Source organism: Glycomyces sp. MUSA5-2 (assembly GCF_037034145.1).
Lineage (GTDB): Bacteria > Actinomycetota > Actinomycetes > Mycobacteriales > Micromonosporaceae > Glycomyces > Glycomyces artemisiae.
Genome location: NZ_JBAGKG010000003.1, coordinates 626110 through 738171 on the forward strand (window position 1 = coordinate 626110; position 112062 = coordinate 738171).

Annotated in this window: 109 protein-coding genes and 2 pseudogenes (1 of these 111 only partly in view); 52 read left to right on the forward strand and 59 right to left on the reverse strand. The window is 72.1% G+C overall.

Annotation, left to right across the window (positions count from 1 at the left end; all coding sequences use genetic code 11):
* Positions 1-215 precede the first annotated feature (215 nt).
* Positions 216-620, forward strand: a complete 405-nt coding sequence (locus WA640_RS13060) for a VOC family protein (RefSeq protein WP_106365683.1) — start codon at positions 216-218, stop codon at positions 618-620.
* Positions 621-705: 85 nt separating this feature from the next.
* On the opposite strand, the gene WA640_RS13065 is transcribed toward WA640_RS13060, so the two are convergent.
* From WA640_RS13065 to WA640_RS13085, 5 genes are all read right to left on the reverse strand, one after another.
* Positions 706-1695 carry an ABC transporter permease subunit gene (locus WA640_RS13065; protein WP_106365682.1) on the reverse strand — a complete coding sequence of 330 codons (990 nt, stop codon included), beginning with the start codon at positions 1693-1695 and terminating at the stop codon, positions 706-708.
* Entirely contained in the window at positions 1692-2585 is an 894-nt protein-coding gene (locus WA640_RS13070; protein WP_335988115.1) for an ABC transporter ATP-binding protein, read from the reverse strand. The genes WA640_RS13065 and WA640_RS13070 overlap by 4 nt, the downstream gene beginning before the upstream one ends.
* Positions 2582-2968, reverse strand: a complete 387-nt coding sequence (locus WA640_RS13075; RefSeq protein WP_106365680.1) for a GntR family transcriptional regulator — start codon at positions 2966-2968, stop codon at positions 2582-2584. The genes WA640_RS13070 and WA640_RS13075 overlap by 4 nt, the downstream gene beginning before the upstream one ends.
* Before the next feature lie 89 nt (positions 2969-3057).
* The gene (locus WA640_RS13080; protein WP_335988117.1) at positions 3058-3282 is read right to left on the reverse strand and encodes a hypothetical protein; all 225 of its coding nucleotides are present in this window, start codon (positions 3280-3282) and stop codon (positions 3058-3060) included.
* Positions 3279-3884, reverse strand: a complete 606-nt coding sequence (locus tag WA640_RS13085; RefSeq protein ID WP_335988118.1) for a rhomboid family intramembrane serine protease — start codon at positions 3882-3884, stop codon at positions 3279-3281. The genes WA640_RS13080 and WA640_RS13085 overlap by 4 nt, the downstream gene beginning before the upstream one ends.
* A gap of 122 nt (positions 3885-4006) precedes the next feature.
* Here WA640_RS13085 and WA640_RS13090 point away from each other — a divergent pair, with 122 nt between their 5' ends.
* Positions 4007-4669: an NAD(P)-dependent oxidoreductase gene (locus tag WA640_RS13090; RefSeq protein WP_335988119.1), complete on the forward strand. Its 663-nt coding sequence runs from the start codon at positions 4007-4009 to the stop codon at positions 4667-4669.
* Here WA640_RS13090 and WA640_RS13095 read toward each other — a convergent pair.
* Complete coding sequence (locus tag WA640_RS13095; RefSeq protein ID WP_335988122.1) at positions 4663-5115, reverse strand: MarR family winged helix-turn-helix transcriptional regulator; 453 nt, start codon at positions 5113-5115, stop codon at positions 4663-4665. The genes WA640_RS13090 and WA640_RS13095 overlap by 7 nt on opposite strands.
* Before the next feature lie 149 nt (positions 5116-5264).
* Between WA640_RS13095 and WA640_RS13100 the strand changes: the two genes are divergently transcribed.
* Entirely contained in the window at positions 5265-5696 is a 432-nt protein-coding gene (locus tag WA640_RS13100) for an FKBP-type peptidyl-prolyl cis-trans isomerase (protein WP_106365676.1), read from the forward strand.
* 58 nt (positions 5697-5754) lie between these two features.
* Here WA640_RS13100 and WA640_RS13105 read toward each other — a convergent pair whose 3' ends face one another.
* From WA640_RS13105 to WA640_RS13115, 3 genes are all read right to left on the reverse strand, one after another.
* Positions 5755-6036, reverse strand: coding sequence for a MoaD/ThiS family protein (locus WA640_RS13105; protein ID WP_335988124.1), 282 nt, complete (start codon positions 6034-6036; stop codon positions 5755-5757).
* Positions 6033-7175, reverse strand: coding sequence for a WD40/YVTN/BNR-like repeat-containing protein (locus tag WA640_RS13110; RefSeq protein WP_335988126.1), 1143 nt, complete (start codon positions 7173-7175; stop codon positions 6033-6035). The genes WA640_RS13105 and WA640_RS13110 overlap by 4 nt, the downstream gene beginning before the upstream one ends.
* 83 nt (positions 7176-7258) lie before the next feature.
* Positions 7259-7789, reverse strand: a complete 531-nt coding sequence (locus tag WA640_RS13115) for an AAA family ATPase (RefSeq protein ID WP_335988127.1) — start codon at positions 7787-7789, stop codon at positions 7259-7261.
* Between the two features lie 118 nt (positions 7790-7907).
* Between WA640_RS13115 and WA640_RS13120 the strand changes: the two genes are divergently transcribed.
* The gene (locus WA640_RS13120; protein ID WP_335988129.1) at positions 7908-8621 is read left to right on the forward strand and encodes an HNH endonuclease family protein; all 714 of its coding nucleotides are present in this window, start codon (positions 7908-7910) and stop codon (positions 8619-8621) included.
* Here WA640_RS13120 and WA640_RS13125 read toward each other — a convergent pair.
* Positions 8618-9289, reverse strand: a complete 672-nt coding sequence (locus WA640_RS13125; protein WP_335988131.1) for a maleylpyruvate isomerase N-terminal domain-containing protein — start codon at positions 9287-9289, stop codon at positions 8618-8620. The genes WA640_RS13120 and WA640_RS13125 overlap by 4 nt on opposite strands.
* 34 nt (positions 9290-9323) lie before the next feature.
* Between WA640_RS13125 and WA640_RS13130 the strand changes: the two genes are divergently transcribed.
* Together WA640_RS13130 and WA640_RS13135 are read left to right on the forward strand one after the other, a co-directional pair.
* Positions 9324-10046, forward strand: coding sequence for a hypothetical protein (locus WA640_RS13130; protein ID WP_335988134.1), 723 nt, complete (start codon positions 9324-9326; stop codon positions 10044-10046).
* Between the two features lie 24 nt (positions 10047-10070).
* Positions 10071-10568, forward strand: a complete 498-nt coding sequence (locus WA640_RS13135) for a tetratricopeptide repeat protein (protein WP_335988136.1) — start codon at positions 10071-10073, stop codon at positions 10566-10568.
* On the opposite strand, the gene WA640_RS13140 is transcribed toward WA640_RS13135, so the two are convergent.
* Genes WA640_RS13140 through WA640_RS13150 form a run of 3 tightly spaced genes read right to left on the reverse strand, consistent with a single transcriptional unit; the run spans position 10561 to position 12252 of the window.
* Positions 10561-11100 (reverse strand): AAA family ATPase, encoded by a 540-nt coding sequence (locus tag WA640_RS13140; protein WP_335988137.1) that lies wholly within the window; start codon positions 11098-11100, stop codon positions 10561-10563. The two genes, WA640_RS13135 and WA640_RS13140, sit on opposite strands and share 8 nt — an antisense overlap.
* A gap of 9 nt (positions 11101-11109) precedes the next feature.
* Positions 11110-11847, reverse strand: a complete 738-nt coding sequence (locus tag WA640_RS13145; protein ID WP_335988138.1) for a hypothetical protein — start codon at positions 11845-11847, stop codon at positions 11110-11112.
* Positions 11848-11892: 45 nt separating this feature from the next.
* A complete protein-coding gene (locus WA640_RS13150) occupies positions 11893-12252 on the reverse strand; it encodes a MerR family transcriptional regulator (RefSeq protein ID WP_335988139.1) in 360 nt (119 codons plus the stop codon).
* A 102-nt stretch (positions 12253-12354) separates the two neighbouring features.
* Between WA640_RS13150 and WA640_RS13155 the strand changes: the two genes are divergently transcribed.
* Positions 12355-13314, forward strand: coding sequence for an aldo/keto reductase (locus tag WA640_RS13155; protein WP_245889051.1), 960 nt, complete (start codon positions 12355-12357; stop codon positions 13312-13314).
* Between the two features lie 3 nt (positions 13315-13317).
* Here the strand turns inward: WA640_RS13155 and WA640_RS13160 are convergent, their stop codons facing one another.
* The gene (locus tag WA640_RS13160) at positions 13318-13737 is read right to left on the reverse strand and encodes a secondary thiamine-phosphate synthase enzyme YjbQ (RefSeq protein ID WP_106365666.1); all 420 of its coding nucleotides are present in this window, start codon (positions 13735-13737) and stop codon (positions 13318-13320) included.
* Positions 13738-13820: 83 nt separating this feature from the next.
* Here WA640_RS13160 and WA640_RS13165 point away from each other — a divergent pair, with 83 nt between their 5' ends.
* From WA640_RS13165 to WA640_RS13175, 3 genes are read left to right on the forward strand one after another with little or no spacing between them, the layout of a single operon-like run.
* The gene (locus WA640_RS13165; protein WP_335988141.1) at positions 13821-14813 is read left to right on the forward strand and encodes a tyrosine-type recombinase/integrase; all 993 of its coding nucleotides are present in this window, start codon (positions 13821-13823) and stop codon (positions 14811-14813) included.
* A 49-nt stretch (positions 14814-14862) separates the two neighbouring features.
* Complete coding sequence (locus WA640_RS13170) at positions 14863-16383, forward strand: AlkA N-terminal domain-containing protein (protein ID WP_335988142.1); 1521 nt, start codon at positions 14863-14865, stop codon at positions 16381-16383.
* A complete protein-coding gene (locus WA640_RS13175; protein WP_106365663.1) occupies positions 16383-16874 on the forward strand; it encodes a methylated-DNA--[protein]-cysteine S-methyltransferase in 492 nt (163 codons plus the stop codon). Before WA640_RS13170 ends, WA640_RS13175 begins: the two co-directional genes overlap by 1 nt.
* Before the next feature lie 8 nt (positions 16875-16882).
* Here the strand turns inward: WA640_RS13175 and WA640_RS13180 are convergent, their stop codons facing one another.
* The 5 genes from WA640_RS13180 to WA640_RS13200 form a co-directional block, all read right to left on the reverse strand.
* Positions 16883-17326, reverse strand: a complete 444-nt coding sequence (locus WA640_RS13180) for a hypothetical protein (RefSeq protein ID WP_335988143.1) — start codon at positions 17324-17326, stop codon at positions 16883-16885.
* A 56-nt stretch (positions 17327-17382) separates the two neighbouring features.
* Positions 17383-18021, reverse strand: a complete 639-nt coding sequence (locus WA640_RS13185; protein ID WP_335988145.1) for a maleylpyruvate isomerase N-terminal domain-containing protein — start codon at positions 18019-18021, stop codon at positions 17383-17385.
* 17 nt (positions 18022-18038) lie between these two features.
* Positions 18039-19001 carry a coiled-coil domain-containing protein gene (locus WA640_RS13190; protein ID WP_335988148.1) on the reverse strand — a complete coding sequence of 321 codons (963 nt, stop codon included), beginning with the start codon at positions 18999-19001 and terminating at the stop codon, positions 18039-18041.
* Positions 19002-19067: 66 nt separating this feature from the next.
* On the reverse strand, positions 19068-19847 hold the full coding sequence (locus WA640_RS13195) for an exodeoxyribonuclease III (RefSeq protein ID WP_106365659.1): 780 nt from the start codon (positions 19845-19847) through the stop codon (positions 19068-19070).
* 58 nt (positions 19848-19905) lie between these two features.
* Entirely contained in the window at positions 19906-22170 is a 2265-nt protein-coding gene (locus WA640_RS13200) for a hypothetical protein (protein ID WP_335988150.1), read from the reverse strand.
* Between the two features lie 111 nt (positions 22171-22281).
* On the opposite strand from WA640_RS13200, the gene WA640_RS13205 reads away from it, so the two are divergent.
* Genes WA640_RS13205 through arfB form a run of 4 tightly spaced genes read left to right on the forward strand, consistent with a single transcriptional unit; the run spans position 22282 to position 27114 of the window.
* Positions 22282-23082 carry an exodeoxyribonuclease III gene (locus WA640_RS13205; RefSeq protein WP_335988151.1) on the forward strand — a complete coding sequence of 267 codons (801 nt, stop codon included), beginning with the start codon at positions 22282-22284 and terminating at the stop codon, positions 23080-23082.
* Positions 23083-23131: 49 nt separating this feature from the next.
* Entirely contained in the window at positions 23132-25621 is a 2490-nt protein-coding gene (locus WA640_RS13210; RefSeq protein ID WP_335988152.1) for a DEAD/DEAH box helicase, read from the forward strand.
* Between the two features lie 23 nt (positions 25622-25644).
* On the forward strand, positions 25645-26685 hold the full coding sequence (locus WA640_RS13215) for a phosphotransferase family protein (protein WP_335988153.1): 1041 nt from the start codon (positions 25645-25647) through the stop codon (positions 26683-26685).
* A 9-nt stretch (positions 26686-26694) separates the two neighbouring features.
* Positions 26695-27114 (forward strand): alternative ribosome rescue aminoacyl-tRNA hydrolase ArfB, encoded by a 420-nt coding sequence (gene arfB, locus WA640_RS13220; protein WP_442904739.1) that lies wholly within the window; start codon positions 26695-26697, stop codon positions 27112-27114.
* A gap of 15 nt (positions 27115-27129) precedes the next feature.
* Here arfB and WA640_RS13225 read toward each other — a convergent pair whose 3' ends face one another.
* The 6 genes from WA640_RS13225 to WA640_RS13250 form a co-directional block, all read right to left on the reverse strand.
* The gene (locus WA640_RS13225; protein WP_335988154.1) at positions 27130-28116 is read right to left on the reverse strand and encodes an NAD(P)-dependent alcohol dehydrogenase; all 987 of its coding nucleotides are present in this window, start codon (positions 28114-28116) and stop codon (positions 27130-27132) included.
* A 76-nt stretch (positions 28117-28192) separates the two neighbouring features.
* Positions 28193-29146, reverse strand: a complete 954-nt coding sequence (locus tag WA640_RS13230; RefSeq protein ID WP_335988155.1) for a glycoside hydrolase family 43 protein — start codon at positions 29144-29146, stop codon at positions 28193-28195.
* Positions 29147-29156: 10 nt separating this feature from the next.
* Positions 29157-29768 carry an IMPACT family protein gene (locus tag WA640_RS13235; protein WP_442904740.1) on the reverse strand — a complete coding sequence of 204 codons (612 nt, stop codon included), beginning with the start codon at positions 29766-29768 and terminating at the stop codon, positions 29157-29159.
* 13 nt (positions 29769-29781) lie between these two features.
* Positions 29782-30429 (reverse strand): response regulator transcription factor, encoded by a 648-nt coding sequence (locus tag WA640_RS13240; RefSeq protein ID WP_335988157.1) that lies wholly within the window; start codon positions 30427-30429, stop codon positions 29782-29784.
* Positions 30430-30455: 26 nt separating this feature from the next.
* Positions 30456-30848, reverse strand: a complete 393-nt coding sequence (locus WA640_RS13245; protein WP_106365650.1) for a hypothetical protein — start codon at positions 30846-30848, stop codon at positions 30456-30458.
* Between the two features lie 91 nt (positions 30849-30939).
* Complete coding sequence (locus WA640_RS13250; RefSeq protein ID WP_335988160.1) at positions 30940-31092, reverse strand: hypothetical protein; 153 nt, start codon at positions 31090-31092, stop codon at positions 30940-30942.
* A 227-nt stretch (positions 31093-31319) separates the two neighbouring features.
* On the opposite strand from WA640_RS13250, the gene WA640_RS13255 reads away from it, so the two are divergent.
* The 8 genes and pseudogenes from WA640_RS13255 (at position 31320) to WA640_RS13290 (ending at position 39347) form a co-directional block, all read left to right on the forward strand.
* Positions 31320-32246 (forward strand): LysR family transcriptional regulator, encoded by a 927-nt coding sequence (locus tag WA640_RS13255; protein WP_106365649.1) that lies wholly within the window; start codon positions 31320-31322, stop codon positions 32244-32246.
* Positions 32247-32374: 128 nt separating this feature from the next.
* Positions 32375-33676: pseudogene (locus tag WA640_RS13260) on the forward strand (UDP-N-acetylglucosamine 1-carboxyvinyltransferase); the annotation flags it as partial.
* A gap of 61 nt (positions 33677-33737) precedes the next feature.
* Positions 33738-34301 (forward strand): hypothetical protein, encoded by a 564-nt coding sequence (locus tag WA640_RS13265; RefSeq protein ID WP_106365647.1) that lies wholly within the window; start codon positions 33738-33740, stop codon positions 34299-34301.
* Positions 34302-34495: 194 nt separating this feature from the next.
* Positions 34496-35599 (forward strand): type I restriction endonuclease, encoded by a 1104-nt coding sequence (locus WA640_RS13270; protein WP_335988165.1) that lies wholly within the window; start codon positions 34496-34498, stop codon positions 35597-35599.
* A 188-nt stretch (positions 35600-35787) separates the two neighbouring features.
* Positions 35788-36351 (forward strand): PadR family transcriptional regulator, encoded by a 564-nt coding sequence (locus tag WA640_RS13275; RefSeq protein WP_335988167.1) that lies wholly within the window; start codon positions 35788-35790, stop codon positions 36349-36351.
* A 60-nt stretch (positions 36352-36411) separates the two neighbouring features.
* Positions 36412-37044, forward strand: a complete 633-nt coding sequence (locus WA640_RS13280; RefSeq protein WP_335988169.1) for a GntR family transcriptional regulator — start codon at positions 36412-36414, stop codon at positions 37042-37044.
* Positions 37041-38276, forward strand: coding sequence for an MFS transporter (locus WA640_RS13285; RefSeq protein WP_335988171.1), 1236 nt, complete (start codon positions 37041-37043; stop codon positions 38274-38276). The genes WA640_RS13280 and WA640_RS13285 overlap by 4 nt, the downstream gene beginning before the upstream one ends.
* Positions 38277-38423: 147 nt before the next feature.
* Positions 38424-39347, forward strand: a complete 924-nt coding sequence (locus tag WA640_RS13290) for a DMT family transporter (RefSeq protein WP_335988173.1) — start codon at positions 38424-38426, stop codon at positions 39345-39347.
* Here the strand turns inward: WA640_RS13290 and WA640_RS13295 are convergent.
* The 4 genes from WA640_RS13295 to WA640_RS13310 all read right to left on the reverse strand — a co-directional run bounded on the left by WA640_RS13295 (position 39344) and on the right by WA640_RS13310 (position 42902).
* The gene (locus WA640_RS13295; protein ID WP_106365643.1) at positions 39344-39616 is read right to left on the reverse strand and encodes a hypothetical protein; all 273 of its coding nucleotides are present in this window, start codon (positions 39614-39616) and stop codon (positions 39344-39346) included. The genes WA640_RS13290 and WA640_RS13295 overlap by 4 nt on opposite strands.
* Positions 39613-40182 carry a TetR/AcrR family transcriptional regulator gene (locus tag WA640_RS13300; RefSeq protein WP_335988174.1) on the reverse strand — a complete coding sequence of 190 codons (570 nt, stop codon included), beginning with the start codon at positions 40180-40182 and terminating at the stop codon, positions 39613-39615. Before WA640_RS13300 ends, WA640_RS13295 begins: the two co-directional genes overlap by 4 nt.
* 94 nt (positions 40183-40276) lie before the next feature.
* Positions 40277-41110 carry an undecaprenyl-diphosphate phosphatase gene (locus WA640_RS13305; protein ID WP_106365774.1) on the reverse strand — a complete coding sequence of 278 codons (834 nt, stop codon included), beginning with the start codon at positions 41108-41110 and terminating at the stop codon, positions 40277-40279.
* Positions 41111-41324: 214 nt separating this feature from the next.
* Positions 41325-42902: an alpha/beta hydrolase gene (locus WA640_RS13310; protein ID WP_335988175.1), complete on the reverse strand. Its 1578-nt coding sequence runs from the start codon at positions 42900-42902 to the stop codon at positions 41325-41327.
* Positions 42903-43320: 418 nt separating this feature from the next.
* Between WA640_RS13310 and kdpF the strand changes: the two genes are divergently transcribed.
* From kdpF to WA640_RS13330, 4 genes are read left to right on the forward strand one after another with little or no spacing between them, the layout of a single operon-like run.
* Positions 43321-43410 (forward strand): K(+)-transporting ATPase subunit F, encoded by a 90-nt coding sequence (gene kdpF, locus WA640_RS13315; protein ID WP_106365640.1) that lies wholly within the window; start codon positions 43321-43323, stop codon positions 43408-43410.
* A complete protein-coding gene (gene kdpA, locus WA640_RS13320; RefSeq protein WP_335988176.1) occupies positions 43410-45071 on the forward strand; it encodes a potassium-transporting ATPase subunit KdpA in 1662 nt (553 codons plus the stop codon). Before kdpF ends, kdpA begins: the two co-directional genes overlap by 1 nt.
* A 12-nt stretch (positions 45072-45083) precedes the next feature.
* On the forward strand, positions 45084-47222 hold the full coding sequence (gene kdpB / locus WA640_RS13325; RefSeq protein WP_335988178.1) for a potassium-transporting ATPase subunit KdpB: 2139 nt from the start codon (positions 45084-45086) through the stop codon (positions 47220-47222).
* Positions 47222-48145 (forward strand): potassium-transporting ATPase subunit C, encoded by a 924-nt coding sequence (locus WA640_RS13330; RefSeq protein WP_335988179.1) that lies wholly within the window; start codon positions 47222-47224, stop codon positions 48143-48145. Before kdpB ends, WA640_RS13330 begins: the two co-directional genes overlap by 1 nt.
* Before the next feature lie 57 nt (positions 48146-48202).
* On the opposite strand, the gene WA640_RS13335 is transcribed toward WA640_RS13330, so the two are convergent.
* The 5 genes from WA640_RS13335 to WA640_RS13355 form a co-directional block, all read right to left on the reverse strand.
* Positions 48203-49474 (reverse strand): glycoside hydrolase family 16 protein, encoded by a 1272-nt coding sequence (locus tag WA640_RS13335; protein ID WP_106365636.1) that lies wholly within the window; start codon positions 49472-49474, stop codon positions 48203-48205.
* Between the two features lie 165 nt (positions 49475-49639).
* The gene (locus WA640_RS13340) at positions 49640-50533 is read right to left on the reverse strand and encodes a carbohydrate ABC transporter permease (RefSeq protein ID WP_335988180.1); all 894 of its coding nucleotides are present in this window, start codon (positions 50531-50533) and stop codon (positions 49640-49642) included.
* On the reverse strand, positions 50533-51501 hold the full coding sequence (locus WA640_RS13345; protein WP_335988181.1) for a carbohydrate ABC transporter permease: 969 nt from the start codon (positions 51499-51501) through the stop codon (positions 50533-50535). The genes WA640_RS13340 and WA640_RS13345 overlap by 1 nt, the downstream gene beginning before the upstream one ends.
* Positions 51502-51517: 16 nt before the next feature.
* On the reverse strand, positions 51518-52867 hold the full coding sequence (locus WA640_RS13350; RefSeq protein ID WP_335988184.1) for an ABC transporter substrate-binding protein: 1350 nt from the start codon (positions 52865-52867) through the stop codon (positions 51518-51520).
* A 42-nt stretch (positions 52868-52909) separates the two neighbouring features.
* Positions 52910-54547, reverse strand: a complete 1638-nt coding sequence (locus WA640_RS13355) for a glycoside hydrolase family 13 protein (protein ID WP_335988185.1) — start codon at positions 54545-54547, stop codon at positions 52910-52912.
* Positions 54548-54756: 209 nt separating this feature from the next.
* Here WA640_RS13355 and WA640_RS13360 point away from each other — a divergent pair, with 209 nt between their 5' ends.
* On the forward strand, positions 54757-55776 hold the full coding sequence (locus WA640_RS13360; protein ID WP_335988186.1) for a LacI family DNA-binding transcriptional regulator: 1020 nt from the start codon (positions 54757-54759) through the stop codon (positions 55774-55776).
* Positions 55777-55813: 37 nt separating this feature from the next.
* Positions 55814-56266 carry a globin domain-containing protein gene (locus tag WA640_RS13365; protein ID WP_335988188.1) on the forward strand — a complete coding sequence of 151 codons (453 nt, stop codon included), beginning with the start codon at positions 55814-55816 and terminating at the stop codon, positions 56264-56266.
* 42 nt (positions 56267-56308) lie between these two features.
* Here the strand turns inward: WA640_RS13365 and WA640_RS13370 are convergent, their stop codons facing one another.
* The 4 genes from WA640_RS13370 to WA640_RS13385 all read right to left on the reverse strand — a co-directional run bounded on the left by WA640_RS13370 (position 56309) and on the right by WA640_RS13385 (position 61237).
* Positions 56309-57661, reverse strand: coding sequence for a GH1 family beta-glucosidase (locus tag WA640_RS13370; RefSeq protein ID WP_335988189.1), 1353 nt, complete (start codon positions 57659-57661; stop codon positions 56309-56311).
* A gap of 14 nt (positions 57662-57675) precedes the next feature.
* Positions 57676-58740 carry a carbohydrate ABC transporter permease gene (locus WA640_RS13375; protein WP_335988190.1) on the reverse strand — a complete coding sequence of 355 codons (1065 nt, stop codon included), beginning with the start codon at positions 58738-58740 and terminating at the stop codon, positions 57676-57678.
* The gene (locus tag WA640_RS13380; protein ID WP_335988192.1) at positions 58737-59720 is read right to left on the reverse strand and encodes a carbohydrate ABC transporter permease; all 984 of its coding nucleotides are present in this window, start codon (positions 59718-59720) and stop codon (positions 58737-58739) included. Before WA640_RS13380 ends, WA640_RS13375 begins: the two co-directional genes overlap by 4 nt.
* A 107-nt stretch (positions 59721-59827) precedes the next feature.
* Positions 59828-61237, reverse strand: coding sequence for an ABC transporter substrate-binding protein (locus tag WA640_RS13385; RefSeq protein WP_335988193.1), 1410 nt, complete (start codon positions 61235-61237; stop codon positions 59828-59830).
* A 215-nt stretch (positions 61238-61452) separates the two neighbouring features.
* On the opposite strand from WA640_RS13385, the gene WA640_RS13390 reads away from it, so the two are divergent.
* The 4 genes from WA640_RS13390 to WA640_RS13405 all read left to right on the forward strand — a co-directional run bounded on the left by WA640_RS13390 (position 61453) and on the right by WA640_RS13405 (position 66634).
* Positions 61453-62628 carry an ROK family transcriptional regulator gene (locus WA640_RS13390; protein WP_106365628.1) on the forward strand — a complete coding sequence of 392 codons (1176 nt, stop codon included), beginning with the start codon at positions 61453-61455 and terminating at the stop codon, positions 62626-62628.
* A gap of 67 nt (positions 62629-62695) precedes the next feature.
* Complete coding sequence (locus tag WA640_RS13395; RefSeq protein WP_335988196.1) at positions 62696-65242, forward strand: sensor histidine kinase; 2547 nt, start codon at positions 62696-62698, stop codon at positions 65240-65242.
* A complete protein-coding gene (locus WA640_RS13400) occupies positions 65239-65913 on the forward strand; it encodes a response regulator (protein ID WP_106365626.1) in 675 nt (224 codons plus the stop codon). The genes WA640_RS13395 and WA640_RS13400 overlap by 4 nt, the downstream gene beginning before the upstream one ends.
* 139 nt (positions 65914-66052) lie before the next feature.
* Positions 66053-66634, forward strand: a complete 582-nt coding sequence (locus tag WA640_RS13405) for a hypothetical protein (RefSeq protein WP_335988197.1) — start codon at positions 66053-66055, stop codon at positions 66632-66634.
* Here the strand turns inward: WA640_RS13405 and WA640_RS13410 are convergent.
* The 3 genes from WA640_RS13410 to WA640_RS13420 form a co-directional block, all read right to left on the reverse strand.
* Positions 66628-69084: a polysaccharide lyase 8 family protein gene (locus WA640_RS13410; RefSeq protein ID WP_335988199.1), complete on the reverse strand. Its 2457-nt coding sequence runs from the start codon at positions 69082-69084 to the stop codon at positions 66628-66630. The genes WA640_RS13405 and WA640_RS13410 overlap by 7 nt on opposite strands.
* Before the next feature lie 120 nt (positions 69085-69204).
* Complete coding sequence (locus WA640_RS13415; RefSeq protein WP_335988200.1) at positions 69205-70416, reverse strand: glutamate-cysteine ligase family protein; 1212 nt, start codon at positions 70414-70416, stop codon at positions 69205-69207.
* Positions 70417-70537: 121 nt separating this feature from the next.
* Complete coding sequence (locus WA640_RS13420) at positions 70538-70993, reverse strand: RrF2 family transcriptional regulator (protein WP_106365622.1); 456 nt, start codon at positions 70991-70993, stop codon at positions 70538-70540.
* A gap of 262 nt (positions 70994-71255) precedes the next feature.
* Here WA640_RS13420 and WA640_RS13425 point away from each other — a divergent pair, with 262 nt between their 5' ends.
* The 14 genes from WA640_RS13425 to WA640_RS13490 all read left to right on the forward strand — a co-directional run bounded on the left by WA640_RS13425 (position 71256) and on the right by WA640_RS13490 (position 85091).
* Positions 71256-71810: a winged helix-turn-helix domain-containing protein gene (locus tag WA640_RS13425; protein ID WP_335988202.1), complete on the forward strand. Its 555-nt coding sequence runs from the start codon at positions 71256-71258 to the stop codon at positions 71808-71810.
* 282 nt (positions 71811-72092) lie between these two features.
* Positions 72093-72632, forward strand: a complete 540-nt coding sequence (locus WA640_RS13430) for an NADPH-dependent FMN reductase (RefSeq protein ID WP_335988204.1) — start codon at positions 72093-72095, stop codon at positions 72630-72632.
* Positions 72629-73129, forward strand: a complete 501-nt coding sequence (locus tag WA640_RS13435; RefSeq protein WP_335988206.1) for a flavin reductase family protein — start codon at positions 72629-72631, stop codon at positions 73127-73129. The genes WA640_RS13430 and WA640_RS13435 overlap by 4 nt, the downstream gene beginning before the upstream one ends.
* A 28-nt stretch (positions 73130-73157) precedes the next feature.
* A complete protein-coding gene (locus tag WA640_RS13440; RefSeq protein WP_335988207.1) occupies positions 73158-74222 on the forward strand; it encodes an ABC transporter substrate-binding protein in 1065 nt (354 codons plus the stop codon).
* Positions 74219-75085, forward strand: coding sequence for an ABC transporter permease (locus WA640_RS13445; protein WP_335988208.1), 867 nt, complete (start codon positions 74219-74221; stop codon positions 75083-75085). Before WA640_RS13440 ends, WA640_RS13445 begins: the two co-directional genes overlap by 4 nt.
* Entirely contained in the window at positions 75061-75819 is a 759-nt protein-coding gene (locus WA640_RS13450; RefSeq protein ID WP_335988209.1) for an ABC transporter ATP-binding protein, read from the forward strand. Before WA640_RS13445 ends, WA640_RS13450 begins: the two co-directional genes overlap by 25 nt.
* Positions 75816-77180 carry an LLM class flavin-dependent oxidoreductase gene (locus tag WA640_RS13455; RefSeq protein ID WP_335988210.1) on the forward strand — a complete coding sequence of 455 codons (1365 nt, stop codon included), beginning with the start codon at positions 75816-75818 and terminating at the stop codon, positions 77178-77180. Before WA640_RS13450 ends, WA640_RS13455 begins: the two co-directional genes overlap by 4 nt.
* Positions 77181-77382: 202 nt before the next feature.
* A complete protein-coding gene (locus WA640_RS13460; protein WP_335988212.1) occupies positions 77383-78483 on the forward strand; it encodes an ABC transporter substrate-binding protein in 1101 nt (366 codons plus the stop codon).
* Positions 78480-79271, forward strand: a complete 792-nt coding sequence (locus WA640_RS13465; RefSeq protein ID WP_335988214.1) for an ABC transporter ATP-binding protein — start codon at positions 78480-78482, stop codon at positions 79269-79271. Before WA640_RS13460 ends, WA640_RS13465 begins: the two co-directional genes overlap by 4 nt.
* The gene (locus tag WA640_RS13470; protein WP_106365612.1) at positions 79261-80148 is read left to right on the forward strand and encodes an ABC transporter permease; all 888 of its coding nucleotides are present in this window, start codon (positions 79261-79263) and stop codon (positions 80146-80148) included. The genes WA640_RS13465 and WA640_RS13470 overlap by 11 nt, the downstream gene beginning before the upstream one ends.
* Before the next feature lie 67 nt (positions 80149-80215).
* Positions 80216-81037, forward strand: a complete 822-nt coding sequence (locus WA640_RS13475; RefSeq protein ID WP_335988216.1) for an ABC transporter permease — start codon at positions 80216-80218, stop codon at positions 81035-81037.
* Positions 81010-81744, forward strand: a complete 735-nt coding sequence (locus WA640_RS13480) for an ABC transporter ATP-binding protein (protein WP_335988217.1) — start codon at positions 81010-81012, stop codon at positions 81742-81744. Before WA640_RS13475 ends, WA640_RS13480 begins: the two co-directional genes overlap by 28 nt.
* Positions 81745-81758: 14 nt before the next feature.
* The gene (locus WA640_RS13485) at positions 81759-84080 is read left to right on the forward strand and encodes an arylsulfatase (RefSeq protein ID WP_335988218.1); all 2322 of its coding nucleotides are present in this window, start codon (positions 81759-81761) and stop codon (positions 84078-84080) included.
* A gap of 33 nt (positions 84081-84113) precedes the next feature.
* On the forward strand, positions 84114-85091 hold the full coding sequence (locus WA640_RS13490; protein ID WP_335988219.1) for an ABC transporter substrate-binding protein: 978 nt from the start codon (positions 84114-84116) through the stop codon (positions 85089-85091).
* Between the two features lie 61 nt (positions 85092-85152).
* Here WA640_RS13490 and WA640_RS13495 read toward each other — a convergent pair whose 3' ends face one another.
* Complete coding sequence (locus WA640_RS13495; RefSeq protein WP_335988221.1) at positions 85153-85740, reverse strand: SecDF P1 head subdomain-containing protein; 588 nt, start codon at positions 85738-85740, stop codon at positions 85153-85155.
* Between the two features lie 171 nt (positions 85741-85911).
* On the opposite strand from WA640_RS13495, the gene WA640_RS13500 reads away from it, so the two are divergent.
* A complete protein-coding gene (locus tag WA640_RS13500) occupies positions 85912-86640 on the forward strand; it encodes an HAD family hydrolase (RefSeq protein WP_335988222.1) in 729 nt (242 codons plus the stop codon).
* Here the strand turns inward: WA640_RS13500 and WA640_RS13505 are convergent.
* Positions 86637-87239, reverse strand: a complete 603-nt coding sequence (locus WA640_RS13505; protein WP_335988223.1) for a helix-turn-helix domain-containing protein — start codon at positions 87237-87239, stop codon at positions 86637-86639. The two genes, WA640_RS13500 and WA640_RS13505, sit on opposite strands and share 4 nt — an antisense overlap.
* An 81-nt stretch (positions 87240-87320) precedes the next feature.
* On the opposite strand from WA640_RS13505, the gene WA640_RS13510 reads away from it, so the two are divergent.
* On the forward strand, positions 87321-88265 hold the full coding sequence (locus WA640_RS13510; protein ID WP_335988225.1) for an NAD(P)/FAD-dependent oxidoreductase: 945 nt from the start codon (positions 87321-87323) through the stop codon (positions 88263-88265).
* 38 nt (positions 88266-88303) lie between these two features.
* On the opposite strand, the gene WA640_RS13515 is transcribed toward WA640_RS13510, so the two are convergent.
* From WA640_RS13515 to WA640_RS13535, 5 genes are all read right to left on the reverse strand, one after another.
* Complete coding sequence (locus WA640_RS13515; protein ID WP_335988226.1) at positions 88304-88954, reverse strand: DUF4241 domain-containing protein; 651 nt, start codon at positions 88952-88954, stop codon at positions 88304-88306.
* 31 nt (positions 88955-88985) lie between these two features.
* Positions 88986-89141 carry a hypothetical protein gene (locus tag WA640_RS13520; protein ID WP_181245874.1) on the reverse strand — a complete coding sequence of 52 codons (156 nt, stop codon included), beginning with the start codon at positions 89139-89141 and terminating at the stop codon, positions 88986-88988.
* A 91-nt stretch (positions 89142-89232) separates the two neighbouring features.
* A complete protein-coding gene (locus tag WA640_RS13525) occupies positions 89233-89925 on the reverse strand; it encodes a CE1759 family FMN reductase (protein WP_106365603.1) in 693 nt (230 codons plus the stop codon).
* Positions 89922-90401, reverse strand: a complete 480-nt coding sequence (locus WA640_RS13530; protein WP_106365602.1) for a MarR family winged helix-turn-helix transcriptional regulator — start codon at positions 90399-90401, stop codon at positions 89922-89924. The genes WA640_RS13525 and WA640_RS13530 overlap by 4 nt, the downstream gene beginning before the upstream one ends.
* Positions 90402-90412: 11 nt before the next feature.
* A complete protein-coding gene (locus WA640_RS13535) occupies positions 90413-91588 on the reverse strand; it encodes an LLM class flavin-dependent oxidoreductase (protein ID WP_106365601.1) in 1176 nt (391 codons plus the stop codon).
* A gap of 235 nt (positions 91589-91823) precedes the next feature.
* Between WA640_RS13535 and WA640_RS13540 the strand changes: the two genes are divergently transcribed.
* A complete protein-coding gene (locus tag WA640_RS13540; protein ID WP_335988229.1) occupies positions 91824-92882 on the forward strand; it encodes a patatin-like phospholipase family protein in 1059 nt (352 codons plus the stop codon).
* A 2268-nt stretch (positions 92883-95150) separates the two neighbouring features.
* Here the strand turns inward: WA640_RS13540 and WA640_RS13545 are convergent.
* The 4 genes from WA640_RS13545 to WA640_RS13560 form a co-directional block, all read right to left on the reverse strand.
* A complete protein-coding gene (locus WA640_RS13545) occupies positions 95151-95654 on the reverse strand; it encodes a GNAT family N-acetyltransferase (RefSeq protein WP_335988230.1) in 504 nt (167 codons plus the stop codon).
* 47 nt (positions 95655-95701) lie between these two features.
* Positions 95702-96781, reverse strand: a complete 1080-nt coding sequence (locus WA640_RS13550) for an AAA family ATPase (RefSeq protein ID WP_335988233.1) — start codon at positions 96779-96781, stop codon at positions 95702-95704.
* Complete coding sequence (gene pnuC / locus WA640_RS13555) at positions 96778-97413, reverse strand: nicotinamide riboside transporter PnuC (protein ID WP_106365596.1); 636 nt, start codon at positions 97411-97413, stop codon at positions 96778-96780. Before pnuC ends, WA640_RS13550 begins: the two co-directional genes overlap by 4 nt.
* Positions 97414-97526: 113 nt before the next feature.
* Positions 97527-98300 (reverse strand): DUF1684 domain-containing protein, encoded by a 774-nt coding sequence (locus WA640_RS13560; RefSeq protein WP_335988235.1) that lies wholly within the window; start codon positions 98298-98300, stop codon positions 97527-97529.
* 154 nt (positions 98301-98454) lie between these two features.
* Here WA640_RS13560 and WA640_RS13565 point away from each other — a divergent pair, with 154 nt between their 5' ends.
* From WA640_RS13565 to WA640_RS13575, 3 genes are all read left to right on the forward strand, one after another.
* Complete coding sequence (locus tag WA640_RS13565) at positions 98455-99981, forward strand: alpha-N-arabinofuranosidase (protein WP_335988236.1); 1527 nt, start codon at positions 98455-98457, stop codon at positions 99979-99981.
* 80 nt (positions 99982-100061) lie between these two features.
* Positions 100062-101057, forward strand: coding sequence for a LacI family DNA-binding transcriptional regulator (locus tag WA640_RS13570; protein WP_106365593.1), 996 nt, complete (start codon positions 100062-100064; stop codon positions 101055-101057).
* Between the two features lie 37 nt (positions 101058-101094).
* Positions 101095-103191, forward strand: coding sequence for a tetratricopeptide repeat protein (locus WA640_RS13575; RefSeq protein WP_335988238.1), 2097 nt, complete (start codon positions 101095-101097; stop codon positions 103189-103191).
* 55 nt (positions 103192-103246) lie between these two features.
* Here WA640_RS13575 and WA640_RS13580 read toward each other — a convergent pair whose 3' ends face one another.
* The 7 genes and pseudogenes from WA640_RS13580 to WA640_RS13615 all read right to left on the reverse strand — a co-directional run.
* On the reverse strand, positions 103247-105292 hold the full coding sequence (locus tag WA640_RS13580) for a cellulase family glycosylhydrolase (protein WP_335988239.1): 2046 nt from the start codon (positions 105290-105292) through the stop codon (positions 103247-103249).
* Positions 105293-105443: 151 nt separating this feature from the next.
* Entirely contained in the window at positions 105444-106055 is a 612-nt protein-coding gene (locus tag WA640_RS13585; protein WP_335988240.1) for a LysE/ArgO family amino acid transporter, read from the reverse strand.
* 39 nt (positions 106056-106094) lie between these two features.
* Positions 106095-107537 carry a hydrogenase large subunit gene (locus tag WA640_RS13590; protein WP_335988241.1) on the reverse strand — a complete coding sequence of 481 codons (1443 nt, stop codon included), beginning with the start codon at positions 107535-107537 and terminating at the stop codon, positions 106095-106097.
* The gene (locus tag WA640_RS13595; protein ID WP_335988242.1) at positions 107534-108982 is read right to left on the reverse strand and encodes a proton-conducting transporter transmembrane domain-containing protein; all 1449 of its coding nucleotides are present in this window, start codon (positions 108980-108982) and stop codon (positions 107534-107536) included. Before WA640_RS13595 ends, WA640_RS13590 begins: the two co-directional genes overlap by 4 nt.
* Positions 108982-109635: a hypothetical protein gene (locus WA640_RS13600; protein WP_335988243.1), complete on the reverse strand. Its 654-nt coding sequence runs from the start codon at positions 109633-109635 to the stop codon at positions 108982-108984. The genes WA640_RS13595 and WA640_RS13600 overlap by 1 nt, the downstream gene beginning before the upstream one ends.
* A pseudogene (locus tag WA640_RS28850) lies at positions 109632-110500 on the reverse strand (respiratory chain complex I subunit 1 family protein). Before WA640_RS28850 ends, WA640_RS13600 begins: the two are co-directional and overlap by 4 nt.
* A 59-nt stretch (positions 110501-110559) precedes the next feature.
* Positions 110560-112062, reverse strand: the 3' portion of a protein-coding gene (locus WA640_RS13615; RefSeq protein ID WP_335988246.1) for a proton-conducting transporter transmembrane domain-containing protein. Its footprint extends 462 nt past the window's final position; only the last 1503 of its 1965 coding nucleotides appear in the window; its start codon lies beyond the right edge, outside the window — the gene reads right to left on this strand; the stop codon is at positions 110560-110562.

The window sequence follows — 112062 nt, forward strand, 5'->3', positions numbered from 1 at the left end:
TATTTCCGGTATTGATATTTAAATAACCGGAAAATAAGCGTGTCGCCTCGCAGTACATAACTCACGAGAAGTGCCGTTCCCGCAAGTTATGAGTCTTGGGGGCCTGACACGACCTTGGGACTGCGCGGCGTCCGCCGGGCCGTTCTGGCCGGTTCGGCTGCCGTTGTCGGCGGGTGCTGCGACGATGGCGGGAGATCGGACGGAAGGAGTCTGCGATGGGTTCGATCCTCAATCCCTACGTGTCGTTCAACGGGAACGCGCGGGAGGCGATGGAGTTCTACCAGTCGGTGCTGGGCGGTGAGCTGAACGTGATGACGTTCGGCGACTCGGGGGTGCCGGACGCCCCGGCCGACCAGGTGATGCACGCGCAGTTGACATCGCCGGCCGGGTACACGGTGATGGCGTCGGACACGCCGCCGGGCATGCCGTACGTGCCGGGCCAGAACATCTCGATCAGCCTCTCGGGCGACGACGGGGACGCGCTGCGCGGGTACTTCGAGGGCCTGTCGGAAGGCGGGTCGGTGAACATCCCGCTGGAGAAGCAGATGTGGGGCGACGAGTTCGGCGCCCTGGTCGACCGGTTCGGGATCGGCTGGATGGTGAACATCGCGGGGAGCTAGTCCCCCGCGGTGAAAACGGACGAACAGGCGGTGGGCGGGACATGGGTCCCGCCCACCGTTACTTGTGGGAATATCGGCGGCGGTGCTAGTTGAGGCCGCGGCGGAGGCGCCAGTAGGCGGCGCCGGTCAGCAGCGCGGAGAGGCCGAGGGCGATGGCGAACTCGGTCCACTGGAACCGCCAGTACCGGTCGGCGGGCTGGTAGACGACGTCGAACGCGGCGTCCTTCTGGGACAGGCACTCGTCGGGCGGGACGTTGACGGCCCGGCAGTCGTCGGCGTCGTCGGCGGTGAACGCGGTCCCGTCGGCCATGCGCACGGGCATCTCGTCGCTGACGACCCACGCGCCGGGGATGGTGTAGCCCATGACGGTGGCACCGGAGTCGTCGAGGGTGAGGCCGTCGATGTAGCCGACGGTGTTGGCCTCGGCCATGGTGATGGTCTCGGTGACCGGCTCGGCGTACAGGGGCCGCACGAACCCGCCCATGACGAGCTGGAAGCCGAGGAACACCAGGAGCGTCAGGGCCATGGCGGCGAGGGTCCGGCGGGTGAGGGCGCCGATGGCGAGGCCGAGGGTGAACGCCAGGACCGCGTACCCGAAGGGCGCGAGGTTGCGGGTGACGAACTCGATGGGGTGGAACCGGGAGTCGGCGAGGTCGTCGAGGGGGCTGACGGCCCAGGTGAGCAGGAGCGTGACGGACCCGGCGAGGAGGACTCCGGCTCCCCCGGCGACGGCGAGCTTCGCGGTGAGCCAGCGGGTGCGGGTGACCGACTGGTTCCAGGCGAGGCGGTGGGTGCCGGCTTCGAGTTCGCGGGTGACCAGGGGCGCGCCCCAGAACGCGCCGAAGACGGCGAGTCCGGCGAGCAGGAGCAGGCCCAGGAGGGTGAGGGTCATGCCGAACCGGTCGTCGAGGAAGTGCGCGGCCTCGTCGCAGGCGGTGGTGCATTCGGTGACGAGGGTGCGGTAGGCGTCGCGGACGTCCCAGGCGAGGTAGAGGATGTAGGCGGCGGCCGCGGCGAGGACGGCGGCGGTCCACAGGGTCTGGGCGCGCATCTGGCGCCAGGTCAGCCAGATCATCGGGCGGTCTCCTGGAGGATCGGGGCGGCGAGGCCTTCGGCGCGGTGCAGGTAGGTGAGGACCATGTCCTCCAGGCCGATCGGCTCGGCGCCGGGCAGGTCGAGGGGCGCACCGGCGGTGTTGCGGACGATGAGCGTGGTCTGGCGATCGGTGTGGTCGGCGGCGATGACCTCGACGCCGGAAGGGAGCTGGTCGAGGGCGCCGCGGGGGCCGACGACGCGGTGGTGGGCGGCGGTGAGGTCGTCGATCTCCCCCGCGACCTGGACGCGGGAGTCGGCGAGGATGACGAGGTGGTCGCAGACGCGTTCGACGTCGGCGATGAGGTGGGACGAGAGCAGGACGGACACGTCCATGTCCGCGACGAACTCCATGAGGGACTGGAGGAACGAGCGGCGCGCGAGCGGGTCGAGCGCGGCGACCGGCTCGTCGAAGATCATGAGCTCGGGGCGTTTGGCGGCGGCGAGGGTGAGGGCGAGCTGGGCCTTCTGGCCGCCGGAGAGGCGCCCGGCCTTCTTGGCGGGGTCGAGGCCGGTCTGGCGCAGGCGCTCGTCGGCGAGCTTCGCGTCCCAGCGGGGGTTGAGCTTCTCCCCCAGCCGCAGGTGGTCGGCGACGGTGAGCTGGGCGTAGACGGGGGTGTCCTGGGCGACGAAGCCGACGCGGGCGAGCTGCGCGGCGTCGGCGGCGGGCCGGTTCCCGAGGACGTCGATGGTGCCGGCGGTGGGGCGGATGAGGCCGGCGGCGAGGGCCAGGAGCGTGGACTTGCCGGCGCCGTTGGGGCCGACGAGGCCGACGATGCGCCCGGCGGGGATGTCGAGGGTGACGTCGGTGAGGGCCGCGTGGGGCCCGTAGCGCTTGGTGAGCGCATTCGTCGCGATGACGGGGGTGTTCATGGTTCCTGCGCGGTCCTTCTCATGGTGGTGTCGAAGAGCGCCCGGACGGCGTCGTCGGCGAGGCCGGCGGCGCGGGCCCGGGTGATCCACTGGTCGAGGCCCGCGCGGAGTTCGGCGTGGGCGTCGAGGTCGTCGCCCGCGAGGGTCGCGGTGACGAAGGTGCCGCGCCCGGGTTTGGGGGCGACGAGTCCCTGGCGTTCGAGCTCGCGGTACGCCTTGAGGACGGTGTTGGGGTTGATCGCGACTTTGGCCACGACTTGCTTGACCGTCGGCAGCTGGTCCCCCACGGTGAGCATCCCGAGCCGGAGGGCCTGCTGGACCTGGTGGACGAGCTGCATGTAGGGGGCGACGCCGGAGCGCGGTTCGAGGTGGAAGTCGATCACAACTTTCTCTATTTCACTAGGATGTTAGCACTATAGGTCGACGGGGGTGGCCCGTCAAGCGCGGGGGTGCCGCTGCTCCCCCGGCGGGGCTATCGCCCCTGGTTGCGGGGGTGGTTGCGGGCGGTGCGCTCGTTGCCGAACTTGTAGGCGCCGGTCCAGCGGGCCATGACGAGCTGGGGGTCGCCGGCGTCGACTTCGGCGAGGAACGCCGCGGCGCGCCCGCCGCGCAGGGTCGCGGCGGCGCGGCCGCGGTGGACGATGACGACGGTGCCGTCGCCCCGCTCGCGGTAGGAGAACCCGGACGGGGCGCTCATGCGGCGGCCTTGGCGCGGCGGGCGCGGGCGACCGCGACGGCGGCGGCGACGCCGCCAAGGAACCCGAAGAGGTGGGCCTGCCAGGACACGAACGGGCTCGTGGGCAGCACGCCCCAGATGAGGGACCCGTAGACGGCGAACACGAGGACGGCGATGAGGAGGTCGCCGATGCGGCGCATGAACACCCCGCGGGCGAGCAGGTAGCCGAGGAGGCCGAAGACGACGCCGGAGGCGCCCACGGTCACCGAGTGCGCCGGGGAGATCAGCCACACGCCGAGGCCGGAGACGACGAGCGACATCGCGAGGGCCGTCCACATGCCGCGGCGGTCGCGCAGGGCGCAGATGACGCCCATGACGACCAGGGGCACGGTGTTCGCGGCCAGGTGCGCGACGTCGGCGTGGAGGAAGGGCGCGGCGAGGATGCCGGGGACGAGTCCTTCGAGGGTGCGCGGGACGATGCCGTACTGCGTCAGGTGCGCGGGCAGGACGAGGTCGGTCAGGAGGATCGCCCACAGGAGCGCGGCGAGGGCGCCCCAGGTGGCGAGGGCGCGGCGCACGGGGTGCGCGGGGCGGGGGTCCTGGGGCGGGACGGGGAGGGTCACTGCGGCTCCTCGCTCGGGGTTCGGTCGGTGGTGTGAAGAGTAGCCGGTGCGGGCGCGCGCGTGTTGCTTCGGAATCCCGATAGTATGGATTCCGTATTGTTCGCTCGGTGAGGAGACCCCCTGTGAAGCTCGTGCTTGCCGCGGCGACCGGCGCGACCGGCCGCCTGGTCCTGGAGCGGGCCCGCTCGTCGGGCCACGACGTGACCGCCCTGGTCCGCTCCCCCGCCAAGCTCCCGCCCGGGGTCCCCCACGCGCGCATCGACTTCAGCGCCCCCGACGCCGAGGCCTTCGCGGGCGCGGTGGCGGGCGCCGACGCGGTCGTCTCGGCGCTGGGCGCGACCGGGAAGGCCGACGCGGGGGTCGCGCGGACGGGCACCGCGGCGCTCGTGGAGGCGATGCGCGCCACCGGGGTGCGGCGCCTGGTGGTGCTGTCGGCCGCGCCGATCGGGACGGTGCCGACGCTGCGCCGCCCCGACAAGCCGCGGTACGACCCCGGGGACGGGCCGCTGCTGCGCCTGGTCACGCCGATCGTGAAGTGGGCGCTGGCCGAGCACTACGCGGACCTGGCGGCCATGGAGGACGTCGTCCTCGACTCGGGGCTCGACTGGACGGTGGTGCGGCCGCCGCGGCTGACCGACGCGGCCCCGAAGGGCGCCTGGCGCACCGAGGTCGGCCGCAATCCGCGCAACGGGTCGACGATCGCGCGGTCGGACCTCGCCGCGGCGATGCTCGACGCGGCCTTGGACCCGGGCGCGGCCGGGAAGATCCTGGGCGTGGCCTACTGACGGGCGGCGAGGTCGTCGGTGGCGGCGAGTGCGGCGCCTGCGGCCTTGTCGAGGAACTGCGCGACCGTGGCGAGCTGCTCGGGCGTGAACTCCTCGCAGATGGCGGCGATGGCCTCGCGCAGCGGCTCGTAGAGGGCCCGGACTTCCCCGGTGCGGTCGGGTTCGGCGGTCAGGTGCACGGCGCGGCGGTCGGTCGGGACGCGGTCGCGGCGGATCCACCCGGCCGCTTCGAGCCGGTCGAGGACCCCGGTCGCGGTCGCCGGGTGGAGGTCGGCGGCGCGGGCCAGCGCGGTGGCGGTGAGGGGTCCGGTGCGGGTGATGAGGTCGAGGCATTCGAGGTCGACGTCTTGGAGGTGGAGGCGGTCGGAGACTTGGTGGTTGAGGAGGCGGAGTTGGACGGTGAGGTGGCGCAGGAGTTCGGTGACGTCGTGGGCGTGGTCGGTCATCGTCGGCTGCTCCTGGCGGGTCGGGTGTGGTTCAGGATAGGCGAGGTCGGGGTGTGGGGGTGTGGGCGGTGGGTTCGGGCGCGGTGCTTAGGCTGTTGGGGTTTTGTGCGGTGCCGCCTGGGGCGGCTGATCGAGAGGGGTTTGCGGATATGGTGCAGATCGGTGACGGGGTTGAGGTGTCGGTGTCTGCGGACACGGCGTCGCGGCCGGAGGTGACGGTGCCGGATGCGGCGGCTCCTGCGGGGCTGCTGGTGTTCGACGTGGTTGAGGGTTCGGGTGCGGTGGCGCAGGCCGGGGATGCGGTCGCGGTGCAGTACGCGGGGTTCAACTGGTCGAACGGGAAGGAGTTCGATGCGTCGTGGAATCGTGGGGCGCAGCCGTTCACGGTGTCGCCGTTGGGTTCGGCTCCGGTGATTCAGGGGTGGAACGACGGCTTGGTGGGTGCGAGGGTCGGCGGGCGTCGGCTGGTCGTGATTCCGCCGGAGCTGGGGTATGGGGCGTCGGGTGCCGGTGGTGTGATCGGTCCGAATGAGACGCTGGTGTTCGTGGTCGACGTGGTGTCGGTGAACGGGCAGAAGTAAGTCTGGTTTTCGGAAGCGGGGGTGCCTTTGTGGGGCGCCCCCGCTTCTGTGTGTTCGCTTATCCTCCGGCGATGGAGGGGAGGATCTGGATTTCTCTGTTGTCGAGTGGTGTGTTGAGGCCTTGGAGGCGGCGGGATTCGTCGTCGCCGATGTAGATGTTGACGTAGCGGCGGAGTTTCCCGGATTCGTCTCTGAGGCGTCTGGCGAGGCGCGGGTGGGTTCGGGCGATGGCGTCGAGGAGGTCGGCGAGTGTGGCGTGCTCGTCGAGGTCGACGGTGAGGTGGCGGGCGCCGTCGCATTCGGAGGCGAGTGCGGCGGGGATTTTGACGTCGGTGGTCACGGGGTCTCCATGGCGCGGACGCAGAGGACGTCGGGGAGGTGGGCGGCGACCTGGTGCCAGGTGCCGCCGTCGGCGGCGGCCCAGACGTCGCCGCAGCGGGTGCCGAAGTACCAGCCGGGGTTGCCGGGGGCGTGGTCGGTGCAGGCGCCGTCGCGCATGACGGTGCCGTAGTAGTCCTCGTCGGGGAGGCCGTCGTTCCAGGGGGTCCAGGTTTCGCCGCGGTCGGTGGTGCGCCAGGGGGCGATGCGGTGGTCGGGCGGGGTGCGGTCCATGGATTCGCCGACGGGCCAGGCGGTGATGTTGCCGGGTTCGGTGGGGTGGGCGACGATGGCGAAGCCGAATTTGGTGGGGAGGGTGGCGGAGATGTCGGTCCAGCCGCCGTCGGGGCGGGTGGCGCGGTAGGCGGGGCCGTGGCTTTGGGCGTAGAGGGTGCCGTCGGCGTCGCGGGTGACTTTGTGGATGCACTGGCCGGATTCGGGGGTGGTGTCGGGGCCGTAGTCGACGGTGATGCCTTTGGTGATGCCGTGCCAGGTGTTGCCGTCGTCGTGGGTCTGGTAGATGCCGCCGGAGGAGATGGCGATGGTGAGGGTGTCGGGGTCGTCGGGGTGGGTGACGATGGTGTGGACGGCGGGTCCGGCGCCGCCGGAGGCCCAGGTGGTGTGCTGGGGGTGGTTCCAGAGGGCTTGGTTGAAGGTGAAGGTGCGGCCGGAGTCGTCGGAGGTCCAGAGGCTGGTGGGTTCGACGCCGGCCCAGACGCGGTCGCCGGGGCCGAAGGTGAGCTGCCAGATCTTCTTGACGGTGTTGGTGTCGGTGGCGTCGGGTTGGTCGATGCCGGCGGTGTCGGAGTAGTCGAGGGGGCGGTACGGGAGGTCTTGGGGGAATTCCATGGGGGCGTTGACGGGTTCGTCCCAGGTTTTGCCGTGGTCGTCGGAGCGCCAGATGGAGGGTCCGAAGAAGGTGGAGGCGCCGACGAGGATGCGGCCGGTGGCGGGGTCGCAGGCGGCGGCGAAGATCTCGGCGACGGCGGTGAAGCCGTCGGCGTCGAGTTTGGCGGGGCCGTCGACGGACCAGTGGACGCGGTCGTCGCTGGTGGCGGTGAAGAGGCCTTTGCGGGTGCCGATGAGGACGAGGTAGGCCATGGTTGGCTCCTTTGCCGTGTGTTGTGGCTGTCGTTCTCATCGTCGCGCTCGGGTGTGACGTTTTCAGGCGGTTCCGGGGTTTCCTAGGGGGTGGTTTCTGCGTGGAGATGGGTTTTGATGGCGGCGGCGGTCTGTTCGGGGGTGAGGTGGGTGGTGTCGATGAGGGTGGTTTCCCCGGCGAGCCAGGTGGTGAGGGCGTGTTCGTAGGGGTCGAGGTGGTGGAGGCGCCATTCGGCGGCGGTGGGTTCGTCGGTGTCGGCGTGGATGCGGCGGGTGAGGGTGTCGCGGTCGGTGTGGAGGGTGTAGGGGTGGACGGGGATGTCGTGCTTGGTGAAGCCGTCGATCAGTTCGGTCCAGTAGTGGTGCTGGAGGACGGTTTGCGGGATGACGAGGGTGCCGCCGGTGTAGTCGAGGACTTGGCGGGCGGTCTCGACGGTGAGGCCGCGCCAGGGGGCCCAGTCTTTGAAGTCGGTGTGCGGGAGGTCGCCGATGATGCCGCGCAGGAGGTGTCCGATGTGCTCGGTGTCGAAGAGGCGGGCGGGGAGGGCGTGCTGGAGGAGGCGGGCGGTGGTGGTCTTGCCTGCGCCGTAGGTGCCGTTGAGCCAGACGATCATTCGGGGGAATCTAGCAGGGCCGGGGCTGTTGCGGGGCGGGTGTTCGTGTTACGTTGCGAACGCCCCGGCGCGTCGATGCGCCTCCCCCGCCCGTTAGTCGATCCTGTGAGGATTCATGATGCGCGCCTCCCGTCTCGCCCTGCTGTTGTCGCCGCTGCTGCTGCTCGCTGCCGGATGCCAGGAGATCTCCGATGCGATCGACGACGCGTCGTCGGATGCGGCGTCGGGTGACAGGACCGGTTCGCAGGTGAGCGCGGAGTTCTCGGCGACGGCGCCGTTCACGGTGACCGTCGACGGTGCGGCGCTGGCGGCGGACGTCGAGGCGCTGACGGTGGCCGAGGAGCAGAACGACGGCTATGACCGGTCGCTGTTTCCGCATTGGAAGGACGATGACGGGAACGGGTGCGATGCGCGCGATGACGTGCTGGTGGCGCAGGACCGGTCCGGGGGTTTGACGGAGGCGGACTGCGGGGGCGCGATGACCGGGGAGTGGGTGTCGATGTACGACGCCGAGACCGTCACGGACTCCGGGGACCTCGACATCGACCACTTCGTGCCGTTGAAGGAGGCGTGGGGGTCGGGTGCGGTCGACTGGACGACCGAGGACCGGCAGTCGTACGCGAACTATCTGGGGAACTCGTGGCACCTGATCGCGGTCACGGCGTCGTCGAACCGGTCGAAGTCGGACCAGGACCCGGCCGAGTGGATGCCCGAGGACGAGAGCGTGTGGTGCGCGTACGTGTGGGCGTGGGTCGAGGTCAAGAAGGAGTGGTCGCTGACGGTGGACGAGGCGGAGAAAGCGGCGCTGCTGGAGTACGCCGGCGCGTGTTAGCCGAGGGCGAGCCAGGTGACGCCGAGGGCGTCCGCTTGGGCGCGTTCGGGTGCGGTGAAGGGGTCGCGGCCGGTGGCTTTGGCGATGAACGCGACCGGGTCGAGGCCGAGGGACGCCAGCGCGGTGTCGTAGTGGTCGCCGAGGAGCAGGTGGCTGACGGCGTGCTGGGCTTCGGGGGTGGTCCAGCGGGGGCGGTCGAGGGCGTCGGCGAGGTCGATGCCGTGGACGGCCACTTCAAGGACGCGGGTGGTGAGGAAGTCGGCGAGGGTCATGGGGTCGCCGTGGCGGGTGGTGACGCGGCGGTCGGGGCGTTCGCGGATGCAGCGGTCGATGATCCGTGTCGCGGTGGCGTGGAATGCGGCGGTGAGTGCCGGTCCCCCGGCGGCGGCGGCTTCGGTGGCGGTGCGGATGCGGTCGGTGTTGGTGTCGGGTGCGAAGCGGTGGTCGGGGGCGTAGTAGCCGGCGGCGGTGACGGTGGCGTGCGGGGGTTCGGGGGCGTCGAGCATGGGGTCGAGGCGGGCGAGGGCGCCGGTGATGTGGGCGGTGAGGGCGGCGGCGTCCCAGGGGGTGCAGCGGGTGGGGGTGTGCCAGGCGGTGATGTCGTTGAGGGCGTGGGCGAGTCGGGTGGTTTCGGCGGTGAGTGCGGGGATGGGTGCGGGTGCGATCATGGGTGGATCGTAGGCGCCGATTGGGGAGTGTGTGATGGTCTCGTATGCGGCTGTGGTCCGTCCGGTGATCGACCGGGTGCACGTGTCGCTTCGGCATGCGTCGGTGCCGGGGGTGTCGGCGCTGTACAGGGGTGAGCGGCCGGGCGTGGAGGTCGATGCGTTCTATGCGCTGCTGGACCATCCGGTGCCGGAGTCGGCGCTGGCGGCACGGATGGTGTACTTCGCGTTCGATCCGGACGCGGAGGAGGCGCGGGGCCTGGTGGCGCGGGTGCGCGGGTCGTGGGAGTTGACGGGGCCGGGCCGGGAGCGGGTGCTGGCGGTGGACCGGGTGTTCACCGAGACCGCGGAGCGGTTGTGGGAGTACCGGCCGATCGCGACGATGCCGGGGCCCGAGGCGGTCGAGACGGCGGGGGCGTTGATCGGGCGGCTGCTGGAGGCCGGGCAGGCGACCGGCGGCCCGGTGTTCCGGGCGTTGACGCCGGTGTGGGAGCCGCCGGGGGCGCCGGCGGCGCAGCGGCTCGTGGCGCGGCTGGAGGCGCTGCGGCACTACCGGGCGGATGCGCACCGGGCCGCGTGGGGCGCGGCGGGGCTGACGGTGGAGGAGATCAAGGCGCTGGGGCCGGGTCCGGCGCGGGCGGCGATCGAGGAGGAGACGAACCGGCTCGACGACCAGGTGTACGAGGCCCTGGACCAGGATGAGCGGTGGCTGCTGCTGGGGGCGCTCGGGGCGCTGGCGGACGGGCTCGCCGCGAAGTGAAGCGGGGGGCGTATGTTCCTCGCTATGGCAGATGAGGCTTGGGAAGCGCGCTGCGCGGCGCTGTGGGAGCGGCTCGACGAGTTCGGGCGCGAGGAGTTCGTGCAGGCGATGCAGGACCTCGCCGCCGAGACCGATGACGAGGCCGTGGGTTTGTTCGAGGTCGGCGGCGCGCACGACTCGAAGGGGTTCACCGAGGAGGCCGTGGGCTATTACGGGCGGGCGGTCGAGGCGGGCCTGTCGGGGGTGCGGCGGCGGCGCGTGTCGATCCAGATGGCGTCGTCGCTGCGCGAGACCGGCCGCCCCGAGGAGGCCCTCGCCGTGATCGAGGAGGAGCGGGGCCGCGGCTCGGACGCGTACGACGGTGCGCTGGCGATGTGCGAGGCGCTGACGCTCGCGAAGCTCGGCCGGGACCGGGAGGGCCTGTCGGTCGCGCTGGTGGCGCTGGCGCCGCACCTGCCGCGGTATCAGCGGTCGACGGTGAACTACGCGCGGGGCCTGGTCGGCCTCGACCCGGTCAGCTAGCCAGGCGTTCGGCCAGCGCGGCCCGCGCGGCGATCGGCAGGGGCGGGAGGCGTTCGATGCGGAACCCGTACTCGGCGTAGGCGTCGAGGTGCACGCGCTCGAACGCTCTCGCTTCGTCGAGGGTGACGCGGCGGACGTTGGTGGGTGTGATGGCGTCGAGCAGGTCGAACAGCAGGACCGTGGTCTGGTAGATGCGCTCGGTGGTGATGCGGTCGAGTTCGGCGAGGAGGACCGGTCCGGGTTCGTGGCCGGTGAAGCGGGCCATGGCGAGGGTGCACACCGGGGACCGGTCGAAGAACTGGACGGGCCCGGGGAGGGCGTCGGCGCGGTGCTGGCGCTCGCGTTGGAGGGCGGCGATCTCGTCGGTGAGCGCCGGGTCGTCCCAGGGCGCGTCAATGCCGGCGGCTTGGCTTGCGGTGATGAGGTCGGTGGCGGCTTCGGCGATGACGGTGTGCCCGGCCGCGGCGAGGCGGCGGGCGGTGGTGGTCTTGCCGGCGCCGGGGGCGCCGGTGAGGATGTAGCGGCGCAGCAAGTCTGCTCCTTAGAGGTTGCGGGCGGTGTCGACGACGGTCCGGTCGGAGCCGTCGAGGTGGCCGATGAGGCGGTGCGCGGCCAGCTTGTAGAGGTCGAGTGCGGCGCGGCATCCTGCTTCGGGGCCGGCGGGGGCGGCTCCGGCGGCCAGGTCCCAGGCGGCGGCCCAGTCGGGGCCTGCGGCGTGGGCGACGGCGTCCCACAGGTCGTTCTCCGAGCCGTACAGGAGCCGGTGGGCGGCGGCCATGGGGGCGGGGAGCGCGAGGGCGAGGATGAGGCGGTTCGCGGCGGCGGCGCGGGCCCGGCCTTGGGCGAGCATGCCGTGGATCTTGTGGACTTCCTCGGCGAGGCCGACGAGCTGGGACGCGGCCCAGGCGTCCGCGGCGGTCGCGTGGTCGTCCCAGGTCCAGGCGCGGGCGAGGGCTTGGAGGTCGGAGAGGGTGCCGTCGGGGTCGTGGAGGATGCGGGCGGTGCGCCAGGCGGGGACGGCGGCGCCGGCTTCCCAGGGGCGGGTGAGGGACGCGGCGAGCTCGTCGGGGCGTTTGCGGGTGATGGTGACCATGCGGCCTTCGCGGTGGAGGACGCGCGTGCCGGGGTCGGTGTCGGCGGCGGCGATGAGGTCGATGTCGGAGTGGGGGTGGTCGGCGCCGGTGGCGGTCGAGCCGATCAGGGCGATGCCCCGCGTGTAGGGGGCTTCGGCGTCGGCGTAGAAGCCTGCGATGGCGCGGGCGTGCGCGGTGTGGTCCACGGGCCGCAGTATCCCCCGCCCGGCGGCGCGGGTGGAACCGGTTTTCTAGGCGACGGACTTGTAGTAGTCGATCTTCCCGAGGATGTAGTCGCGTTTGGCGGCGAGGTCGTCCATGCGGGCGTCGACGGCCACCTTGTGGGCCTGGAGGATCGCGATCCGCTCGGGGATGGTGTGGTCGCCGTCGCGGGCGAGGGTCGCGAAGCGGTGCATCTGCTCGACGGGCATGCCGGTGTCGCGCAGGCATTTGAGGACGCTCAGCCATTCGAGGTGGTCGTCGGTGAAGCGCCGCTGCCCGGTGGGGGTGCGGGCGATGTCCTCGATGAGGCCGATGCGCTCGTAGTAGCGGAGGGTGTCCATGGTGAAGCCGGAGCGGCGCGCGCACTCGCCGATCGTGTAGGTGTCCACGGCAGTCGAGGATACGCGTGCGGCCTGCGGGTTTGCGCTGGAGTCCACTCCAGGTCCTACCGTCGTCGGAGTCAACGCATCGACGCATGGAAGGGGACCGCTGTGGAGCGGATCGCATTGGGGCCGGACGGCATCGGGGTGTCGCGGCTGTGCCTGGGGGCGATGGCCCTGGGCGGGGTCCAGGACGAGGCGACGAGCTTCGCGATCCTGGACCGGTTCCTCGAACTGGGCGGGAACTTCATCGACACCGCCAACTGCTACATGTTCTGGATCGACGGCGGCACCGGGGACGAGTCGGAGCTGCTGCTGGGCCGCTGGTTCGCCGCCCGCGGCACCAGGGACGAGGTCGTGTTGGCGACGAAGGCCGGGAGGCGACCGTCGTTCCCCGGCGGGGGCCTGGAGCATTCCGAGCCGCTGTCGCGCGCCCGGATCGGCGCGGCCCTCGACGAGTCGCTGGGACGGCTGGGCACGGACCGGGTGGACCTGTTCTGGTCGCACCGCGACGACCGGGACACGCCCCTGGAGGAGACCGTCGCCGGGTTCGACGACGCGGTCCGGGCCGGGAAGGCCCGCATGGTCGGCGCCTCGAACCACACCGCGTGGCGCGTCGAACGCGCCCGCAGTATCGCGGACCGGACCGGGGCGGCGGCCTATACGGCGATGCAGAACCGGTACTCGTACCTGAAGCCGCGCCCGGGGACGGTCCTGCCGGAGGGCGGGCACGTCCACGCCGACCCCGCCGACCTCGACTTCGTGGAGGGCACGGCGGGCATGGCGATCCTGACGTACTCCTCGCTCCTGTCGGGCGCGTACGTGAAGAAGCCCCTCGGGGAGCACTACGCCCACCCCGGGACCGACGCCAGGCTCAAGGTCCTCGACGAGGTGGCCGCGGAGACGGGCGCGACCCGGAACCAGGTGGTGCTGGCGTGGCTCGCCGGGCACGGCGCGCCGGTCATCCCCCTGGTGGGGGTGTCGTCGGTCGCGCAGCTGGAGGAGGCCGCCGCCGGGGTCGCGTTGAAGCTCGACGCCGACCAGTGGCAGCGCCTCACCGCCGCGGCCTAGGCGTCAGCCGAGGAAGGTGAGCCGGACGGTCCGGTCGGGGTTGTCACGGTTGGTGTCCACCAGGAGCACCGACTGCCACGTGCCCAGGGCGAGCCGTCCGGCCACCACCGGGAGCGTCGCGTGCGGGGCGACGAGCCCGGGCAGGACGTGGTCCCTCCCGTGCCCGATCGAGCCGTGCTGGTGGCGCCACCGGTCGGTGCGCGGCAGCAGGTCCCCCAGCGCGTCCAGGAGGTCCTCGTCGGAGCCGGCGCCGGTCTCGATCACCGCGATCCCGGCGGTCGCGTGCGGCACGAACACGTTCAGAAGGCCCTCGCGGGCGCCGATCGAGGACAGGAACTCCTCGCAGTCGCCGGTGAGGTTGCGGACGGTCTCGCGCCGTCCGGTGTGGACCTCGATGGTCGTGGTGTGGAACGCCGAGTGCATGGACGCGATCCTGCCATGCCGCACCGGCCCCGGTGTCGGTGACGTCGTCTAGGGTGGACGCCATGCCGTCGGAGGGAAGATCGTTGGAAGGCACCGGGAAGGCCCTTGCGGGACTGGACCTGACGGGCGTCGACTGGGGGGCCGTCGCCGTCCCCTCGAACGCGGACCCCTACCGGGCCTACCTCGACTCGCTCGGGTCGGCCGAGTCGCGGCGGACCATGCGCGGGTGCCTCGACCGGATCGCGCAGCTCCTCTCCGGCGACCCCGGCACTTCCGGCGAGGGCCAGCCGTGGCACCTGCTGCGGTACGAGCACACCTCCCGGCTGCGCGCGGCGATGATCGACGCGGGCTGGTCGGGCGCTTATGTGAACAAGCACCTCGCGGCCCTGCGCCGGGTCCTCAAAGAAGCGTGGCGGCTCGACCTCATGGCCGCCGAGGACTACCAGCGCGCCTGCGACCTCCAGCCCGTGAAGGCCAAGCGCCTCCCGGTCGGGCAGCAGGTCGACGGCGAAGCGCTCGGCGCGGCCCTGTACGCGTGCGACGCCGACCCCGGACCCGCGGGCGCCAGGGACGCCGCGGTGCTGGCGACGCTGTACTCGACCGGGTGCCGCAGGAGCGAGATCGCGTCGATGCGCCTGTCCGACTACGACCCGGCCGAGCGGGCCATCCGCATCGTCGGCAAGGGCAACAAGGAGCGCGCCGTCTACGTCACCGAGGCCGCCCAGGCCCGCATCGACCGGTGGATGGCCGTGCGCGGCAACACCCCCGGGGCCCTGTTCTGCCCGATCAACAAGGCCGGGAAGCTCAAGCACGACGGAAACCGGCTCTCGGGCATGACCGGGCAGGCCATCGCCGACCTGCTGACGAAGCGGCTCGTCGAGGCCGGGCAGCGCCGCCACACCCCGCACGACTTCCGTCGCACGTTCATCGGCGAGCTCCTCGACGCCGGCGTCGACCTCGCCATCACCCAGTCCCTCGTCGGCCACGCCTCCCCGGCGACCACCGCCAGGTACGACCGGCGCCCGGCCCGGCGCTCGCGCGAGGCCGTCGACCGGCTCCAGCTCCCCGAATCGTGATGTCGAATTCCGGCTAGCCGATGTCGGACCCGGCGGGCACGCTAGAGGCATGGCGGATCTTCAGATACTCGGCAACGAGGAGCAGCTCCAGGCCGCGGTCGCCGGACGCGACGCCCGGTTCGACGGCTGGGTGTTCCTGGCCGTGACCTCCACCGGCATCTACTGCCGGCCCTCGTGCCCCGCGGTCAAACCCAAACGCGAGCACCAAAGGTTCTACGCGTCCGCCGCCGCGGCCCAGGAAGCCGGGTACCGGGCGTGCAAGCGCTGCCGGCCCGACGCCTCCCCCGGCTCCCCCGCCTGGGACTGGCGCTCAGACGTGTGCGCGCGGGCGATGCGGCTCATCGGCGAAGGCGTCGTCGACCGCGAAGGCGCCGCCGGACTCGCCCAGCGCCTCGGCTACTCCCTCCGGCAGTTGGAGCGGCTCCTGATCGCCGAGGTCGGCGCCGGGCCCGCCGCGCTCGCCAGAGCCCAGCGGGCACAAGTGGCGCGGACCCTCATCGAGAACACCGACCTGCCGATGGGGCAGGTCGCCTTCGCCGCCGGATTCGCCTCCATCAGGGCGTTCAACCGCGCCGTCGCCGACGTGTTCGCCTGCTCCCCCACGGAGCTGCGCGCCAAGACCAGGAACCGGGCCGAAGCCGGCGGCGGCGCGATCAGCCTGCGCCTGGCCTACCGCGAGCCGTTCGAGCCCTCCAACCTCTTCGGGCACCTCGCCGCCTCCGCGGCCCCCGGCGTCGAGGAATGGAGGGACGGCGCCTACCGGCGGACCCTGCGCCTGCCCGGCGGCCCCGGCATCGCCGCCCTCAAACCCGGACCCGGGTACATCGAAGCCCGGCTGCGCGTCGCCGACCTGCGCGACGTCACCGCCGCCGTCGCCAGGTGCCGGCGCATGCTCGACCTCGACGCCGACCCGCAGGCCCCCATGGAGGCCCTCGCCGCGGACGAGGCGCTCGCGCCGCTGGTCGCCAAGACCCCCGGCCGGAGGGTCCCGCGCAAAGCCGACCCCGACGAGTACGCGATCCGCGCCGTCATCGGCCAGCAGGTCTCCACCGCCTCGGCGGCCACGATCGCCGCGCGCCTCGCCGAACGCTACGGCGAGCCCGTCGACGATCCGGACGGCGGACTCGCGCGGCTGTTCCCCGACCCCGCGGCGCTGGCCGAGGCCGACCCGGCGCACCTGCCGATGCCCGGGTCGCGGAAGCGGACCGTCCTCGCCCTCGCGGCCGCGCTGGCGGACGGGTCGGTGGAGCTGGGCCCCGGCGCCGACTGGCCCACCGCCAGGGCGCAGCTGGCGCAGGTGCCCGGGGTGGGGCCGTGGACGGTGGAGATGGTCGCCATGCGCGCCATGGGCGACCCCGACGCGTTCCCGGTCAAGGACCTCGGCGTCATCAAAGGCGCCGAAGCGCTCGGCCTCGGCGCCGGACGGGCCCTGGAGGCCCGGTCCCAGGCGTGGCGGCCCTGGCGGGCCTACGCCGTCCAGTACCTGTGGGCCTCCTCGGAGCACCCCACCAACCGCACCCCGAACGACGACATACCCGACGAGACGGAACGAGAGAAGGCGGACGCGTGATGCGCACCGATGCGAGGCATGTGAAATTCGAGTCGCCCCTGGGCCTGATGGCGGTCTCGGCGGTCGAGGAGGGCCTGACGTACGTCCACATGGGCGTCGAGGAGATGAAGGACGCGTGGGGGCCCGAGGAGGCCACGCCCGTCCTCGCCGACGCGCAGGACCAGCTGGAGGCGTACTTCGCGGGTGAGCTGAAGGACTTCGACCTGCCTTTGGCGGCCGAGGGCACCGGGTTCCAGCACCGGGTGTGGGACGAGCTGGTGCGGATCCCCTACGGCGAGACCTGGTCGTACCTGGATGTGGCGCAGCGCCTCGGCGACCCCAAGGCCGTCCGGGCCGTGGGGCTCGCGAACGGGCGCAACCCGATCGCGATCGTCGTCCCCTGCCACCGGGTGATCGGCTCCAACGGGAAGCTCACCGGGTACGCCGGGGGCCTGTGGCGCAAGGAGTGGCTGCTGGGCCTGGAGCGCGGCGAGCCCGCCCTGTTCGCCTAGCGGCGGTGCTAGAGGAGGGTGACGGTGAGGTCCACTTCGACGGCGTCGTCGGTGACGACGATCGTCGCGGAGTAGCAGACCTCGTCGGTGCATCCGGCCGGGATGACGCCCGAGGCGGTCCCGGCCGGGGTGACCCCGGCCAGGAGCGGGGCGTCCATGCCGTTGTCGGCGATGAACGCCCCGAACTCGTCGGGTTCGATCCGCACGGTCGCTTCGGCGCGGTCGCCGGGCATCGGCGGCTGCGCCTGCGTCAGGTCCGCGTCCACGACCTCGGTCCCGTCGGGCAGGTCGAGGTGGACGGCCTCCTCCACGGCGTCGGCCGAGGGCTGCGGGCCGCCTTCGAGGGCCCAGGCGACGCCCCACACGGCGGCGATGAGCCCGGCGAGGACCACCAGCAGCCACGCGGCGGCGGAGAGGGCGCGTCGGACGGTCGGGGCCGGCGGGGAGACCATGGCGGCGACCCTACCCGGTGCCGGGGCGTGCGCGCCTCATATACGGGGCGGCGGTGTCACAGGCCGCTGATCACCGCGGGGGCCCGTTCGGCGCGGGCGAGGGCCCGGACGAGCGCGGGCTGGCCGTGGCGGGCCGCCGCGAGGTGCGCGAGCAGGGCCGCGGCGGACGCGAACGCCTCGCCGTCGAAGACCGGCGTGTCGACGCCGGTGGAGTAGGCGAGGTCGTCGGCGTGGACGACCAGTTCGAGGATCCGCGTGGCGAGGAAGTCGTCCAGGCCCATCGCGTACGCCCACTTGACGTTCCCGGTGACGCGGGCGGCGTCGAGGCCGGGGAGTTCGCCGGCCAGGCGCTCCAGGGCCTTGCCGGCGTCGGCGAGGACCGCCTCGGGGCCGTCCTCGGCGCTGCGCTCGCCGCCGGCGCGGATCGCGGTGTTGTACGCGTTGTCGATGTCCGCGGCCAGCCACGCGGCGCGCGCGTAGTGCTCGTGCAGGGACACGGTCTCCTTGCCGGCGTGGTCGGCGTCGAGCGCGGCGGTCACGGAGGTGACCTGCCCGAGCAGGTGGGCGGCGAGGCCGCCGACGGTGAAGCCCTCCAGGGCCGAGGGCTCGGCCCAGTGGTCGGCGACCGCGGCGTGCCCGGCCAGGTCGAGGGCGGTGCGGGCGGCGGACAGGTACGGGCCGGTCAGCGCTGTCATGTCGGTTCCTCCGGTCGCTACTGCATCGAGACGTGGACGTGGTTGGTGTGGTCGGAGGCGGGGTCGCCGTTGCCGCCGGAGTAGGAGCGCCAGCCCCCGCCCGGGGACCAGAACTGGCGGTACCAGATGACGTACTCCACGCCGAGGTTCGAGGCGTTGTTGACGTACCAGGCGGCGAGCCGGTCGCCGTAGTCCTTGTCCGAGCCCGACGCGTCCTCGTCCTGGAAACCGGAGGCGTTCGCGGCCCAGTCGCAGGCGCGCCCGAGCGGGTGCTCGCCGGAGCCGCCGGAGCGGTAGCAGGACACGTAGTGGTCGAACCCGGCGTCCTTGGTCTCGTAGTACATGTTCAGGGTGCGGGGGGTCAGGCACCCGGAGGTGGTCGGGTCGTCCTCGGTGCAGCCGCCGTCGCCGCCGGTGTACTCGCCCGCGCCGGGGGCGCCGCCGTCGCCGCCGGGACCGGCGGCCTCCTCGGCGCGCAGCTCTTCGAGCTGCTCTTCGAGGTCGGCTTGGGCGTCCTCGGCGTCCTTGAGGGCCGCCGCGGCGTCTTCGAGCTCGGCCGCGTGCGCGGCCTGCTCGGCTTCGAGCTGTTCGAGGAGGTCCCCGGCCTCGCCCAGGAGCGCGGCCCGCTCGTTGCCGAGGAACCCGGTGTAGGTCATCGCGTCGATGAGGTCGCGGGTGTCGTCGGAGGACAGGATCGCGTTGGTCTGCTGGAGGTCGCCCTCGGTGTACAGGAACAGCGCGTACTCGTCGAGGTCGGCGCGCAGGGCGTCGAAGCGGGCCTGCGTGTCGGCGATCTGCGTCTCCAGTTCGGCGGCGCGCGCGTTGGCCTCGTCGACGGCGGCCTGCGCGTCGTTGACGGCGGCGATGGCCTCGGTGAGGTCGGCTTCGAGGGTCTCCTCGTCCGGTTCGGCCGCGGCCGGGGCGGGGATCAGCGCGAGGAGCGCGACGAGCAGGAGCGCGGAGAGGATCTTGTTGCGCACGGGTGGAGGTCAGCCCTTCCCGGATCGGGCGCGGCTCGCGTACGGGTGGGGTGGCCGCGCGTGGGTTTACAGGTCGAGGTCGACCACGAGCGGGGCGTGGTCGGAGGCGCCTTTGCCTTTGCGTTCGTTGCGGTCGACGTAGGCGTCGGTGACGGCGTCCTTGAACGCCGGGTTGGCCAGCGCGAGGTCGATGCGCAGGCCGCGGTTCTTGGGGAAGTCGAGGTTGCGGTAGTCCCAGAACGTGAAGGGCCGGTCGTATTTGAGGGCCCGGGGGAACACGTCCTCCAGGCCTGCGGCCTGGACGGCGGCGAGCGCGTCGCGCTCGTCGGCGGTGATGTGGGTGGTGCCGGTCCATTCGGCGACGTCCCAGATGTCGTCGTCGGTGGGGCAGATGTTGAAGTCGCCCATGGCCGCGAAGGGGAGGTCCCCGGTCGCGTCGGCGGCGGCGTCGGCGGCGAGGGCCTTGAGGAACGCGAGCTTGTAGGGGAAGTGCGGGTCGGCGGTGTCGCGGCCGTTGGGGATGTACAGGGACTGGACGCGCACGGGCCCGCAGGTGGCGGTGATGGCGCGGGCTTCGGCGGCGTCGGCGAACTGCGGCTGCCCGGTGATGCCCTGGCGGACGTCGGCGAGGCCGACGCGGGAGAGGATGGCGACGCCGTTCCAGCGGCCGGAGCCCCAGGCGGCGGTCTCGTATCCGGCGGCGGCGAACGCGTCGACGGGGACGTCGGCGGTGGCGCATTTGAGCTCTTGGAGGCACACCACGTCGGCTCCGGCGGTCTCGATCCAGGCCAGGACCCGGTCGAGGCGGGCTTTGAGCGAGTTGATGTTCCAGGTCGCCACGCGCATGGGCCTCACCCTACCCGGCTGCGGTGCGTGACCGGGCGGACCGGGGGTGCGCGGGTGTCTACTGGGTCGCGGCGGGCGCGGTCGCGACCGGTTCCGTTTCAAGGGTCGCGGGGGTGTCGCGGCGGGGGCCGACGGCGACGGCGAGGAGTCCGAAGCCGAGGGCGGCGGTGAAGCCGGGGACGGACATGCCGGAGTCGTTGACGAGGCCGCCGATGGCGGCGACGGCGGTGAGGCCGACGACGGCGGCGGCGACGGCGTCGGTGCGGATGGGGGCGCGTTTGCGCCAGATGATGATCGCGGCGATGACCGCGGCGAGGGTGATCCAGGTCATGGACTGGCCGACGGTGCCCCAGGCGGCGGAGGCCTTGCGGATGAGGATCTGGGCGGCGGTGCCGTCGAGGACGGAGCCGACGAACCGGCCCAGGTGGGTCTGGTCCTCTTCGGGGCGCAGGTAGTCGAGGATGCCGGCGACGGCGAACACGCCGAAGGCGATGGCGCCGGCGGCGAGGACGGCGCCGAGGGACAGGCGCTTGCCCCACAGTTTCAGGCAGCAGAGGATTCCGGCGGCGACGAGGGTGAGGGTGCCGCCCATGTCGCGGCCGAGCATGGGGGCGCCGACGATGACCACGGAGCAGACGCCGAGCGCGACGGGGCCCCACAGGCGCATGCGTCCTCGCCAGGGGATGAAGCAGACGAGGAGGATGACTGCGGCGGCGAAGACGCTGAACGCGTAGTTGCCCAGGCCGGTGAAGCGGGCGCCGGCTTGGGCGGTGTAGCCCATGGGGGTGTGCAGGGGCCAGGTGGCGCCGGAGACCTGGTCGACGGCGATGAGGGCGGCGGCGGCGCCGGCGATGACGAGGACGGGCCGGATGCCGGTGCGCGTCCACGGGAGGGACGCGGCGATGGTGAGGACGGCGGCCCCGGCGAGGATGAGGCCCCAGAACGCGAGCTTGGGGTGGTCGGCGCGCCACCACGGGGGGATGCCGGCGGCGATTCCGGCGACGGGGACGGCGGAGAACGCGATGCAGACGGTGCGGGCGGTGCGCCGGAACCGGTCGGGGCCGACGACGAGGTGGGCGGCCAGGAGCATGACGGCGACGCCGACGAAGGAGAGCGTCCAGTAGAAGTTCGGTGAGACGTCGGCGTTCGCGGCGGACGCGGCGGTCTCGTCGGACCCGCGGGCGACCGCTGCGGCGGCGGTGTGGTCGGGGTCGGCGAGGACGGTGACGGGGGCGCCGGCGACGGTGGCGGGGATGTCGGCGCCGACGACGGCGAGCGCGGTCGCGGTCAGGTCGGTGAGCTGGATGTAGCCGTCGCGGCCGGTGGTGCGGGAGGTGAGGCCGCCGGGTTCGATGCCGGGCCCGGAGTAGAGGACGGGGTGGAGGGAGCCGGGCGCGGCGGCGTCGGCGACGCCGGCGACGATGAGCCGCCACGAGTCGGGGAGGGCTTCGCGGACCTGGCCGATGGCGGTGTCGGCGGCCTTCGCGGCCCCGGCGCGGACGGGGTCGGTCTCGGGTTCGATCTCGCCGGGGTCGTCGGCGGCGCTGGTCGCGTCGGTGCCGACTTCGGTGTCGTCCTCGCCGAGCTGGTCGTAGTCGGTGGAGGTGTCGGGGGCGTTGTCGGCGGTGTCGCCGATGACGACGCCGGGGTCGACGATGACGACGTCGCACGCGGCCATCGCGTCGGGGAGGGAGTCGAGGCCGGGCGCCCAGTAGGTGATGCGGCCTTCGGTGTCGGCGGCGGCGAGCGCGGCGCCGTCGCCGATCCCGGCGACGCAGGACCCGGGGTTGGGTTCGGGGGCGGGTTCGCCGTCCGCTTCGGCTTCGGCGGCGGCCGTCTCCTGGGCGAGGGCGGCTTCGGCGAGGGCGTCGGCGAGGGATCCGAGGCGGGCGCCGTAGTTGTAGGCGGAGTTGACGTCGATGAACGCGTCCCAGTCCTCGACGGCCCAGCCGTCGCCGGTGTCGCCGGGCGAGGGCAGCGCGGATTGGGCTTCGCACTGGGCGTCGCGGGGGGCGACGCCGCCGGCGCGCTCGCCGGCGCCCAGGGAGAGCCATCCGGCTTCGGGGCAGGTCCAGGAGCCGAGGGTGCGCACGCTCATGGCGGCGGAGGCGCCGGTCCCGGCGAGGTCCCACAGGTTCGGGGTCGCGTCGGGGTCGAGGTCGGACCAGGCGAGGCCGGGGACGCCGACGATGACGACGCCGTCGGCTTCGGGCTCGGCCGCGTGGGCGGTGCCGGGGAGGGCGAGTGCCGCCGTCAGGGCGGCCAAGGCCGCTGCGGCCCATCGCGCCCACCGGATGCGCGCACGTTCCCTCGCCTGTGTCATGCCGTCGAGTGTATGGGGTGCCCGCGCTTCCGCCGGGCGCCTCCCGGAGCGCGGGGGCGGGGTGCCGCGGCGGTGCCGGTGGATGTCGGGGCGGCGCGTTAGGGTGGGCGCATGCGCACCATCGCCACCGCCAATGTCAACGGAGTCCGGGCCGCCGCGAAGAAGGGCCTGGTCGAATGGCTCGCGAACGTGGAGGCGGACGTGGTGCTCCTCCAGGAGGTCCGCGCGGACGACACGCAGATCCCCGCGGATGCGGCCGCGGCGGGCGGCTGGCACTGGGTGGTGGCGCCGTCGCTGACGGCGAAGGGCCGCGCCGGGGTGGCGGTCCTCACGCGGGACGAGCCGGAGGCGGTGCGGATCGGGTTCGGGTCCAAGGAGTTCGACGGGTCCGGGCGGTACGCCGAGGTCGACCTGCCCGGGCTGACGGTGGCGTCCTTGTATCTGCCGTCGGGTGAGACGGACACGCCCCGGCAGGAGGAGAAGGAGCGGTTCATGGCCGTCTTCGCCGACTACCTCACCGAGACCGGGAAGCGCGCCGTCGGCGCGGGCCGGGAGTACCTGGTGTGCGGGGACTGGAACATCGCGCACGCCGAAGCCGATCTGAAGAACTGGAAGGCGAACAAGAAGACCGCGGGGTTCCTGCCCGAGGAGCGGGCGTGGCTGACGGACGTGTATGCAACGCGCGGGTTCGTCGACGTGGTCCGGGCCTTGCATCCGGGGGTCGAGGGGCCCTATTCGTGGTGGTCGTACCGGGGGCGGGCGTTCGACAACGACGCGGGCTGGCGCATCGACCTGCACGTGGCGACGGCGGGCCTGGCGGCGAAGGCCACCAAGGCGTGGGTCGACCGGGCCGCGACGCACGACCAGCGCTGGTCGGACCACGCGCCGGTCCTGGTCACGTACGACCACTAGCAGGGCCCCGCTGGCGGACGCACCGGGCGGGCGGGCACCATTGGTACACGTGAGCCTCATCGACTACCTGCCCGACTCTGACCGTCCCGAACCCGACGACGTCTACGCCGCCTTCGCCCAGTGGGCCGAGGACGCCGGGATCGTCCTCTACGAGCACCAGGAGGAGGCCCTCCTGGCGATCTGCACGGGCCAGAACGTCATCGTCGCGACCCCCACCGGGTCGGGCAAGTCGCTCATCGCCGCCGCCGCGCACTTCAACGCGCTCGCGAACCAGCGCACGTCGTTCTACACCGCGCCGATCAAGGCCCTGGTGTCGGAGAAGTTCTTCGAACTGTGCGAGCAGTTCGGGCACGAGAACGTGGGGATGCTCACCGGCGACGCCGCCGTCAACCCCGACGCGCCGCTGATCTGCTGCACCGCGGAGATCCTCGCGAACCTGGCGCTGCGCGAAGGCGCCGCCCTGGACTGCGACTCGGTCGTGGCCGACGAGTTCCACTTCTACGCCGAACCCGACCGCGGCTGGGCGTGGCAGGTGCCCCTGCTGGAGCTGCACCGCGCCCAGTTCACGCTCATGTCCGCGACCCTCGGGGACACGGCGTTCTTCGAGGCCGACCTCACCCGCCGCACCGGCCGCGAGACCGCCCTGGTGGCGTCGGCGACCCGGCCGGTCCCGCTGCACTACGACTACCGCAAGACCCCGTTGCACGAGACCGTGGAAGTCCTCGTCAAGAACGAGAAGGCCCCCGCCTACATCGTGCACTTCACGCAGGCCGCGGCCCTGGAGACCGCGCAGGCCCTCGCGTCGCTGAGCCTGGTCGACAAGGACCAGAAGGCCGCCATCGCTGCGGCGCTGGGCGGGTTCCGGTTCACCACGAAGTTCGGGCAGACCCTCGCCCGGCTCGTCAGGTCCGGGATCGGCGTCCACCACGCCGGGATGCTCCCCAAGTACCGGCGGCTCGTCGAGCGCCTCGCGCAGCAGGGCCTGCTCAAGGTCATCTGCGGGACCGACACGCTCGGCGTCGGCATCAACGTGCCCATCCGCACCGTCGTGTTCACCGGGCTCACGAAGTACGACGGGCGCCGGACCAGGCGCCTGCGGGCCCGCGAGTTCCACCAGATCGCCGGACGCGCGGGCAGGGCCGGGTTCGACACCGAGGGGTTCGTGGTCTGCCAGGCCCCCGAGCACGTCATCGAGAACGAGAAGGCCCAGCAGAAGTTCGGGCTCGACCCGAAGAAGCGCAAGAAGATGGCGAAGAAGAAGCCCCCCGAGGGGTTCGTCGGCTGGTCCGAGGAGACCTTCCTGGGCCTCTCCGAGGCCCCGCCGGAGCCGTTGACGTCGCGGATGCGCATGACCCACGCGATGCTCATCAACCTCCTCGGCCGCGGCGGCGACACCTTCACCCACGTGCGCACCCTCATCGAGGACTCCCACGCCGACCGGGCGACCCAGTTGAAGATGGCCCGCACCGCGCTCACCATCGCCCGGACGCTGCGGGACGCGGGGATCATCGTCATCGACGGCGGCTCCGTGAAGCTCACGGTGGACCTGCCCGACCACTTCGCGCTCAACCAGCCGCTCGCGCCGTTCGCGCTGGCCGCCCTGGAACTCCTGGACGCCGAGTCGGAGACGTACCCGATGGACGTCGTCTCCATCATCGAGGCCACGCTGGAGGGCCCGGGGCAGATCCTGGCCGCGCAGCGGAACAAGGCCAAAGGCGAGGCCATCAACGCGATGAAGGCCGAGGGCCTGGACTACTACGACCGCATGAACCAGCTCGAAGACGCCGAGGTCGACTACCCCAAGCCCCTCGCCGAACTCCTCGACGAGGCGTTCGCCGCGTACCGCACCAGCCACCCGTGGGCCGCGGACTACCAGTTGGAGCCGAAGTCGATCCTCCGCGAGATCTGGGAGGGCCGGCTGACGTTCGGGGAGTACATCGCCCTCTACGGCCTCCCCCGCGCCGAAGGGCTCCTCCTGCGGTACCTGTCGAGCGCGTACAAGGCGCTGGTGCAGACGCTCCCGGAGGACACCGGCGGCGCCGAGGTCGACGACCTCACCGCGTGGCTCGGGGAGACGATCCGCCAGACCGACTCCTCGCTCATCAACGAGTGGGAGCAGCTGACCAACCCCGCCGACGACGAGGACATCGACACCGGCCGCCCCGCGCGCGCGTTCACCGACAACGAGCGGGCGTTCACCATCGCCGTGCGCAACGCCGCGTTCCGCCACGTCGAGCTCGCCGCCGCCGACCGCCCCGAAGCCCTCGCCGCCCTGGAGACCGGCTGGCCGGCCTCGAAGTGGGACGCGGCCCTGGAGGCGTACTTCGCGGCCCACGACGACATCGGCACCGCCGGGCCCGCCCGCGGCGCCGACCTCCTGGAGATCGCCAAGGAAGGCCGCACCTGGTCGGTGCGCCAGACGATCGACGACCCGGCCGCCGACCGCGACTGGTCCATGCTGTTCACCGTGGACCTCGACGCCTCCGACGAGACCGGGACCGTCGTCATGGCCGTGGAGGACTTCTCCGACCGCCGCTAGGCGCCCATGGCAGAATCCACCGGGTGCTCGCAGACCCCCGCCACTCCCCCGTCGGCGCGCCCGTGCGCGAGCGGGGCGCGCTGGCGCACAACACCGGGAACCAGGCCACCGGCGGGATCTGGACCGTCACCGGGCCCGGCGGGGCCGCCGTCCTCAAGCATCTGACCCCGGCCGGGGACGGCCGCGCCGACTGGCCGGCCTCCCCTGACCCGCGGCACTGGAACTACTGGCGCCGCGAACCGATCGCCTACACCAGCGGGTTCGCAGGCGAGTACGGGCGGGACGCCGGGATCGGCGCGCCCGCGCTGCTCGCGGCCGGGGACCGCCCCGACGGGAGCGTCGAGCTGTGGCTCGAACACGTCGAGGGCACCCCGGGCACTAGCCTCGGCGTGGACGGGCTCGCCGAGTTCGCCCGCCGCCTCGGCGCCGTCCAGGCCCGTTCCCGGGAGGTGCTCCCGTGGCATTCCCGCCGGTTCCTGCGCTCCTACGCCGGACGCCATGAGCTCGGGCCCCTCGACTGGGACCACCCGGCCGCCGCCGCGCACTGGCCCGCGGACCTGCGCCGGGGCCTGCGGACCATATGGGAGCGACGCGGCGACCTCTTCGCCATCGCCGAGGCCGCCCCGCAGACGGTGTGCCACCTCGACGTGTGGCCGATGAACCTCTACCGGCGCCCCGGCGGCGAGTTCGTCCTCCTCGACTGGTCGTTCACCGGGACCGGCGCGATCGGCGAGGACCTCGCCAACCTGATCCCGGACACGTTCCTCGACGGCCACCAGGACGTCGCGCTCCTGGCCGAAGCGGAGGACGCACTCACGGGCGCCTACCTCGCAGGCCTCGCCGAAACTGGGCACCGCGACGAGGTGGGGACGCGAAAAGCCGTCGCCGCCGCGGGCGCCGCCAAGTACTGTTGGCTCGCTCCGATGATGCTCCGGCGCCTCGCCGAAGGACGCGGCCTCGCCAGCGCGAACTACGACGCCGCCGCGGACGCCGAGGTCCTGGAGCGGCGCCGCCCGGTCTTCGCGATGCTCGTCCGCTGGGCCCGCACCGCACTCGAAACGTGAAAGCACGCCATGCCAGTCACCGTCACCGCCCAGTACGAGATCCCCGACGCCGAGCTGCGCTGGCGGTTCTCGCGATCCTCGGGCCCCGGGGGCCAGGGCGTCAACACCACCGACTCGCGCGTCGAGCTCGTCTTCGACCTCGCCGCATCGAAGGTGTTCCCGGAGGCGCTGCGGGAGCGGGCGCTGGCGCGGCTCGCCTCGCGGCTGGTGGAGGGGACGGTGGTGATCGCCGCCTCGGAGTTCCGGTCGCAGCTGCGCAACCGGGAGGCCGCCGCCGAGCGGCTCGGTGAGCTGCTGCGCCGGGCCATCGCCGCGCCGCCGCCGGCCAGGCGGGCCACGAAGCCCTCGAAGGGGCAGAAGCGTCGGCGCTTGGAGGACAAGCGGCGCCGCGGCGAGACCAAGCGGCTGCGCCGCGACACCGGGGACTGAGTCCCCGCCTGTCCGCTAGTCGATGGTGATGACGATGTTGCCGCGGGCGTGGTGGGCGTACATGCGGGCGACCGCTGCCGGGACCTCGTCGAGGGGGTAGGCGCGGTCGATGACGGGTGTGACGGCGCCGGTGGTGATGAGGTCGGCGACGGCCGCGAGGCGCTCGGGCGTGAAGTTCCCGTCCACGGAGCGCACGTTCGCGCGGCCCATCGCGCCCAGGAGGGTTGCGCCGGCCATCTTCGCGAGCCCGGCGGCCAGGCCGCCGGTGTTGCCGATGCTGTTGGGCAGGTAGACGCCGCCGGGCGCGAGCGCGCGGAAGGCGCGGCGCGGCGGGTGGTTGAGGACGTTGTCGAGGATCGCGTCGTAGCGTGCGGTGCCGGCGGTGAAGTCGGTGGTGGTGTAGTCGATCGCGTCGTCGGCGCCGAGGCCGCGCACGAGGTCGAGGTTCTTCGGGCCGCAGACGGCGGTGACGTGCGCGCCGAGGTGCTTGGCGATCTGGACGGCGAACGTGCCGACCCCGCCGGAGGCGCCGTTGATGAGCACCCGTGTCCCGGGTGCGGCCGTGAAGGACTTGGTCATGGCCGCGTGGGCGGTGAGCCCGGACATGACCGCGGCGGCCGCGTCGGTGAAGGAGATCGATGCGGGTTTGGGGAGGAGCCGGTCGGCGGCGGTGGCGGTGTACTCGGCGAACGTGCCCGCCGTGGCGAACCCCGAGCCCCACTTCGTACCGAAGACCGCGTCCCCGACGGCGAAGCCGGTCACGCCCTCGCCGAGGGCCGCGACGGTCCCGGCGACGTCGGTGCCGCGCACGGCCCCTTTCGCGCGGGCCGAGAGGCGCAGCACGTACGGGACGCCCGCGACCGCGATCCAGTCGGGCGTGTTGACGCTGGTGGCCCGCAGCCGGACGAGGACCTCGCCGGGTCCGGGCTCGGGGCGGTCGATGTCGGTGACGCGGAGGACTTGCTCGGGCGGCCCGAACCGGTCCTGGACGACGGCTTTCATGGCACCTCCAGGGGTTTGGACCCTCACCGTAGTCCGGAAAGGACCCCCGGCGCCTCGGCCGACCGGCCTAGCCGCGTCAGGATTCGGGGAGGGGCTCGCCGAAGTCGGGCGTGCCGTCCGCGCGCCACCCGAAGGGCTGGATCCGGCAGTGCCGGTCCGGGTTGTCGAGGGGGTCGCCGGTGATCTCCTCGTAGGCGCGGGCGTGGAAGACCAGGAGGTCGGTCCCGTCCTCGGCGGTGGTGAACGCGTTGTGGCCGGGGCCGTAGATCCCGTTCGCCGCGTTCGTGGTGAACACCGGGACCGGGCTCTTGGACCACGAGGCGGGGTCGAGGAGGTCCGCGTCGGCGTCGGCCGACAGCAGGCCCACGCAGTACTCCGCGCCCGTCCCGGAGGCGGAGTAGGTGATGAAGACCTTCCCGTTGCGCACGAGCGCGTACGGGCCCTCGTTGACCGCGAACCGGACCGTCTCCCAGTCCAGCTCGGGGCGGGAGATCTCGACCGGGTCCCCGGCGAGGGTCCAGGGGTTCGCGAGCGCGGCGAGGTACAGGCTCGTGTTGGAGCCCTTGAGCTCCGGGTCGTGCTGGGCCCAGCACAGGTACTGGGTGCCGCCATGCGCGAACGTGGTCGCGTCGAGGGAGAACGAGTCGACCGGGGTGGCGATCCGCCCCTTCTCGGTCCACTCGCCGGTCAGCGGGTCGTCGTTCAGGTTCTCCAGCACGTACATGCGGATCTTCCACACGTCGCCGGTGGCCGTGGCGGCCTCGCCCGCCGCGAAGTACACGTACCAGCCGTCCCCGACCCGGTGCAGCTCCGGCGCCCAGATGTGCGATCCCATCGCGCCCTCCGGGTGCCGCACCCAGATGGTGGTCTCCGCGGCGGTCCGCAGGCCGTCGAGGGTGTCGGCGCCGCGCAGGACGATCCGGTCGTACGCCGGGACCGTGGCCGTGAAGAAGTAGCGGCCGCCGTGCCGCAGGATCTGCGGGTCCGCGCGCTCCAGAATGAACGGGTTCGGGAAACTGTTATCGGTCACAACACGGATCCTACAGCTCCACGCGCACCGACCCCGCGGGCTCTATCTCCGCCGCGCCCGCCGACTGCCCCGCCACCCACGCCGCCAGCAGCTCCGCGTCCGCGCACGCCAGGTCGAACGTCACCACGTCCGTGAACGACACCTGGGCGAGCCGCACGTCCTCCCGCAGCCGCAGCAGGCCCTCCAGGCTCCCGGCGACCCCGTAGTCGACGCGCACCAGCAGTCGCGGCCACACCGCCAGCTCCACCACGCCCGCCGCGTCGACGGCAGCCGAGACGGCGCCGCTGTAGGCGCGCACCAGGCCACCCGCGCCGAGCTTCACCCCGCCGAAATACCGCGTCACCACCGCGAGCGTGTCGGTCAGGTCCCGGCCGCGCAGGACCTCCAGCATCGGCAGGCCCGCGGTCCCCGCCGGCTCCCCGTCGTCGTTCGACCGCGCGATCCGGCCCCCGTCGAGCACGTACGCCGTGCAGTTGTGCGTCGCCTCCCAGAACTCCCGCCGGTGCGCCGCGATCCGCTCCCGCGCCTCGCCCTCCGAGCCCACCCGGAACAGCGAGCACACGAACCGCGACCGGTTCACCACCGTCTCGGTCACCGACGACCCCACCGCAAGCCCACGCATCAGCACCCCCGCGTCACCCGACGACGCCGTGCTCCCACGCCCACGCCGCGATCTCCACCCGGTTCCGCGCTGGCAGCTTCGCCCGCACCGCCTCCAGATGCGTCTTCACCGTCGACACCGACACGAACAACGTCCCCGCGATCTCCGCGTTCGTCTTCCCCCGCGCCACCAGCTCCACCACGTCCAGCTCCCGCTCGGTCAAAACACCGACCGCCGCCGCACCGTCCTTCACCGGCTCGCTCAACCGCTCCAACAGCCGCACCGTCACCGACGGCGACACCAGCGACTCACCCGAAGCGGCCGCACGCACCGCCTCCACCAGCAGCGTCGGACCCGAGTCCTTCAGCAGGAACCCCGTCGCACCCGACCGCAGCGCCCCGTACACGTACTCGTCCGTGTCGAACGTCGTCACCACCACCACCCGCGGACCCGCACCGTTCTGACCCGCCAGCAGCGTCCGCGTCGCCTCCAGCCCGTCCAGACGCGGCATCCGGATGTCGAACAGGCACACGTCCGGCTGCAACCGCCGCGCCTGCGCCACCGCCACCACGCCGTCAGGGGCGTCCGCGACCACCTCCATATCCGGCTGCGCGTCGATGATGGCCCGGAACCCCGCCCGGACCATCTCCTGATCGTCTGCGATGAGCACTCGGATAGCCACGCCCAGAGCCTAACCGGCCCTGCGCACTACGCGGCCGCGCCCGCCAGTTCGCGCTCCCGCGCCACAGGAACCGCCACCGGCTCCACGGCCTCCACGACCGCCGGCACCGGCGCCTCGCGCACCACCGCGACCGCCGAGTCCACCGCCTCCCGCTCCAGCACCAGGCGCCGCCGCGTCTCGCGCTGGCGGATGGCGAACGTGGAGCTGACGAGGACCAGCCAGGTCCCTTCGAGCAGGATCAGGCCCCAGTCGCGGCCGATGATCGCCGCGGTCAGCAGGATCGAGCAGGCCGAGATGACCAGCAGCAGCGACGCGGGCTTGGTCGCGTGGATGCGGTGGGTCTGGAGGAGCAGGAAGTTCGTGATGTAGAGGAGCGCGCCGATGATCTGGAACATGATGCGGATGTCGAAGTCGTGCATTGGAAACCCTTTTTCGGGACGAAGGCAGGCAGGAAGGGGCCCGCGCCCGTGCCGGGCGCGCGCAGGTATTGCTGGAAGGGAGTGCGGGGTGCTACAGGGTCGCGGCCGGATCGGCCGCCGGTCTGCTCCGCGCGCAGACCACCGACGCGGCGCCGCGCTGCACCCGGGTCTGGAGCGACCCGCAGATGCACCGCGTCCACACCGTCGCGCCCGCGGCGCTCCGGTGCCGGGACACGGTCGTCACCGGATCGTCGTCGGGCCAACCGCAGTACGGGCAGCAAGGCATGACCGTGTCCTCCTCACAAGGCATCGGAATCAGGTTCGGATCGAGCGCCCACCCGCCGGCACTGGACGCCGGCATCACGCTCATCATCGAGGTTAGAGTCCCATTCGTCCGGGCTACAACACTTCGGTGACGATGGTTTGCGAAACTCATCGTGAAGCTGTAGCTAAAGCGATTGGGGACACACGGTGATCGACCTCCGCCGACTGCACGTCCTGCGGGCCATCGCCCACCACGGGACGGTCTCCGGCGCCGCCAAGGCCCTCCACATGTCGACCTCGGCGGCGTCCCAGCAGATCCGGCTGCTCTCCAAGGACCTCGGCGTGCCCCTGCTCGAACCCGTCGGGCGCGGCGTGCGCCTGTCGTCGGCCGCGCAGATCCTCATCGCGCACATCGACGCCATCGAGGCGATGTGGCGCCTCGCCGAAGCCGAGCTCCAGGCCACCGAGGGCGAGCCGTCCGGGCTGCTGCGCCTGTGCGGGTTCCCCACCGCCATCGCCACGCTCCTGGCGCCGCTGGTCGACGCCGCCCGCGACCGGTACCCCAGCCTCGAACTGCGCCTGCGCGAAGCCGAGGCGTCGGAGAGCTTCGACCTGCTGTTCTCCGGGGACGCCGACCTGGCCCTGGTCGAGGCCACCCCCGACAACCCGCCGCCCGAGGACATCCGCTTCGACTCCCAGACGGTCTTCAACGACCCGTTCGACCTGGTCGTGCCCGCAGACCACTGGGTCGCGGGCGCAGACAAGGCCGACCTGCGCGACCTCGAACGCGAACCGTGGATCATCGGCGTCCCCGGGTCGATCCACCGCCGCCACGTCCTCACCGCCTGCTCCAACGCCGGATTCCGGCCCACCGTCACCGGCGAGGCCCGCGAATGGCCCGTCATCGCCGTCATGGTCGACCACCGCATGGGCGTCGCCCTCATCCCGCGCCTGGTCGACCTCCCCCACCACCTCGACCTCGTGCGTGTCCCCATCGGCGGCCCCTACACGCCCTACCGGCACTTCCGGGCCGTGACGCTCCGCGGCGGCGCCCGCCGGCCCTCCGTCGCCGCGGTCATGGAGCTGCTCGACGAGCGCATCCGCGCCGCCGAAGGCATCAATCCCGTCGCCTGAACCGAGGACCGTTCGCACACGAACGCCCCTATTCGGACACTCACCTCCGTTACGCTGACCGCATGTTCGACTACGCCGCCACGGGAGCACACACGCGTACCAGCCGCTGCAACGGCGCGGGCGACGCGCCCAGGCACCTGCGCGTCCACGGCGGCACCCTCCTGTCGGGCGCGATCGACGTCAAGACCTCCAAGAACGCCTGCGTCGCCCTGCTGTGCGCGAGCCTGCTCAACCGCGGCACCACCACCCTCCGCAAGGTCGCCCGCATCGAGGAGGTCAACCGCATCCTCCGCGTCCTCGACTCCATGGGCGTCCACCACGAGTGGATCGGCCAGGACCTGCGCCTCACCCCGCCCGAGCGCCTCGACCTCACCCGCCTCGACACCGACGCCGCCCGCCGCACCCGCTCGATCATCATGTTCCTCGGCCCGCTCCTGCACGACCACCCCGAGTTCGAACTGCCCTTCGCGGGCGGGTGCGAGCTCGGCGACCGCACCGTCGAACCGCACATGGTCGCCCTGCGCCGCTTCGGCCTCGCCGTCGAGACCTCCGGCGGCGTCTACCGCGCCACCGTCAAGGACCGCGTCGACCCGCCCGGCACCATCGTCCTGACCGAGCGCGGCGACACCGTCACCGAGAACGCCATCATGGCCGCCGCCCGCTTCCCCGCCGTCACCGTCATCCGCAACGCCTCCTGCAACTACATGGTCCAGGACCTGTGCTTCTTCCTGGAGCACCTCGGCATCCGCGTCGACGGCGTCGGCACCACCACCGTCACCGTCCACGGCCGCGAGGACATCGACGCCGACGTCGACTACGCCCCCTCCGAGGACCCCATCGAGGCGTGGAGCCTCGTCGCCGCCGCGATCGTGACCGAATCCGAGATCACCGTCCGCCGCGTCCCCATCGAGTTCACCGAGATCGAGCTCGCGCTCGCCGAGGAGATGGGCCTGGAGTACGCGAAGGGCCCCGAGTACCTCGCCGAGAACGGGCGCACCAGGCTCACCGACCTGACCGTGCACCCCTCGCGCCTGCGGGCGCCGATGGACAAGATCCACCCGATGCCGTTCCCGGGGCTGAACATCGACAACCTGCCGTTCTTCGCGCTCATCGCCTCGTGCGCGGAGGGCTCCACGATGATCCACGACTGGGTGTACGAGAACCGCGCGATCTACCTGACCGAGCTCAACCGGCTCGGCGCGCGCGTGCGCCTGCTCGACCCGCACCGCATCCAGGTCGCCGGGCCCGCCGCGTGGACCGGCGCCGAGGTCGTGTGCCCGCCCGCGCTGCGGCCCGCCGTGGTGCTCCTGCTGGGGATGCTGCGCGCGCAGGGGACCTCGGAGCTGCGGCACGTCAACGTCATCCACCGCGGCTACGAGCACCTCGCCGAGCGGCTCCAGCTCCTGGGCGCCCAGATCGAGGCGTTCTGAACCGGTCACTCCCGGCCGCGGACAGGTGCGACCGGCGCGGGCGTATGTGACACTTCACTTCATGAACATGCCGTCCGACGTGCCGCCGCAGACGTACGCACTCCTCAGCTTGGTCCAGGCGCACCTGCGGCACCTCGACAAGACCGACGGCGACTACCTGCCGGTGCCCCAGTGGGAGGCTGCCGTCGAGTCCTCCCGGACCGTGGCGGCGGTCAAGGCCCCGGGCCTGCCGGTCACCGCCGAGGACGTCCCCATGATCGTCGGCACCGGCTCCCCCGACCGCAAGCGGCGCCTGTACACCACGATGCCCCTGGACGACGACCTCGCGGCCCTCGCGGACGAGTCCGATGTGGCCGTCTTCTCGTACAACCGGCGCGGGCGCCTCCAGGCCGCCAACCGCACCGCGCTCCAGGTCCAGCCCCGCGCCTGGTATCCGCCTGCAAAAGCCATCGCCCCCATGCGGATCATCGACCAGGCCGTCTGGGAGCCCGTCGCCGCCGCCACCGGCGAATCCGCCCGCCCCGGCGTCTTCGAAGCCGCCGCCGGCTGGCTCGTCCTCCTGACCCTCATCGCCTTCCTCGGCGCCACCGCCTACCTGGCCCTCTGGTACTTCCACATCGTCTGACGCCGCAGGATCCGGCCAATCGGGGCAATCCAGGGGAATCCAAGAGCCCGAGTGGTTCACGAGTCTCCAAAATGGCCCTGCCGGTGTCGATTCGGGACCTGACGGCCTATTGCCCCAGCGCAGGGACCCGCTATACGCTCTGCTACCCGAAGTAGCGCCCTCATCACCGCCATGATTTTGCAAAGGAGCGAGACATGGACTTCAACGAGCGTATCGCCGCCCTGGTCACCAAGGTCCGGACCCAGCGCGAGCTCATCGAGACCGAGGAAGGCGCGAAGAACGCCTTCATCATGCCGTTCATCTCGACAGTGCTCGGCTACGACGTCTTCGACCCCCACGAGGTCGTCCCCGAGTTCACCGCCGACGTGGGCCTCAAGAAGGGCGAGAAGATCGACTACGCCATCGTCCATGAAGGCGTGGTGCAGATCCTCATCGAGTGCAAGCGGCCCCAGGACTCGCTAAGCGTCGAGCACGCCTCCCAGCTGTTCCGGTACTTCGCAGTCACGAACGCGAGGATCGCCGTGCTGACCAACGGCTCGGAGTACCGGTTCTACACCGACCTCGACGCGCCGAACCGCATGGACGAGAAGCCATTCCTGGTCCTCGACTTCGACGATCTCGACGAGACGCTCCTCCCCGAGCTGCGCAAGCTGACCAAGGAGTCCTTCGACCTCGACTCGATCATCAACGCCGCCGAGGAGCTCAAGTACATCGGCCAGATCAAGCGGACCTTGTCGGCGCTGTTCAAGGAGCCCGAGCCCGAATGGGTCCGGTTCCTCACCGCGAGAGTGTACGAAGGGTCGATCACCCAACGCGTCCGGGACCATTTCACTCCCCTGGTAGCGAAGGCCTCTGCGCAGTTCCTCAACGACCAGGTCAACAGCCGCCTCCAGACCGCTCTGGTCTCGACGTTCCCCGCCGTGTCCGAACCCGAGTCGGCGGACCCCGGCGAAGACCGGGACGGGATGTCCGGCAGCGAGGAGACCGGCTCCGGGGTCGAGACGACCCTGGAGGAGATCGGCGGCTACCAGATCATCAAGGCGATCGCCTGCAGCGAGGTCAAGCCGCACCGGATCGTCCAGCGGGACGCGAAGAGCTACTGCGCGGTGCTCATGGACGACAACAACCGCAAGCCGGTCGCCCGCCTCCACTTCAACGGCAAGGCCAAGAAGTACCTCGGCATCTTCGACGCCGACAAGGTGGAGACCCGGCATCCGCTGGAGTCCCTCGACGACATCTACCTGCACGCCGAGGCGATCCGCGAGACCGTCCGCCGCTACGCGCTGCCCCTCGACTGACACCACGCCGCGGCCCGAGCCGCCCTCGAATTCCTTGCCTGAGCAGGAATTCGAGGGCGGCTTTCCTTTTTGGTGAGTGCGCGGGCGGAGCCCGTGCGCGTTGTTTCGAGGGCGCAGTTTCGTTGACTGACAAGAGGTTTTTTAACCTCGATGTCGATGTATATCTATAGGTGTGTCATAATGGACGCATGCTGAAGATGGCGATTCTGGGATTCCTGCGGGACTTTCCCCTGCACGGGTACGACCTGAAGAACCGCGTCGCGAGCCTGGCCGGGCATGTCAGGCCGGTGGCGGACGGGACGCTGTACCCGACGATCAAGAAGCTCGAAGACGCGCAGTGCCTGACCAGGCGCACCGCGCCGGGGTCGGTGGCCGCGCCGCGGCACATGCTGGAGATCACGCAGACCGGCACGGACCAGCTGCGGCGGTGGCTGCGCGACCCCGAGCCGGGGTTCATCACCGACGACAACAAGTGGTACGTGCTGCTGGCGTTCCTCCACCACCTGGAGAACCCGAGGGAGCAGGCGCTCGTGCTCGCGCGGCGCCGCGAGTTCCTCTACCAGCCCGCGCAGCTGTTCTTCGACGCCGACGGGACCCCGGTCCCGCCCGAGCGGCTCGACTCGCCGTTCCGCAAGGGCCTCATGCAGATCCACCGGTCCACCAACCTCACCGAGATCGACTGGCTCGACCGCCAGATCGCGGACTTGAACCAGCGCGCCGGGTACGCCGTGCGCCAGCGCGACGGCGACTGAGTCCCAACCGCCGGGAATCGTTGCATGCAAGGATGCATGCAAGTGGTAGCGTCCTGACCCATGACGGGACAGGCGGCGGCCGAGCGCGCGTACGCGTACACGAAGCAGCGGATCATCACCGGCGACCTCGCCGGGGGCGCCAGGCTGGCCGAGGGCCAGATCTGCGACGAGCTCGAACTGAGCAGGACGCCGGTCCACGAGGCGTTCCTGCGGTTGTCGGCCGAGCGGCTCATCACGCTGTCCTCGCGGCAGGGCGCCACCGTGAACCCGGTGTCGCCGGGCGAGGCCGCCGACGTGGTGGAGATGCGCGGGGTGCTGGAGCGCAGCGCCGTCGCGCGCGTCGCCGCCCGCAGACCCGAAGCGGCGGAAGTGGAAGCGGCCCTGGGGGTGCCGCTCCGGCGGCAGGAGGCGGCGCTCGCGGCCGGGGACCTCGGCGCGTACGTGGAGGCCGACTGCGACTTCCACGCCGCCGTCATCGCCCTGGGCGGCAACCCGATCGCCGCGCACTTCTTCGACCTCCTGCGCGACCGGCAGCTGCGGCTCGCGCACCTGGTGCTCTCCAGCAGCCAGGTGGTCCTGGACGCCTCGTTCCGGGAGCACCGCGAGATGGCCGCGTGCCTGGGGCGCCATGACGCCGCCGGGTACGGGGCGGTCCTGGACCTGCACCTCTCGCGCCACCAGGGCCTGGCGTGAGCGTCCTCGCGGCGCCGCCGGAACCGCTCGCTCCCCCGCAGACCCGCCCGTGGCGGACCCTGTTCGCCGTCATGTTCTTCACGAGCTGGGCCGGGAACCAGTTCAGTCCGCTGCTGCTGCTCTACCAGGAGCGCCAGCACTACTCGACGGCCGCGGTGAACGGGTTCCTGGGGGTCTACGTGCTCGGGCTGGTGCCCGCGTTCCTGCTCTCGGGGGCGCTGAGCGACCGGTACGGCAGGCGCCCGGTCATGTTCGCGGGCGTGCTCGCCGCGGTCGCGGCGTCGACGGCGCTCGCGTTCGGGGAGTCCGGGGCGCTCATGATCTGCTTCGGGCGGTTCCTCGCCGGGGTCACGGTGGGGACGGCGACGTGCGTCGGCTCGGCGTGGATGAAGGAGCTGTCGCAGTGGCCGCACGATCCCGCGGCGGACACCGGGGCCGGGGCGCGGCGGGCGACGCTGTCGTTCGCGCTCGGGTCGCTCGCGGGCGCGGCGGTCGCCGGGCTCATCGCCCAGTGGGGGCCGTGGCCCGAGCAGCTGCCGTTCCTCATCCATGTGGCGCTGACGCTGCCGTTCGCGTGGCTGGTGCTCCGGGCGCCGGAGACGGCGACCACGGGCGGCGTGCCGGGGCCGCTGCGCGCGCAGTTGCGGGTCCCCGCGGCGGGGCACCGGCGGTTCACGCGGGTGGTGCTCGTGGCGGGGCCGTGGGTGTTCGCGGCCTCGGCGATCGGGTACGGGTACCTGCCGGTGCTGCTGGCGGACGCGACGCGCGGGTGGGGCATCGCGTACGCGACGCTGTTGACGGTGGTGGCACTCGCGGCGTCGGCCGCGGTGCAGCCCTTGGCGAAGCGCCTGGACCGGCGGGACTCGGCGCGCGGCGTGCTCGCCGGGCTCGCGATGATCACGGCGGGCGTGGCGGCGGCGGCCGCGGCCGCGCACTGGCAGTCGTGGCCCCTCGGCGTCGCCGCGGCGGTGGTCGCGGGGGCGGGCATGGGGACCGGGATGGTCTCGGGACTGCTTGAGGTGCAGCGGATCGCGGGCCCGGCCGATCTGGCGGGGCTGACGGGCGTGTTCTACGCGGTGTCGTACCTGGGGTTCGCGTCCCCGGCGCTGCTGGCGGCGGTCGCGGCCGGGACCGGCGCGCCGGCGCCGGTGCTGCTGCTGGGGGTCGTGGGCGTCGGCGTGGTGTGCGCGGTGGCGATCCTGCGGTCGTACCGGCGGTACCTGCCGGGGTAGGGTGGCGCCCATGCGTTCGTGCATCTCCCCGCCCACCGCGTAGCGGCGGGCATCTGAAGCACCGCGACCGGCCCGTGGCCGGTCGCGTTTCCATGGCGTGCCCGCAGACGAGAGACCTGTTCTGACGACTCTCCTCTGGAGGACGCTTTGTCCACTGTTCTCATTGCGCGCCCTGAGTCCGGCTCGGCCCGGCGCGGGCTCGCCTTCCTCGCGGTCACCGGCCTCGCCTGGGGCACCACTGGCGCGGCCGCGGACCTCGTCTACGGGGCCACCGACATCGGGCCGACGGCCGTCTCGTTCTGGCGCCACCTCGGCGGCCTGGTCCTGCTCGGCGCGTTCTGCGCGCTCCGGCGGCCCGTGCGACCGCGGGAGGTGCGGCCGCTGCGGCCGCGCCTGGGGCGGCTCGTCGGCGCCGGGGTCGGTATGGCGGTGTTCCAGACCGCCTACTTCGCGTCGGTGGAGGCCACCGGCGTGGCCGTCGCGACGCTCCTGACGCTCGGTTCGGGGCCGGTGCTCACCGCGTTCGGCGCTCGGATCTGGCTGGGCGAGCGGCTCGGGCGCGGCGGGGTCCTCGCCGTGGCCGGGGCCGTCACGGGGCTCGCGGTGCTCGTGGGCGGCGACGCGACGGTCGACCCGGCCGGGGCGGTCCTGGCCGCGGTGTCGGCGGCGGGGTACGCGGCCGTGACGCTGCTGGGCCGGTCCGCCGGTCAGCGCGGCGAGGACGCGTTCACGATCACGTTGTGGTCCTTCGGGGTCGGCGCGCTCGTGCTGCTGGCGCCCGCGTGGTTCGAGGGGCTCCTCCCCCAGGGCGGCGAGGTGTGGCGGGCGGTCGCGCTCATGGCGTATCTGGCGGTGTTCACCACGGCCGTGGCGTACCCGCTGTACTTCGCGGGCGCGGCCCGGGTCCGGGCGGCGACGGCCTCGGTGATGATGCTCATCGAGCCGTGCACGGCCGCGGTGCTGGCGGTCGTGGTCCTCGGCGAGCCGCTCACGGCGGCCGCGGTCGCCGGGTCGGTGGTCCTGCTGGGGTCCATCACCGCTTTGGCGGTGGCGGAGTCGCGGCGGGGTTAGCGGCCGAACGCGCCGACCTTGGCGTGGAACAGGCCCATCGCGAGGACGCCGAGGCTGATCACGGCGGTCGAGACGGCGGGCGCCGCGCCGAGGTCGGCGGCGAGGAGCAGGAACGCCGCGATCGTCAGGGAGGACCATCCGGCGATGAGGTTGGGAACGGGCCCGTTCCCGAGCATCGACGGGTAGTCCTCCTTGGTGATGCCTTTGATGAAGTGCGGCAGGCCGTTGCCGATGCACAGGCCCGCGAGGAGGCAGAGGAGGAGGGTCATGGCCGGTCCTTCCGGAGTCCGTTGAGGGTGAGGTCGACGAGGAGGCGGAGGCGCTCGTGCATCTGCTCGGCGCCGGCCGCGGAGCGGGCGATGCCGAGCATGGCGTCGACGAGGACGGCGGCCGCGTCGGATGCGGGGAGCCGGTCCAGGCCGGGGTCGGCGGCGAGGACCGACGCGACGAGCGCGGCGTAGCGGGCTTCGGCGGCCGCGATGGTCTCGGGGGCGATCTGCGCGGCCTCCTGGACGAGCTCGCCGCGCAGATCGGCGCCGATCGCCTCGGCGGCGAAGTCGAGCTTGACGGCGAGGGCCCGGTAGAGGCGCTCGGCGGTCGTCCCGTCCGCGGCGGCGGCCGCTTCGGCGGCGGCGTGCAGGAGGCCGGTCATGTGCTCGGCGACGGCGGCGAACACCGCGGCCTTGTTCGGGAAGTGCTGGTAGACCGCGGGACGCGAGACGTTCGCGGCCTGCGCGATGAGGTCCATCGTGGTGCGCCGGTACCCGTAGCGGGCGAACACCGGGCCCGCGGCCGCGGTGATCGCGGCCTTCGCGGCCGCCGCTCGATCTGACATTCTGACATTGTTTATCGATATTGTCAGACTGTCAAGTCCGGGGATGCGGACAGGGCCGGGTCCGATCGGACCCGGCCCTGTGGCGGCTTGCGGCTCAGGTGGCCTGGAGGAAGCCCGTCTCCAGCATGATGACCACGGCGACGCCGAGGAGGCAGCGGTACCAGACGAAGATGAAGACGGAGTGCTTGGCGACCCACTTGAGCATCCAGTGGACGGCGCCGAGGCCGACGATGAACGCGATGACCGTGGCGACGAGCATCTGGGCCCCCGAAGGCACCGAGCCTTCCGTGGCGGGCTCGAAGACGTCGCCGAGGCTGAGGATGCCCGCGCCGAAGACGGCCGGGATCGCCAGCAGGAACGAGTACCTGGCGGCGACGGCGCGGTCGAGGCCGATGAAGAGCCCTGCGGTGATGGTGCCGCCGGAGCGGGAGACGCCCGGGATGAGGGCGCCGGCCTGGGCGAAGCCGAGGATGAGGCCGTCCTTCATGCGGAAGTCGTCCCAGGTGCGGGTCTTGCGGCCGACGAGCTCGGCGAGCGCGAGGAGCAGGCCGAAGAAGATGAGGCTGAAGGCCACCAGCCACAGGTTGCGGGCGCCGTCGCGGATCGCGTCCTTGAAGATGAGGCCGAAGAACACGATCGGGAGCGTCCCGATGATGACGTACCAGCCGAGGCGGTAGTCGGTCTCGCCGCGCATGTCCTTGTTCCACAGGCCCTTCCACCAGGCCACGAGGATGCGGACGATGTCCTTCCAGAAGTAGATGAGGACCGCCGTCTCGGTGCCCAGCTGCGTGACCGCCGTGAACGACGCCCCCGCGTCCTCCTCGAAGAACAGGGCCGAGGTGAGCCGCAGGTGGGCCGAGGAGGACACCGGCAGCATCTCGGTCAGGCCCTGGACGATGCCGAGCACGATCGCCTCGAACCAGGTCATGTCGACCATGCGGGTGCCCCCGTCCGAGCAGTGCTGGGGAGAGTGTGCATTCGCGCTTCTTTCGTCACATCGACGGTCTGGCGTCGCTCCCGCCGCCGTGCGGCTCGCGGAGCGCCTGGGACATCTTGCCAGACGCGCCAGGGTGACCGACCGGTGTACAACCGGGAGTGAGACGCAGCCGAAGGCCGCTCCACAGTGTAGCGGCGATCGGGGTTCAGCCGAGTTCCTGCGGGCAGCGCAGGTCCTGCTGGGGCACGGTGAGGCCGGTCAGGTAGGCCGTGATCGGCGCGTCGACGCACTCGTGGCCGAGGGCGTACGCGGTGTGCCCGGAGCCCTCGTAGGTGACCAGGACAGCGTCGTCGAGGTCCTCGGCGAGGGACTGGGCCCACGCGTACGGGGTCGCCGGGTCGCCGGTGTTGCCGACCAGGACGGTGGTCGCGGCGCCGCGGCCGTCGACCTTCGAGGGGTTCGGCTCGTCGGCGGGCCAGGTCGCGCACGGCAGGTAGCTCCAGGAGATCCCGGCGCCGAACAGCGCGGAGTTCCCGTAGGCGGCCTCGGCGGAGCTGCGGTAGGCGCCGAAGTGGCCGGGGTTGTCGCGGTCGGCGCACTGGACGCCGTAGAAGTCGGCGTCGGAGTCCCGCTGCGGCAGCGGGATCGGGGGGATGCGGGCCGCGCCGCCCGCGCCTCCGGCGAGGTCCTGGAGGTCCTGCACGAACTGCTCCAGCGTCCCCGAGGCGGCCCCGGCGAGGACCGTTTCGAGTGCGGGCCATTTGGCTTCGGAGTAGAGGCTCTGGGCGACCATGTCGAGCATGTCGGCGACGGTGAGCTCCCCGCCGACGCGCTCCTGCGCCCGCGTGAGGATCGCGGTCAGCTCAGTGTCGGCGGTGTCGGCGGAGGTGAGCGGGCAGCCGTCGAGGGTGAGGCAGTACGCGGCGAAGTCGCGCCACGCGGTCTGGAACCCGGTGGCCTGGCCCTCGGCGACGTCGAGCACCGACCCGGAGGTGCGCATGACCCCGTCGAGGACCATCGCGCGGACCTTGTGCGGGTAGAGGTACAGGTACATCTGCCCGATGTAGGTGCCGTACGAGTAGCCGAGGTAGGTGAGCTGGTCGTCGCCGAGCGCGGCGCGCATGACCTCCAGGTCGCGGGCGACGTTCATGGTCCCGATGTTGTCGAGGAACAGCGGGTCCTCCTCCTGGGCGCACTCGCCGGAGAAGTCCTGGGCGCCGGTCTTGAGCGCCTCGGTCTGGGCGTCGGTGATCGCGGCGGGGTCGGCGGTGTACACGTCGGTGACGGCCGCGTCGAACGCGTCCTCGGAGCCGCACGCCAGGTCGGCGCTCTGGCCGACGCCGCGCGGGTCGAAGCCGACGACGTCGAAGGCCGCGGTGACCGCGTCGGGCAGGAACGGGTGCTGCGCCAGCTCGATGCCCGAGCCGCCGGGGCCGCCCGGGTTGACCAGGAGGGAGCCCGTGCGGTCGGCGCTGGTCGCCGGGTGGCGGACCATCGCCAGGCGCACCTGGAGCCCGCCGGGGTCCTCGTAGTCGACCGGGACGCGGATCGAACCGCATTCGAGGGCCTCGGCCCACGCCGTCGCCACCGCGTCCAGCTCCTCGCCTTGGAACATCGCCTGGAGGTCGCACTCGCCCCAGTCGACGCCCGTGACGCGCTCCTGGACGTCCGCGACGCCCGCCCGCGCCTTCGACGAGCCGTTCCCCGCGTAGTCGGCGCCGCAGGCCGCCAGCGCGGCGCACGCGAGGACGGCAAGGGCGGCGGGCACGGCGGTGCGCCTCATGTGGACTCCCTCGGGACGCGGGGCGCGCGGTTCGCCGCGGCCGTCCGGCCCGGTCGCATGGCAGGAAACCGGATCGGGCGGCCGCGGCAGGCGCCGATGCAGGCGACTCTACGGCCCCGGTTTCCGGATTGGGGGCGTTTGGCGTGATGGGATCCGAATGGGGGGTCTGCGCCGGGGCTGTCAGCGTCTCGTCAAGAAGCGGGGCGGCGGCATAGCGAAGGCGTCAGGTCCTCTGTGCAAACGGTGCGGCCGGGCGTTGACTCGGATCCGCCGGGTGCGCGTTCCCCCGCTCCGGCGGCGCGGCACCGGCCGCGCCCCCTCCTGAGAAGAAGGATCCCATGCCCGATCTTGCCTTTCTGGCGCTGACTGCGGTGTGCTTCATCGCCCTCGGCCTCCTGGTGAAGGCGGTGGAGAAGCTGTGAGCGCCGTCAACGCCATCGGCCTCGTCCTCGCCGTGCTGCTGGGTGTCTTCCTGGTGGTCGCGCTGCTGAAACCGGAGCGGTTCTGATGAGCGCCACGACCGCCGGGGTCGTCTTCATCGCGGCGATGCTCGTCGCGCTCGCCGCGACCTACCGGCCGCTGGGCGACTACATCTACCGGGTCGTCACCCGCGAGCGCCATTTCACAGTGGAGCGCGGGATCTACCGGGTCATCGGGGCGCGGCCGGGCACGGAGCAGAACTGGGCCGGGTACGCCAAGAGCGTGCTCGCGTTCTCGGCCGTGAGCATCTTCTTCCTGTACGGGTTCCTGCGGCTCCAGGAGTACCTGCCGCTGAGCCTGGGCTTCCCGGGCGTCGACCCGTACGTCTCGTGGAACACCGCCGTCAGCTTCACGACGAACACGAACTGGCAGGCGTACTCGGGCGAGTCCACGATGGGCCACCTCGTGCAGGCCGGCGGGCTCGCGGTGCAGAACTTCGTGTCCGCGGCCGTGGGCATCGCGGTGGCGGTGGCGCTGGTGCGCGGGTTCGCGCGCGAGGCCACCGACAAGCTCGGGAACTTCTGGGTGGACCTGACCCGGATCACGCTGTGGGTACTGCTGCCGATCGCCACGCTCGGCGCCGTCGCGCTGGTCGTCGGCGGCGTGGTGCAGAACTTCACCGACGTGGCGCAGGCGGCCACGGCCGCGGGCGACACGCAGTCGATCACCGGCGGCGCGGTCGCGAGCCAGGAGGCCATCAAGGACCTGGGGACGAACGGCGGCGGGTTCTACAACGCGAACTCGGCGCACCCGTTCGAGAACCCCACGTCGTGGACGAACTTCATCGAGATCTACCTGCTGCTGGCGATCCCGGTGTCGATGCCGCGCGTGTTCGGGCGGATCGTCGGCGACGACCGGCAGGGGTACGCGATCGTCGCGGTCATGGGCGTGCTCGCCCTGGCGTCGGTGACCGCCGTGTTCGGGTTCGAGGCCATGGCGAACGGCACCGTGCCGCAGGCCGTCGCGGCCGCCATGGAGGGCAAGGAGGTCCGGTTCGGCGCCGGCGATTCGAGCCTGTTCGCGGCGGCGACGACGCTGACGTCGACGGGGTCGGTGAACTCGTTCCACGACTCGTTCACATCGCTGGGCGGCGGGACGCTGATCCTGAACATGATGCTCGGCGAGATCGCGCCCGGCGGGGTCGGCTCGGGCCTGTACGGGATGCTCGTGCTCGCGGTCATCACCGTGTTCGTGGCCGGGCTGATGGTGGGCCGGACCCCCGAGTACCTCGGCAAGAAGATCGGGGCGCGGGAGATCAAGCTCGCCAGCCTGTACTTCCTGGTGACGCCGACGCTGCTGCTGGCGGGGCTCGCGCTGTCGTTCGCGGTGCCGTCGAACCTGGACTCGATGCAGGAGGCGGGGCCGCACGGGCTCTCGGAGATGCTGTACGCGTTCACGTCGGCGTCGAACAACAACGGGTCGGCGTTCGCGGGCTTCGGCGCCAACACGCCGTGGTTCAACACGGCGCTGGGCCTGTGCATGCTGTTCGGCCGGTTCGTGCCGATCATCCTGGTGCTGGCGCTGGCCGGGTCGTTCGCGCGGCAGCGGCCGGTCCCGGCGACGGCGGGCACGCTGCCCACGCACAAGCCGCTGTTCGTCGGCATGGTCGCGGGCGTGACGCTGGTGCTCGTCGCGCTGACCTTCCTTCCCGTCCTCGCCCTCGGCCCGCTGGCCGAAGGGCTGCAATAGGAGATGCCCGCAATGTCTGCAATGACCACTGTGGCGCCGAAGGTCCGGGGCGGTCTGCTCGACCCCGGGCAGTGGGTGAAGTCCGCCCCGTCGGCACTGCGCAAACTGGACCCGCGCCTGATGTGGCGCAACCCGGTCATGTTCATCGTCGAGATCGGGGCCGTGTTCACCACGGTGCTCGCGGTCGCCGACCCGGGCGTGTTCGCGTGGACGATCACCGTGTGGCTGTGGCTGACGGTGCTGTTCGCGAACGCGGCCGAGGCGATCGCCGAGGGCCGCGGCAAGGCGCAGGCCGACAGCCTGCGCAAGGCCAAGACCGACACGGTCGCACGGAAGCTCGCGAAGCAGGATCCCGCGATCGACTCCCCGAAGGTGGCGACCGTGGAGGTGCCCGCGCCGGAGCTGGTGCGCGGCGACTACGTGCTGGTGGAGGCGGGCCAGACGATCCCCGGGGACGGCGACGTCGTCACCGGCATCGCCAGCGTGGACGAGTCGGCGATCACCGGCGAGTCCGCGCCCGTGATCCGCGAGTCCGGCGGCGACCGGTGCGCGGTCATGGGCGGCACGAAGGTCCTCTCGGACTGGATCGTCGTCAAGATCACCGCCGAGCCCGGGAAGTCGTTCCTGGACCGCATGATCGCGCTCGTGGAGGGCTCGGAGCGGCGCAAGACGCCCAACGAGATCGCCCTGAACATCCTCCTGTCGGCGATGACGATCATCTTCCTGCTGGCCGTGGTCACGATGCAGCCGGTCGCGATCTACTCCAAGGACTTCATGGCGGCGGCCCCGGACTCGGCGGTCATCGACGGGAACGGCGTCACCGGGATCGTCCTTGTGTCGCTCCTGGTGTGCCTCATCCCCACCACGATCGGGGCGCTGCTGTCCGCGATCGGCATCGCGGGCATGGACCGGCTCGTGCAGCGCAACGTCCTCGCCATGTCCGGGCGGGCCGTCGAGGCCGCGGGCGACGTGGACACGCTGCTGCTGGACAAGACCGGCACGATCACGTACGGCAACCGCCGCGCCTCCCAGTTCCTGCCGGTGCCGGGCGTGGCGGGCAACCGCCTCGCCGACGCCGCGCAACTCTCCAGCCTCGCCGACGAGACCCCCGAGGGCCGCTCGATCGTGGTGTACGCCAAGGAGGCCCACGGGCTGCGCGAGCGCCACACCGGGGAGCTCGCGCACGCCGAGTGGATCGAGTTCACCGCCCAGACCCGCATGTCCGGTGTGGACCTGGCCGAGGACGCCGGGGTCCACCGCATCCGCAAGGGCGCGGCCGCGCAGGTCGTGGACTGGGTGCGCGCCTCCGGCGGCGACCCCGACCCGCACGTCGGTGAACTCGTGGACCGGGTCTCGGGCGAGGGCGGCACGCCGCTCGTGGTCGCCGAGCACCGCGACGGCGGGGCCGCGCAGGTCCTCGGCGTGATCTACCTGAAGGACGTCGTCAAGGAGGACATGGCCGAGCGCTTCGCGCGCCTGCGCGCCATGGGCATCCGCACCGTCATGGTCACCGGCGACAACCCGCGCACCGCGAAAGCCATCGCGGCCGAGGCGGGCGTCGACGACTTCCTCGCCGAGGCCAAGCCCGAGGACAAGATGGCGCTCATCAAGCGCGAGCAGGACGCCGGGCGCATGGTCGCCATGACCGGCGACGGCACCAACGACGCGCCCGCGCTCGCCGCCGCCGACGTAGGCGTCGCGATGAACTCGGGGACGTCCGCGGCCAAGGAGGCCGGGAACATGGTCGACCTCGACTCGGACCCGACCAAGCTCATCGAGATCGTCGCCATCGGCAAGCAGCTCCTGATGACCCGCGGCGCGCTGACGACGTTCTCCATCGCCAACGACATCGCGAAGTACTTCGCGATCATCCCGGCGATCTTCGCCGTGATCTACCCGGGCCTCGACGCGCTCAACCTGATGCGCCTGGCCAGCCCGGAGTCGGCGATCATCTCGGCGGTCGTGTTCAACGCGCTCGTCATCATCGCCCTGGTGCCCTTGGCGCTCAAGGGCGTCGCCTACAAGCCGGGGTCCGCGTCGGCGCTGCTGCGCCGCAACCTGTGGATCTACGGCCTCGGCGGCATCGTCACGCCGTTCATCGGCATCAAACTCATCGACCTGCTGGTCGCGCTCATTCCCGGAGTCGCATGATGGCTAGGCTTCCACGCTGGATCGCACACCACCTCGCCGCGCTGCGCGCGCTGCTGGTGCTCACCGCGGTCACCGGCATCGTCTATCCGCTCGCCGTTCTCGCGGTGGCGCAGCTCCCGGGCCTGAACGACAAGGCCGAGGGATCGCTGCTGTACGACGAGGCCGGGAACGTCGTCGGCTCCTCCCTCATCGGGCAGTCCTTCACGGATGAGGACGGGACCGCGCTCCTGGAGTACTTCCAGTCGCGCCCCTCGATGGCGGTCGGCGAGAGCGGCGACTACGACCCGCTCGTCTCCGGCGCTTCGAACCTCGGGCCCGAGGACGTCGTGGACGCCCTCCCCGACCCCGCACTGGGCTGGGACGGCGACGAGAACGCCGCCAAGAGCCTGCTCACGCAGGTGTGCGAGCGGTCGTTCGCGGTCGGCCAGCGCGAGGGCGTGGACGGGTCGCGGCCGTACTGCACCGACTCCGGCGACTCGGCGGTCGGCGCGGTCCTGGGGGTCTACTACTCGGAAGGCACCTCGGGCGACGTGGTCCGGGCCGTGAGCCTGAACGAGGAGTGCGGCGCCGTCGAGGCGCCGTTCCTCGCCGAGTACGAAGGCGTGCAGGTCGAATGCGCCGAGTACGGCGAGGACCACGCCGCGGCGGTGATCGTGCCGGTGGAGGGGGACGCGCCCGCCGACCCGGCCGTTCCCGCCGACGCGGTCACGGCCTCCGGGTCCGGCCTCGACCCGCACATCTCCCCCGCGTACGCCGAGCTTCAGACCGCGCGCGTCGCCGCCGAGCGCGGCGTGGGCGAGGCGGACGTGGCGGCGCTGGTCGATGAGTACACGACCGGCCGGTTCCTCGGGTTCATGGGCGACCCGGCGGTGAACGTCGTCGAGCTCAACCTCGCGCTCGACGAGCGGTACCCCGTCTCCTAGGGGGACGGGTATGGGCCGGAGGGAACGCGGATCCCCTCCGGCCCTTCTCGTGTCAGGTCAGCGGAACCACTTCTGGGCGGCGTTGCCGCTGCACGTCACGATCTGGAGGTTCGTGCCGTCGGCGGAGTTCGCCCATGGGACGTCGAGGCATTTGTTCGCCTGTGGATTGACGATGTCGTTCGCGGTGGAGAACGCCCACTGCTGGGCGCCGGTGCCGTTGCACGTCCACAGCTGGACCGGTGTCCCGTCGCCGGTGGCGCCGCCCTTGACGTCGAGGCACTTGCCGAGCGCGCGGAGGGTGCCGTCGCCGGGGGTGGTCCACTTCTGGGCGTTGGTGCCGTTGCAGGTGTACAGCTGCACGGGGGTGCCGTCGGCGGTCCCGGAGCCCTCCACGTCGAGGCACTTGCCGGCCAGGCCGGTGATCGCGCCGCCCGAGGAGGCCGCGCCGGAGTAGACGCGCACGTAGTCGATCTTCATCGTCTGCGGGAACTGCGTCGAGCCGTCGGGGTAGCCGGGCCAGTTGCCGCCCACGGCGACGTTGAGCAGCAGGAAGAACGGGTGGTCGAAGACCCATTCGTTGCCGCCGATGTCCGCGGCGGTCTTGGTCTGGTAGGTGGTGCCGTCGACCGACCAGGAGATCGAGGTCGGGGTCCAGTTGACGGCGAAGGTGTGGAAGCCGTTCGCGAACGGCTCCCCGATCGTGTAGGTGCCGCCGGGGCCGGCGCCGCCGGAGTAGCCGGGGCCGTGGATGGTGCCGTGCACCGAGTTCGGTTCGAAGCCGACGTTCTCCATGACGTCGATCTCGCCGGACTGGGGCCAGCCGACCGAGCCGATGTCGTCGCCGAGCATCCAGAACGCGGGCCAGATGCCCTGGCCGCGCGGGATCTGGATGCGGGCCTCGAAGGTGCCGTACGCCTGCGTGAACTTGCCCTGGGTGAGCAGTCGCGCCGAGGTGTACTGGCAGGTGCCGTACCAGCACTGGTAGCCCGCGGGGTTCTCCTTGCGGGCGGTGATGACCATGTTGCCGTTGCCGTCGTGGGCGGCGTTCGACGTCGAGTTGGTGTAGTACTGGTGCTCGTTGTTGCCCCAGCCGCCGCCTCCGGTGTCGAAGTTCCACTTCGAGGAGTTCGGGGCGGTGCCCGCGGCGGCGTTGAACTCGTCGCTCCAGGTCAGCGCCTGGGCCGAGACCTGCTCTTGGATCTGGGGCTCGTAGGTCTCGGAGGCGCCCGCGGCGACGATGCCGACCGTGGCTGCCGCGGTCGCGGCGACGACGGCGGTGGCGATCGCGAGGGCCCTGCGGATGGGTCTGCGGACTCGGGGTGGTCTCACGGAGGCGTCCTCTCGTTCCGTGGAGGAGAGCGCGTCACGGCGGGGCTACGCTGAGAGAGCGCTCTCTGTAAATATTCCTGTCTTTTTAGCATTGGGATAGACCATTGTCAATAGTGCAAGCCGGGCACATAGGGTGAGGGCGGGAGGTACTCCCCCGCCCTCACGTCAGCCCTTGACGGCGCCGCCGAGCCCGGCGCTGGACAGGAACAGGCGCTGGAACACCAGGAACAGCGCGATCGGGATGAGCGAGGAGATCGCCAGCGCCGCGAGGAACACGTCGAGCTCCACGAACTGCTGGAGCGCGGGCAGGCGCACCGACAGCGGCTGGAGGGCCGGGTCGGGGAGGACGAGCATCGGCCACAGGAAGTCCTTCCAGGACGCGATGACCGCGAAGACCGAGACGACGCCGATGACCGGGCGGGACATGGGCAGCACGATCGACCAGAACAGCCGGTAGGGACCGGCGCCGTCCACGCGGGCCGCTTCGAAGACCTCCCTGGGGAGGTTCGCGAAGAACCGCTGCATGAGCAGGACGTTGAAGGCGTTGGCCCCGGCGGGGAGCCACACGGCCCAGAACGTGTTCAGCATCGAGGTGCCCACGACGGGCGGGTCGAGGATCGTCAGGTACAGCGGGACGAGGAGGACCACGCTGGGCACGAACAGGGTCGCCAGGACCGCACCGGAGAGGTAGCGGCCCAGGCGGGGGCGCAGGACGGCGAGGGCGTAGCCGCCGGTGGCGGCAACGAGGAGCTGCACGGCCCAGGACCCGGCGGCGAGCGCGATCGTGTTGAAGAAGTACTTGTCGATCTCGACGCGGGTCCAGGCCTCGGCGAGGTTGGCGAGGTCGATGCCGTTGGGCCACAGGGCCATCGGGTGGCGGAGCGTGTCCTGGGTGGGGGTGACGGCGGCCTTGGCGAGCCACAGCATCGGGCCGAGTCCGGCGACGGCGAGGATCACGAGCAGCAGGCCGTGGAGGATGCGGGTGGACCAGCGGACGCTGGCGCGCTTGCGGTCGGTGGGGGCGAGGAGGCCCCGGTCGGTGGTCGTCTGGGCCGCCATCAGCTGCTCCATTTCCTGGTGAGGCGGAAGTACAGCATGGAGAACGCGGCGAGGACCACGGCGAGCATGAGGCTGAGCGCGGCGGCGGCGCCGTAGTCGCCGCCGAGGGAGTTGGTGAACGCGTACCGGTAGATGAGCAGCAGCAGCGTCAGGGTCCGGTTGGCGGGGCCGCCGTCGGTGAACAGGAACGGCTCCAGGAAGACCTGCGCGGTGCCGATGATCTGGAGGATGAACGTGATGAGCAGGACGCCGCGCAGCTGCGGGAGGGTGATGTGCCAGAGCTTGCGCCACACGCCCGCGCCGTCGATCTCGGCGGCCTCGTAGAGGCTCGGGTCGACGCCGACGAGCGCGGCGAGGTAGATGATGACGGTGCCGCCCGCGGCGGCCCAGGTGGCTTCGAGGACCAGGGAGGGCATGACGACGTCGGCGTCCTGGAGCCAGGCGACGGGGCCGAGGCCGAACCAGCCGAGGATGGTGTTGAAGACGCCGTCCTCGCCTGCGTCGTAGAACAGCTTCCACAGCAGGACGGCCACGACGGGCGGGACGACCACGGGCAGGTAGGCGAGGGCCGAGAACAGGCCGCGGGCCTTGCGGACCTCGCTCATGAGGACCGCGGCCACCAGCGGCACGGGGTAGCCGAAGAGGAGGGCCAGCAGCGCGAAGTACCCGGTGTTCTGGATCGCGGTCCACAGCTGTGGGTCGGCGAAGACCTGCTGGAAGTTCGCGAAGCCGACGAAGACGGGGTCGGTGACGAGGTTGGTGCGCTGGAAGCTCATGACGACGGCGCGTCCGATGGGGAGCCAGGAGAACACCCCGAAGACGATGAGCATGGGCGCCAGGAAGACGAGCGTGTGGAGCCCGGAGCGGGCGCGGGCGAGGCGGGCGCGCGGTCGGCCCGGCCGGGCCGCACGGGGCGGCCCGGCCTGGTGTCCCGCGACACCTGCGGTGCGGGTGTCGGTGGTGGTCATGTTCGGTGCCTTCGGGTTACGCGGCGGCGTCCATGGCGGCCTGGGCGTCGGCCTGGGCGGTCGCCAGGAGCGCGTCGATGTCGGCGCCCTCGTCGGTGAGGACGGACTGGACGACGGTGTCGAGGACGGCGTAGACCTCCTGGGTGGCGGTCACGGGCTCGTTGACGAGCGGCTGGGCGAACACCTGGGAGGTGTAGGGCGCCATCTGGTCGACAGGCACGTTCACGTACTCGGCGATCCAGGACTGCTGCTCGTCGTAGGTGGCCTGGTCGAACACGGGCAGCTCGGGGGCGCCGACGGGCTGGCCGGTCTCGGCCTTCACCTCGGCGTCGGCGACGGCCGCGGCCTGGTCGGTGAGCTTCTCCATGTAGTAGAAGTCGATCCAGGCGACCGCGGCCTCCTGCTCGGCGGGCTCGGCGTTCGGGCTGACGGCGGCGAGGGTGCCGCCGCCGAGGACCCCGGCGTCGGGCGCGTCGGCGAGCGGGAGGACGGTCAGGCCGTAGTCGTCGGGGTTGAGGCCGTTCTGGGTGAACAGGTTCCCGTAGTTGCCGCCGCCGGAGACGTACATGCCGATGCGGCCCGCGGCGAAGTCCTGGTTGATGCCCGCCCAGTCGTACTGGAGGGTGTCGCCCATGGAGTCGTCGTCCCAGCGCATGGCCTGGAGCTGGGCGAGGGCCTCGCGCATCTGCGGGGTGTCGATGGTGGCGGTCCCGGCGTCCTCGGTACGCCCGCCGAGGGCGTCGACGACGGTGGTGAGGATCCATCCGCCGGTGTTGCCGTTGGTCATCGTCGCGTACCCGGCCTCGCCGGTGGCGTCGCTGATGGCCTTGGCGGCGGCGCGGACCTCGTCCCAGGTGGTCGGCGGGGCGTCGGGGTCGAGCCCGGCCGCCTCGAAGAGGGTCCGGTTGTAGTGGAGCCCTTGGCCGTAGGCGGCGATCGGGATCGCCCACAGGTTCCCGTCGGCGTCCTCCCCCGCGGCGGCGATGTTCGGGTTGAACGCGTCGCGGTAGGGCAGTTCGGCGGTGTACGCGGAGATGTCGGCGATCTGGCCGCGCTCGATGAGGCCGCGCCCGTCGGTGAAGGGGATGGAGAACACGTCGGGGAGGGTGCCGCCCGCGAGCTGGGCGGTGAAGGTCCCGGCGGTCCAGGTGTACTCCTGGGTCTCCACGTCGATGTCGGGGTTGGCGTCCTCGAACTGCTCGACGCGGGCGTTGAACGCGTCGATGGCGGCCTGTTCGAGCCCGGCGTCGATGGTGACGGTGATGTGGGTCTTGCCGTCGTCGGGGCCGTCGTCCGAGCAGGCCGCGAGGCCCAGGGCGGCGAGGGCGGCCGCGGTGACGGCTGCGGCGGTGCGAGAGGTAAGCATCATTGCTCCTTGTCGGTTCCTTTGTGATGGAGGGGTTTCGGTTCAGACCCGCAGCCACGCGGCGGCGTCGCCGGGCAGGCGGCCGCCGTCGAGAGGGGCGCTGGCGAGCAGCACTCCCTTGTGGGCGGGCAGGTCGATCGGGTCGTCGCCGAAGTTGACGACGCACTGGAGGTCGGCGCCTCTGGTGAAGGCGAGGACTCCGGGTGCGGCGTCGGCCCAGGCGAAGTCCGGGCCCCGGAGGGCGGGTTCGGTGCGGCGCAGGCGGATCGCTGCGCGGTAGAGGTGCAGGAAGGAGTCCGGGTCGGCCTCCTGGAGGGCCGCGGCGTGCGCGCCCCATCCGGCGGGCTGGGGCATCCAGGCGGGGGTGCCGGTGGTGTTGAAGCCGTAGGTGGGGCCGTCGGGGGTCCACGGGAGGGGGACGCGGCAGCCGTCGCGGCCGGGGTCGACGCCGCCGGAGCGGAAGTGCATGGGGTCCTCGCGGGCGCCCTCGGGGAGGTCCTCGACTTCGGGGAGGCCGAGTTCGTCGCCCTGGTAGATGTAGAGGACACCGGGCAGGGCGGCGGTGAGCAGGGCGGCGGCGCGGGCCCGGCGGGCGCCGAGCGCGAGGTCGGTGGGGGTGCCGAACCGCTTGGCGGCGAAGGAGAACGAGGAGTCCTCGCGGCCGTACCGGGTGACCGGGCGGGTGACGTCGTGGTTGGACAGGACCCAGGTCGGGGGCGCAGTGACGGCGGCGTGGGCGGCGAAGGTGGACGCGATCGAGTCGCGGATCGCGCCGGCCTCCCAGGGCCGGGACATGAAGTCGAAGTTGAAGGCCGTGTGCATCTCGTCGTCGCGCAGGTAGCGGACGAACCGCTCGGTGTCCTCAAGCCAGACCTCGCCGACGAGGAGGCGGGGCTCGTCGTAGGAGTCGGCGATCTTGCGCCAGCGGCGGTAGACGTCGTGGACCTCGTCGCGGTCGTTGTGCGGGTGCTCGCCGGGCCCGTGGTGCTCGGCCAGGTCGGGCAGGTCGGGGTCCTTGGCGAGCATCGCGGCCGAGTCGATGCGCACGCCCGCGACGCCGCGGTCGTACCAGAACCGCAGGACCGCCTCGTGCTCGGCGGCGACGTCGGGGTGGTTCCAGTTGAGGTCGGGCTGCTCGGGGGTGAACAGGTGCAGGTACCACTGTCCGGGGGTCCCGTCGGGGCCGGTCGTGCGGGTCCAGGTCTCGCCCGCGAAGCTGGAGACCCAGTTGGTGGGGAGGCCGTCGCCGTGCTCGCCTTTGCCGTCGCGGAACCAGAACCGGTCGCGGGCCGGGTCGCCGGGGGCCGCGGCCAGGGCCTCCTGGAACCAGGGGTGCTGCGCGGAGATGTGGTTGGGGACGACGTCGACGATGGTGCGGATGCCGAGCGCGAGGGCGGCGGCGATGAGGGCCTCGGCGTCGGCGAGGGTCCCGAACGCGGGGTCGATCTCGCGGTAGTCGGCGACGTCGTAGCCGCCGTCGGCCTGCGGCGAGCGGTACCAGGGGGTGAACCAGAGCGCGTCGACGCCGAGCGCGGCGAGGTAAGGCAGGCGCTCGCGCACCCCGGCGAGGTCGCCGGTGCCGTCGCCGTCGGCGTCCGCGAAGCTGCGCGGGTAGACCTGGTAGATCACCGCGTTGCGCCACCACTCGGGGGCGGCGCCGGGCTGCTGCGACTCGTGCAAGGTGGGTCCGTTCCGTGGGTCGGTGGCGCTGTGGGTCGGATCGCCGTCGGGGCGCGCTCGGGCGCACTGAAGGCAGGGGTCGGTACGCGGTGGAAGCCCAGCACATGCTAGGTTTAGCGCTATACCTTGGTCGGTAGCGTAGACGACGGGTGTCAGACTTGTCAACGGCGGGGGTGCGGTAACCGCTCGCCCGATGGAGAGGAGCCCCCTTGGGCGTCACGCTGAAGGACATCGCGGCGGAGGCCGGCGTCAGCCTCATGACCGTGTCCAACGTGGTCAACGGCAAGCAGGCGAGGGTCTCGGCGGCCACGCGCGAGCGGATCATGCGCATCGTTAAGGACCGCGGGTACGTCCCCTCGGCGTCGGCGCGCAGCCTCGCCGCGAAGTCCTCGCGGCTCGTCGGCCTGCTCGTGCCCGCCGTCGGCGAGTCGAGCCTGACGATCGACCCGCACACCGTCGAGGTCGTCGGCATGCTGGAGCGCGAGCTGCGCCGCCTCGACTACCACCTCATGCTCCGCGGGATCTCCCGCCGCGGCGAGATCACCGAGGCCCTCCGGTCCTGGAACCTCGACGGCGCGGTCCTCTTGGGCTTCAACGACGTCGAGATCGACCGGCTCGATGCCGCCGACGTCGGGGACGTCGCCATGGTCGCCATGGACTCCTACTCGGCGAATCCCCTCGCGATGGAGGTCCGCTCCGACGACTTCGGCGGCGCCGTCCTCGCCACCCGGCACCTCGCGAGCCTGGGGCACCGGCGGATCGCCTTCGCCGGTCCCGCGTTCGCCGACACCGGCGTCGTCCACCAGCGCTTCGAGGGGTACCGGCAGGTCCTGGAGGAGCACGGGATCGCGTTCGACCCGGCCCTGGTGTCCGAAGTGGAGACCACGCACGCGGGCGGCTTCGCGTACGGGCGGCGCCTCGCCGCCGAGCGCCCCGATGTGACCGCGGTGTTCACCACCGCCGACATCCTCGCGATCGGCCTCATCGAAGGGCTCGCGGCCGCAGGCAGGTCGGTGCCCCGGGACGTGTCCGTCGTCGGCTACGACAACGCCGACCTCGCCGCGCTGGTGACCCCGAAACTGACCACTGTGGCCCAGGACCTGCCGGGGAAGGCCGCCGAAGCCGTGCGGCTCATGATGGACCGCCTCGCGGGCGGGCCGCGCCCCGAGCGGGCCGTGTCCCTGGACGTGGCGCTCATCGAGCGGGGCACCGCCGGTCCCCCGCCGTAGCGCCCCGGATGTCGGTGCCCCGTGGCAGGCTGGGGGCATGGACCGGACCGTGTACGAGGCCGCCGGCGGGGCCGCGGCCATGCTCGCGCTCGCCCGCGCCTGGCACCGCCGGTGCCTCCAGGACGAGCTCACCGCCCACCCGTTCAGCCACCCCGGACAGCACCCGCAGCACTTGGAGCGCCTGGCCGCGTACTGGGGCGAGCAGCTCGGCGGGCCCGCCGCCTACACCGGGGACCTCGGCGACCACAGCGGCGTACTGCGCATGCACTCGGGCAACGGCGCCCACCCCGAGCTCGACGAGGCCGCCCAGGCCTGCTTCGCGCTGGCGCTGGACGACGCGGGCCTCCCGCCGGACCCGCGGCTGCGGGCGTCCCTGCGGGACTGGTTCCGGTGGGCGACAGCGCTGATGGGATCTCATCCCGACGACGCCGGGGCGGTCGAGGCCGGTCTGGCGCTGCCGAAGTGGGGCTGGGCCGGGCCCGAGGCGTGAGCCCGGCCCGCGGCGCCCGGCAAGGGCCGCGGGCCGGGAGTTCTACGCGCTGTAGAGGGACGCGCCGTTCGAGGCGATGACGCCCCGGTACCACTCGGCGCTGCGCTTGGGCGTGCGCCGCTGCGTGTCGTAGTCGACGCGCACGAGTCCGAAGCGCTTCGAGTAGCCCTCGGCCCACTCGAAATTGTCGAGCAGGGACCACACGAAGTAGCCGCGGAGGTTCACGCCCTGCTCGATCGCGCGCCCGGCCGCGCGCATGTACCCCTCCAGGTAGGCGACGCGGTCGGCGTCGTCGACCGAGCCGTCGGCGGCCACGGCGTCCTCGAAGGACGCGCCCGACTCGGTGATGTAGACCGGCAGGCCGGTGTACTCGTCGGACAGGCGCGCCAGGACCCGGCGCAGGCTCTCGGGGTGGATCTCCCAGCCGAACCCGGTGACCGGGTTGGCCGGGGGCAGGGCCCGGTTGCCCAGGTGCGCGTCGTCGGGGTCGGCCTCGACGACGAACCGGTGGTAGTGGTTGACGCCCACGAAGTCCAGGGGCGCGGCGATCGTCTCCATGTCCCCCGGCCGCACCGCGTCGAACGCGCCGGTGGGCGCGAAGTGGGCGAGCATGTCCTCGGGGTAGGCGCCGCGGAACAGCGGGTCGAGGAACAGGCGGTTGCCGCCGCCGTCGGAGAGGCGCGCGGCGCGCACGTCCTCGGGCCGGTCCGAGGCGGCCTCGATGTCGGTCATGATGACCGCCGAGCCGATCTTCCCCGCGGGGGCGTGCTCGCGGAGGGCCGCGACGGCGAGGCCGTGGGCGAGGTTGAGGTGGTGGGCCGCGCGCAGCGCCGCGGTCCGGTCCTGGCGGCCCGGAGCGTGGACGCCGGCGTGGTAGCCGAGGAACGCCGCGCACCACGCCTCGTTGACCGGGATCCACTCGTCGACGAGGTCTCCCAGCGCCCGGGCGGTGCGGGCCGCGTAGTCGCCGAAGCGTTCGGCCGTGGCGCGCTCGGGCCAGCCGCCCTCGTCTTCGAGGACCTGCGGGAGGTCCCAGTGGTAGAGGGTGACCGCCGAGCGGATGCCCTTGTCCCGCAGGTCGGCCAGGAGCTCGCGGTAGAACGCGACCGCCGCGGGGTTGAGGTCGCCGCGCCCGGACGGCTGGAGGCGCGACCACGACACCGAGAGGCGGTAGGCGTTCAGGCCCACGTCGGCGGCGATGGCGGTGTCCTCGCGCCAGCGGTGGTAGTGGTCGCAGGCGGTGTCGCCGGTGTCACCGTGCTTGACCTTGCCGGGGGTCGCCGCGAACGTGTCCCAGATGGACGGCCCGCGGCCGCCCTCGGCGGCGGCGCCCTCGATCTGGTAGGCGGCGGTCGAGGCGCCCCACAGGAAGCCGTCGGGGAAGGGACTGGTCATGGTGTGCTCCTTGGTTACTTGTCGACGCCGGTGACGACGATGCCCTGGACGAAGACCCGCTGGGCCGCGAGGAAGATCGCGACGGGCAGGGCCAGCGCCAGGAGCGAGGCGGCGAGGATGAGGTGGGGCTCGGAGTTGTAGACGCCGCTGAAGTAGCTCAGGCCCACGCCGATGGGGACGATGTCGCGGTTCCCGGCGAGGTAGAGCAGCGGCTCGAAGAAGTCGTTCCAGGCGTAGAAGAAGTGGAAGAGGCTCACGGCCGTCAGCGCGGGGATCGACTGCGGGACGATGACGCGCAGGAACGTGCGGATCGGTCCGGCGCCGTCGATGCGGGCGGCCTCTTCGAGCTCCCTGGGGATCGTCAGGAAGTACTGGCGCAGCAGGAACACGTTGAAGGCGTTGGCGAACAGCTGCGGGACGATGAGCGGCAGGTAGGTGCCGACCCAGCCCATCTGGAGGAACACCGCGTACTTGGGGACGAGGGTGACCGCCGGGGGCAGCAGGATCGTGGCCATGAGGAGGCCGAAGAGGAGGCCGCGGCCGGGGAAGCGGAATCGCGCGAAGCCGTAGGCGACCCAGGCGGAGGAGGCCACGGTGAAGGCCATGGTCACCAGGGCGTACATGAGGGTCCAGCCGGTGAGGCGCAGGAACGAGATGGTGTTCCACGCTTCGGTGAAGTTGCCCCACTGCGGGTCGAGGCCGGTGACGCGGTCGAGGGTGCGCCAGCGGCCGTCCCATTCGATCGGGCCCGCGTCGGGGTCGTCGGGGTCGATGAAGACGCTGGACTCGCGGCCGGGCTCGATGAGGGCGAGGTCGCGGGTCGAGCCGTCGGGCATGGGGACGGCGTAGACGTCGTGGGTCTCGCCTTCGTAGTCGAAGGTGAGGGCGGAGACGGGAAGGACGCCGGTGTCGGGGTCGGAGACGCCGTCCTTGTCCTTGAGGGACGTGGCGATGCCGTAGCCCAGGGGCATGAGGAACACCGCGGCGAGCAGGAGCGCGCCGAGGGTGGTGCAGAGGGTGAGGAGGGTGCCGCGGCGCCTGCGGCGCAGGGCGTTCTCGGTGGGCTGCGTCGTGGTCACGAGCGCTCCGTTCCGTAGTGGACCCAGTAGCGGGAGGTGCCGAAGAGGACGCCCGTGAGGACGGCGACGACGATGAAGATGATCCAGGCGAGGGCGGCGCCGTAGCCCATGTCGCCGAAGACGAACGCCTGCTGGTAGAAGTTCACGAGCAGGAAGCGGCTGGCGCCGTCGGGGCGGCCGGTGGCGCCGAAGAGGACCCAGGGGACGACGAAGTACTGGAGGATCGCGACCGAGTCGATCACGAGGTTGAAGAAGATGATCGGGGACAGCAGCGGGAGGGTGACGCTGCGCAGGCGCCGCCACCAGCCGGCGCCGTCGATCTCGGCGGCCTCGTACAGCTCGGTGGGGATGCCCTGGAGTCCGGCGAGGTTGACGACCATGGACTTGCCGATGCCCCACAGGCCGATGAAGCTGAACGCGAAGAGCACCAGGACCGGGTTGTCGAACCAGCGGATGCCGTCGGTGCCGGTGGCGTGGACGCCGGTGAGGCCGATGAGCCGGTTGACCCAGCCCGTCTGGGGGTTGAGGACCTGCTGCCAGATGAGGACGCCGGCGACGAGCGGGATCATCGAGGGCGCGTAGAACAGCAGCCGGAAGAACGCGGTGGCGCGCAGGTGCTTGGAGTTGAGCAGGAGCGCCAGCGCGAGGGCGACGACCATGCTCAGGGGCAGGAACAGGACCGTGAAGCGGAACGTGGCCGCGAGGGAGGTCCACGTGTCGGGGTCGGCGAGGGCGCGTTCCCAGTTGGAGGTGCCGGCGAAGGTGGTGGCGCCGGGGTCGGTGAGCTGGAAGTCCAGGGTGGAGAAGACGAGGGAGGCGCCGATGGGGACGGCCGAGAAGAGCAGGAAGCCGAGGATCCAGGGGCTGATGAAGAAGTAGCCCCAGCGGGCTTCGCGGCGCTGCATCGGCCCGGCGGGCCGGGTGGGGCGGCCGCCGCGCCGCCGCCGCGCGGTGGGGACCGCGTCGGTGAGACCGGACATGGGTGGTGGGCCTTTCGGAAGGCGGAGTGGGGGGGTGCCGGGCGGGCGGCGTGGCGCCCGCCCGGCGGGGAGGGGGCCCGGGGGTCTGGTCCGGGCCCGGGGTGCGGTTATTCGGCGGCGTCGAAGACCGCTTGCAGGTCGGCTTGGAGGGCGGCGAGCTCGGTCGGGATGTCGAGGCCGTCCTCGGTGTTGAACTTGGTGGCGTACTCGGCGAGGACCGCTTCGGCTTCGAGGAAGTTCGGCATGCCGCCTTCGTGGGAGGGGTTGTCGACGTAGCTCATGCCTTCGACGGCGGTGTCCCAGTTGATGTCCTGGCCTTCGAAATTGGCGGCGCCGACGCGCTCGAAGTAGCCGTCCTGGAGGCTGATGCGGGCGGGCATGCCGCCGTAGGTCTGGGTGAGGTCCTCGGCGGCGTCGCCGATGAGGTAGGTGAGGACGTCGAACGCCTCGTCGGGGTGCTCGGTGTTCTTCGTGATGGAGAAGGTGTCGGCGTGGAGCTTCGCGGTGGTGGTGCCGTCGTAGGAGGGGACGGCGGCGGTGTCCCAGGTGCCTTCGAACCCGGCCATGCAGCAGGTGGCGTACCACAGGTGGGTGTTGGCCATGGCGAGGTTGCCGGACTCGAACCAGGACCCGGCGTTGAGCATGTCGGAGTCGCCGTAGGGGCCGTTGGGGATGAAGTGGTCGGTCCACATGCCGTCGTAGTACCACTGCTGGGCCTCGGCCCAGTTCTCCGGGATCTGGGCGTTGCCGTCGGCGTCCACGAGGGATCCGGCGCCGAAGAGGGTGGACTGGGCGCGGATGTCGGCGAAGACGTTGCCGAACCCGAACTGGACGATGTTCGCGGGGTCGAAGTCGGGGCTGGTGGCGTCGTTGCCGTCTGCGTCGACGGTGAGCTGCTTGGCGAGCTCGGTCATCGTGGCGATGTCCCAGACGTGCTCGGTGCCTTGGGCGTCGATGTAGGGGGCGCCGTACTCCTGGGGCGGGTAGGGCAGTCCGGCCTCGTCGAACAGGTCGAGGTTGATGTAGAGGAAGGACGGGAAGACCGCGAAGGGCAGGCCGATCTGGCCTTCTTCTTCGATGCGGTAGAAGTCGACGAGGGCGGGGTCGAAGTCGGTGAGGTCGTACTCGTTCTCCTCGATGTACGGGGTGAGGTCGAGCCAGGCGCCGGGGAAGGTGGAGCGGCCGCGGATGCCCATGGGGCCGACGATGTCGGGGGCGTCGCCGGTGGCGATCTGGGTGGAGAGGATGTTCGGGGCCTGGTCGGCGTCGACGATCTCCAGGACCAGTTCGATGTCGTCCTGGGAGGCGTTGAACTCCTCGACGATCGCCTCCTGGGCGGGGATGGTCGGGGCGTCCGAGCCGGCGCCCATGCCGACGAACCAGCGGATCTCCACTTTGCCGGAGGCGCTGGAGCCGCCGCCGTCGAGGCACGCGGCGGCGAGGAGGAGTGCGGTGCCGCCGAGGGCGGCGGCCTTGGCGGCGGCCGCGCCGCGGCGGCGGCGGGGAGGTGTGGTCACGGGTGCTCCTTGCTGCGGCCGCGGGGGACGCCTGCGGCCGGGAGGGGATGATGAACGCGGTCCTTGCGCCCCCGGACCGGGGGCCGGATGTAGGCTGGACCAGTAGGTCTACGACTTACTGTTAAGACTTAGATTAAGTAGATCGACTCGTGCCGTCAATCTCCCCGCAATAACGGCATGGCTCCGGACAGGTAACGACACGGACTGGTGGACAGATGGAACGCCCCAAGCGGATGACGACCCGCGACCTCAAGCTCGGCAACCGGATGCGACTGCTGCGGACGCTGTACTTCGAGGGGCCGCTCACCCGCAGGGACCTCGCCCCCGCCACGGGCCTGAGCACCGCGACGGTCTCGAACGTCACCGCCGAGCTCATCGCCGAAGGCATCGTCCGCGAGGCCGGGAAGGTCGACTCCGACGGCGGCCGCCCCCACATCCTGCTCGAAGTGGACCCCGGGCACGCGCTCGTCGTCGGCGTTGACGTCGGCGAGACCCACGTGCAGGTCGAGCTGCTGGACCTCACGCTCGAACCGCGGGCCGCCGCGCGGTACGCGCTCGAAGCGGGCCGGCACGACCCGGCGACGGTCATCGACCGGATCGCCGCCGGAGTCGGGGAGGTGCTCGGCGCGGCAGGCGGCGTCCCGGTCCTCGGCGTCGGCGTCGGCATGCCCGGCATCGTCGAGTACGGGCCCGACGGGATCGTCCACGCCCAGGCGTTCGGCTGGGACGCGGTCCCCTTGGGGCGCCTGCTGGCCGAGCGCCTCGGGCCGCTGCCGGTCCACGTCGAGAACGGCGCGATGACCATGGGCCAGGCCGAACTGTGGTTCGGGGCCGGCAAGGGCGCCTCGAACGCGATCATCGCACTCATCGGCTCCGGCGTCGGCTCGTGCGTCGTCGCCGACGGCGCCCTCTACCGCGGCGCGGGATCCAGCGCCGGGGAGTGGGGCCACACCACGATGCGCGTCGACGGGCGCCGCTGCCGGTGCGGATCGCGCGGCTGCCTGGAGGCGTACGTCGGCGCCGAAGGCGTCCTCGACCGGTTCCTCGCCGCGACCGGCGCCGTCGACCTCGACGGCGGCGAGGAGGCGGCCCTGGAGCGGCTCCTCGACGACCCCGCGGCCGCCGACGTGATCGACGAGACCGTCCGCTACCTCGGCGCCGGACTCGCCGACCTGCTCAACCTGTTCAACCCCGAGCTGATCGTCATCGGCGGCTGGGCCGGGCACCTCCTCGCGGCCCGCCGCCTCGCCGACATCACCGCCGCCACCGGCGAATACGCCCTCAAGCAGCCCTTCGCGACCGCGCGCATCGCCCCCGGGCTCCTCGGCCCCGACGCCGTCGCCAAGGGCGCCGCGACCCCCGTCATCGTCCGGTTCCTCGGCGGCGCTTAGGACCCGTCCTGACACCTTTGACGCGTTCTTGACGGCCGTTCTGGCAAATCGCGGCAATGATGAGTAGGTGCCACGAGGACAGCTCCGGATCTACCTGGGCGCGGCCCCCGGCGTCGGCAAGACCTACGCCGCGCTCGAAGAGGCCCGCCGCCGCGCCGACCGCGGGACCGACGTCGTCATCGGCTTCGTCGAGACCCACGGCAGGCAGGCCACCGCCGACCTCGTCGACGGACTGGAGACCGTGCCCCGCCGCGCCGTCGAGTACCGGGGATCCTCCTTCGAGGAGTTCGACGCCGACGCGGTGCTGCGCCGCGCCCCGGCCGTGGCCCTCGTGGACGAGCTCGCGCACACCAACGTCCCCGGCTCGCGCAACGAGAAGCGCTGGCAGGACATCGACGAGCTCCTCGATGCGGGGATCGACGTCATCTCGACGGTGAACGTGCAGCACCTCGAATCCCTCAACGACGTCGTCGCCCAGATCACCGGGGTCCCGCAGCGCGAAACCGTCCCCGATGAGGTCGTGCGCCGCGCGGACCAGGTGGAGCTGGCCGACATCACGCCGGAGGCGCTGCGCCGCCGCATGGTCCACGGCAACGTGTACCCGCCCGAGAAAGTCGATGCGGCCCTGTCGAACTACTTCCGGGTCGGGAACCTCACGGCCCTGCGCGAGATCGCCCTGCTCTGGCTCGCCGACAAGGTCGAAGACCAGCTGGAGCAGTACCGCGAGGACCAGCACATCACCGCCGTGTGGGAGTCGCGCGAACGCGTCGTCGTGGCGCTCTCGGGAGGCGACGAGGGCGACACGCTCATCCGCCGAGCCGCCCGCATCGCCGCCAGGTCCGGGAACGCCGACTTGAAAGCCGTGTACGTCGCCTCCGGCGACGGGCTCACCAGCGCCAGGTCGGCCCGCAACCTCTCGCGGCAGCGGACCCTGGTGGAGGATCTGGGCGGGACGTACCACCAAGTCGTGGGCGACTCGATTCCTGATGCGCTGCTGGAGTTCGCGCGCGGCGCGAACGCCACGCAGCTGGTCCTCGGGGCCTCGCGCCGCGGCCGGTTCGCCCAGGCCCTCTCGCGCGGCGTCGGCGTCACCACCACGGCCCGGTCCGGGAAGATCGACGTGCACCTGGTCAGCCACGAGCGCGTCAGGTCCGTCAAGCGGGCCCGGTCAGGCCCGGGCATCGTGGACGCCGCGCGGCGCCGCTTCGGGATCGCGCTCGCGTTCCTGGGGATTCCCGCGCTCGTCACGATCCTCATCCCCCTCCACGAGGACCTGTCGCTGACGACGATGATCCTCATCGTCCTCACCGCGGTCATGGCCCTGACGCTCACCGGGGGCATGTGGCCCGCGCTGCTGGGCGCGCTGATCGGGTTCCTGCTCCTCAACTACTTCTTCGCGACCCCCTACTACGAGTTCAAGATCCACGACCAGGAGCAGGTGGTCGCCCTCGTCGTGTTCGTGGCGCTCGCGCTCGGCGGCGCGGCCGTGGTGAACCTGTCGGCGGCGCGGGCGCGGCTGGCGGCGCGCGCCAGCGCCGAGGCGCAGACCCTCGCGACGCTCGCGGGGAACGTGCTGCGCGGTGGCTCGGGGCTCGACGACCTGCTGGAGCAGCTGCGGGAGACGTTCTCGCTCACGTCGGTGACCCTGCTGGAGCGCACGGCGCCGGGCGCGGGCCCGGACGAGCGGCACGACCCGAAGGCGTGGCGCATCGTGGCGCACGCGGGCGCCGCGTGCGGCAGCCCCGGTGCCGCGGAGAACGACCTGCCGATCCGGGACGACCTCGCGATGGCGCTGCGCGGGCACACGCTCGAAGCGGCGGACCGGCGGATCGCGCAGGCGTTCGCGATGCACGCCGCCGCCGCGCTGGAACGCGAACGCCTTGAACGTCAAGCAGAAGCGGTCGAGCGGCTGACCGACGCGGACAAGCTCCGGACGGCGCTACTGGCCGCGGTCTCGCACGACCTGCGCACGCCGCTGGCCTCGGCCCGCGTCGCCGTGTCGAGCCTGAAATCCACCGGAGAGCTGTTCACGCCCGGAGAACGCATGGAACTGCTCGACTCGGCCGAGCAGTCGCTGGCGCGGCTGACGGGCCTGGTCGACAACCTGCTCGACATGAGCCGCCTCCAAGCAGGCGTGCTCGGCGCCGACCCCGTACCGATCGCCCTCGACGAAGCCGTCCCGTGGGCGCTCGACGAGATCGGCGAGGCCGCGGCGGATGTGCGGCTCGACGTGCCCGCGGACCTGCCGGAGGTGATGGCCGATCCGGGTCTGCTTCAGCGGATCCTGGTGAACGTCATCGCCAACTCGCTGCGGTACAGCCCCGAAGGGGAGCCGCCGCGGCTGACGGCGGGCATCCACGGCGGGACGGTGGAGCTGCGGGTGATCGACCGCGGCCCGGGCGTCCCTGACGAGGACCGCGAGACGATGTTCCGGCCGTTCCAGCGGCTCGGCGACCGCGACAACACGACCGGCGTCGGCCTCGGCCTCGCGCTCTCGCGCGGCCTGGCCGAAGCGATGGGCGGCACGCTGGGGCCGGAGGCGACTCCGGGCGGCGGGCTGACGATGGTGCTGGCGCTGCGGATCGCGGCGCCTGATGGAGAGGGTGCGGAGTGATCAAGGTCCTGGTAGTCGACGATGAGCCGCAGATCGCGCGGGCGCTGCGGATCAACCTGGCGGCGCACGGGTACGAGGTGACGACCGCGGCCGACGGCGCGCAGGCGCTGCGCGCGGCCGCGGCGGTCGTCCCGGATCTGGTGGTGCTCGACCTGGGCCTGCCGGACATGGACGGCGCCGAGGTGATCGAGGGCCTGCGCGGCTGGTCGAAGGCGCCGATCCTGGTCCTGTCTGGCCGGGCCGCGAGCGCCGAGAAGATCGCCGCGCTGGATGCGGGCGCGGACGACTACGTGACCAAGCCGTTCGACATCGGCGAGCTGCTCGCGCGGGTCCGGGCGGCCACGCGCCGGTCGGGGCCGGGCGCGGAATCGCCGGTGACGGCGATCGGCCCGGTCACTGTGGACTTGTCGGCCCGGGAGGTCCGCAAGGACGGCGACGAGGTGCGGCTGACGCCGACCGAGTGGCAGCTCCTTGAGGTGCTGCTGCGCAACCCGGGGAAGCTCGTGAGCCAGCGCGAGCTCCTCCACCGCGTCTGGGGCCCCAACTACGACCGCGAGACGAACTACCTGCGCCAGTACATGGCCCAGCTGCGCCGCAAGCTGGAGGCGGACCCGGCCCGGCCGGTGCATCTGCTGACTGAGCCAGGTATGGGGTACCGGTTCCGGCCGTAGGCCGGTCAGAGGCGCAGTCGGCCGTAGGCCGGTCAGCGGCGCAGTAGGCCGTCGGTTCGTGCCAGGTGGCGCGGCGCGGTCCCCCGGGCGCGCTTCCTCCTCCTACAGTGGGCGGCGGGCCCCCTGAAAGGAGACCGAGATGAGCGGTGCCGATATGAAACCCGGTGCGCTGGAGGCCGGGACGGCGTTCCTGTGGGGCGCGACCGCGGTCCTGGCGGCCGCGGCGATAGTGCGGGTGGTCCTGTACGGCGCGTTCCAGGACGCGCAGTCCGAGGCGTGCGACGCGGTCTTCAACGCGTCGCCGACCGGGAACTGGCCCGACGATTCGTCACCGTGCGAGCAGCTCAGTCCGCTGGGCTGGTTCCTGCCGTACTGGGGCGCGATCGCCGCGGCGGTGTTGTTCTTCGCGCTCCTGCTCGCGGCGGCGATCGGCACCGGCCGGGGCCGCGCGGGCGCGCGGACCCTCGCGGCCGTCAGCGCCCCGCTCGCGGTGGCCCTGTGGGCGGTCCCGGGCCTGCTGGACCTCGGCTGGGTCTTCGCCGAGGCCGGCGCCAACGACGCGGACAACGAAGTCGTCGCGTACCTCCGCGACCACTTCCCGGCCTGGTTCGGCGCGGGTGAGACGACGCTCCAGATCGTCTTCATCGTCGTTGCGGCACTGGCCTTGTGGCTGCTGTACCGCCCCGGCGTCGGCGCTTTTCTCAAACGCGACGATCAGTAGCCGATGGTGGCCGTCAGGGTCTGGCCGCCGGTGTCGGTGAGGTCGACGGTGAGGCGGGCCCGGTCGCCGGCCTCGATCTCGAAGCCGTCGCCTTCCATGACCTTCGTCGCGGCGAAGGGCAGTTCGATGACTACTTTGCCTGCGGTGCGGCCGGGGTCGGCGACGGCGATCGCGGCGGCGGCCTCCTGGCGGATGAGCACGACCGAGGCGGGCGCGTCGCAGGCGAGGCCGCCCGCTTCGCCGGCCTCCCAGAAGTGCGCGGCGATGACGCCCGCTTCGGTGTCCTCGACGGCCTGGACGGTCGCGGTGTTCGCGAGGACCCTGATGCGGTCGCCTCCGGCGAGGGTCGCCGTCGCGGGCGCGTCCACAGCGGGCAGCAGGATGTACGCGTAGGAGGCGTCCACGGGCGAGACGCCGTGGTCGAACCAGAGGGTGACGTAGCGGCGGGTGTGGACGGCGGTGTCGCCGCCGCCGGTGGTGGGTCCCTGCTCGATGTCGTTCCAGGCGCCGTCGCGGGATTCGCGCAGGCCGCGCAGACCGGTGGCGCCCTGGGGGAAGACGTAGCCGCCGACGCCGTCGAGGTGGATCCAGCGGGCGTCGTCGAGGTTCGCGGACCAGCCGACGTCGCGCGACTGCGGGTCGCCGTTGACCGACAGGAGCGCGTCGCCGTCCTCGCCGAGGTTGCGGTGCTCCACGGTGGTCTCGATGGTGCGGCCGTCGGAGGCGGTGATGCCCGCGCCGAGGGCGACGACCGCGTCGTGGACGGTGAACCAGGACTTCTTGGCGCGCAGGGTGGAGCCGTCGGCGATCAGGTCCATCGCGGCGACCGCGTACGTGCCTTCGAGGACGGCGCCTCCGGCGACGGTGTTCTCGGGCAGGTGCTTGACCATGCCCTCCTCGTCGGCGGTGACCTCGCGCTCGCGGGTGTCCACGGTGGTGCCGGGGAGCCGGTAGGGGTTCGCGGTGGGCCAGAACTCGTCGCTGTAGTGGAGGGGGTCGCCGGGCAGGTACAGGTAGGTCATGCCGTCGCCGAGGTACCAGCCGCGGAGGTTCTCCCAGTTGCCCATCTCGTAGGCGGCCACGCGGTTCGAGGACATGGACAGGGCCCAGGACCAGTGGGTGCGGCGGGCGACGGCGCGGTCCATGTCGGCGAACACGTGCGTGGAGGTGGCGCGAGCGGCGGGCTCGACCGTGTCGTCGGCGAGGATCGCCTTGACGCGGCTGATCCCGGGGATGCCGGCCTCGGCGGCGAACGGGAGGGTCTCCTGCGAGCGCTGGACCCAGCCTTTGACGAGGGAGTGCCAGCGGTCGCGGTAGTCGGCGGGGGCGCCGACGGCGAGGAGCGTTGCGGCCGTGATGAATCCGGTGGAGTTGTGGTAGTCGCGCTGCTCGGGGCGGGAGACGCCGCGGCCGTACACGCAGTCCATGAACAGGCCGTCCTCGACGAACGGCGCGAAGCTCGCCTCGACGGCGTCGTAGAGGACCGGCACGTTGTCGTCGACGACCTCCCCGGCGGACCCGGCCAGGAGCGACACGGCCATGCCCGCGGAGGACAGGAGGGTCGTGCCGTAGGCGGCGGCGTAGGGGACGTCGTCGTGCTGGATGAGGGAGCCGTCGCGGTAGAACCCGTCGCCTTCGGTGACGTACTGGAACAGCGAGTGGCGGCCGTCGTCGACCTTCCCGGAGAGGTCGTCGCGGGCGCGGCGGAGCTTGTCCTCGTCGCGGGCCAGGATGCCGTGGAGGGCGACGACGACGGCCTTGTCGGCGCGGTTGGCGCCGGTCTCGTGGATGTTCGGGTTGACCACGCGCATGTCGGCGTCGGGGCACCAGCGGCCGACGGCGGCGAGGTAGTTCGCGAGCCGCTCGGCGGGGATGCGGTCGTAGAGGATGACGCAGGTCTTCAGCAGTGCCGAGGGCGTGCCGATCTCCCACCAGTACCAGTTGTCGACCTCTTCGGCGTCCTCGTTGTAGCCGCCGTCGTAGAGCAGGGCGAGGGAGTCGACGATCGCGTCGGCGATCTCGTCGCTGGCGTACTGCTCGGTGCCGGGGGTGGCCCAGGCGGTGGCGAGGCGGTAGAGCTGCCGGTAGGAGTTGTTGAAGTTCGACGCCGAGGAGACTGGGCTGAGGTCGGGCCAGACGGCGGTGCGGCCCTCGGTGCGGTCCATGGTCTCCCACAGGACGGCGGACTCGGAGCTGATGCGGCTGATCGCCGGGGCGTACTCGGGGTCGTCGGGGTGGATCTCGCCGCCGACGAACAGCTCGGCGGCCCGCAGGCGCAGCTGGTCGAAGTCGAGCGGGTTGAGCGGGCCCTCGACGCCGGTGATGCGCGGGTCGTCGCCGCGGCCGGAGAGGTAGGCGGCGATGCCGACGCCCGCGCCGACCCCAGCGAGGCCCAGGGCCCCTCCCAGCAGCAGCGTCCGGCGGTTGAAGGGGGAGGGCGTTGCAGGCATGCGGCGTCCAAGTCGAGGCGACGGGGAGGAGGTCGCCCCAATACTAGCGGCCGCACCGGAAGCGCTCGGTCCCCCGTTGACCTGCGGGCCTTCGGTGAGGCTTGCGCCACAGTGGTCGAATCACCGCGATCCGGGCACCAGGTCGTCGGCGCGGGTGCGGCCTTGGGCGACATAGGCGTCGGTGAAGGCCCCGACGGCGGCGGCGATGGCCGGGTCGGTCTGGGCGGCGAGGGCCGCGGTGAAGCAGGCGCGGGCCGCGGCGGCGATGGCGGGGTCGTGGAGGGCCGCGGTGGCGGCGCGGAGGTAGAGGTCGGCGGAGGCGGCCCCGGCCCAGAGGGGTTCGAGGGCCGCGGCGGCGGCCTCGCTCGCGGCGGGGTCGTCGAGGAGGGCCGCGGCGACGGCGACGGGGACGATCCAGTCGGGGCCGGGCTGGGCGTCGATCATGCGCAGTTCGAGGTAGCGGCCGCGGGGGCGCACGGGCGGGAACAGCGTCGAGAGGTGGAAGTCGAGGTCGTCGCGGGTGGGCGGGCGCAGGTCGGCGGCGCGGAGCCAGTCTCGGAAGGTGAGGCCGCGGGGGACGGTCCAGCGGCCGGGGCCGCGCACGGCCATGACGCGCGCGTCGAGGGCGTAGCGGGCCCAGGATTCGCGCGGGTTCCCGGCGGGGACGGGGCGCGAGCGGGTCGGGTCGATCGCGGTCCACACGTGCTGGCGGGTGGAGCGCCACAGGCTCGGCTCGCCGCGGCGCAGCGGGGAGTTCGCGAACGCGGCGACCAGGACCGGGGCGAGGCGGTGGGCGAGGGCCCAGCGGGAGGCGATCTCGGCTTCGGTCCCGGTGTCGAGGCAGACCTGGACGGAGGCGGTGTTCGCCATCATCCACCGCCCGGCGCGCCCGTCCTGGTCGAACAGCTCCTCCATGGCCTGGTAGCGCGCGGACCGGACCACCCTGCGGGGCAGGCGGACCGGGTCCAGGCCCAGGCCGAGGAGTTCGAGGCCCTCATCGGCGAGCGCCGCGGCGACGCGGGCGCGGTCGGCTTCGAGGTCGTCGAAGCACTCGCGCACGGACGCGGGCCGGGTGCTCAGTTCGAGGGCGCCGCCGGGCTCGAAGCTGAGCCGGGTACATCGCGGCAGGGCGTCCCGCACGCCCAGGAGCGCCTTGACGGTCTCGTCGTCGATGCGGCGGCGCCGGTCCGCGGTGCTGGTGAGGTGCCACTCCGCCTCAGCACCGACGTGTCCCGGCGGATTCGCCGCGAACCCCTGGGCCGCAGCGTAGGCGAAGGCGTCGTCCTCGGTGAGGGGCGCGGCGGTGCGGTCGCGGAGCGTGGCTTCGGACATGCTGTCCTCCCGGTCTCGGTGGAGGCCGCGGGCCGCCGGGCCCGCGCCGAGTATTCCTATCGAATCAATAGGATATAAGCATGGTACGGCCCGCCGCCCTGCCGCGCAACCGGAAGCGCGGTCAGCGCGGCATCCACGCGTCGTCGGCGGCGGTCAGCTCGGCGATGCGCACCGGGAAGTCCCCCGTGGCCGCCTGCGCGAGCGAGACCTCGTCGAAGACCGAGCGCACCGCCGCGCGCGCGGCGACCCACAGCCGCGGCAGGTTCACCGCGGCCCCTTCGTAACTCGTCTCCTCGGGGCGCCGCCCGCGGACCTCCGAGAGCGGCCCGTCGACCGCGCGCAGCACCTCCCCCACCGAGACGTCGCCGGGGTCGCGGGCGAGCCGGTAGCCGCCCTCGACGCCGCGAACGGAGTCGACGAGGTGGGCCCGGCGCAGGTCGCCGAGGATGACCTCGGCGAACTTGCGCGGCAGGGCCTGCGCGGCCGCGAGCGCGCTGGCGGAGATGGTCCGCGGATGGCCGGTGGCGAGCGTGACGGCGATGCGGACGGCGTACTCGCCTCGTGCGGAGACCTGCATGGCGCGGCTCCCTTCGTGATCTGGGGCAAACCGGAACGTGTACTTGAATCCTACTTGATCGATAGGATATGCTGTCGGAGTGAACCGCACCAGCGAGCCCGCGCGTCAGTGGCCCACCAAGAGGCGCCACATCGACTTCGCGCGTTCGGCATCGGCGCTGTGTCGCCCGGGCCGCGCCGCCGGACCGCACCGCTGACCGCGGGCGGAACCCGCGGCGCCGCCCTCCCCCGGACTCCGATCGAGCACGAACGAAGGCGCCGCCATGACTCCCGTCCAGACCCGCACCCGCCCCCCGGCCCACCGCCGCTCGGGCACCGCCACCATCACCGTCACCGTCGAGATCCCCGCCGACGACCCGAGGCTCGCGAGGCGGCTGACCGCCGCGCTCGGGGTCCTCGCGCAGGGCGGCGGCCGCGTCGCCATCGAAGGGGCGCAACCGCTTCCGGCCGAGCCGGCCCCCGAGGCCCCGGCCGTCTCGCCCGCGCTGGTGATCGACGTGCCGGGCCGCGAGGTGACAATCCACGGCGAGGAGGTCGCGCTGACCCGCCTGGAGTTCGAGCTCCTCGCGTTCCTCGCGCGCCACCCCGGCATGGTCCACACCAGATCCGAACTGCTCCAGTACGTCTGGGAGACACCGGACACGGGCCTGCCCGGGCGGACCGTAGACGTCCACGTGCGGCGCCTGCGCGCCAAGCTCGCCGAGTTCGACGCGCTCGTCTCGACCGTCCGCGGGGTCGGCTACCGGTTCACCCGCAGCCGCGACGTGGAGTACCGGACCGGGACCGGCTACAGCGAGGACCGGGGTCTCACGATCTAAGAACTCCTAGTATTTCTATAGGAATACTGTTAGTGTTGTCGGCATGACGTCCGCCAGCCTCCTGACGCGGCGGCGCGAGATCGACCAGATGCGCGCCGCCAGCGCCCTGTGTCGTTTTCAGAAGCACTGTCGTCCGCGAATGCGCTAGTCGGGCCCGCGCGCCCCGCGCCGCCCGACTGCGCATCGCTTCGAATCTCCTTCTCCCGGCTCCCATCCCGGTTCTTCACGCGCGCCCTCCTCCGGGCGGCGCCCTCGCACGCTACCCACCGTAAGGACTCCACTGTGACCGACAGCTTCGCCGTGACCGCCGTGGTCGGCAACCCCAAGCGCCTCTCGCGCACCCTCACCACCGCCGAGGCCCTCGCCGCCGCCATCGCGGCCGGGATCGGCACCGAGCCGCGCACCACCTCGACCGACCTCGCCGAGCTCTACCTCGACGGGATCGAACCGCCGCACGACGGCTTCGAGCACGCCCTGGACCGCATCAAGACCGCGCCGGTCCTGGTCGTGGGCACGCCCGTCTACAAAGCCTCCTACACGGGCCTGCTGAAACTCTTCCTCGACCAGCTCCCGCCGGGCGCACTGCAAGGGACCGTGGCGGTCCCGGTCACGGTCGCCGCCTCGGCCGAGCACCGGTTCCTCGCCGACCTCCAGCTGCGGCCGGTCCTGGCCGAGCTGGGCGCGAGCCTGCCGGTGCCCTCGCTCACGCTGCGGGAGAAGGAGCTCGGCGACCTCGACGCGCTCATCGCGGCCTGGACCGGCGCCAACCTGCCCGCGCTCGCCGCGGCGGCAGGCCGCGAATCCGCGGGGGTGGCGGCATGAGCACCCAGGTCCAGGCCGGGGTCGAGCCCGGCGTGTTCCGGTCCCTGTTCCGCGCCCACCCCGCCGGGGTGACCGTGGTCTGCGCCGACCCGGGCACCGGCCCGGCCGGGTTCACCGCGACGTCGCTGACGTCGGTGTCGCTCGACCCGCCGCTGGTGTCGTTCGCGATCGCGAACACCTCCTCGGCGTGGCCGGCGGTCCGCGAGTCCGCGAGCCTGACGGTGAACTTCCTCGCCGCCGACCAGCACGCGGTGGCGACCCGCTTCGCCACCAGCGGCATCGACCGGTTCCAGGGCACCGCGTGGTCGCGCCTGGAGACCGGCGAACCGGTCCTGGCCGACGCCCCCGCGCACCTGCGGGCGGTCGTCACCGACCGCATCGAGGCCGGGGACCACCACATCGTCCTGGCCCTGGTCGTCGACGCCGCCGCGGGCGGCGACCACGACCCGCTGGTCTACCACGCGGGCGGCTACTGCGCCGCCGCTCCCCTCGACTGACCTCCACCTCGTTCCGAAAGGCCTTCCCGTGCAATCCAAGACCACCCGACGAACCCTTCTGGCGGGCGTTCCCGCCGTCGCCGCGCTGGCCCTCGCCGCGTGCTCCGAAGAGGACGGCGGGCCCGTGCTCGCCGCCGACGCCGACCTGCCGACCGCCGTGCCCGAGGGCACGAAGCTCGTCATCGGCGACCCGTCCCAGCAGGTCGCCTTCGAGCTGTCGGGGCTGGCGTCGCTGCTCACCTTCGACGTGGAGTGGGCGAACATCTCCGGCGGGCCCAAGTCCGCGGAGGCGTTCCGCGCCAAGTCCCTCGACATCTCCTCGGTGGCCGACATCCCGCCGATCCACACCAACTGGACCGGCCTGCCGACGAAGATCGTGGCGGCGGCCGGGCGCATCGACCCGCTCCAGCACCCGATCTACGACCTCGGGATCGCCCCCGGGGTCGACGTGGCGTCCCTGGAGGACCTGGCGGGCAAGCGGATCGCATACTCCCCCGGGCAGGCCCAGGGCGCGCTCATCCTGCGGGTCCTGGACGCGGCCGGGCTGACCCAGGACGACGTGGAGCTGGTGGAGCTGCCGTCCACGGCCGACACCTACTCGAACGCCCTGGCGGGCGGGGAGGTCGACGTGGCGCCGATCGGCGGCACCCAGGTCAAGTCCTATGTGAACAAGTACGGCTCGGACGGGGCGACGACGATCCCGCACGGGCTGCGCGACGACCCGTGGGTGCTGTACGCGCCCGTGGAGGTCCTGGAGGACGCCGACAAGGCCGCCGCGATCGCCGAGTACGTGCGCCTGTGGGGCGCCGCGAAGCTCTGGACCCGCGCCAACCGCGACGAGTGGATCAACGCCTGGTACGTCGAGCACGAGGGCCTGTCGGTCGAGGACGGCGAGTACCTGCACGACCGCGAGGGCGAGCCGGACTTCCCCGAGAACTGGGACGAGACGATCGCCCGCCACCAGGAGACCATCGAGATCGTGGCCGAGGGCACCGGCAACGAGGTGCTCGACGCCGAGGACCTGTACGACCGGCGCTTCGAGCCGCTCGTGGCCGAGGGCATCGCCGAGTACGGGGACGGCGGCGCGTCATGACCGCCCTGAAGACCGAGGCGAAGGCGGTCGTCCCGCCCGTCGACGACGAGGAGCTGGCCGCCGGGCGGGCCTCGCGGCCCCGCGGCAAGCGCCGCCTCGGGCCGGGCAAGCCGATCCCGCTGGCGTTCCTCATCGGGCCGCTCCTGCTGCTGGTCGTGTGGGCCTGGGGCTCGGCGGCCGGGTGGATCGACGACCGCGTCCTGACCGCGCCGTGGACCGTGGTGACCACGGCCTGGGAGCGGTGGGAGTCCGGGAAGCTCGGCCCCGACCTGCTCGTGTCCACGCAGCGGTTCGCGCTGGGCCTGCTGTTCGGGGTCCTCGCCGGGCTCGTGCTCGCGCTCGTGTCCGGGCTCAGCCGCTGGGGCGAGGCGATCGTGGACGGGCCCGTGCAGATCAAGCGGTCCATCCCGAACCTCGCGCTGCTGCCGCTCCTGCTGCTGTGGTTCGGCATCGACGAGCGCATGAAGATCATCACGATCGCGCTCGGCGTGCTCATCCCGATCTACATCCACACCCACAACGGGCTCAGGTCCATCGACGGGCGCTACGCCGAACTGGCGGAGACCCTGCGGCTCAAGCCGGCCGCGTTCATCGGCCGCGTGGTCCTGCCGGGCGCGCTGCCGGGGTTCCTTTTGGGCATGCGGTTCGCCGTGACCTCCGCGTGGCTGTCCCTGGTGGTGGTCGAGCAGGTCAACGCCACCAGCGGCATCGGGTACATGATGCTGCTGGCCGGGACGTACGGGCAGACCGACGTCATCATCGTCGGCCTGGTCCTGTACGCGCTCCTGGGGCTGGCCTCCGACGCGATCGTCCGACTGATTCAGAGGAGGGCCCTGACATGGCGCCGCACACTGGAGGACTGACCACCGGAGCGGCCGTGCGCATCAGCGGCCTGCACCGGTCCTTCACCGACGACCGGCCGGTCCTGTCCGGACTGGAGCTCCAGATCGGGCAGGGCGAGTTCGTGGCCCTGCTCGGCCGGTCGGGGTCGGGGAAGTCGACGCTCCTGCGGGCCCTCGCCGGGCTCGACCAGGACGCGACCGGGACCGGCGACATCGAAGTGCCCGAGCAGGTCTCGGTGGTGTTCCAGGACTCCCGGCTGCTCCCGTGGCAGCGGGTCCTGCGCAACGTCGTGCTGGGGCTGACCGGTCCCGGCGCCGTGCAGCGCGGCAAGGACGCGCTCGCGGAGGTCGGGCTCGCCGGGCGCGAGCGGGCCTGGCCCCGGGAGCTCTCGGGCGGCGAGCAGCAGCGCGTGGCCCTGGCCCGGTCCCTGGTGCGCGAACCCGAACTGCTGCTCGCCGACGAGCCCTTCGGGGCCCTGGACGCGCTGACCCGCATCAAGATGCACGGGCTGCTGCGGGCCCTGTACGAGCGGCACCGGCCCGCGGTCCTGCTCGTGACGCACGACGTGGACGAGGCGATCGTCCTCGCCGACCGCGTGCTCGTGCTCGACCACGGCGTGGTCAAGACCGAGCGGCGCATCGACCTCGACGGCACCCGCGACCCCTCGGACCCGCGCTTCGCGGCCGTCCGCACCGAACTGCTCGCCGCGCTCGGCCTGGCCGGGGGCGCCGAGATCAAGCAGGAGGAATCATGAGCAAGCCGCTGCACCTCAACGCGTTCCTGATGAGCACCGGGCACCACGAGGCGTCCTGGCGCCTGCCGGAGTCCGACCCGTACTCGACCACGTCGATCGCGCACTACGCGAAGCTCGCGCAGACCGCCGAGCGCGGGAAGCTCGACTCGATCTTCTTCGCCGACTCGCCGTCCCTGTGGGGCACCATCGGGCGCCGTCCTTCAGGGTCGCTGGAGCCGACGGTGGTCCTCGCGGCCATCGCGGCCTTGACGACGCACATCGGGCTCATCGCGACCGCGTCGACGACGTACAACGAGCCGTACAACCTGGCGCGGCGCTTCGCCTCGGTCGACCACATCTCCGGGGGCCGGGTCGGCTGGAACATCGTCACCACCGCGACGCTGGACGCGGCGAGGAACTTCAACCTCGACGAGCTGCCGTCCCATGCGGCGCGGTACGCGCGGGCCGAGGAGTTCCTCCAGGTCGCCAAGAAGCTGTGGGACTCATGGGACGACGCCGCGGTCCTCGCCGACAAGGAGGCGGGGCTGTGGGGCGACGACCGGCTGCTGTACCCCGCCGCGCACGAGGGCGAGCACTTCCAGGTCGCCGGGGCGCTCAACGTGCCCAGGTCGCCGCAGGGGCACCCGCTGCTCGTGCAGGCCGGGTCCTCGGAGGACGGGAAGGCGTTCGCGGCCAACCACGCCGAGGCGATCTTCACCGCGTGGCAGACCATCGAGGAGGCGCAGGCGTTCTACGCCGACATCAAGCGCCGCGCGAAGGACGCCGGGAGGGACCCCGACGCGGTCCTGGTGCTCCCGGGGATCGTCCCGGTCCTGGGCTCGACCGAGGCCGAGGCGCGCCTGCTGGAGGAGGAGCTGGACCGGCTCATCGTCCCCGAGTACGCGCTGGGCAACCTCGCCAAGCAGCTCAAGCTCGACCCGTCCGAACTGGACCTCGACAAGGAGCTGCCCGCGGTCCTGCCCACCGAGGACGAGATCGAGGGCGCCAAGAGCCGCTTCACGCTCATCGTGGACCTGGCCCGGCGCGAGCACCTGACGGTGCGCCAGCTCATCGGGCGCCTCGGCGGCGGCAGGGGGCACCGGACCTTCACCGGGACGCCCGAGCAGGTCGCCGACGCGATCCTCGACTGGGCCGACAACGGCGCCGCCGACGGGTTCAACATCATGCCCGCGGTCCTGCCCTCGGGACTGGAGGCGTTCGTCGACGAGGTCGTCCCGATCCTGCAGGCGAAGGGCCGCTTCCGCACCGAGTACGAGGCGGAGACCCTGCGCGGCCACTACGGGCTCGCGCGCCCGGCGAACCCGCGGCGCGCCGCCGCGGTCGAGTCGGCCGTGCGCGGCGTCCTCGCCCACGCCCGCTAGGACATACCGGGCCGAACCGTCCCAAGGGCCGGAACGGCCGCGGGACGGCGGGCGTTTGCCGAGCCAGAACGCGTGCGCTCCGCCCACATGACGGGACCGGGGTTGCCTCGGCACTTGAGGCAACCCTAGAATTCCCACTAGATTAGTCTGAATAATCGGACTACTAGGATTACCGTCCTTCACGATACAGAAAGCAATCCCCATGAGCTCTGCAAGCCCGCGCCCCCTCAAGCGCCGCAGCGTCATCGCGGCCGCCGCCGCCCTGCCCGCCGTCACAGCGCTCGCGGCCTGCGGCGGCAACGACGACGACTCCTCCGAGGCCGCGGCCGACGCCGACGCCTCGACCGCCTCGGGCACCATCCGCCTGGGCTACTTCGGGAACGTCACCCACGCCCCCGCCCTCGTCGGCCTCGAGGCCGGCGTCTTCGCCGACACCCTCCCCGAGGCCGTGAAGATCGAGGAGACCGTCTTCAACGCCGGGCCCTCCGCGATCGAGGCGCTCTTCGCCGACGCCATCGACATCTCCTACATCGGACCGAACCCGGCCATCAACGGCTGGGCCCAGTCCAGCGGCCAGGCCCTCCACATCATCGCCGGGTCCACCTCCGGCGGCGCCGGCCTGGTCGTCAAGCCCGAGATCGCCACGGTCGAGGACCTGCGCGGCAAGGCCCTCGCCACCCCGCAGCTGGGCAACACCCAGGACGTCGCGGCCCGCTACTGGCTCAAGGAGCAGGGCTTCGAGACCGACGAGAACGGCGGCGGCGACGTCGCCGTCACCCCCATCGACAACTCCGAGGTCGCCGCCGCGTTCGACGACGGCACCGTCGACGCCGCCTGGGCCGTCGAACCGCGCTACTCCGACCTGCTGCTCAAGCACGGCGCCGTCGAGTTCCTCAACGAGCGCGAGCTGTGGGACGGCGGCGAGTTCGTCACCACCCACATCATCGTCTCCAAGAAGTTCCTCGACGCCCAGCCGGCCCTGGTCAAGGCGTTCCTCGAAGGCCACCTCGCGGCCCTCGACTACATCGCCGCCAACCCCGACGACGCCCAGGTCAAGTCCAACGACCGCATCGAGGCCCTCACCGACAAGCGCCTCGACGACGCCGTCATCGCCGCGGCCTTCGCGAACCTCAGCTTCACCGCCGACCCCATCGCCGCCTCGCTCCAGGGCAGCAAGGAGCACGCCGTCGAGATCGGGCTCCTCGAAGAGGTCGACCTCACCGGCATCTACGCCCTCGACGCCCTCAACCAGGTGCTCGCCGACCGCGGCGACGCCGAGGTCTCGGCAGGTGACCTGGCATGACCGAGACCCGCACGGCATCGCGGGTCGACGACACCGCCCGGGCCGCAGGCGCCGTAGCGCTGACCGACGTGGTCAAGCGCTACGGCCGCGGCCCGGGCGCCGTCACCGCCCTCGACGGCGTCTCCCTCAGCGTCGAACCCGGCAGCTTCACCTGCCTGCTCGGCGCCTCCGGCTGCGGCAAGAGCACCCTGCTCTCGCTCGTCGCCGGACTCGACGACCTCTCCGGCGGCTCGATCGACCACGTCGACCAGCCGGTCGCCATGATGTTCCAGGAATCGGCGCTCTTCCCCTGGCTCACCGTCCAGGGCAACGTCGAGATCGCCATGCGCGTGCGCGGCGTCGGTCGGGCTGAACGACGCCGCCGCGCCCTGGAACTGCTGGAGACCGTGCGGCTCACCGGGTTCGCGCACAAGCGCCCCCACGAGCTGTCCGGCGGCATGCGCCAGCGCGTCGCGCTCGCGCGGGCCCTCGCGCAGGACGCGTCGGTGCTGCTCATGGACGAGCCGTTCGGCGCGCTCGACGCCATGACCCGCGACCTCCTCCACGACGAGCTGGAGCGGATCTGGCGCGAGCAGGGCCTCACGGTGCTGTTCGTGACGCACAACGTGCGCGAGGCCGTGCGCCTGGGCGACCAGGTGGTGCTGCTGTCCTCGCGGCCCGGCCGGGTGCTCAACGTGTACGACGTGGAGCTGGACCGGCCGCGGCGCATCGACTCCGCGCCGGTGGCGGCGCTGGCCGCCGAGATCACCGACGCGCTCCGCGAGGAGGTGTCGCGCCATGCCAACTGAGACCGTGAAGTCGAAGGTGGAGGACACCTCGCGCGACTGGGCGTCGGGCCTCGACGAGCTGGAGAAGACCCCGATCACCGAGACCCGGTGGGGGCGCTTCGCCTCGCGCCTGTGGGCCGGGACGTGGCCGAAAGCGCTCGCGCTGGTCATCGTCATCGGGTTCTGGCAGATCCTGTTCCTGTCGGGCTGGAAGGACCCGTGGGCGCTCCCGTCGCCTTTGATGGTGTGGGAGGAGCTGGCGGCGTACGTGCCGACGCCGGACTACTGGACGGCCATCGGGATCACCATGCAGCGGGCGCTGACCGGGTTCGCGCTGTCGGTGGCGGTCGGGTCGCTCCTGGGGATCGCGGTGGCGCGGTTCAAGCCGCTGCGCGCGGCCATCGGGTCGGCGATCACGGGCCTCCAGACGATGCCGTCGATCATCTGGTTCCCCCTGGCGATCCTGCTGTTCCAGATCTCGGAGTCGACGATCATGTTCGTGGTGATCCTCGGGGCGGTGCCGTCGATCGCGAACGGGATCATCTCGGGGATCGACTACGTGCCGCCGGCGTGGAAGCGGGTCGGGGCGGTGCTGGGCATGCGCGGCTTCCAGCTGTACCGCCACGTGATCATGCCCGCGACGCTGCCGTCGTTCGTGTCGGGCCTGAAGCAGGGGTGGGCGTTCGCGTGGCGCTCGCTCATGGCCGGGGAGCTCCTGGTGATCGTGGCCGGGCAGGGCTCGATCGGCGCGCTCATGCAGGGCGCGCGGGAGTTCAACGACGCGCCGCGGGTGCTGACGTGGATCGTCACGGTCCTGGTCATCGGCATCATCGTGGACACGCTGTTCCGGGCCGCCGACAACAAGATCCGCCGGTCCTGGGGCCTGGACCAGGAATAGCCGAGACCTCCCCCGGAGGGCGCTCCGCACCTGCGTCCTCCGGGGGATCGATCCCTTGGGGCACACGATGACTTCAATTCCCATCAAATCCATCGGACAGATCGATATCACGGCCGCCCTGGCCCGCCTGCGCCTGGACCGGCTCCGCGTCCTCATCGGGCCGGTCGTGCTGGTGGCGCTGTGGCAGATCGGCTCCGCGACCGGGCTCATCCCCGAGCAGACACTCGCCGCGCCCTCGACGGTGATCGCCGCCGGCGCCGACCTGGTCGAGACCGGGCGCCTGCAGGAGCACCTGCTGGTGTCCCTCGGCCGGGCGGCGACCGGCCTCGCCCTCGGCGTGGCGATCGGCGCGGCCCTGGCCGTGGTCGCGGGACTGTTCCGCTTCGGCGAGGACCTCATCGACGGGCCCATGCAGATCCTGCGCGCCATCCCCGCGCTCGCGCTGGTGCCCTTGGCGATCGTGTGGTTCGGCATCGGCGAGGAGGTCAAGGTCTTCCTGGTGGTGTTCGCGACCGCGTTCCCGGTGTACGTGAACACGCACGCGGCGATCCGCGGCCTGGACCCGCGCTTCGCCGAGCTCGCGCGCACCGCCGAACTGGGCCGGATCGGCCTGGTGCGCCACGTGATCCTGCCGGGGGCGCTGCCGGGGTTCTTCACCGGCCTGCGGTTCGCGACCGCGATCTCGTGGCTGGTCCTGGTGGTGTCCGAGCAGATCAACGCCACCAGCGGCATCGGCTTCCTCATGACCCAGGCGCGCAGCTTCGCCCAGACCGACGTCATCGTCGTCGGCCTGGTCGTCTACGGCCTCCTCGGGCTGGTCTCGGACCGGCTCGTCCGCTTCACCGAAGGGAGGGTCCTGCCGTGGCGACGGACCTTCAACGCGCGGTAGCGGCCCCGGCCGCCGTCGCGGTCAGGGCGCTCGACAAGTCCTTCGGGGCGCAGCACGTCCTCCAGGGCGTGGACCTCGACATCGCCCCCGGCGAGTTCACGGCGCTGCTGGGCCGCTCGGGCTCGGGCAAGTCGACGCTCCTGCGCGTCCTCGCCGGGCTCGACACCGAGTACGGCGGCGAGGTCGCGGTGCCCGCGCGGCGGGCCGTGGCCTTCCAGGACGCCCGGCTCCTGCCGTGGAAGCGGGTCCTCGACAACGTGGTGCTCGGCCGCCGCGGCAAGACCGCACGGGCGCAGGGGCTGGCGGTCCTTGAAGAGGTCGGCCTGGCGGACAAGGCGAAGGCGTGGCCGCACACGCTCTCGGGCGGCGAGGGCCAGCGCGCGGCGCTCGCGCGGGCCCTGGTGCGCGAACCGGAGCTGCTGCTCCTCGACGAGCCGTTCGGGGCCCTGGACGCGTTGACGCGCTTGAAGATGCACGCGCTGCTGCGGCGCCTGTGGGCCGTCCACCGGCCGTCGGTGCTGCTGGTGACGCACGACGTCGAGGAGGCGATCGCGCTCGCCGACCGGGTCCTGGTGCTCACCGAGGGCCGCATCTCGCTCGACGCGCGCGTGGAGCTGCCCGGGACGGCGCCGCGGCGCTCCCGGGAGTTCGCCGACCTGCGCGACCGGCTCCTCGCGGAGCTGGGCGTCGCCGAATCCGAACGCTGACAGGAGAAGACATCATGACCATCCCCGAGCACGCCCGCGGCTACGAGGGCTTCGGCGGCGAGATCGGGCGCACCGCGGCCGAGTCGACCCCGTGGTGGCCCGAGGAGGCGACCGCGCCCGAGGGCGCCCCGAACATCATCGTGGTGCTGCTGGACGACATGGGCTACAGCGACATCGGGCCGTTCGGGTCCGAGATCGACACGCCGAACCTCGACCGGCTCGCGGCCGCGGGGGTGCGGTTGTCGAACTACCACACGACGCCGGTGTGCTCCCCCGCCCGCGCGGCGCTGCTGACCGGCCTGAACCCGCACCGGGCCGGGTACGGGTCCGTCGCGAACTCCGACCCGGGCTTCCCAGGGCTGCGCCTGGAGCTGGCCGACGACGTGCTGAGCCTGCCGGAGGCGCTGCGCGCCAACGGGTACGCGACGTACGCGATCGGCAAGTGGCATCTGGCGCGGGACGCGAACCTCGCGCCGGGGCGCACCAAGGACTCCTGGCCGCTCCAGCGCGGCTTCGACCGCTACTACGGGTCCCTGGAGGGCCTGAACTCGTTCTTCCACCCCAACCAGCTCACGGTCGACAACGACGCGTCCACCGTGGAGGAGTACCCGGACGGGTACTACCTCACCGACGACCTGACCGACCGGGCCGTGTCGCTCATCAAGGACCTGCGCGCGCACGACGGGTCGAAGCCGTTCTTCCTGTACTTCGCGCACGTGGCGATGCACGGCCCGCACCAGGCGAAGGCCGGCGACATCGCGAAGTACCGCGGGAGGTACGGGCACGGGTGGGACGCGGTGCGCAAGGCGCGCTTCGCGAAGCAGCTCGCCGACGGCCTGTTCCCGGAGGGGACGGAGGCCGCGGAGAACACCGTGCCCGGGTTCGACGTGCCCGCGTGGGACTCGCTGGGCGAGGAGGAGCGGGACCGGTACGCGCGCTACATGGAGGTGTACGCGGCGATGGTCGACTCGGTCGACCAGTCGGTGGGCCGGATCCTCGACACCGTGGAGGCGCTCGGGGAGCTGGACAACACGATCGTGGTGTTCACCTCCGACAACGGCGGGACCGCCGAGGGCGGCCCGGTCGGGACCCGCACGTACTTCTCGCAGTTCGTGCACCACCCGGTGCCCGCGGACTGGGAGCGCGACGTGCCGCACGACCCGGAGCTCATCGGCTCGGCGAAGCTCGGCGTGCACTACCCGCGGGGCTGGGCGCAGGCGTCGAACACGCCGTTCCGGTTCTACAAGGGGCAGACGTTCGCGGGCGGGGTGCGGGTGCCGCTCATCGTGTCGTGGCCGGCCGGGCTCGCCCGCGCCGAGGGCGACGACGGGGTGCGGCACCAGTACGGGTACGTCACCGACCTGTTCCCGACCCTGCTGGAGCTGGCGGGGCTGGAGGCGCCGTCGCACCGGGCGGGGCGCGAGGCGCAGGACCGGGACGGGGTGAGCCTGGCCGAGGTGCTGCGCAAGGGCGAGCTGGCCAGCCCGCACACCGAGCAGTACGCCGAGTTCGGCGGGCACCGCGGCTACTACCGGGACGGCTGGAAGCTCGTCACGCTGCACCAGGCGGGGACGCCGTTCGACGACAACGAGTGGGAGCTGTACGACGTCGCCGCGGACCCGACGGAGATCCGCAACGTCGCCGGCGAGCACCCGGACCTGGTGCGGGAGCTGGCGGCGGCGTGGGAGGCCGCGGCGTGGCGCAACACGGTGTTCCCGCTCGGGCAGGGCTTCGGCGGGCCGCGGTCGCGGCGGCCTTCCCATGCGCGCCTTGCCGATCCGGTGCGGATCCTGCCGGGCACGCCGGTCCTGGAGCGGTTCCGGTCGGCGCAGCTGATCCAGTACCGGTCCTTCACCGTGGACGCGGAGCTGGCCGGGGACGGCGGCGACGGCGTGCTCGTCGCGCACGGCGACCCGCTGGGCGGGTACGTGCTGTACGTCGAGGACGGTCGCGTCCACTTCGGGTACAACCAGTTCGGGCGCACCGCGGTCGTCGGCGCCGAGATCCCCGCCGGGACGCGCCTGATCCGCCTGACCGCGGCCGCGACGCCGCGGCTGCGCTGGGACTTCACGCTCGCCGTCGGCGACGGGGTGCGCGAGCCGGTGCCGGTGGCGGACCTGCCGGGCCGGTTCCAGCTCGTCGGCATGGCCCCGTGGACCGGGATCTCGGTCGGGCGCGACGCCCGCGGCCCGGTCCTGTGGGACCTGCGCGAGCGGCGCGGCCTGTTCCCGTTCAACGGCGAGCTCACCGCCGTCACCTACACCCCGGGGCCGCTCGCGTTCGGCCCCGAGGAGATCAAGGCGATCCAGCAAGAAGCCGAACTCGCCGCCGACTAGCCCGATCCCCCATCCCTTTGAAAGGCAATTGAGATGACCACCCGCAGAACGATCCTCGGCGCCGCTGCCGCCGCACCGCTCGCCGCGCTCGGCCTGGCCGCGTGCTCCGACGACGACGGCTCCGGCGTCACGCTGCGGGTCGGCGAACTCGGCGCCGCCCCGGTCACGCAGGAGCTGTTCAAGGCCGCGGGCCTCGACGCCGACCTGCCGTATGCGATCGAGTGGAAGCAGTTCGTCAACGCCGGGCCCGAGTACATCGAGGCCGCGGGCGCGGGCGCCGTCGACGTCGGCTTCACCGCCGACACGCCGCTGATCTTCGCGGCCGCGAACGGCGTCCCGCTCAAGGCCGTCGCCGCGACCACCGTGGACGACCCGGCGACGTCCTTCAACGCGATCCTCGCCGGTGCCGGCACCGGCATTTCGACGGTGGCGGACCTCAAGGGCCGCAAGGTGTCCTTCCAGGAGGGCACGATCACGCAGTACCACGTGGTGAAGGCCCTCGAATCCGTCGGCCTGACGCTCGACGACATCGAGACCGCGAACCTGCCGGTCGTCGACGCGAACACCGCGCTCGCGAACGGCGAAGTGGACGCGGTCGCGACCCTCGGCATCTACTGGTCCCAGGCGGAGCTGGCCGGGGCGACCCTGGTCGCCACGGGCGCCGACTACTTCCCGAGCATCGGCCTGCTCTCGGCGCGCACCGAGATCATCGAGGACGCGGCGTACACCGACGCCCTCGCCGACTACATCGACCGCTACGGCCGGGCCCAGCAGTGGCGCTACGCGAACCTCGACGCCTGGACCGAGCAGTACGCCGCCCTCACCGGCCTCCCCCTCGACGTCGTCACCGCCACCGAGACCCGCGCCCCCGTCACCCTCGGCCCGGTCACCGACGCGATCATCGCCTCCCAGCAGGACCAGTCCGACGGCTACGCCGCCCTCGGCATCATCGACCCCCTCGACGCCGCCGACCAGTTCGACACCTCCTTCTCCAGCGCCTTCGAGGCATAAGAGACTCCGGCCCCGGGTCCCCGATCAGCTCGCGGGGACCCGGGCCCGGCACACCGCCGGGTCAGTCGGAGCGGCCTTCGGCGAGGGTCGTGGCGATCTCCTCGGCCTCCTCGATGGTGCCGAGACCTTGGATGTTGACGATGTCGTTCACGCTCAGCTCCAGGAGCGGCATCTGGTAGACCTCACCGTCGAGGACGATCTGCGGCTGACCCGATGATCCGACCGCGTCGTTCCACGCCTCGACGCCCTCCTCGTCGAGGACGAGGTAGACGACGGGGATGCCCGCGGTCCCGTAGTCGTAGTCGACGTACTCCACGTGCTCGCCGGTGAGGAACGCCGGACCGAACTCCACCTCCCACACCGCAGTTCCGTAGGTCCGCTCGAAGGCGACGCACGCGGTGAACGGGTCTTCCGCGGGCGCGTGCGCCGGCGGGCTCACTCCGTCGGTGGCGGGGTGGCGTTCCCGGCACTCCTCGTGGTCGTCGGCGCCGTCGGGATTGGTCATCATCCGGAACTGGAGGTCGACGCCGTCGGCGATCGCCATCGCAGTGGTACTCGCCGGGAGGTCGGCCGTGTCCGCGGTCGGCGCACCGCACCCGGCGGAGAACGCGAGCAGCAGGATGGCGGCGGTGAGGTGCAAGCGTCGCAAGGGGGTTCGCCTTTCGAGGTGGCGGGATCGTCCTCATGATACGCACCAGGTCGAGGTGAACGGGCTGCGAATGTATGGGGACGGTTGTGTGAGGTGGGGCGTGGGGGTGGGTTCGGGCGGTTCGGGGCGGTTACGGTTGCGGGTGATGCCCGCGCGAACGGAAGGCCGCCCGTGATCTACAACCTCTTCGACTCCGCCGCCGCGTACCGGCCGACCGAGGCCGAGCAGGCCGGGCCGGTGCCGCCGATCGAGGCGGTGCTGTTCGACTTCAGCAACACGATCTTCAAGCTCATCGACATCCCGACGTGGCTGCGGCGGGTCGCCGAGGCGGCCGGGAAGCCGATCGACGCGGCGATGGTCGAGAAGACCGCGGCGCAGCTGTACGAGGCGTACCGGATTCCCGAGGTGGCGGCGGCGCAGGTCGGGCGGGACGAATCGGCCGGGCAGCACCGGGCGGCGCTGTTCGCGTGGTTCGAGCGGGTCGACTACCTGCAGGGGATCGAGGCGACGGCGTACGAGCTGATCGCCGCGCCCGACGCGTGGGTGCCGTACCCGGACACCGAGCCGCTGCTGCGGGAGCTGCGGCGGCGCGGGATCAAGACCGGGATCGTCTCGGACTTCCCGTGGGACGTGGGCGTCCACATGGAGCACTTCGGGCTCGAAGACCTGGTGGACGTGCGGATCGTGTCGTACCAGTTCGGGACCGAGAAGCCCGACCCGGTGCTGTTCCGGGCCGCGTGCGAGCGGCTCGGGGTGGACCCGCGGGCGGCGCTCATGGTCGGGGACAACCCGGCGAAGGACGGCGGCGCGGCCGCGTCGGGGCTACGGGCGTTCATCCTGCCGGGCGAGGCCCGCACCGGTGAGCGGGGCCTCGCGCACGTGCTCGGCTTCCTGGACTAGCCGCTCGAATCGGCCCGGCCCTTGGGCTTCGCGCGCAGGTGGGCCCGCTCGCCCTGGGAGCCGAAGAGGCTCAGGAACTCCACCGACTCCTCCCCCGCGCGGCCGAACCAGTGCGGCGTGCGCGTGTCGAACTCGGCGGCCTCGCCGGGCTTCATCACGAAGTCGTGCTCGCCCAGGACCACCCGCAGCCGCCCGTTGAGGACGTACATCCACTCGTACCCCTCGTGGACCTGCGGGTCCGGCTCGCTCGGCGACCCGGCGGGGATGATGAGCTTGTACGCCTGGATGCCGCCGGGGCGGCGGGTCAGCGGCAGGTGGACCATGCCGTGGCGCACGACCGGGCGCAGGTGGATGCGCGGGTCGCCCGTCGGCGGGGCGTCGACGAGTTCGTCGAGGGTGACGCCGTGGGCTTTCGCCAAGGGCAGCAGCAGTTCCAGGGTGGGCCGCCGCGCCCCGGATTCGAGGCGCGAGAGCGTGCTCACCGAGATGCCCGTCTGCTCGGCGAGGTCGGCGAGGGTGGCCTCGCGCTGCTTGCGGAGGGCGCGCAGGCGCGGGCCGACCGCGTCGAGGGCCTTGTCGAGGCTCTGGTCCGGATCCATGCCTCCGAGTTTGCCATACCGGCAAGAAAGTTTGCCGGTTTCGCGAGGGCTGTTCTACCGTTCCCGCAGGAGGTGGTCGAAGTGACCGATGAACTGAGGGACCGGTACGACGTCGTGGTGATCGGCGGCGGCGCCGCCGGGCTGAACGGGGCGCTCGTGCTCGCGCGCGCCCGCCGCACCGTGGCCGTGATCGACGCGGGCGAGCCGCGCAACGCCCCCGCCGACGGCGTCCACGGCCTGCTCGGCCGCGAGGGCACGCCCCCCGGCGAGCTGCTCGCGACAGGGCGCGAGGAGGTCCGCGGCTACGGCGGCCATGTGGTGGACGGGCGCGTTGCGAAGGCGGACAAGGGCGACGACGGGTTCACCGTCGCGCTGGAGGACGGCCGCGAGGTCGCCGCCCGGCGGCTCCTCGTCGCCACCGGCCTCACCGACACGCTTCCCGACATCCCTGGCCTGGCCGAGCGCTGGGGCAAGGACGTCATGCACTGCCCGTACTGCCACGGCTGGGAGCACCGCGACCAGGCCATCGGCGTCATCGGCACCGGCCCGAACGCCGTCCACCAGGCGACCCTGTTCCGCCAGTGGACCGACGACCTCGTGTTCTTCACCCACACCGCGCCCGAGCTGACCGCCGAGGAGCGCGAGCGGTTCACCGCCCGCGGCGTGCGCATCGTCGAAGGCGAGATCGCCGCGATCGAGCCCGAAGGCGCGCGCATGCAGGACGGGACGCTCATCGAACGCCAGGCGTACGCGGTCGCCACCCGCATGGAGGCCCGCGCCGGATTCCTCACCGCGCTCGGGCTGGAGCCGGTCGAGCACCCGTCGGGCGCCGGGCAGCACATTCCCGCCGATCCCATGGGCCGCACCGCGGTCGACGGGGTGTGGGCCGCGGGGAACGTCACCGACCTCATGGCGCAGGTCGGCCCCGCCGCCGTCGCGGGCGCCCAGGCCGGGGCGCTCATCAATTACGACCTCATCGAGGAGGAGACCGCCGAAGCCGTGGCCCTGCACCGGCTCGGCGCCTAGGAACACGGGTCGCGGCGGCCTCCGGGCCGCCGCGACGCCTAATCGGGCAGGACGAGGAAGTCGGTGACGAACCGCGTCACGGCCCCGTCGGCGTCGCGGCCGATGAACGTCGGGTACGCGCCGTCGCCGAAGCCCGAGCCGACCAGGACCACGTTCGCGCCGGTCGCCGGATCGGTCACCGCCGCGGCCAGGCCCGTCACCGGGCCCTCCCAGTCCATCTCGCCGATGAGCTCGTCCTCGGTCCGCTCGAAGTCCCAGTCCTTCAGCGGCCGCACCGCCGCCTCGTCGGCGAGGGCCCCGCACCCGGCGTCGACGCCGTACCCGAAGAACCCGTCCTCGCTCAATCCCGCCACATCGGCGTCCGCGCTCGTCAGCGCCATCTCCCACGCCACCGTCGGCGCCCCGCTCACCCGCAGCTCCAGGGCGGCGTTGCGCCGGTCGGTCTCCTTTCCTTCACGCGAGAACACCGCGACCCACGCGATCAGCGGATACGAACCCGGTTCCACCGCAACGAGGTACGGGGCGTTCTCGGGGAACACGAGGGGGTCGCAGCCGACGATGCGGCCGGTCGGCAGCACCGCCGAGCCGATCTCCATCGGCACGATGCCGCCGGTCGTCCCGTCGTTCCACCCGGCGTCGAACACCGCGCCGGGAGTCAGCAGGACCGCGAAGTCAGGGGCGTACGCCATGGCCCGATCGTAGCGGGCCCGACAGACGCGATCACCCCTGTTCGGACTCCGGGCCGTCCTCGGCCAGCGCGAAGTCGCCGCCGGTCGGGTCCTCGGCGACCACCTGCACGGTCTCGATGACCTCCGCGGGGCCTTCATGCGGGTAGACCACGAACTCGCCGGTGCTGATCATGTCGCGATCGCTCATGAGGGGGCCTCCAAAAGGGTTCCCTCCACTGTACTGCGCGCACGCGACGAGGGCCCCGGTGCGAACCGGGGCCCTCTGCTCTTGCGGCCGTTCAGTCCCGGCGCGGCGGCTTCGCCGACCCGCCCGTCGCCAGGCGCATCAGATCGGAGCTCAGGTCGATGTCGAGCTCCGTCCCGCCCGCCGAGCCGTACTCGTGCTGGTAGGACTTCCACGACTCCGAGCGCACCTGCTCGGCGAACCCGGACTCCATGAGCAGCAGCAGCTCGATCGCCGCGCGCCCGATCCGCTCCCCGAGCTCGGCGGCGTTCCAGTCCTCCGTCGCCGCGAACACCGACGTCGGCACCGTCATCGTCCGCAGGTACGCGAACAGCGACCGCATCTGCTCGTCCACGACCAGCGCGTGCCGCGCCGTCCCCGCCGTCGCCGCGAGCACCACCGGCTTGGCGATGAGCAGGTCGTTGTCGAGGACGTGGAAGAACGAGGAGAACAGGCCGCTGGGCGCGGCCTTGTAGACGGGCGCGCTGGCGACGACGCCGTCGGCGCGGCCGAGGACCTCGATCGCGCGGGTCATCTTGGGGCCCATGAGCTGCGAGACGATCGCGGTGGTGATCTCGCTCGCGAGTTCGCGCAGGTCGATCACGTCGACCGTGACGGCGGCGCCGCGCTCGGTCGCGAGCGCGGAGACGCGGGACGCGATCCGGTCGGCGAGCATCCGCGTCGAGGACGGGTCGCTGGTGCCGGCGCTGACGACGGCGAGCCGGTACGGCTCCTTGGGCGTGCTCACAGCACTGCCTCCTTGCTGGTGGTCCGGGTCTGGGCCGGGGCCTGGGCCCCGGCGAGTTTGCGGCCGATCGATTCGAGCTGGCGCATCTCCTCGTCGGTGAGGACGTCGGCGACGGCGCGAGCCACATCGACGGCGTGGCGGCCGCCGACCCGCCGCTGGGCCTCGCGCCCGGCGGCGGTCAGGCCCAGGCGCAGGCCGCGCCCGTCCTCGGGGTCGGGGGTCCGCTCGACCAGGCCGCGCTCGGCGAGCCGCTCGACCAGCCGCGACAGCGCGGGCTGGCTGAGCAGGACGCCGCGGCCCAGCTCGAACAGGCGGATCGGCCCCTCGTGCTTGGCGAGGGTGTAGAGCACGTCGTACTCGCGCATCGACACCTCGCCCCAGATCGGCTCGGCCGCGAACCGCTTCATGAGCGCCGCGTGGGCGGTCAGCAGCGACTCCCACGAGTCGTTCGCGAGCCTGCTGCGTGAGCGGGTCATCGTCGGGCCCCTTACTCGTCGGCGCCCGCGGGGGCGCTGTCCTGGTAGGGCGAGTCGCCGGTGACGTTGTCGCCGCGGTTGGCGTTCGGGCGCGGCTGGCGGGCCGGGCCGTCGCCGTACTTCGCCTTCACGAGGCTCGCGTGGGTCGGCGCCTCGGCGGACTCGGGGTCCTTGCGGGCCGCGAGCTCCTTGCGCAGCACCGGGACGACCTCGCCGCCGAGCAGTTCGAGCTGGTCGAGGACCATACCCAGCGGCATCCCGGCGTGGTCGATGAGGAACATCTGGCGCTGGTAGTCGCCGAACGCGTCGTGGAAGGTCAGGGTCTTGTCGATGACCTCCTGGGGGCTGCCGACGGTGAGCGGCGTGCCCTGCGTGAACTCCTCCAGGGTCGGGCCGTGGCCGTAGACGGGGGCCTCGTCGAAGTAGGGCCGGAACTCCTTGACGGCGTCCTGGCTGCGCTTCGCGATGTAGGCCTGGCCGCCGACGCCGACGATCGCCTGCTTGCGCGTGCCGTGCCCGTAGTGCTCGAAACGCTGCCGGTAGAAGTCGATGAGGCGCTTGGAGTGCGAGGTGGGCCAGAAGATGTGGTTGGCGAAGTAGCCGTTGCCGTAGAACGCGGCCTGCTCGGCGATCTCGGGCGTGCGGATCGAGCCGTGCCACACGAACGGCGGCACGTCGTCGAGCGGGCGCGGCGTCGAGGTGAAGCCCTGGAGCGGCGTGCGGAACTGGCCCTCCCAGTCCACGACGTCCTCGCGCCACAGCTTGTGCAGGAGGTTGTAGTTCTCCAGCGCGAGCGGCAGGCCCTGGCGGATGTCCTGCCCGAACCAGGGGTAGACCGGCGCGGTGTTGCCGCGGCCGAGCATGAGGTCCATGCGGCCCTTGGACAGGTGCTGGAGCATCGCGTACTCCTCGGCGATGCGCACCGGGTCGTTCGTGGTGATGAGCGTGGTCGCGGTGGTGAGGACGAGCCGCTCGGTGAGCGCCGCGATGTGCGCGAGCAGCGTCGTCGGCGAGGAGGAGAAGAACGGCGGGTTGTGGTGCTCGCCGATCGCGAACGCGTCGAGGCCGACCTCTTCGGCCTTGACCGCGATCTTGACGATCGCGTCGATCCGCTCGGCCTCGCTCGGGGTCTCGCCCGAGACCGGGTCGCGCGTGATGTCACTGACTGAGAAGATCCCGAACTGCATCGGACTGCCTGCTCTCCCCGCCTCCGCGGGATCGAAGTTCATGCGTTTGCATCTACCTTAACGGTGCCCCGGCCCGGCCTATTCCGTCCAGGGCCCCGAGGCGGTCGTCACAGCGGGACATCGCCTGCGGTGACGCATGTATGACGGAACGATGCCCGGATGCGTACCCTCAGAAGGACATGCCGCAATCGACCGGATTCGGCCCCGCCGTCCGCCCCACCCCCCGGAGGCACCGTTGCAGGACCTGTACTCGCCCGACCGCGACCACTACTGGAGCGACGACCACCCCGTCCTCGAACTCGTCCGCGCCCGCAAGGCCGCCGGGACCCGCCCCGGCGCCCACGGCGACGGCCACCGCCTCGGCCTCGCCGTCGAAGGCGGCGGCATGCGCGGCGTCGTCTCCGCCGCCATGCTCACCGCCCTCGACGACCTGGGCCTGCGCGACGCGTTCGACGACGTCTACAGCTGCTCCTCCGGCTCGGTCAACGCCGCCTACTTCGCCGGCGGCGAGACCTGGTACCCGCTCACCATCTACTTCGACGACCTCGCCACCAAGCAGTTCGTCGACATGCGCCGCTTCGCCTCCCGCCGCGGCATCCTCAACCTCGACTACGTCTTCGAGCAGGTCCTGGAGACCGTCAAACCCCTCGACTACGACCGCATCCTCCAGGCCCCCGCCGGATTCCACGTCGCCGTCACCCTCGTCGACGAACTGCGCACCGAGAGCGTCGCCCACTTCCGCGACAAGGACGACCTCCGCGAAGGCCTGCGCGCCAGCTGCTGGCTCCCCGTCGCCGTCCCCGGCGCCGGGACCTTCCGCGGCCGCCGCGCCGTCGACGGCGGCGTCCTCACCGCCCACCCCTACCTCCTCGCCCTCGCCGACGGCTGCACCCACGTCCTCTCCCTCTCCACCAAACCGCTCCGCGCCCCCGGCCGCCCCTCCCCCGGCCGCCGCCTCTCCGCGCTCTACATGGAGCGCATCAGGAAAGGCCTCGGCCGCGGCTACCTCGCCAACCTCGACCGCTACCGCACCCAGCGCAGGCAGCTCCAGGAATGGATGACCGACCCCGGCACCGGCCCCTACGTCCTCGACCTCGCGCCCCTCCCCTGGATGCCCGAGGTCCGCCGCCACGAGATGTCCCTGGGAGCGCTCCTGACCGCCGCCCGCCAAGCCCACGCGATCATGCACGCCGCCGTCACCGGCATCCCCGCCAAACGCCTGCGCGACGGCACCTTCGCGTCCCTCCCCCGCTTCACCACCGTCGACGGAGGCGTCCGTGCCGACGCCGACTGAGACCCTCGCCGCCGCCCTCGACGCCCTCACCGCCGACGGCGACCCGACCGCGGCCGCCGCCCTCGACCGATGGGAACCGCAGCACTGGCGCGAGGCCCTCCTCGACCTCCCCCTCGACGAACACGGCTACTACGACCGCTTCCACCGCCACCAGCGCGCCGAGATCGAACGGCTCTGGACCTGGTGGACCGGCACGCGCGACCACCGGCACACCCCCGAGACCGTCGGCCTCCTCGGGCTCTACCTGCTCACCGTCACCGCCGTCCACTGCTCCGAACGCGCCCGCTTCCACGGCGAGACCACCGTGACCTACACCTGCGGCGACACGCAGGTCACCGCCGCGCACCTCTCCACCGAACTCGTCGCCGACCCGCGCGTCCGCGACGCCCTCAAGACCCTCTACGCCCCGGCCGCCGGCCAGGCGCCGCAGGACACCCTCGACCAATGGGCCCTGATCGACTTCGACACCCTGCGATTCCACCGCCACGGAACCACCTCGATCATCCTGTACGGCAAGAGCGCCGACCCCAAGAAGAGCCGCAGAACCGAATTCGCCCTCAAATGCATCGTCTACCCGTACCAGCGCCTTCCCGCCATCACCGACGCCACCCGCACCTACGCCGACCGCTTCGACACGTTCATCCCCGACGACGCCCCGCTCGTCGTCGTCTGGGCCAGCCACGACAACTGGATCCTCCAGGACTTCCTCACCGGGCAGACCCTCGCCGAACGCCTTCGCACCCGCCCCCGCACCGAGCCCCGGCCCCGCAAGACCGCCATCCGCCCGATCGACATCGCCGAACTCGACCTGCTCGGCAACGCGCTCCTGTACGCGCTGGCGGACCTGGTCCGGCTCGGCTACCGCCACGAGGACCTGTCGCCGTCCAACATCATCGTCCAGGACTTCGGCAGCACCGCCCGCATGCGCTTCATCGACCTGGGGGTCAACCACCTCCACACCCGGACCCTGCCGGGCGAGTCCTACGGCGAGGCCGTCTACGTGGCCCCCGAGGTCCGAAAGGGCGGGCACGGCGACGACCAGGCGGACTTGTACTCGCTCGGGCGGCTGCTGCTGGCGATCAGCGGCGCCGGGCTGGGCCCCGACGGCAGCCTCCCCGACCACACCTACGTGCTCTCCACGGGCATGGCCCGCCTGCTCGAAGACCTCGTCGACGCCGACCCGGACCGCCGGCTGCTCGTGACGCCGATCGAGGACCCCGCAGCACCCGAATCCGCGCAGGGCCGCAACCGGATCGACCAGATCCGCGAGCTGTTCCAGCGCGAGATGGAGGTCATCCGCGAAACCGCCCGCCTCGAACCGGAAGGGGCGATGGAGCGGCTCAAGGACCTGCTGCCGGGATCTGGCACGGTGTCCCGCCAGGGCCGGATCATGCGGGTGCGCCAGCGGCAGGCCGCGGCGATGCGGGACCAGGGCCGGACCGCCGACGTGTGGCGGCTGCGGAAGGCCCAGCGGCTGCGCCGATGGGCGTGGGGGGCCGCGTTCCTCCTGTGGGGGACGGCCGCGCTGGTCGCGACCTGGTGGCTGGAGGACCTCGGCATCGGCTGGCAGGCGAAGTGGATCGAGGTCGTCAACATCGCCGTCGCCGAGGCCGGATCGGACTTCGACTTCTTCGCGGCGATGCGGATGGACGGGTACGTCGTGCCCGACCCGTGGGGGAACCTCCCCGCACGGCTCGTCGGCTTCTCGTTCGCCCTGGTGAACGCGCGGCTCTACCTGAACCTGTTCGCGGAGATCTCGCCGCTGTCGTCGCTGCCGCGGCGCGGCAGGCAGCGGTTCCTCACGTATGCGACCGAGTTCGGGCTCCGGTCGATGGCGGTCCTGCCCTCCCTGTGCGTGATCCTGCCGACCCTGGTGCAGGGCGACTGGTGGCCGCTGGCGACGCAGATCGGGCTGGTGTGGACCGCGGCCGTGTTCAGCGTCTTCATCGCGTTCGAGCGCGACACCCACCGGCGGGCCCGGGCCGCGGGCCTCTCGACGGTCCCCGAGGGCGAGTTCCCGCCGGGGCGACTGGTCCGGTGGCGGCCGACGCTGGTCATCTACTGCGTGCCGGTGCTGGGGATCGGCACGCTCATCATGCTCGACCTGGTGCAGGACGAGCTGGTGTACGCGTCGTTCGTGTCGCTCATCAACCTGTCGATCTACTACTTCAAGAGCGCGGGAGCGGACGCGCCGCGGGTGCGCACGGAGCTGTCGCGGGCGTTCCTCGCCGCGGAGCGGCTGGACCGGCTGGACGCGCGGGACGCGGGTCAGAGCGGGCGGCGCATGCAGACGCGGGGCCAGCGGTCGATGCCGTGGGCGGATTCGCGGTCGCGGATCGCGCGCAGGCCCGAGGTGAGGGCGTCGTCGTCGAGCGGGGCGAATCCGAGCCGCTCGTAGTAGGGCGCGTTCCAGGGCACGTCGCGGAAGGTCGTGAGGGTGAGCGCGTCGAGGCCCCGCTCGGCGGCCACTGCGGCGGCGTGGTCGATGAGGGCGCGGCCGAGGCCGCGGCGGGCCCGGTCGGGGTGGACGGACACCTGCTCGATGTGGAGGGCGCCGTCGACGGGCTCGGCGATGAGGTACGCGACGGGCCTGCCGCGGTCGGCGGTGGCCCAGGCGAGGCCGGTGCGGCGGTAGTCGTCGAGTTCCTTGAGGGTGAGCGGCTCGTCGTCGGCGATGGCGTCCATGCCGACGGTGCGGAAGCACTCGCCCGCGGCGCGCTCGATGTCCTGGAGGAGGGGCAGGTCGGTAGTGGTCACGGCCCGGATGCGCATGTGGCAAGTGTGCGCCCGCGCGGCCCGGCGGGGCAAGCCGGTTCGCCTCAGCGGTACTCCGGGAGCGGGTCGGCGATGCCCCAGCCCGCGGCGACGAGCGCGTCGACGGCGCGCACGGCCTGGTCGAGGCGGTCGGTGCGGGTGCCGTGGAGCTGCACGTAAGGGCGGCCGGTGCGCTCCAGTTCGGCCTTGAAGCGACCGGTCATCCAGGGGCGCAGGTGCTCGCCGTCGCGCAGGCCGTCGTCCTCGAAGGGGACGCCCTCGTGGTCGGTGAGGAGGTACAGGTGGTGGTGCAGCGCGTCGGCGAGCGGGTCGACGTCGGGGTTGCGGCCGCCGATGTAGCGCTCGTGCCAGACGGCGGTCGCGAAGGCGTCGGTGTCGCAGAACAGGACCGGGCCGCCGATGCGGGCGGCGGCCTCTTCGAGGTCGTTCTGGCGGGCGGCGATGAGCGGGAAGTCGGCGGTGTCGAACCTGACGTCGGCCCACACCGCGCCAGGCCGGCCCGCTTGCAGTGCGGCGAGCTTCTCCTCGCTGTAGACGCGCCCGTACTCGGGCACGCACTGCGTGGCGGCCCAGACGCCGCCGCGGGCGGCGTAGGCGGCGGCGAGGTCTTCGGCGATCGTGGTCGTGCCGGTCGACTCGGCGCCGACCGCGACGACGCGCAGCGCGAGGCCGGCGCGCACGGGCCCTTCGAGGTAGTCCCAGTTCCCGGCCGGGTCGGCGCGGATCTTCGTGCCGGAGACGGGGACGGCGTTCCGGTCGAGGTCGACGAGGACGTGGGCGGCGCCGAGGCGGCGGGCCAGCTCGGGGCCGTAGGGCTCGGAGGTGAAGAGCGCGTCGATCCGCTCGGGGACGGCGGCCTGGAAGATGTCGACGTGGGCCTGCCAGACCGCCTCGTCGTTGAGGTCCATGTGGACGTTGTCGACGGCGCCGATGACGCGGGCCGCGGGGAACGCCTCCTGGATCCAGGCGACGCGGTCGGCGAGGGGGATCGACTCGACGTCGGCGTGGCTGACGAGGACCGTCAGGCGCTCGCATCCGGCGAGGGCGCGGCGGATGAGGTGGAAGTGGCCCGCGTGCGGCGGATAGAACTTGCCGAGGACCAGGCCGTGCTCGGGGAGGCTCACGCGGTCGCCTCCGCGAGACCGGCGGTGCGGAGGTCCTTCTGCCAGTTGCGGAGGCCGAGGACGCACAGGGCGAGGAACCCGACGTAGAGGATCGCCGTCAGGTACAGGCCCTTGTAGGCGTACAAGGGGATGTAGACGAGGTCGGCGGCGATCCACAGCCACCAGGATTCGAGGCGCTTGCGGGTCTGGCCGTAGGTCGCCATGAGCGACAGGACCGTGGTGAGGGCGTCCCAGAACGGGACGGTCGAGTCGGTGGCGCGGTCGAGGAGGAGGGCGAGGGCGGCGAGGCCGATGAGCCCGGCGCCGATGAGGGCGGTCCACTCGGTGCGGCCGGTGCGGCTGACGGGGAGGCGGTCGTCGGCGGGGCCGCCGCCGCGGACCCAGTTCCACCAGCCGTAGGCGCCGAGGGCGATGAAGACGAGCTGGAGGCCCGCGTCGGCGTAGAGGCCCCACTGGGTGAACAGCACGATGAACATGAGGCAGTTGAAGATCCCGATGCCCCAGTTGGCGATGTGCTGGCGGGCGACCAGCCACACGCACAGGGCGCCGGAGACGAACCCGAGCACCTCGATGAGGGTGGTGGGGACGCCGAAGGCGTCGAAGAGGACGGGGTTGGGCACGGCGTCGAACACGAGGGGTCCTTTCAAGGGGCGCTTCGGGTCACGACTCTACGTCGGCGCCGGTGCGGGCCGGGAGTGTCCCGGCCCGCCGCGAGGGCGTCGGCCTCGGTGTCGATATATCTTCTTTATGACGGTTTGCGTTCGCCCGCCGTGACCGAGGCGGTGAGGCGGTTCGGGCCCGGCGGGAGCGGGCAGGTGCCGTAGTCGGTGAACGCGCAGGGCATGTTGAGCGAGCGGTTGAAGTCGAGCTCCACCGTCCCGTCCGGGTCCGGAGCGGGGGCGGTGAGCTGGCGGAACGAGGCCGTGGTGTCGCCGTTGGTGGGGTCGCGGAACAGCAGCCACAGGCGGCCCTCCCCCGCGTCGGTCGCGACGAGCTCCTGGCTCGCGCCGCCGAGGTCGAAGCGGACGGTACCGACGGCGTGCAGCGACTGGTCGACGCCCTCGCGGACCGAGCCGACGTCGACGAGTTCCGGGGCGGGCGTGAACTCGGCCCGCACCACCCACGCGGGGTCGGGGTCGAAGGCGGGGACGCCGGTGAAGCCGGTGCGGGTGGGCGCGAGCGGGTCGCGCACGCGCACGGCGTGGCGGCCGCCGCGCGGGGCGAGTTCGAGCCGCTTGTCGCCGTAGTCGACCCAGGCCGGGCCCGAGCCCGCGGGGGCCTTGAACTCGACGGTGCCGTCGACGGCGCGCCCGTCGGCGCTGAGGCCGTCGGCGGCCTTTGCGGTCACGGTGACGGCGGTGCCGTCGGAGGACCAGAGGCCGGGCAGGCCGTCGAGGGGCGCGGGCTCCTCGTCGAGCCAGTGGAACGCGGTCAGGCTGAGCCAGCCGTGGGGCTGGGCCAGCGCGGCCTCGCGGTGCTCGCGCCAGTCCCGCCAGGCGCGGGTGAAGTCGTCGGTCATGCCGGGTACAAGACCGCGGCGCGCCGGGAAATTCCCTTTCCCGGGAGTCTTGACAAGCGGTCGGCGGGACCCGGTAGAGTGAGGTCGCTTTACCGATAAATTACCCCGTCCGCAGCGCGTTTCCCAGGGAGGCGCGCCTCCCTGGAAGGCACCGATGAGCAGCACCGTCAACGCCGTGGTCAACCTCGACCTCGAAGGCCCCGTCATCAGCCGGCACGTGTACGGCCACTTCGCCGAGCACCTCGGGCGGTGCATCTACGGCGGCTTCTACGTCGGCGAGGACTCCGACATCCCCAACGAGGGCGGCATCCGCCTCGACGTCGTCGAGGCCCTCCGGGCCCTGGACATCCCGAACCTGCGCTGGCCCGGCGGCTGCTTCGCCGACGAGTACCACTGGCGCGACGGCATCGGCCCCAAGGAGGACCGGCCGGTCATGATCAACACCCACTGGGGCGGGGTCGAGGAGAACAACCACTTCGGCACCCACGAGTTCATGGCCCTGTGCGAGCTGCTCGGCACCGAGCCGTACATCTCCGGGAACGTCGGCTCCGGCACCGTGCAGGAGATGAGCGAGTGGGTCGAGTACCTCACCCGCGACGGCGACTCCCCCGCGGTGCGCGAGCGCAAGGCCAACGGCCGCGAGGAGCCCTGGAAGGTCAAGTACTGGGGCCTGGGCAACGAGACCTGGGGCTGCGGCGGCAACATGTCGGCCGAGCAGTACGCCCTCGAAGCGCGCCGCTACGCCACCTACTGCCGCAACTACGGCGACAACAAGCTCTACCGCATCGCCGCGGGCGCCTCGGACTTCTCGTACGGCTGGACCGAGACGCTCATGAAGCAGCTCTCGCACCTGGGCTGCCAGCGCGTCGAGCGCCCGCTGTACCAGGCGGTCTCGGTGCACTACTACACCGTGGCGGGCCCGTGGGAGAACAAGGGCTCGGCGACGGAGTTCACCACCGACGAGTACTACACGACCCTCTACAAGGCGTCGCGGACCGACGAGCTGCTCACCGGGCACGGGAACGTCATGGACCTGTACGACCCGAAGAAGGAGATCGGGATCGTCCTCGACGAGTGGGGCACCTGGTGGGACGTGGAGCCGGGCACGAACCCCGGGTTCCTGTACCAGCAGAACACGATGCGCGACGCGCTCGTGGCCTCCGTCCACTTCGACATCTTCCACAAGCACGCCGACCGCCTGGTGATGGCGAACATCGCGCAGACGGTGAACGTGCTCCAGGCGATGATCCTCACCGACCCCGACTCGGGCGCGCTGGTGCTCACCCCGACCTACCACGTGTTCCGCATGAACAAGGGCCACCAGGACGCCGCGAGCCTCCAGGTGCACGTCGTGGGCGACAAGCCGGTCAAGGACGTCGACGGCGCGGAGCTGCCGACCGTGTCGGTCTCGGCCTCCCGCAAGGACGGCCGCCTCCTCGTCTCGCTGTCCAACCTGGACGCCGACGAGGCCGCGGACGTGTCGATCGACCTCCGCGGCGGCGCCGTCACCGGCCTGGCCTCGGAGATCCTCACGGCCGCCGCGGTCAACGCGCACAACAGCCCCGACGCCCCCGAGGCCGTCGCGCCGCGCGCCCACGACGGCGTGCGGATCGAGGACGGGAAGCTCCTCGTGCACCTTCCGGCGCACTCGTTCGTCACCGTCGCGGGCGATGTCGCGTAGGCGGGGACACGGCGTAGTCGCGCCCCCGCATTAGGGTGAGAACATAGGAGGGTCGTCGAGTCTGGAAGGCGGTACCCGAGATGGTGACGATGAGCGACGTGGCGCGCCTGGCCGGCGTGTCGAAGATGACCGTGTCCAACGTGGTCAACAACCGGGCCGGAGTCTCCGAGCCGGTCCGGCTGCGCGTCCTCGATGCGATCCAGCAGTCCGGGTACCGCCTGAACGTCAACGCCCGCACGCTCAAAGCCGGGCGCACCGGGGTCATCGGCCTCGCTGTGCCCGGCGTCGACCAGGCGTACTTCGGGATGCTCGGCGCCCTCGTCATCGAGGCGGCGCAGGCGCGCGGCTTCCACGTGGCGATCGAGCAGACCGGCGGCAGCGACACCGGCGAGGTCGAGGCGGTCGCGCAGTCGCACAAGCTCCAGTTCGACGGCCTGATCTTGAGCGCCGTGGTCCTCGACCCGCGCGAGCAGGCCCACTCCTGGGGCGACTTCCCCATCGTCATGCTCGGCGAACGCGACTTCGGCGCCAGCATCGACCACGTCGGCATGGCGAACGAGGCGGGCACCCGCGCCGCCACCGAGCATCTGATCGCCCAGGGCTGCAAGAGGATCGCGAACGTCACGGGGTGGACCCTCGAAGGCGTCCACGTCGTCTCGCGCCGCTACCAGGGCTATGTGGACGGCCTTGCGGCCCATGGCATCGGTCTCGACACCTCCCTGGTCGCCCTCTCGGGCATGTCGATGGAGGACGGCCGCCGCGCCGTCCGCCGCCTCCACGCCTCGGGCGTCCCCTTCGACGGCGTCGTCGCCGTGACCGACACCGTGGCGCTCGGCGTCATCCGCGGCCTCGCCGACCTCGGCCTCCGCGTCCCCGAGGATGTGCGGGTGGTCGGCTTCGACGACATCCCCGAATCCGCCTACACCACCCCGGCCCTGTCGTCGGTCTCGCCGGACCACCGCTGGATGGCCGAGAAAGCCGTCGACCTCATCGCCGCCCGCATGGAGGACCCGACCCGGCCCCCCGAAGAGCACACGGCCCCATTCGAACTGAAAGTGCGCGAGTCGACCGCCTGAGTAGAATCGGTACTTCCTTCCCCCGGAGGTAGCCGCCTTGCCCCGAGCTTTCGACAACCGGATCGAACTGGTCGTGGGCGCCCCGCGCCCCGCCCCGGTCCAATGGCCGCACAGGATCGGCACGGTGCCGCCCCTGGCGGCATCACGGCAGGAGCGCGCGGCCGACGAACATCTGATGGCGGCGGACGCCCCCTGCCAAGTGCTGTCGGGCATGGGCGGCGTGGGAAAGACGCAACTGGCGGCGGCCTTTGCGACGCGCCTGTGGGAACGGGGCGAAATCGACTTGCTCGTGTGGGTGAACGCGAGCGGCCGCGAAGGCGTCATCGCCGCCTTCGCGCAAGCGGGAGTTGAACTCTGCGGCGCGGAACCAGGGCGGGACGAACTGGCCGCGAACGCCTTTCTCAACCTCCTCGCCCGCCCGAAGGCGCCGCGATGGCTGGTCGTCCTCGACGACCTCGCCGATCCGGGCGCCCTCCAAGGACTCTGGCCTCCGGCGCACCCGCAGGGCCGGACGATCATCACCACCCGCCGCCGCGACGCCGCACTGGACGCCGAGGGCCGCACGAGAATCGACATCGGACTCTTCAGCCCCGAGGAGTCGCTTGCCTACCTTCGCAACCGCCTGGGACCACATTCCAAACGCATCACCGAGGCCGGAGCACTGGCCGAACGCCTCGGCGGCCTGCCGCTCGCCCTCGCACAGGCGGCCGCGTTCATCCTCGACCAGCCCGGCCTCACTTGCGAGAGCTACCTGGAGCTGCTCGACGACCGGACCGTCGCCCTCGCCGAGCTCAGCCCTGAAGTCGCCCCCGACGGATACCACAGCCCGCTCAACGCCGCCTGGTCGCTGTCCATCGAGCAGGCCGACCGGTCCGAGCCCCCGGGGACCGCGAGCGACCTGCTCGGCCTCGCCGCGTTCCTCGACCCGGCCGGTATTCCTGCTTCCCTGTTCACCGCCGAACCGTTGCTCCTGCATCTTTCTTCGCACGGCGACATGCGCCCCCACCAGGTGAACGCGGCACTGGCGAGACTCCACCGGCTGAGCCTGCTCGACGCGGACGGCCAGTTGGTGCGCATGCACGCGCTCGTCCAGCGCGCGGTCCTCGACACGGCCGATGCCCTCGACTCGGCGGCGCTGGCGGCCGCGGACGCACTCGTGTTGATCTGGCCCGATCCGGAGAACAACCGGGTGGCGAGCACGGTGCTCCGCGCGAACGCCATGCGGCTCTACGTGAGCGCGCGAAACGCGTTCCTCCAGGACCGCCTGCACCCCATGCTGCTCAGGCTCGTCAACAGCCTGGGCACCCAGGTGTCGGAGGCGGTGGTCTTCTCGCAGATCCTCGAACTCGACTTCGGAGCCGCGCTCGGCGACGATCACGTCAACACCATGACGGCGAGGCACGACGCGGCGCGCTGGACCGGTGAACGCGGTGACTTGGCGACGGCCGTCGCGGAGACCGACGAACTCCTGAAGGACCAGCTCCGGGCGCTCGGGCCCGAGCATCCCGAGGTGCTCGCGACCAGGGCGATGCAGGCGAGCTGGCAAGGCCGCTCAGGCGATCCGGTCGGCGCCGCGGCGGCGAACGATGCGCTGCTCGGCGACTGCCTGCGCCTCCTGGACGCCGACGACCCGTTCACGCTCACAGTGCGGCACAACCTCGCGCACTGGCGCGGCGAGGCCGGCGACCCGCAGGGTGCAGTGGCCGCGACCGAAGCGCTGCTGGACGACCGGCTCCGCATCCTGGGGCCCGACCACCGCGACACCCTTCGGAGCCGGCACAACCTCGCCGGGTGGAAAGGCGAGGCGGGCGACCGGGCGGCCGCGGTCGCAGCGCTTCGGTCGGTGCTGGACGACCAACTTCGCATCCTGGGCCCCGACCACCCCGACACGCTCGCGGTCCGCAACGACCTCGCCCGGTGGCGGGCCCGGACCGGCGAGGTGGACGCGGCGGTGAAGGCGTTCAGGAAACTGCTCACCGACTGCGATCGGCTCCTCGGCCCCGGCCACTGGTACCGCGACATCGTCGCGCACAACCTCGACTATTGGACCGAGCGCCAGCGCTCCGGCCAGTACCGCGGCCCCGGCCGCGGCTTCTCCGGCGGGGCGAGCAACATCGGGATCGGGAGCTACTGACGGCACGGGACCGGCCCGGCGCGTTCGCGCCGGGCCGGTCCGCTGTTTCGGATGGTTAAGTCAGGGAGCCGGTGACGTTGCCGCCGGATTCGGTGACGTAGTAGGTGACGGTCTTGCCGCTCCAGAAGTGGAAGGTCAGGGTGACCTTCTGGCCGTCGTTGACTTCGGCCCAGAACGCGGTGGGGAGGCTGATGGTCCCTGCGGCGTAGTCGGGGCTGAAGGCGCGGGCGAACTCCTTGTAGGAGGTCCAGTTCTGGGGGCCGGCGGGGGTGCCGTCGGCGTACTTGGCCTCCATCGTGGCGAGCTGGTCGCCCTTGAACTGGGTGGGGATGGCGAAGGACGCGGAGGCGCCGGTCGCGGCGGACATGGTCGGCTGGTCGTAGGAGATGACGCTGATGCGCCATGGGGCGCCCTGGGAGAAGACCGCTTGGACGCTGCCTCTGACGCCGTAGGAGCGGTCGCCGAGGAGGGTGGTGAGCCTGCTGGCCTTGATGGTGAGGGTGGAGCCCGAGATGGTGTAGTCGGTGCCTTGCACGAGGTTGGTGGTGCCGACGCGCAGGCCCTGGAAGGTGGTGCCGTTGAGGTTGAGGGTCAGGGAGACGTCGGCGACGGTGGCGGTGCGGGCCACGTAGATCTGGTCGGAGGAGGCGGTGCCGGAGCGGGTGGTCCAGGCGGCCTTCATCATGGCGAAGAGCTCGGGGTCCTTCCACTGGAAGGCGGTGCGGTCGAAGTGCTGGCCGTTGTCCCAGAGCTGGAGGGCGATGCCCTTCTGCCGGGCGTAGTACCCGGCGTACTCGAAGAACTTGAGCTTCTCGCCCTGCTCGACGGTGCCGGTGTGGGCGTCGAAGCCGAGGAGGCCGTACTCGCCGATCAGGACGGGGATGCCGTTGGCGACGAACTCGTTGTAGGCGCGGTCGAAGTAGCCTTCGAGGTCGGCGCGCACCTCGTCGTTGAACTTCGTGTACCCGGCGATGTTGACGCTGAAGGGCCAGAAGCCGTAGTAGTGGATGGTCGCGGCGATGTTCGGGTCGTCGAGGGCCGCGATGGTGTCGCTCAGAGCGTCGAGGCGGCCCTGGTCGGCGTTGGTGTGGAGGGTCGGCAGGACCAGGACGCGGTCGGCGTTGCCGCCGCCGGAGGCGCGGACGATCTCGTGGAACGAGGTGTTCAGGTCGTCCAGGAGCGCGTAGGCGGTGGCGTCGTCGACGTTGTTGAACTGGGGCTCGTTGACGCTCTCGAACAGCAGCTCGGGCGGGGCGTCGCGGAAGCGGTCGGCGAGCGCGGTCCAGATGGACTCGTAGCGGGCCTCGACGACGGTGCGGTTGGAGTTCATGTCCGCCATCCAGATCCACGAGTCGTGGTGGATGTTGATGAGGACGTACAGGTCGGCGTCGAGCGCCCAGTTGACGACCTCTTCGACGCGGTCGAGGTAGGCGTCCTCCACAGTGTAAGGCGCGGACTTGGACTGGTGGTTGTCCCAGGTGACGGGGATGCGGATGCTGTTGTAGCCCTGGGCGGCGACGTTCTGGATGAGGGACTGGGTGATGCGCGGGTTGCCCCAGGCGGTCTCGTCGGAGCCGACCGAGTCGAGGGAGTTGCCGAGGTTCCAGCCCGGCTGCATGGCCGCGACGGTCTCCATGGCGCTGACGCCGCCGGTGGGCGGCGGGGTGGTGGTGGGGCCGTCGGTGGGCGAGGTGGTGGGGTTGGTCGGGGTGCCGGTGCAGACGGTGCCGTTGAGGCTGAACGAGGCGGGGACGCCGTTGGTGCCGGACCAGGAGCCGTTGAAGCCGAACGATTGCGAGCCGTCGGTGGGGATGGAGCCGTTGTAGCTCATGCTCTTGGCGGTGACGGTGTCGCCGGAGTTGGTGGTGGTCGCGTTCCAGGCGTTGGTGACCCGCTGCCCGTTGGGGAACGTCCACACCAGGCTCCAGGAGCTGACCGCGGTGCCGAGGTTGGTGATCTTCACGTCGGCGGTGAAGCCGCCGCCCCACTGGGCGGCGATCTTGTAGTCGACCTTGCAGCCTTCGGCCGCGTAGGCGGCGTTGGGGGCGAGGATGCCGAGCCCTGCCGCGAAGACGGCGAGGGCGGCCACTGCCAGTGCCATCCATGTGCGGGTTCGTCGCTTGACGCCTTGCATGGCTCTCCTTCTGTCCGCGTCGTGTGCCGGGAGGACGTGCGGGGCCGCGGGAACCCATAGAGAATCCTCGATATAAGACTAAGTTGCGAGACTAAACTTTGTCAATCGCTCCCAAGGCTCACATCAGGAGCCTTGCGAACTCGTAGGCGAGCCAGGCGGCGAAGACGAGGAGGATCAGCCCGGAGGCGCGGTCGAACCAGACGCGCCGCTCCTTCGTCATGAACCTCCGCAGTCCCGTTGCGGCGCTTGCGAGGAGCAGGAACCAGATCCAGGAGGCGGCGACGGCCCCGGCGGCGAAGACCGCGCGGGAGGCGGCGGCCTGCGCGGCGATGGCCGCGCCGAGGACGCCGACGGTGTCGAGGACGGCGTGCGGGTTGAGCAGCGACACCGCGGCAGTGCGGCGCAGCGTGCGCGCCGGGGACCACGCGCCGGTCTCGTCGGCGAGCTCGGAGGGCTTGGCGCGCAGGGACTTCACGCCGAGGTAGGCGAGGAACACTGCCCCGGCGGCGAGCATCGCGGGCCGCAGGCCCGGCACGGAGTCCAGGAGTGCGGAGGCGCCGGTCGCGCCGAGGACGATGAGGAGCGTGTCGCACAGGCCCGCCCCGGCCACGGCCCATAGCGCCCGCGGCATCCCGAGGGCCACGCCCTGGCCGAACACGAACACGTTCTGGGCCCCGATCGGCACGATGAGCGCGAGCCCGAGGGCGAGCCCGGCGAGGAGCGCGGTCACGGGAGGGGCGAGGGGTCGGTCATGACCGGATCTTAAGGGTCAGAGGTCGTTGCCGGCGTAGGAGAGGTTGAAGCTCTTGTTGACCAGCGGGAAGTCCGGGACGATCGCGCCCGACAGGGCCACCGGGAGCGCGGGCCAGTTGAAGAACGAGGGGTCGACGACCTTGACGCGCGCCAGGGTGCCGTCGGCGGCCAGCTGCACCCGGTGGGTTGCCGTGCCGCGCCAGGCCTCGGCCTGCCCGGTGCCGCAGGCGGCCCGCGCGGGCGGGAGCGGCGTCAGGTGCTCCCCCGGGCCGGTGCGGTCGGCGAGGGCGGTGACGAGGGCGGCGGACGCCGCGCATTCGGCTGCGCGCACGGCGAAGCGGGCGGCGACGTCGCCTCCGGTCGCCAGGGCCGGGCGGAACCCGGGGAGCTCCAGGGCGCGCAGGTCGCGGTCGAGGCCGCTGGCGCGGGCCACGTAGCCGAGGGTGCCGAGTTCGCGGGCCTGGCGCTCGGCGAGGACGGCGGTGCCGTCGAAGCGGTCGGCGACCACGGTGTGGCCCTGGGCGAGTGCGGCGATCTCGGCGAGGTCGGCCGCGATGTCGGCCGTCTCGCCGGGTTCGGGGAGGGCCCGGAGGCGGGCGCCGCCGAGGACCACGCCGCCGCGCAGGAGCCGGTGGCCGGTGACGCGGTCGTTCAGGCGCAGGAGCCGTTCGCGCACGCGCCCGGCGTGGGCGTTGAGGATGCCGTGGGCGACGTCGTTGCAGAGCGCGCCGAGGTCGGTGGCGTGGTTGTAGAGGCGTTCGAGTTCGAGCAGGATCGCGCGGGCGGCGGCGGCCTCGGCGGGGACCTCGGCGCCGAGGGCGTCCTCGACGGCGCGGCAGTAGGCGAGGGTGTGGCCGACGGCGGTGTCGCCGGAGATCCGCTCGGCCAGCTCGATCCCGGCAGCGGGGGCGCGGCCCTCGAAGAGCTTCTCGATGCCCTTGTGCACGAACCAGAGCCGGGCCTTGAGCTTGAGGACGGTCTCGCCGACGACGGAGAACCGGAAGTGGCCGGGTTCGATGAGCCCGGCGTGGACCGGGCCCACCGGGATCTCGTACACGCCGGGGCCCTCGACGGCGAGGAACGGGTACGGCCCTTCGGGGTCGCCGAAGGGCGGGGCGGCCTTGGCGTCGGCGCGCATCGGGAACCAGGAGCGGGGCCAGTGGTGGTGGCGCACCAGGCGGTTCGGCTTGGGGTGCCCGACGGGGACGATGCCGTACAGGTCGGCCATCTCGCGTTCGAAGCGCCCGGCGGGGAACGACAGGCCCGCGAGGGACGGCAGGCGCGGGTCGGCGACGGGCACGCGCACGCGCAGCTCGGTCCGGGCGGGGCCGTCGCCGAAGACGTAGGCCACGGTGAACTCGTCGCCGTCGTGGGAGGCGGCGGCGAGCGCGAGGCGCTCGCCCGCGTCGAGCAGGGCCCGGGCGTGAGCGGCGAGGTCGGCGGTGTCGATGTCGGTCATCGGGCGCCGCCGATGAGGGCCTGTGCCTGGTCGATGACCGGTTCGAGCGGGTAGGCGGCGAGGCCGGCGGCGGCGCACGCGGCCAGCGCGGCGACGAGCGGGACCGCTTGGGCCGCAGGGTGTCTCGATTGGAGCGTGCCGGGGCCGAGGAGCATCCTGCCGCCGTGGAAGGCCATGGCGGCGGCTGCGGCGAGGAGCCCGGCGAGGGCGAGGGCGACGGCCCAGCCGAGCCCGGCGCCGAATCCGGCGCGGGCGAGGCCGACTTCGGAGGCGAAGAGGCTGAACGGGGGCAGGCCCGCGAGGGCGGCGAGCGCGAGCGCGAAGGCGCCGCCGAGGAACGGGTGGGCGGCGGCGAGGCCGGCGACGCGGTCGATGCGGGTGGTGCCGGTGCGGGCGAGGATCTGCCCGGCGGCGAGGAACGCGGTGGTCTTGGCGAGGCCGTGGCCGAGGATGTGGAGCAGGACCGCGGACTGGGCGAGCGGGCCGCCGATCGCGGTGCCGAGGGCGATGAGCCCCATGTGCTCGATGCTGGAGTAGGCGAGGAGGCGCTTGTAGTCGCGCTGGGCGATCATGAGGGCCGCGGCGAGCGCGATGGACGCGAGCGCGGCGACGAGCAGGAGCGTGCGGGCGAAGCCGGGGCCGAGCGCGGGGTCGGCGACGGCTTTGGCGCGCAGGACGGCGTAGAACGCGGTCGACAGGAGCACCCCTGACATGAGCGCGGAGACGGGCGCGGGGGCCTGGCTGTGGGCGTCGGGGAGCCACGCGTGCATGGGCGCGAGCCCGGCTTTCGTGCCGAAGCCGAGGATGATGAGCGCGATGGCGGTGCGGGTGGTTCCGGGGTCGAGGTCGGCGGCGTGGGCGGCGAGCGCGGCGGTGTCGAGGCTGTCGGCGATCCCCGCGGCGCGGGCGGCGAACTGGAGCAGGACGATCCCCAGGAGCGCCAGGGCGATGCCGACCGAGCAGACGACGACGTACTTCCAGGCGGCCTCGACGGAGCGGCGGGTGCGGCGGAAGCCGACGAGGAACGCGGTGAGGATCGTGGTGGCCTCCACGGCGATCCACAGGACGCCGAAGTTCGCGGCGAGCACGGCGAGTGCCATGGCGGCGAGGAAGGCGCTGGTGAGGACGCCGTACCAGCGGGAGGCGCGGGGGCCGACGCGCCCGGCGCGGGTCTCGTCGGCGATGTAGGCGGGCCCGGCGGCGCACGCGAGGAGGCCGACGGCGCCGATCGCGATGAGCATGAACGCGCTCAGTGCGTCGGCGCGCAGGAGCGGGCCGAGGGCGGCGCCGGGGCCGTTCGCGAGGGCGATGCCGCAGGCGAGGATCGCGGCCGCGGCGACGGCGGCGAGCGGGGCGGTGGCGCGGCGCCAGCCGAGGAGGCCGTAGAGGGCCGCGGCGGCGAGCGGCGCGGCGACGGGGGCGGCGAGTGCGATGGCGGGCGGCATCAGTCGCGCAGCTCCTTCAGGTCGGACAGGTCGGTGTCGCCGAACGCGGCCCGCATCCGTCCGGTGAGGACGGCGAGGACGAGGACGGCGCCGAGGACGTCGAGGGAGATGCCGATCTCCAGCAGCAGGCCCACGCCCGCGGTGGTGAGGAACGCGATCGCGGTGATGCCGTTGTCGATGAGGAGGAACCCGGCGACGCCGGAGAGGGCGTGGCGGCGGGTGGTGACGGTGAGGAACCCAAGGAGGACCACGGTGAGCGCCACCGGGACCGCTTTGGCCGCTTCGGTTCCCGCGACCGCGACGATGGGGCGGGACACGAGGAACGCGAGGAGGGCGAGCGCGGCGGCGGCCACGAGCGACGCGGTGATGTTGACGATCGGGCGGGACTCGCGGGCGGTCGCGGCGGCGTTCAGGGCCCGGTGGGCGAGCAGCGGCAGGAGGACGCCGCGCAGGAGCGCGAGCCCGGCGGCCACGAACGCGAGTTCGGCGGAGCGCTCGGCGGCGGCGAGGGCCGCGACGATCGAGGCGAGCGCGAAGCCCTGGACGGCGAGCATGCGGATGACGGCGGCGAGGTCGCGGCGCCACAGCGTCCCGATGGCGGTCAGCGCGAACACGCCCGCGGCGAGGTAGAGGACCTGGGTCGCGGCGCTCATGCGGTGGTCCCGGAGGCGAGGAAGAACGAGGCGGCGACGGCGAGGAGCGCCAGGAGGAACGACCCGGCGAGGAGCTCGGGGACGCGGAACAGCCGCAGCTTCGCCATGAACACCTCGGCGGCGGCGAGGACCGTCCCGAGCGCCGCGACCTTGACGGCGGTGAGCGCCAGGGCGACCGGCCAGGCCGCGTCGAGGCCCCACGGCAGGAACAATGCGGACCACAGGCCCAGGAACAGGGCGGTGCGCATGGCGGCGCCCCATTCGATGAGGGCGAGGTCGGGCCCGGAGTATTCGAGGATCATCGCCTCGTGGATCATCGTGAGCTCCAAGTGGGTCGACGGGTTGTCGACCGGGATGCGCCCGGACTCGGCGACGGCCGCGATGGCGAGCGCGACGGCCGCGAGCAGGCCCATCGGCGAGGCGATCTGCACGGGCGAGGCCGCGTGGGAGGCGGCGATGTCGCCGGGTTGGTGGAGCCCGCGGGGACCGAGAGGGCGAACACGGCGAGCAGGAGCGTCGGCTCGGCGAGGGCCATGACGGTCATCTCGCGGCTGGCGCCCATGCCGCCGAACGCGGTCCCGGAGTCGAGCCCGGCGAGGGCGAGCGCGGCGGTGCCGAGGGCGAGGAGCGCGGTGACGGCGATGAGGTCCGCGGCGCCGTCCAGCGGGGTCCGCACCTGCGCGAGCGGGACGACGGCGGCGACGGTGACCGCGGTGGCGGCCAGGACGATCGGCGCGGCGGCGAAGGCCCACGTGGTGCCGTGCGGGGTGGTCGCCTGCTTGCGCGCGAGCTTGCGCAGGTCGCGCCAGGGCTGGAGGACCCCGGCGCCCGCGCGGCCTTCGAGGCGGGCGCGGACCTGGCGCATGAGGCCGGTCAGGAGCGGCGCGCCGAGCGCGACGGCGAGGACCTGCGCGACGGCGGCGGTCACCGGATCACCGCCACGGCGGTGAGGACCGCGCAGAACGCGGTGAAGCCGTAGGCGAGGTAGCGGTGCACGGAGCCGTCGGCGAGGCAGCGGGCGCGCTCGCCGAGGGACCGGGCGGCGCGGATGAGCGGCCGGTAGAGGCGGTGCTCGATCCGGTCGGGCACGCGCCGGGCGTACGCGACGCGGTCGACGAGGTACGCCGACTCGCGGGTGTGGGTGACGTCTATGTCGGTCTCGGGGGCGAGCACGTCGTCGAAGACGCGCTGCACGGGTTCGGCGAAGGAGGTCGCGGTGTACTCCATGCGCGCGTTCAAAGGCCCTGCGCCGCAGTCCCACAGGCGGGCAGTGCGGCGCGCGGCCCGGACGCGGAAGGCGAGGAGGAGGACGACGGCGGCGGCGAGGACCGCGGCGAGCACGATGAGCGGCGAGGCGGTGGACCCTCCTGCGTGGAGGGTCGCGGTGGCGTCGGGGGCGGGGCCCCAGACGCGGGCGAGGGCCGCGGCGGCCTGCGCCGGGGCGAGGGCGAGTGCGGCGCATCCGGCGGCGGCCAGGCCCAGCCCTGCGAGCATCGCCGGGCCCGCCTCGTGGGCCGCGGCGGCGGCCTCGGTCCGGGGCCGGGCCAGGAAGCCGGTCCCGTAGGCCTTCACGAACGCGGCGATGGCGAGTCCGGCGCTCAAGGCGATGGCGGCGACGCCGACGGGCATCGCGACGGCGGCGGCCGGGCCGCCTTCGGGGAGTGCTCCGATGAGGCTCTGGAGCAGCAGCCACTCCCCCGCGAAGCCGTTGCCGGGCGGCAGGGCGGTCGCGCCGAGCGCGCCGAACGCGAACAGCGCCGCGGTCGCGCGCATCCGCGGGGCGAGCCCGCCGAGGCGGTCGAGGTCGCGGGTGCCGGTGGCGTGCAGGACGGACCCGGCGGCGAGGAACAGGAGGGTCTTGAACGCGGTGTGGTTCGCCAAGTGCAGCAGGGCGGCGGTCCCGGCGAGCGCCGCCGCGGCGGTGGCGCCTTCGGCGGCGAGGTACCCGGCGGCGGCGAGCCCGATGAGGGCCAGGCCGAGGTTCTCGGTGGTGGAGTAGGCGAGCAGGCGCTTCAGGTCGGAGGCGACGGCGGCCTGGAGCGCGCCGTAGACCGCGGACGCGGCGCCGAGCGCGCCGGCGGCGAGCCACCACCAGGCGGGCCCGGAGAGCAGGTCGAGGCCGACCCGCGCGATGCCGTACAGGCCCAGGTTGACCATGGCGGCGCTCATCATCGCCGAGACGTGGCTGGGCGCCTCGGGGTGGGCGCGCGGCAGCCACACGTGGAGCGGGACGATCCCGGCTTTCGACGCGAAGCCGAGGAAGACGAGCGCGAACGCGAGATGCGTTGTTGCGGCGGGGATCTCGGCGCCGCGCAGGGCCGCGAAGTCCTGGCTTCCGGCCGCGGCGGCGAGCCAGGCGAGTCCGGCGAGGATCGCGACGAACCCGGCGTGGGTGAGGGCCGCGTACCAGGCGCCCGCGCGGGCGGC

Coding starts and splice junctions, on each gene's coding strand:
- WA640_RS13060 (WP_106365683.1), top strand. CDS start 216: ATGGGTTCGATCCTCAATCCCTACGTGTCGTTCAACGGGAACGCGCGG.
- WA640_RS13065 (WP_106365682.1), bottom strand. CDS start 1,695: ATGATCTGGCTGACCTGGCGCCAGATGCGCGCCCAGACCCTGTGGACC.
- WA640_RS13070 (WP_335988115.1), bottom strand. CDS start 2,585: ATGAACACCCCCGTCATCGCGACGAATGCGCTCACCAAGCGCTACGGG.
- WA640_RS13080 (WP_335988117.1), bottom strand. CDS start 3,282: ATGAGCGCCCCGTCCGGGTTCTCCTACCGCGAGCGGGGCGACGGCACC.
- WA640_RS13095 (WP_335988122.1), bottom strand. CDS start 5,115: ATGACCGACCACGCCCACGACGTCACCGAACTCCTGCGCCACCTCACC.
- WA640_RS13100 (WP_106365676.1), top strand. CDS start 5,265: ATGGTGCAGATCGGTGACGGGGTTGAGGTGTCGGTGTCTGCGGACACG.
- WA640_RS13110 (WP_335988126.1), bottom strand. CDS start 7,175: ATGGCCTACCTCGTCCTCATCGGCACCCGCAAAGGCCTCTTCACCGCC.
- WA640_RS13115 (WP_335988127.1), bottom strand. CDS start 7,789: ATGATCGTCTGGCTCAACGGCACCTACGGCGCAGGCAAGACCACCACC.
- WA640_RS13120 (WP_335988129.1), top strand. CDS start 7,908: ATGCGCGCCTCCCGTCTCGCCCTGCTGTTGTCGCCGCTGCTGCTGCTC.
- WA640_RS13125 (WP_335988131.1), bottom strand. CDS start 9,289: ATGATCGCACCCGCACCCATCCCCGCACTCACCGCCGAAACCACCCGA.
- WA640_RS13130 (WP_335988134.1), top strand. CDS start 9,324: ATGGTCTCGTATGCGGCTGTGGTCCGTCCGGTGATCGACCGGGTGCAC.
- WA640_RS13135 (WP_335988136.1), top strand. CDS start 10,071: ATGGCAGATGAGGCTTGGGAAGCGCGCTGCGCGGCGCTGTGGGAGCGG.
- WA640_RS13160 (WP_106365666.1), bottom strand. CDS start 13,737: ATGCACTCGGCGTTCCACACCACGACCATCGAGGTCCACACCGGACGG.
- WA640_RS13170 (WP_335988142.1), top strand. CDS start 14,863: ATGGCGGATCTTCAGATACTCGGCAACGAGGAGCAGCTCCAGGCCGCG.
- WA640_RS13175 (WP_106365663.1), top strand. CDS start 16,383: ATGCGCACCGATGCGAGGCATGTGAAATTCGAGTCGCCCCTGGGCCTG.
- WA640_RS13180 (WP_335988143.1), bottom strand. CDS start 17,326: ATGGTCTCCCCGCCGGCCCCGACCGTCCGACGCGCCCTCTCCGCCGCC.
- WA640_RS13185 (WP_335988145.1), bottom strand. CDS start 18,021: ATGACAGCGCTGACCGGCCCGTACCTGTCCGCCGCCCGCACCGCCCTC.
- WA640_RS13195 (WP_106365659.1), bottom strand. CDS start 19,847: ATGCGCGTGGCGACCTGGAACATCAACTCGCTCAAAGCCCGCCTCGAC.
- WA640_RS13200 (WP_335988150.1), bottom strand. CDS start 22,170: ATGACACAGGCGAGGGAACGTGCGCGCATCCGGTGGGCGCGATGGGCC.
- WA640_RS13205 (WP_335988151.1), top strand. CDS start 22,282: ATGCGCACCATCGCCACCGCCAATGTCAACGGAGTCCGGGCCGCCGCG.
- arfB (WP_442904739.1), top strand. CDS start 26,695: ATGCCAGTCACCGTCACCGCCCAGTACGAGATCCCCGACGCCGAGCTG.
- WA640_RS13225 (WP_335988154.1), bottom strand. CDS start 28,116: ATGAAAGCCGTCGTCCAGGACCGGTTCGGGCCGCCCGAGCAAGTCCTC.
- WA640_RS13235 (WP_442904740.1), bottom strand. CDS start 29,768: ATGCGTGGGCTTGCGGTGGGGTCGTCGGTGACCGAGACGGTGGTGAAC.
- WA640_RS13245 (WP_106365650.1), bottom strand. CDS start 30,848: ATGCACGACTTCGACATCCGCATCATGTTCCAGATCATCGGCGCGCTC.
- WA640_RS13265 (WP_106365647.1), top strand. CDS start 33,738: ATGAACATGCCGTCCGACGTGCCGCCGCAGACGTACGCACTCCTCAGC.
- WA640_RS13270 (WP_335988165.1), top strand. CDS start 34,496: ATGGACTTCAACGAGCGTATCGCCGCCCTGGTCACCAAGGTCCGGACC.
- WA640_RS13275 (WP_335988167.1), top strand. CDS start 35,788: ATGCTGAAGATGGCGATTCTGGGATTCCTGCGGGACTTTCCCCTGCAC.
- WA640_RS13280 (WP_335988169.1), top strand. CDS start 36,412: ATGACGGGACAGGCGGCGGCCGAGCGCGCGTACGCGTACACGAAGCAG.
- WA640_RS13295 (WP_106365643.1), bottom strand. CDS start 39,616: ATGACCCTCCTCCTCTGCCTCCTCGCGGGCCTGTGCATCGGCAACGGC.
- WA640_RS13300 (WP_335988174.1), bottom strand. CDS start 40,182: ATGTCAGATCGAGCGGCGGCCGCGAAGGCCGCGATCACCGCGGCCGCG.
- WA640_RS13305 (WP_106365774.1), bottom strand. CDS start 41,110: ATGACCTGGTTCGAGGCGATCGTGCTCGGCATCGTCCAGGGCCTGACC.
- WA640_RS13310 (WP_335988175.1), bottom strand. CDS start 42,902: ATGAGGCGCACCGCCGTGCCCGCCGCCCTTGCCGTCCTCGCGTGCGCC.
- kdpA (WP_335988176.1), top strand. CDS start 43,410: ATGAGCGCCACGACCGCCGGGGTCGTCTTCATCGCGGCGATGCTCGTC.
- kdpB (WP_335988178.1), top strand. CDS start 45,084: ATGTCTGCAATGACCACTGTGGCGCCGAAGGTCCGGGGCGGTCTGCTC.
- WA640_RS13330 (WP_335988179.1), top strand. CDS start 47,222: ATGGCTAGGCTTCCACGCTGGATCGCACACCACCTCGCCGCGCTGCGC.
- WA640_RS13340 (WP_335988180.1), bottom strand. CDS start 50,533: ATGGCGGCCCAGACGACCACCGACCGGGGCCTCCTCGCCCCCACCGAC.
- WA640_RS13345 (WP_335988181.1), bottom strand. CDS start 51,501: ATGACCACCACCGACACCCGCACCGCAGGTGTCGCGGGACACCAGGCC.
- WA640_RS13350 (WP_335988184.1), bottom strand. CDS start 52,867: ATGCTTACCTCTCGCACCGCCGCAGCCGTCACCGCGGCCGCCCTCGCC.
- WA640_RS13365 (WP_335988188.1), top strand. CDS start 55,814: ATGGACCGGACCGTGTACGAGGCCGCCGGCGGGGCCGCGGCCATGCTC.
- WA640_RS13370 (WP_335988189.1), bottom strand. CDS start 57,661: ATGACCAGTCCCTTCCCCGACGGCTTCCTGTGGGGCGCCTCGACCGCC.
- WA640_RS13380 (WP_335988192.1), bottom strand. CDS start 59,720: ATGTCCGGTCTCACCGACGCGGTCCCCACCGCGCGGCGGCGGCGCGGC.
- WA640_RS13390 (WP_106365628.1), top strand. CDS start 61,453: ATGGAACGCCCCAAGCGGATGACGACCCGCGACCTCAAGCTCGGCAAC.
- WA640_RS13405 (WP_335988197.1), top strand. CDS start 66,053: ATGAGCGGTGCCGATATGAAACCCGGTGCGCTGGAGGCCGGGACGGCG.
- WA640_RS13410 (WP_335988199.1), bottom strand. CDS start 69,084: ATGCCTGCAACGCCCTCCCCCTTCAACCGCCGGACGCTGCTGCTGGGA.
- WA640_RS13415 (WP_335988200.1), bottom strand. CDS start 70,416: ATGTCCGAAGCCACGCTCCGCGACCGCACCGCCGCGCCCCTCACCGAG.
- WA640_RS13420 (WP_106365622.1), bottom strand. CDS start 70,993: ATGCAGGTCTCCGCACGAGGCGAGTACGCCGTCCGCATCGCCGTCACG.
- WA640_RS13425 (WP_335988202.1), top strand. CDS start 71,256: ATGACTCCCGTCCAGACCCGCACCCGCCCCCCGGCCCACCGCCGCTCG.
- WA640_RS13435 (WP_335988206.1), top strand. CDS start 72,629: ATGAGCACCCAGGTCCAGGCCGGGGTCGAGCCCGGCGTGTTCCGGTCC.
- WA640_RS13445 (WP_335988208.1), top strand. CDS start 74,219: ATGACCGCCCTGAAGACCGAGGCGAAGGCGGTCGTCCCGCCCGTCGAC.
- WA640_RS13450 (WP_335988209.1), top strand. CDS start 75,061: ATGGCGCCGCACACTGGAGGACTGACCACCGGAGCGGCCGTGCGCATC.
- WA640_RS13455 (WP_335988210.1), top strand. CDS start 75,816: ATGAGCAAGCCGCTGCACCTCAACGCGTTCCTGATGAGCACCGGGCAC.
- WA640_RS13460 (WP_335988212.1), top strand. CDS start 77,383: ATGAGCTCTGCAAGCCCGCGCCCCCTCAAGCGCCGCAGCGTCATCGCG.
- WA640_RS13465 (WP_335988214.1), top strand. CDS start 78,480: ATGACCGAGACCCGCACGGCATCGCGGGTCGACGACACCGCCCGGGCC.
- WA640_RS13470 (WP_106365612.1), top strand. CDS start 79,261: ATGCCAACTGAGACCGTGAAGTCGAAGGTGGAGGACACCTCGCGCGAC.
- WA640_RS13475 (WP_335988216.1), top strand. CDS start 80,216: ATGACTTCAATTCCCATCAAATCCATCGGACAGATCGATATCACGGCC.
- WA640_RS13485 (WP_335988218.1), top strand. CDS start 81,759: ATGACCATCCCCGAGCACGCCCGCGGCTACGAGGGCTTCGGCGGCGAG.
- WA640_RS13490 (WP_335988219.1), top strand. CDS start 84,114: ATGACCACCCGCAGAACGATCCTCGGCGCCGCTGCCGCCGCACCGCTC.
- WA640_RS13505 (WP_335988223.1), bottom strand. CDS start 87,239: ATGGATCCGGACCAGAGCCTCGACAAGGCCCTCGACGCGGTCGGCCCG.
- WA640_RS13515 (WP_335988226.1), bottom strand. CDS start 88,954: ATGGCGTACGCCCCTGACTTCGCGGTCCTGCTGACTCCCGGCGCGGTG.
- WA640_RS13520 (WP_181245874.1), bottom strand. CDS start 89,141: ATGAGCGATCGCGACATGATCAGCACCGGCGAGTTCGTGGTCTACCCG.
- WA640_RS13530 (WP_106365602.1), bottom strand. CDS start 90,401: ATGACCCGCTCACGCAGCAGGCTCGCGAACGACTCGTGGGAGTCGCTG.
- WA640_RS13535 (WP_106365601.1), bottom strand. CDS start 91,588: ATGCAGTTCGGGATCTTCTCAGTCAGTGACATCACGCGCGACCCGGTC.
- WA640_RS13545 (WP_335988230.1), bottom strand. CDS start 95,654: ATGCGCATCCGGGCCGTGACCACTACCGACCTGCCCCTCCTCCAGGAC.
- WA640_RS13560 (WP_335988235.1), bottom strand. CDS start 98,300: ATGACCGACGACTTCACCCGCGCCTGGCGGGACTGGCGCGAGCACCGC.
- WA640_RS13565 (WP_335988236.1), top strand. CDS start 98,455: ATGAGCAGCACCGTCAACGCCGTGGTCAACCTCGACCTCGAAGGCCCC.
- WA640_RS13570 (WP_106365593.1), top strand. CDS start 100,062: ATGGTGACGATGAGCGACGTGGCGCGCCTGGCCGGCGTGTCGAAGATG.
- WA640_RS13580 (WP_335988239.1), bottom strand. CDS start 105,292: ATGGCACTGGCAGTGGCCGCCCTCGCCGTCTTCGCGGCAGGGCTCGGC.
- WA640_RS13590 (WP_335988241.1), bottom strand. CDS start 107,537: ATGACCGACATCGACACCGCCGACCTCGCCGCTCACGCCCGGGCCCTG.
- WA640_RS13595 (WP_335988242.1), bottom strand. CDS start 108,982: ATGCCGCCCGCCATCGCACTCGCCGCCCCCGTCGCCGCGCCGCTCGCC.
- WA640_RS13600 (WP_335988243.1), bottom strand. CDS start 109,635: ATGAGCGCCGCGACCCAGGTCCTCTACCTCGCCGCGGGCGTGTTCGCG.